The following is a 115,343-nucleotide window of genomic DNA, read 5'->3' as shown; positions in this document are numbered from 1 at the left end:
ACATAACTTTTGTGAAATGGATACTGAAGAAGAAATCCTAAACTTAATCCAAGAAAACACGAAAGTTATATTTATAGAAACACCGATCAACCCTACAATGAAAGTCATCGATATTGAAATGGTTGTCGAAGTTGCGAAGAAAAATAATATTACCGTAGTAGTTGATAATACTTTTTGCTCACCTTATTTACAAAAGCCATTAACACTAGGCTGTGACATTGTGCTCCACAGTGCAACGAAATATATTAGTGGTCATGGAGATGTGGTTGCAGGAATTGTTGTTTGCAAAACAAAAGAGTTAGCTGATCGAATGACTCCTATAAGAAAAGATATAGGAGCGATTATGTCACCATTTGATGCATGGTTGCTGCTTCGAGGATTAAAAACACTAGCAGTTCGAATGGACCGTCAATGTGAAAATGCAAAAAAGGTCGTTTCATTTTTAAAATCTCATCCAATGGTAAAGGATGTATTCTATCCTGGGGATTCTAAAAATCAAAATTATTTTATTGCAAGTAAGCAAATGAAAAAAGGTGGAGGGGTCTTCGCTTTTACAATTGACGGAACAAAGAAAGAAACACAGGAATTCATTAACCATTTGAAAATGATAAAAATAGCAGTAAGTCTAGGCGATACAGAAACATTAGTTCAACACCCGGCGACGATGACACATGCAGTCGTTCCAAAAGAGTTAAGAGAAAAAATGGGCATCACAGAAAATATGCTACGCATGTCTGTTGGCTTAGAAGCATGGGAAGATATCGTAGCGGACTTACAACAAGCTTTAACGAGATCAAGTAGCAATACAATATGTTAATCTCGAGTCGATAAAAAAAGTACTTTCTAATTTATATTGGAAAGTACTTTTTATTTTAGCTATAAAATTAAATTGGATAATCCACAATATCATAAATAATATTTTTATCAATCCTAAACTCAATAGCAAAATGCGGGTCAAAATCGATGAGTTGGCGGACAGTTAAAAATGAATCTTGAATATCACTTATACAAACTACATAATGATAAATTAGCGTTTTTACGATGACTACCTCGCCTTTAAACTCTTTGGCAAGACGATTAATCCTGTTTTGTGCTTGAGGAGACGTTCTTTCAGTTACCGTTATATAGTGTCTCTTCGCGCGCCATGTCTCATCACTTGTAATATCTCCATGCTCTTTTCGTGAAGAAACACTTTTACAAGATAATTTACCAATCTCAATAACCAACGCTAAATCAATTCTAATTTGCCTAAAAACTTCATCCGAAGCCAAAATTATAATATTTAATGAATGGTCTTCGTTAATTGATACTAATCTTCCTCTATAATTAAACAAAAAAGTCTCCAAAAAAACCTTTTTCCCAAGTAACTTCTTAGCTCTATTTAAAATATAACTTCTATTCTCCGGTGAAGTACTTTTAGATATGCTAATTCCATTTTGTTTTGACAATATTAGTTAGCCTCCATAAAATTGATAGTAAAAAATTTTTATAGGACGAGCAGTGTTTCAAATGAGAAGTTTTTTAAGAAAAGTGACATAAATAACGGGTATATCTAGTCAAAATCGTAATAATTATATAAAAATGTTGATGTTAAAAACTGAAATTGCATCCTTTGATTTGATTTTTTGACTAGATTGACCGGCTAGATTATGAGATTCATTTAAAGACACCAGTTTAAAGTGAAAAGTAGCTCGTTATACCGATCGTAGTATGGGTATATTTCTAGTTTAATTGCGTTTTTCATACTTTTAATTGCTATTACAGATTTTTAATAGCGATTCCTGAATTTTAATTGCAGATTTGCCATTTTTAATTGCGATTCCGAGTTTTTATTTGAACTTGCTTTAATACTTGCAACAATAGTTTAATTGCAGAGTAAGTAAAGTTAATTGCGATACCTGGAATTTAATTGCAGATTTGCCATTTTTAATTGCGATTTCCACAAATTTATTTGCACTTGCTTGAATAGTAATTACAATCTATTCCAAATTCCAATCAATAAAAAAATCTAGTAAGTCCCCATAAAATGGACCACTAGATTTTTTAAACAAAACCTACTTATTCAAAGAATCAATAATTGGATAAAGCTCCTCCAAATGAGTAATTTCAAATGTAGGAACAACTTCATTTCGTTCTTTATTATGCCTGTTGATCCATACGTTTTTCATACCAATTCGGTTTGAGCCTAGAATATCAGTCATAAGATTATCTCCGACCATAATGACCTCATCTTTTGAAAGTTCCATTAATGATAAGGCATGTTCAAAAATACTTGGATCAGGTTTACCTTTTCCAAAGTCTCCAGAGATTAGTATTTGATCAAAATATTCTTTAATCTTTGGTGTAATTGAAAGCTTCGTATGTTGCAAATCAGGGGAGCCGTTTGTAAGTAAGAGCAGTTTATACTGTTCATTTAATGTATCAAGCACATCAAATGTTTCAGCGTATACGAAAGGGTTACCTTTACGTTCTTCCGGGAATGTTTCTGCTAATAATTGACCAAATTCTGGATCATCAATTCCAAAGGCTTTTAAACCAAGTGTCCATGCATTTTTTCGGTAGGTAGGTGAATTCACTCTCATTTTTGGAAATTGATCATGATCGTCTACAAAATTTCCCCATAGTCCTTCGAATGGATTTATGCCAATTAATTTTGTGAATTCGTATGTATCGTATGATTCATAAAGCTTTTTAGCCGAATCACGAACGGCATGTTCAAATTCAGCTGGATCAATACCGTATTTTTCTGTAGCTAGTTTACATGTATTTGCAAATGCAACTTCAACACTTTTTTGGTCCCAAAGTAATGTGTCATCCAAATCAAAAATAATTCCTTTAATCATAAAAATAGCCCCTTCCTAATATGAACTGTTTAAATTATCCATTATCGTACAAGGAAAATATAAATTAGTAAATAGAAAGCTACTAAAATTTTAATTTTTTTATAGTTACAATGTAATGATTATTTATTTTAGATTAATAATATAGTACAAATGACGATTAAACGGAATATAATACCTTGTTGATTTTGTTTTAATTAATGATGAAAAGAGTGAGTATATGTCATTTGAGGATTTTGTAAACTGTCATTCCATGCAGATTAATACGAAGGCGGTCTTCGATAAACAAAATAAATTAATGCGATATTCGCTTACAAGAACTTGGGATGAATCAAAAAAGAAAGCTACACTTGTATTACTTAATCCTTGTCGAGCAAATCATCTTAAGTGTGATTATATATTGGCGAGATGTCTTAACTTTTTTATAGATTATAAGAAAGGTAGCTTTGGGTCGCTAGAACTAGTAAATCTTTTTGCATTAATGGAACCGGATTCAACAAAGCTAAAAGGGAAAGAATGCGAAGTTGGCCAATATAATGATGAAGCAATAAAATTAGCGATTAGTAACGCAGACATTATTATAGTAGGTTGGGGTTCAAGTAAACGATTTAAATGGCGAATAAAAGAAGTTCTAGAGCTACTAGAACCTTATAAAGATAAATTATTTAATTTTTGTGATGACTCAAATCGGAAAGATATATTGATTCACCCAGTTATCTTAGCGGAACGACATTGGTTAGAAAAATTAAATTTTGAAGCACTTTACGAATGGACTACAAAAGATTAATCTTAATGATATTTCTGAAGACAACTCATATTGGGTTGTTTTTTTTTTTTTTTTTTTTTGCTTGAAAATTCAAATACCTCAAATTTTTATAAAATTGTTATAATAGATTGAGCATTCGGTTAATTACGTTAAAGGTAAATAAAATTGCCGTTAATTTATAAATTCAATTATTACTTGAGTCCATTTTTATCAATTCAAGTAACGCTTGATTTTAACTATTCAAATAACTAGATACAATGAAATTAACTTTTAAATAGAGGTGATAGAAATGTTTGACATGAAAAAAGTAGGTAGACAAATCGCTCAATTAAGAAAAGCAAACAAGATTACACAGATGAAGCTAGCTGATCAATTAGGTGTTAGCTTTCAAGCAATTAGTAACTGGGAACGGGGAGAGACGATGCCAGATATTTCAAAATTACCCGAGCTTGCAGAGATTTTTAATGTAAGTATTGATGAAATTTTAGGAAATGAAAAAGGGATTAAGTTGATCAATAATCTAATAGAAAAAGATAATCCTGATTCTTCATTTGAGTTAGAAGTGGAAAAAGAAGATTTTTTAAATGTGGCTCCGATTCTTAATATCGATCAAGCAGACATCGTTTTTAGAAACGTTGAGAAGAATCTTACAATTATTGATGCATCAGATATTGCGCCATTTGTTAGTGAAGAGATAATTGATGAATGTGCAAAGAAAGAATTTAATTCGAATGGAATCAAAGAATTATCACGTATGGCACCTTATATTAGTACAGATGTAATTGATGAATTAGCGAAGAAAGAGTTTGAGTCAAAAGGAATTAAAGAATTAACTCAGGTTGCACCGTTTATTAGTAAGGAATTAATTGACGAATTAGCGAAGAAAGAGTTTGAAACGAATGGAATAAAGGGTTTAACAACTTTGGCACCATTTATTAGCGAAGAAGTAATTGATGAATGTGCAAAGAAAGAGTTTGAAACAGGTGGTATAAAAGGATTAACACAGGTGGCACCATTTATTAGTAACAAAATCATTGATGAATGTGCAAAGAAAGAGTTTGAAACGAATGGTATAAAAGGATTAACACAGGTGGCACCATTTATCAGCGACGAGATCATCGATGAATGTGCAAAGAAAGAGTTTGAGATAGGTGGCATAAAAGAAATAACATCAATGGCAGCATTTATCAGTGACGAAATAATCGATGAATGTGCAAAGAAAGAGTTTGAAATGAATGGTATAAAAGGACTAGCATCAATGGCACCATTTATTAGTGACGAAATAATTGATGAATGCACAAGAAAGAGTTATGTGTTAAATGGGATTAAGTCTTTAGCACCAATCTGTCCATTTATTGAAGGTGACCTACTTAATGAACTTGCTTTAGATGCTATATCAAAACATGGCATTAGCGAAATTATTTCCGTGATTCCATTTTTAGACTCAAAAATAGTAAGTAATGCATTAAGTAAATAAGTTTCAAACTGAAAAATTTAAGAACTTGGTTTACTTTAAGGGTTCCCAATTAGGACCCTTTTTTATATCCTTTAAACATTTTATTCATAAAAAATGGATATTTTATGGACAATTCGATAATATCCTTTATCATATAAAGAGTAAAAATAATGAAAAGGTGACTTTATGAAAAAATTACTTGTTATCGGGGTTTTCGCAATTTGTTTAATTATTTCTGCTCAAACAAATCCATCAAAGGGAGAGTTTGTTACTTGGGCAAAGGATCAACTTAAATTGGAATCAAAAAATAAATATGTTGATTTTGGGATTGACTTATTAGGGGAAAAACTTATTAGTAATGTTACAACTAAAAAAGATTATGTCTTTTTTTCAGTTTACGAGGTTAAAGCTTTAAACAAGGATATAAAAGTAGTCGGTTTATTTAATCACTTTATTCCAATTTCAAAAAAATAAATTGTGAAGTGATAGTGGAAAACATGGAAGAGATGTATATAATAGAAGGATCAAGTTAAAAGAGGTGGAAAGAAGAATGAGCAAATCAAAATCTAGAAAATTACGAGACAAACTAATTAGAGAAGGTAAACGAAATCCTGAATTAAGTAGGAGTCCATTTGCAATGTTAGATTTAAATACGCGTAGAACAAAAACGAAACAAGAAAAATTGAATCAAGTTAAACATAAAAAACAGTCCTTTGGAAAAGATGATTTTCAAACAAAGGACTGTTTTTATTTAGATGCTTATCTTATTTTTGTGTAGCAGGTGCTTTTACTTTATTAGCGAATTTAACTGTTAGATTTGTTTTATATGCGTTGTACTCAACTTCAAATTTACCATATTTTACATTGAATTTTTTAAGAGCTGCAGTTGAATTTACAAGAGCAGTTTTAGCTCGTACAACATCTCTTTTCTCAATTGCATAATATAAGTTCTCTTGATCTCTCTCATCAATCTCATCTGGATAATCATAATAATCATCATTATATTTCTCAATCATATTCTCAATATCAATTTGAATTTGATGGTATGTTGGGAAATCCATATTAAGAACATCATAAGCATAGTTCATTATTTCTTCTTCTTTATTATTGTATCCATCAATATGCTGCCTTGCTAAGTCAGTTTCAGTTACAAAGTTTTTATATTCAAGAGGTAATTGTTTACGAATATAAATTTCATTTTCTTTATAAATTTGATCTTCGATATCGTATGCATACGATTCGATCGTATCATATGTGTGGTTTTGGTAATTTCTAATTGCCGTCAATTTATTTTTTTGAGTAGTAAAGTATGTTTTAGCACCCTTTGAATCTACTTTTTTAATATATGTATTAAATTGTGCTGTTATTTTTTTCATATCTACTGATGCATTATCTTTACGTCCTTTATCGATTCTTGTTTTAAAATTAGTAGTTTTTTTCACTAGTTCGTCTTTACCTGTATATCCGTACTTATTAAATAAAGTTACATCAGTTTGTAATTCTTTGTAAAAATAATATACATCCTGATCAGTATAAGAGATTTCATTTTTTAAGTTTGTAAGTACTTTAATGTATGAGTTTACTTGTTTTTTTAAGTCATTTTGAGCTTGGACAACTTTAGTATTAGTTGCTGCTTGAGTTTCTGTAGGTAGCATACCTAATAGAATACCTGCTGATAAAGTTGTAGCTGTTGCTACTGTTGCGATTTTCTTAAATTTATTCATTTCGCTCTCCTAATAATATAATATTAAAATTTTTCATACTATTAGTATATTACATGTTACAAAAATATTAAATATATAATAATAGCATTAAATCTATTTTAAATTACCTTTAAATGAAGCTATCCATAGTTCACTTCACTTAAAGGTAAATAAATTAAGTGTTACAATCATAAACTAGTAAAGTCTATTTTTAGTCTCGTGAGGCATTTAAAATTAACTGTGCCATTCTTCTTGGGTATATTTTTGCAGTTGACATATGATCGCCACTTCCTTGTATAAAACGATAAACTCCTAATTTACTAGCAATATGAGGGTACCAACCAGAGTTTTCGCCTGCGGGTACTACTGTATCCTCTTGTAAATTAATAAAGCTTCTTGGGGTAGATAATTGGTAAAACGTTTTTAAATCTAGTTTTTCGACTAGGGGAGTTGCTGGTTCAGGTGTTGTCGCGTTATAAATTTGCCGAGCCGTTTGTAAATCAGTCAAGTTAACAAATACGTCTCGGAAGTATTGAAATGGTAGGTTGATTGTATTATCAGAAGATTGCTGTGCTAAGTCTAAAAGGAATTTTTGCGCTTGTGGTGGAAATTGATCAGCCACGCTTTCGCCGTCATTTAAAACAAAAGCATTCCAAAAAACTAATCGTTTAATTCGGTCGTGAAGCTGTTCTGCGACTTTTTGAATGACAGTACCACCAAAGCTGTGACCGATCAAAATAATATTATTAAGCTTATTAGACGTTATATAATGAACAACTTGTTTGGTAATCATATCATGGTTTACATTTTTATCTTTATCTGTACCATGCCCTGGCAATTGTGGCGTGTGAACAATATGTCCCATTTTTTGTAGTTCTCGTGTAATTCCGTGCCAGAAGAATGGATCAACCCATGAGCCGTGAACTAAAACGAAAGTGTTTTGAGCATGCTGACGATAAAAAAGGTCAGATTGGTCAAATGAATGAAGCTGTTGATGAATAGGATATGACTGATATTTGTTAAACCAATATTGGTGATAATCATAATAAGGATTATTCATATTTTGATCCATATTTTGATTTTTGTAGTTTATAGGTTGAATCATTTCGTGGGATTTTTTACTGGTCATGCTAATTAGTCCCTCCTCGTTAATCTTTCTCATCGTATGCACCTATTCGTTAGAAGGTGCCCACTTAACTAATGGAAATACAAGTAAAAGTTAAAAGGGAAAAATAATAGTTTAGGAGGAGAATATTATCAAAAAAACTGTATTTTTATTAATACTATTGTTAATTGTTTGTACAAGTGTTTACTTTGCAGTGAAAGATAAAGTTTTCCAAGATTCATCAAATTCGAAGCCAAATACGAATACAAATCATCAAACGGAAACGGATAATAATCATTCGAGTCATCTTTCAACAGAAGAAATTTTAAATAAGATAATTTCAAGTGCTAAACAAGGAAAAATTCCAAACGAAAAAAATATAGAAGTAGGGAAAACTCAATTAAAAGATATAACGGAGCAGTATGGGGAATCTACGCAAAAAGATGAAGTTGCTAATGGTACGTACTTAACTTATCAATCACAGGAATTTGCAGTAGGATATGATCATCAAAATCGAGTTTATGAAGTGCGTTCATATGATGCTAATTTACAACAAATTCACTATGACGATATTATGAAACAATTAAATAAGCCAAGTAAAATTAGATACTATAAAGATCAACAAGTTGATCAAATTATTTTAGTTTATGCACTACCTAATCACATTGAACTCAAGTTTATATTACCAAGACCAACTAGTGAAAAAGATAATCCAACAGTGCATCATACTTCAGTATCAATTATTGACCAACTTATTCCTAGCACTGGGACTAAAGTAGATCAACTTTTAAATGAGATGACACTTCAAGAAAAAATAGGCCAAATGATTATCTCAGGTTTTTACGGACCAAATTACTCAAATAGTTTAAAAGAACTAGTAGAACAATATCATATTGGTGGATTTATTTTTTATAATGAAAATCTAAAAAATAACAGTCAAACGGTTAAACTTGTAAATTCAATAAAGACTGCTAATCGAAATAATCATTTACCGATTTTATTCGGAGTTGACCAAGAAGGTGGAAGGGTGTCACGTTTGCCAGGAAATCTTGGCCATATACCGTCAAATGAAATAATTGGAAAGAAAAATAATGGACAATTCTCATTTGAAATTGGTCAGATACTAGGAGAACAGCTACAAGCTTTTGGTTTAAATATGGACTTTGCACCTGTTCTAGATGTAAATAGTAATCCTAAAAATCCTGTCATTGGTGATCGTTCATTTAGTAGTAATCCAGCAACTGTAAGTAATTTAGGAATACAAACAATGAAAGGAATTCAATCAGAAAAGATCATTCCGGTTGTAAAGCATTTTCCGGGCCACGGTGATACTTCGGTTGATTCACATTTAGAATTACCGGTTGTAAACAAATCGTATACAGATTTAAAATCATTAGAATTAATACCATTTAAAGACGCTATCAGTCAAAACGCAGATGCTGTTATGATTGCACATATTTTATTACCAAAAATCGATCCTAAATACCCTGCTTCAATGTCTAAAATGGTCATTACTTCTATGTTAAGAAACGATTTAAAATATGATGGAGTAGTTATGACGGATGATATGACGATGGATGCAATTGGTAAAAATTATAATTTGGAAAAAGCAGCGGTGACTTCCATATTAGCTGGAAGTGATATCATTATGGTTGCTCATGATCCTAACAAAGTAAAAGCTGTTTATAAAGAAATCGAAACAGCCGTTAAAAACAAAACAATTTCAGAAGAACGTATAAATGAGAGTGTAAAAAGAATCATTTTACTAAAACAAAAATATAAACTAGACAATAATCAAGTAAAGCCAATGGATATTCAAAAGCTCCTTGAAAGAACAAATAAATTATTAAATAAGTAGAAAAATTAGTAAAAAAAGGAAATTACCACCTTTTGTCGAATAAATAGTCTAAAAAGGTGGTGTTTTTTCTGGCTAGTAAGATTTCAGATGCAGGATTAATGCTATTGGCTATTTTTAAAGAACTTCAAGAAAAAGAGCCAGACTTTGAAAAAGGGCTTCATAATGAAGTAGGAGTAGCTATTGATGATGTCGAACCTGCATTAATTGAACTAGAATTGCAAGGATTTATCAACGGTTTAACTTGGATTAAGAGTGATATAGATCAAAAAGAAATTGCATCATTATTTAATATTTCAATAACACCAACAGGATTGGCCAGAGTAATAGAATTGTTAAGATAATATGTATACATATAAAATGACTACCTCAAATGTTTAATACATTTGAGGTTTTTTGAAAGAAAAAAGGAGGAAATAAAAATGAAAATTAAAAAAGTAAACCCTGAAACAGTTGCAGCACCTGTTGGACAATACAGTCATGTCACAATTGTCCCAAGACATGCAGAGCTTGTCGTATTATCAGGTCAAGTAGGAAACGACAAAAACGGAAAATTTCCAAATGATATCGAAAGCCAATTCGTCAATGCACTTGAGAATATAAAAAACATCCTTGAGAGTGAAAAAGTTGAGATTAGTAATCTTTTCAAACTAAACTTTTGGCTAACAGAGAAAATCGATCGCCAATTCTTTTTAGACTGTTGGAGCCAATTTCATTCTGGTAACCCACCTGCAACAACTTATGCTTATGTTTCAGCTTTAGCAAATCCAGATATTAAAATAGAAGTAGAAGCATGGGCAGCAAGATAATCAACTCGTTACGGACTATCAATCTTTATTGTTTCAAAACCAAGGGGGATAATACGTATAACATAGCGACCTTTGGGAAACTTAAGTGGAGGTAATTCGGTTCGAAAGAGAGATGACATTGGAATGGATGAATTCGAGTCTCAATTAAACCCTACTGTAAGAAAAAATATAACTCAAACACTAACTCAACTTAATTTAAAAATCGAAGGCATGATTGGAAGAATTGAAAATAAAGGATGCGGCATATTAACTGAATTTGAAAATATCCATCGAGTCTTTAATAATTTACAAATGGACGCAGCCTCATTTTATTTAAATTCATATCTATCTCCATATACTGATATCTTTGATGAATTGACAATCACAGTTCAACACTTATCCAAACGTAAACATGGCGCATTAATTGTTGTAAAAAGAAATGACTCACTTGAAGAATTAATGAGTTCTGGGATCCACGTCGGTGCAAAACTATCTCCAGCACTATTAGAATCAATTTTTTATCCAGGTAGCCCATTACATGACGGAGCAGTACTCATTGAAAATAACATGATCATTTCCGCTGGTAATGTACTTCCACTATCAAAAATTACATACGATAATAAAAAACTTGGAACAAGGCACCGAGCAGCAGTTGGAATTTCAGAACAAAGCGATGCACTTGCGTTAGTAGTATCAGAAGAAACAGGAAATATATCATTCGCTTATAAAGGAAGCTTATATCCTGTTCAATATGGAGCACCTATTAATTAAAAACTAAAACGATCATTTAGATCGTTTCAGACTGTTGAAAAATGGTTTGTCATCGACATTATTATGTTCTTTTCATTATTTTGTTTTTTTTGCTTACTCAAGAACTAGTTATGAGTAAGTTCTTTTTATATTTTAGCTATTAAACTTACTCATGAACTAGTTATGAGTAAGTTGTTTTCAATATTTTGCTTTAATACTTACTCATGAACCTTTTATGAGTAAGTACTTTTCGTTTTTTAGCTTTAATACTTACTCATGAACCAGTTATGAGTAAGTACTTTTCAATATTTAGCTTTTTTGCTTACTCATGAACCAGTTACGAGTAAGTACTTTTCAATATTAAGCTTTTTTACTTACTCATGAACCAGTTATGAGTAAGTTCTTTAAATCTTATTGTTTTTACTTACTTAGGCCTCCATACTGACTATGTTTTATTTTGAACGATCATTTAGATCGTTTTTTGTTTTTATAATATAAATTTAATTTTTTTCAGATTTATGGATTGTATTGTTTTTGAAATCATATTATGATTATACTTAATTATTCCGATACGAAAGGTTGGTTTTTGGTATGTCTAATCCAAAAATAAATACAATTCCATTACCTCTAGTTCGTACAAATCAATGGACAATCTTTATTTCAGTTATTTTAACTTGGATCACTGGTCAGTACTGGCTATTACTTATTCCTTTAATTAGTGGCCTTAGTGGATTGCTTTTCGATTTCCATCCAATCATAAAATTTGCTAAACGATTTTTAAAAAAGAAACCATCGAGCTATCCACAAGAGGATAAAGTACAACAAAATTTTAATCAAACAATTGCAGTAACCTGCCTATCACTAGCGTTTATTGGTGCATTATTTGGTTGGAACATATTATTTTATGTGTTTTCAATTATGGTCGCATTAGCATCGTTTATTGCAATCAATGGATTTTGCATTGGATGCTATATTCATTTCCAATGGAATCAATATAAATATCGAAAAAGCTTAAGGTAAATAAAATAAAAATCAGAGGCTTCTCATTAAATGAGAGGGCTTTTTTTATGATATGAAAACATAATTCGGTATAATAGAACTAATATTTGAAATTGTGGTGTTCACCAAGGTTTTTAAAGAAATTTAAACGAAAAAATAGTAGAAATTGAGTATTAACTTTAAAAATAAACGAAATAGATAAAATAATTGCTTCAGGAAGGAAGAAAACAAATAATGATTAAATGGAAAGAAGACATTGTTATTGATACAAATATTGAAAAAGTATGGTGTCTATTTTTAGATAGAAATATTAAGAAAATAATGCCGAAAGTTGAAGAGCATAATTTAATCGATAAAAATGAAACTGAAGTAGGTGCAAAGCATGAACAAAGCTATAGAGAAGGAAAACGTGTAGAATCTTATATCGTTGAAACTTTAGCATACGAAGATACTGAAACATATAAAAAAAAGCAAATTCATTTTGTTTTAGCAAATGCATTTGCAACAAATCTGACATTTACATTAGAAAAAATCGACGATACACATACAAAATTTATTTATGAAGGCACGAATGCAGGTGTCAATTTTATCGGACGAGCAATGTTGAAGCTAGGAAATCCAAAGGGGAATAATTTAAAGGTAGTTCATGAATTTTTACAAAGAGTTAAACAAGAAGCTTTAAAGGAGCAGGATTAATAAGCTTACATATAACAAAAAGGAGAGCGTCATATACTCTCCTTTTTTATTATTTATTTGATACTTTACTTAATAATTCATATGAATGTAAACGCGCCGCATGATCGAAAACAGTTCCATTAACCATAATCTCATCAGCTTTTGTCATATTTAAAACTGCTTGTAGCTTTTCAGTAACCGTTTCGATTGCACCAATAGCAGATAGTCTCATTTGATTTTCAAGTGTTTCTTTTTCAAATGGACTCCAAATTTCATTCATATCGTCAACTGGTGGTTTTAATAGAGCTGGTTTGCCACCTCGAACTAAGTTTAAAAATGATTGTTGCTGAGTTGTGAAAAGTCTTTTTGCTTCTTGATCAGTGTCAGCAACGACAACATTTAAGCCAATCATTGCATATGGTTCATCTAAAATATTAGAAGGTTTAAAGTTATTGTGATACAACTGCATTGCTTGAACTGTATAGTCTGGTGCGAAGTGAGCTGCAAATGCGAATGGTAATCCTAATTCAGCAGCTAACTGAGCACTAAAGCCACTTGATCCTAATAACCAAACTGGTATATTTAAACCTTCGCCAGGTACGGCTTGAACCGTTGTACTGCCTAATCCTCCTGGAGGATTAAAGTAATTACGTAATTCCTCTAATTGAGCAGGGAAATCTTCATGGCTGCGTAAATCCCTACGTAGCGCTCTTGTTGTTGACATATCACTACCAGGGGCACGACCTAACCCAAGATCAATACGACCTGGATGTAGTGATTCTAATGTACCAAATTGTTCTGCGATGACTAAAGGAGCATGATTTGGTAACATGATTCCTCCAGAACCAACTCGAATCGTTGATGTTCCACTTGCAATATGTCCAATTACAACTGAAGTAGCTGAACTTGCAACAGCTGGCATATTATGATGTTCGGCAAACCAGTAACGGTGATATCCCCATTTTTCAGCATGCTGTGCTAAATCAAGACTATTTTTAAAAGCATCAGCAGGAGTGCTTCCTTCCACAACCGGTGCTAAGTCTAATACAGATAAAGGTATTTCACTTAAATTCTTAGCAACTTTATCTTGGAAACGATTATTCATCATAAAATTTTCCTCCTAAAAACCTTTTTTCAATATATAGAAATAACGAGACGTTTTCATTTTGTAAACTGTGTTTTAATTATATACAGTATGCTAAGATTATAGAAAATCTAAAGGCATAATACAAGTTTTTGATCTTGGAAATATTTATACACAAAAACTTCATATGGTAACAAGAAGTACTTCTGGTAAAAAGAAAATAATTTGTAAATAAATGTATAGAATAAATTTTTAGAATCATACTATCTTTAATCTGATAAACAACATCAGAGCATCCAATAGACAAAGGAGTCGACAACATGGCAAACAGAAGATCTTCAAATCAATATGTTGCACCAAATGCAAGTTCAGCAATTGAGCAAATGAAGTTCGAAATAGCTTCTGAATTTGGAGTGCACTTAGGACCAGACACAACTTCACGCGCTAACGGTTCAGTTGGTGGGGAAATTACTAAGCGTCTAGTTCAAATGGCAGAACAAAGCCTAGGCGGATATGCTCGTTAAATAAAAAATGAGGATGGAAAGCAAACTTTCTATCCTTTTTTATTGCCTAAAAACAACTGTTTTCATCTAGTGAATCGTTATCTATTAACATAAACAAGACTAAAAACTACTATATACTTGCAAGGGATACAAAAACGGGTGATAATAATATCACTGGATGGTGATAATTATGTCAAGTTGTAAAAACTCCGTTACACCTAAGTGGTTCGGATTTGCTATTCAGGCATTAGTTTTACTAGCAACAACTGAAGGGGTTACACCAAGTAAAGCAATCGCAAAACATATTAGATCAGGTGTTTCATTTATGAGAAGAATAATGGCTCCCCTCGTAAAAGAAAAAATAGTAGAAGCAAGAGAAGGACGAGATGGCGGCTATTTATTAGCGAAGTCACCTGAGGAAATTACCTTAAAACAAGTCTATATTGCGCTACAAATGACAGAACCTCTATCAACCGCACTAATTGAATCCACATCTGACTGTACTAGCGGACGTGTAATGAACAATGTATTTTCAGACTTTGCAATTGAAGCAGAAGAACACTTACTTGGCTTTTTATGTAACTATACTTTGGCGGATTTTGTAAGACGTGCCAGTCATAAAACAATCGAATCACTTTGAAAATATCGTACATTTGGATGTACGATATTTTTATTTTGTTTCAGGATAGTGGGCTGTTAGAGGGAGAACGCAATTAAAATGGTAGAATCAAAAAATGTACTTGAAATGAGAACAGTTATCGCATATACTGTACTTAAATCAAAATTACTTACAAAAAGTAACCAACTAATATGAACCACTATTTTTTTATTCATTACTGTCTTCGAATTAAGAACAGTAATTGGAATACTGTTTTTAAAATCGAATTTAGTAAAAAGCTCTTAAAATAACTGTACCTAATATAAGTTCAGTAAAAAAACAAAAAAGGGAGAGATTTTTAAATGAAATGGTTTATTAGAATTATTCAAGGGATTTTAATTATAGCGTTTCTTATGTCAGGTTTTGTGAAATTAAGTGGAAATACTCAGATGTTACATGATTTTAAAGAGGTTTATGGTTATTCAAAAGGTATGATGTATACGATTGGTTCATTTGAGGTGTTAGGTGCAATTGGTTTATTAGTTGGTTATTGGAAATTGATTTTACGTAAGCTTGCTTCTGCCGGTTTGGCTATTATTATGGTTGGAGCTGTATTTACTCATTTACATGCGGGTCAAGGCATGAGTGTTGCAATGGCTCCATTCATTCTGTTAGTGTTAACAATAATTGTACTATTTTCTAGAGGAGGTAAATTAAAATGAATTTTCATCAAAAGCCAAAAGTTTATGCTCCAACAGTTGAATTAAAAGTTGCAAGTTTAGAACGTTCACTAGCGTTTTATGAAGAGGTTATTGGTTTAAAAGTATTGGAGCATTCAACTACAAAGGCTAGTTTAACAGCAGATGGGGTAAATGTTTTAATAAAATTAGAGCAGCCAGAAAATGTTACACCTAGAAATGAACGAAATACAGGATTATATCATTTTGCTTTATTAGTACCTACTCGAAAAGATTTAGGTATTGTGCTGAAGCACCTGATTGAAACTAGAAATCCACTTCAAGGTGGTTCGGATCATTTAGTAAGTGAAGCAATCTATTTAGCGGACCCAGATATGAATGGTATTGAAATTTATGCAGATCGTCCATCAGAGAATTGGCAATGGCATAATGAGTATGTCGTAATGGATAGTAAACGATTAGATGTAGAGGGGCTTTTGGCACTTGCTGAAAATGAAGTTTTTACTGGACTACCACAAAAAACAATTATGGGGCATATCCATTTACAAGTTTCTGATTTAAATAGTACTGAGAAGTTTTATTGTGAAGGGCTTGGATTTGATGTTGTAACGAAATATGGAAGCCAGGCATTATTTATTTCAACAGGACGTTATCATCATCACATCGGTTTAAATACATGGCATAGTGCAGGAGGCGTTGCACCTTCTGACAGTAGTGCTGGATTAAATAATTTTACATTGTTGTATCCAAGTGAAGAAGAAAAAACGGTGGTAGTAAACCGTTTAAAGAATATGGGAGCAACAGTATTTGTAGAAAATGGTATTACATTTACGAAGGACCCTTCAGGCATAACTATCCAACTATTAGTTGGTTAAGAAATTAAATTATATTGAGAGACATTTTCAACTATTATGTTGTGAATGTCTCTTTTTTTCGTTTCTCTTTTTTTAGCTGCTTTCTATCATATTTTTTCAATCAAAATAATATATTTGAACAACATGTACATTTACTAACTATGGGAGACGGGAAGAAAAAGGGAGAGTGAAAAAGTGTTACATATTGTGGTTTGTATTAAACAAGTACCAGATACGAAAATCATTAAGATGAATCCTAAAACGAATACGATGGACCGTGCAAGTGCTCCAGCAATTTTAAATCCGTATGATGCCCATGCTGTGGAGGAAGCTGTTCGAATTAAGAATAAATATGGTGGAGTAGTTTCAGTTATTACGATGGGGCCACCACCTGCTGTAAAAGCTATTCGAAAATGTATTGAAATCGGTGCAGATGAAGGGTATATGATTTCAGACCGTGCATTTGCTGGGGCAGACACTTTAGCGACAAGTTATGCATTGACAAAGGCGATTGAGAAAATAGGACAAATTCAAGCGATTGATTTAATCGTTTGTGGAAAGATGACAATTGACGGTGATACTGGACAAGTTGGACCAGGGATCGCACGTCGATTAGATATTCCACCGTTAACATCAGTTAAAAAGGTTCAAGAAATTAATAAAGATGAAGGGTATGCAATTGTTCATCGGAAAATAGAAGATGGCCATGAAGTCATTAAGACGAGTTTGCCTTGTTTATTTGCAGTTGAGAAGGAAATAAATGAAGTTCCTTATTCATCGCTTACAAATATGATAAAAGCTGCAAGGTATAATCCGACCATTTGGGCTGTGAAGGATCTAGAAAATATTGATATTAAACAATTAGGTTTAAAAGGTTCACCAACGATTGTATCGAAAGTATGGGCTCCACCAAAGGCTAAAGGTGGAACGATTTTTGAAGGAACTTCAGTAGAAAAAGTAAATGAATTGCTGAAAATTTTAAATGAAAAGAAAGAGTTATTTGAAGTGAAAGGAGGGGTATAAATGGATTTCTCAGAGTACAAAGGTATTTGGGTGTTTATTGAAGAAAACGATAAAGTCATTGCTCCTGTATCACTTGAATTGCTTGGAGCTGGAAAAGAATTAGCAGAAAAACGTGGTTGTGAACTAGCGGGATTATTAATTGGTGAAAATGTGAAATCATTAGCCCCTACGTTATTTGAATACGGTGCAGACATCGTTTACGTATATGATGACCCAATTTTTAAGGATTATCGTACGGAATCTTATATGAAAGCAGTACTTGAATGCTGTAACAAATATAAGCCCGAAATCTTATTATATGGTGCAACCTCTAAAGGGAAGGATTTAGCAAGTGCGGTTGCAACTGACCTACCTACAGGTTTAACAGCGGATACAACTGTATTAGATGTTGAAGAAGATACAGGACTATTATTAGCTAGTCGACCTGCATTTGGTGGGAATATAATGGCAACTATTCTTTGTAAGAAATATAGACCTCAAATGGCTACAGTTCGTCCAAAGGTAATGAAAGCGCTCGCTCCTATTCCTGGTGCTGAGGGAGTTGTGATCGAAGAGGAAATTGATTTAAAAGAAGAAGATATTCGTACAAAAGTATTAGAAATTGTACGTGCAACAACTAAGAAGGTTCGGATTGACGAAGCAGATATTATTGTTGCGGGTGGCAAAGGATTAGGTAGTAAAGACGGATTTCAGTTGATTCATATGTTTGCTGAAACGATTGGAGCGGCTGTTGGAGCAAGTCGTGATGTAGTTGAAGCTGGCTGGGTTGAACATCACCATCAAGTAGGTCAGACTGGCGTAACGGTTACACCAAAAATTTATTTTGCAATTGGGATATCTGGCGCAATACAACATATTGTTGGGATGCAAAATTCAGGTCTCATTATTGCGATAAATAAAGATCCGAATGCGGCAATTTTTCAATCTTGTCATTACGGCATCGTAGGAGACGCATTTGAAATTGTACCAATGCTGATTAACCAATTCCAAGAAAGTTTTTCTTTAAAGGAGGAAAATCACGATCATGCCGGAAAAATTTGATGTAATTGTTGTGGGAGCAGGCCCAGCAGGAATTTCATGTGCATACGAGCTCGCAAAAAATGGTGTTAATGTTGTCCTTATTGAAAGAGGAGAATATCCTGGTTCGAAAAATGTTATGGGTGGCGTATTGTATCGTAAAATGATGGAGGACGTTATACCTGAATTTTGGAAGGATGCACCAATTGAACGTGTGATTGTAGAGCAACGAGTTATGATGCTTGATAAACAATCCGCTACAACCTTTGGGTATAAAGGACTTGAATTTGCTGAAGAACCTTACAATAATTTTACAGTTCTTCGCTCAAAGTTTGATCAATGGTTCGCTCAAAAAGCAGTAGAACAAGGTGCGTTATTAATCAATGAAACGGTTGTTCTTGAGTGTATTGTGGAAAATGATGTTGTTGTTGGTGTAAGAACGGATCGACCAGATGGTGATTTATATGCAGATGTTGTTGTGCTAGCTGATGGTGTGAATTCGCTTTTAGGAAAATCTTTAGGTTTCCATAAAGAATGGAGACCAGATGAAGTCGCTTTGGCGACAATGGAAATTTTAAAGCTCGATAGTAAAATTATTCAAGATCGATTTGGTCTTGAAGGAAACCAAGGGGTAGCAATCGAGTTATTTGGAGATGCAACAAAAGGCATAGTTGGCACAGGATTTTTATATACAAATAAAGATTCACTTAGTATTGGGGTCGGTACATTATTATCAGGAATGATTGAAAATAAAATAAAACCATATGATTTACTTGAATACGTTAAGAATCATCCGATGATTAGACCTTATATTCAAGGAAGCGAACCGCAAGAATACCTCGCTCATTTAATTCCTGAAGGTGGGTACAAATCGATTCCTAAATTAGTAGGAAATGGCGTATTGGTAATTGGGGATGCAGCACAGTTAGTAAACGCAATTCATCGTGAAGGCTCAAATATGGCAATGACTTCTGGAAGACTAGCAGCGGAGACCATTATCGAAGCAAAAGCGATTGATAATTACTCTGATGTTGCTTTAAAGCCATATGCCGATAAATTACTAAATAGCTTCGTAGGACAGGATTTGAAAAAATATAAAGATGCAACACATCATTTTGAAAAATTCCCTCAATATTTCGAGCAATATATCCCTCTATTAAATAAGTCTGCTAGCCAAATGTTTACTGTAGATGGTAAATCTAAATGGGAAAAACAAAAAAATATTATGAGTAATATAGGAGGAGCAAAGGCTAAACTTAAGCTTGCGAAAGATGTATACAAAGCATGGAAGGTGATGAAATAAATGAGTGAGACAAAAAAAGAAAGTACAATCGAAGACAAGCAGTATCTCGTTCGTTTTAATGCCGATACAAAATCGCACTTAACTGTATTAGATTCCGATATTTGTATGACAAAATGTCCTGATAAAATCTGTACAATATTTTGTCCAGCAGAAGTTTATAAATGGGAAAATATTCGAATGCATGTTGGATACGAGGGATGTCATGAATGCGGAAGCTGTAGAATAGGCTGTCCTCATCAAAATATTAAATGGGAGTATCCGAAAGGTGGGCACGGAATTATATTTAGATTGGGGTGATCAAAATGTTCTCGATAGGCAACTATGTTATGTTTAGCTTAGATGGTGCTGTGGGAACGGTTATGGAAACTAAAGATAATCAATGCTTAGTAGCTTGGGAGGATCGTGTTTGTAGTTGGGCAAGTTTCGATCTACTAAGGAAAATTAGTTGCGCAGAATTAATTCAACTCTTCACTCCAAAAAAATAAATCACCCTATTTAAATAGAGCTATAGATAGATATTAAGGGGCTATATAGGTGGTAACTAAAACCACCCATATAGCCCCTAACTTCATTTTTAAAACACGCACATCAAAATAACCCGAATACCATAAAAACAATTTTATATATTCCTTTTTCTAATTTCCCTTTTTGGGGTTCTATAATAGGTTCTTTATCAGATTTCGACTTACATTCTACTTTATTCTTACTGGATTTAATTAAGTTATAACTATTTTTAGGTATAGATAATTTTGTTTTTTCTATTTGACCAGATTCTAGTTTAGAGTGTTCAGTTTTATTAACGATTCTGGTTGGCTTCGTACTTGTGTCTTTTTCTGTTGCTTCTATATGTTCTGTTTCATTTGAGGGATCTGTAAAAGATGTAACAATAAATAAAACAAATAAAGCCCCAGTAATAATAAAATTCTTTATAGACTTTCCGTTCACTTTAAAGAAAGAAATAATCCCCAAAATAATAAAAAATAGGATTCCTATTAGACATAAAAATTCAATAAACGTGTACAAGAAATAGCCTCCCTATATTTAGCCACATAATAAATATTCGTTATGGAGGACTAAATTACCTTTTTGAATTAAATTAAAGTGTTACTAAAGTAGAGGGAGGGTTCCTATGATAAAATAGTTCGTGCTATTTTCATGTGTGTAATAACTTCATTTTTAGTTCTTTAGTTGGTATTGTTTGATAATTAAATATAGAGAGCATATACTATGCGGTTCCTATTTAGAATCTAGTAATATGTTCTTAAAAAAACAAACCCCTTAGAACTAGTAGTTAATTACTTTCATTATTAATTAATGTATGATTGGAATTTAAATTCTACAATAACTTACCAAAGACTCCTATTTATATAGAAGAGTTTAGTTAAATGTTTCATTAAGGCCTGTCCACTTAAATTAAAAAGCCCCTCCAATTGTCCCTCAATTATTTAATTTAGAATACATTATTATATAAACCTAGGGGACACTAAAAGTAGTATTAAATGCTGATATGCCTGCATTTCAAAACTATATACTAATAACGTATAAATTCTAATGTTATTAAAAGATATAGTATCTAACAACTATATCTTTTTTATTTTGATGCTTGGGAAACGTCGCAACGGTCATTAAGTTTAGAAGAATTAGAATTTACCAAAGCTATACATTCAAACCTTATGAATGTAGAAAATCAAACGTATAATTAAATTCATTAAATAAAATGCGAATAATATCATTGACTAAATAATAAATTGAATTTATATTTAATTTTAAATATTCGAACAATTAGGGGTGTCTAGATGGGAAATGCATTAGTGTTTCAGTCAGATTTTGGATTACTAGATGGAGCAGTTAGCGCTATGTATGGTGTTTCTTGTAGTGTAAATCAAGATATAAAGATTTACGACTTGACCCATGATATACCTCAATACAATATTTGGGAAGCTTCATACCGACTTGTACAAACAATGAATTACTGGCCAGTCGGAACTGTATTTGTTTCAGTTGTAGACCCAGGTGTAGGATCGGACCGTAGAAGTATAGTGGCTCGCACAAATACAAATCATTTCATTATAACACCTGATAACGGAACGTTAACACATGTTGGCAAAATATATGGAATCAACCAATTAAGAGTCATTGACGAAGAAATTAATAGACTACCAAATTCAAGTGAATCCTATACTTTCCATGGGAGAGATATATTTGCCTTCACAGGTGCAAGATTAGCTTCTGGAGTAATCGACTTCGAAAATATTGGACCAGAAGTAGATTCAAATTCTTACATAAAATTACCAATTAAAGAATGCCATAGTGAAAACAATTCGATAACCGGAACAATTGATATACTTGATGTACGTTATGGTAGTATTTGGTCGAATATTGGTCGATCAGATTTTCTTAAACAAGGCGTTTCACATGGGGACTTTGTCGAAGTACTGATTACACACCAGGGAAGAAAAATATACAAACAAGCCGTAAAATATGGGAAATCATTTGCTGACGTAGCAATTGGAGAACCAATCTTATATGCAAACAGTCTAGATCAAATGGCAGTTGCTGTAAATCAAGGCTCTTTTACTGATGAAAATGGGATCAATACAGGTATAGAATGGGAAATAACACTTAAAAGTAAGTAGGGAAAGCCTAAGAGTATCAAGTACTTTTGAGATAGGAGAAAAAGACTTTTTTCCTTATTCCCAAATTTTTAGTAATTTTTCAATGGAATTTTAACTTAGAAGTTTACTTATATTTAAGTAGGCTTCTTTTTTTATAGTGAATTTTAATCGGGAAAATGGAGCTTTCGAAATAGAAAATATGAAATCACGTGAAATATTTCACTAAATGTTCATTTTTTACTCTATTAAATTTATTATATTTATGGGATTTGTAAAATTAAAAGTAAAAATTTAGTGAATGTTTTCACAAATTATTCACAGACAATTGTATTTTACTTTACTATAATTGGTTGTAACTTCTAGATAGATGTTTAGTTCTTTTTTGAAGGCATCTTTATTTGAAGAATTTTTTTTAAGGGGTTTTGATTAAATGAAAGTTTCAAAAATTGTAGCAATTGGCGTAGTAAGTTTTTCAACACTTGTAGGAGCGGCAAATACATCTTTTGCAGCTGTTACGTCTCAAGCAAATTCAAAAGCAGGTATTAATTTTACAGAAGGTTCTGGTCCAGTAACGCCAGTAGATCCAACCGACCCATCAACTCCATTAGAACCAATTGGTCCTACTGATCCAACAGATCCTCCTACAGGTGAGACAGGTCCGTTAACTTTAGACTTTGTTTCTTCAGTTCAATTTGGTTCGAAAGAAGTTTCAACTAGTGATCAGGTTTATTCTTCTACTTCAAAAAAGCCTTTTATTCAAGTTTCTGATCGCCGAGGTACTGGTGAAGGGTGGAAAGTGACAGCAAAAGCTAGTAAGTTTACAAACGGTGCAAGTGAATCACTGCCCGGAGCGGTTCTTACATTTAAAAATGGATCAGTTGTAACTCCAGGTAGTGGAACTGGCCCAACACCTGCTCAAACGATTACATTAAATACAGATGGATTAACTGAATCATCAGTAGTTACTGCAGAACCTGGTACGGGACTTGGTACTTGGTTAACAAGATGGTTAGGCCCAAATCCTGATGTTAATGATGGAGCAGTAAATAATAATGTTACATTACAAATTCCTGGTGGTTCAGCAACGATAGGGAACCATGAAGCAATTGTTACTTGGACACTAGTTGATGCTCCAGGTGTATAATTGAATCTACATAAAAAAGTTTAATCGATATTTCTTAGCCTGATAGGTACTTCTATCAGGCTTTTTATATTTTTCCAATTAAAAATTCTGTATAATTTAAACTGTCGTTAAGGACATCTTAGAAACTAAAGGTGGGATTTTATTGGAATCATATTCTAAATTAGCAAGTAGATCAAGTAGATTATTAGCAATATTGGTTGACGGATTTATAAGTTTTCTTTTTATTTTTGCCATATCGATTATTACTGGAATGACAAAGTTTTCAACATTTTTTAATCCTGCTAGAGTAGACAAATTTGATATTGGAACTTCTCTACTATCCATTATTAGTGTCATTATATTTTATATATTAATCCCTACATTTGTTTGGAAAGGGCAAACAGTAGGAAAGCGCTGGTTAAATATTGCAATCGTTAAGAACGATGATCAAGAAGTAAATTTAAAGACAATGATAATAAGAGAAATTTTTTTCCTTTTAGGATACATAAAAATACCATATTTTTCATTAGTTGTAGGTTTTGTTGCATTTGTTGATCCGTTTTTCATTTTTTCTTCTGAACGAAGAACACTACATGATTTAATGGCAAAAACAAAAGTAATTGATGTTTAAAATAAAAAGAAAGCTCAATGAGCTTTCTTTTTATTTTAAAATTTTCATTTGGCTTATATGAGCACGTGTTTCTTCAGTACCTAATTCATAAATCATCGCATAGGCTTGTTTTAAAAAATAGTCATATCCATTGTATAATTCTAAACTTTTTTCTTGACTACCACTTGTAAAAGAAGGTAAAAATGCTGCTTGAACACCAGTAGCTTCATCGTAATTGTCTATTTCATGAAAAATTCTTTCGAGTCTATGTTTTTCATCAATTGTAGCATCGATTTCTAACTCATAAGGTGCGTCCCCTTGATTTGGAACAATTGTTTTTGCTTGAACGGATACATAATATCTCCTTTTTTCCATATAGATCTCCCTTTTACGTATTTTTGGTTATCATTTTTATTATCCTCACTGACCAGTGCTTTATTCAAAATTAATAATCAGCTCAAAAAACTTAAAAAGGAATTTCATAAATCTCATTGAAATATAAATTTGATATTAAGATAATTTAGGTATTGATAAGGGGGGGAATTATGAAGGGACTATATCGAGACTTTTTTCTTCATTTGGATATTATTGTGATGGGGTTACTTTTTTTAGTTGGAATTATTTATAGTATAGGATTTCATTTATCATGGCTTACTGTGTTAATTTTCATTATAGGTTTAATCTTTTTTATGTTTAGTGAGTACGTAACTCATCGTTTCATTTTTCACATAAAAGCACCAAAAAATAAACTATTTCTTAAAATTATGAAACGAATTCATTACGATCATCATACGAATCCAGATGATTTGAAATTATTATTTTTACCGATATGGTATAGCATTCCGAATTTAGGATCACTTTGTATCATTTATTTTTTGATAACGAGAGATCTTATTCAAACCATCGCATTTGGTTCTGGTTTAGTTTTTATGTTATTAGTGTACGAATGGAAGCATTATGTAGCTCACAGGCCAATTAAACCAATAACGAAAGTAGGACGACAGATTAAAAAGCTACATATTCTGCATCATTTTAAAAATGAAAACTTTTGGTATGGCGTATCGACACCTATTTTTGATGGGATTTTTGGTACATTGAAGGATGAGAAAGAAGTAGTAACAAGTAGTACCGCGAAAGCTTTAGAAGAAAGAATGTAAACTGCAAGTAAAAGAGTTTCTTTGAGGAATAATGATTTGCTTATTATCTTTTTTAATTGGTAGTTGTTGCGGATTTATAGCCAGTTGTAAGTTTTATATTATTAAGATGATTAAAGAAAATGCCTAGTGTTTACGCTAGGTTTTTTTGTCGGTAAATCAACCCATTTTATGAACATTTATTAAAAAATTAATATTTTATAAAAATTGAAAAAAGGGTAAATATTTGATTGGTGTGCTTACTATACTGAGAATAAGGGGGAATGATTGTGTCATTGGATCGAACTCATTTAGTAAATGTTTTTAGACAGATAAGAAGAGAGAAATTCGAATGACTAAACTAAATTACAAAAAAATAATGCTTTTAGGATTTGGATTTTTTGCAATCAGTCTTACTTGGTCCGTCTATAATGCTTTTATGCCAAAACTTTTAAGCGATTATTTAAAGTCATCTGCATTAATCGGTTTTATTATGACCTTTGATAATTATTTTGCATTATTTTTACAACCTGCAGTTGGAATGTATAGTGATCGTTTAGATACACGATTTGGTAGAAGAATGCCATTTTTAATGGTTGGTATGCCTCTTGCAGCATTATTTACCTTTTTAATTCCAGTTCATCAAACACTTTATATGTTAATCTTTTTTATTGTGTTTATGAATTTAAGTATGAGTATTTTCCGTTCGCCAGTTATAGCACTTATGCCTGATTTAACAAAAGTTGACCAAAGGAGTAAGGCGAATAGTGTAATTAATTTCATGGGTGGAATTGGAGCTTTAATTGCATTCTTTATTGGCTCGATTTTGTGGGATCTAAATAAAGGATTTCCTTTTTATTTGGCAGGATTTTTAATGTTATTTAGTTTTCTAATTCTTTTTTTCTTTATAAGAGAGAAAAGAGATGTACTAAATTATGAGCAGGCTGAAGAAAAGGTACAATTAAGAGAAGGTTTCCGTTCAGCCATTCAGAATAAAAGTGCATTATTTCTTTTATTAGCAATTCTGAGTTGGTTTACGGGGTTTAATGGAATTGAAACCTTTTTTACACGTTATGGAGAAGTTTATTTAGGGGTAAAAGTTAGTGCAGCGGCTTTTTCATTTGCTTTTATATCATTAGCTTTTTTAATTTTTGCAATTCCTGCTGGGTTCATTGGAACAAAAATTGGTAAGAAACGCAGCATATTAATTGGTATTTTTGGAATTATCTTTGGATTTATTGTTTTATTTTTCTTAAAGGATTTACTTTTCATTCGAATAGTCTTTTTGATTATGGGATGTTTTTGGGCATTAGTAAACATTAATTCGTATCCTTTCTTAGCAGAGATGGCACCGATTGGATTTATTGGCACTTACACAGGTTTATATTATTTATTTTCATCAATCGCCAATATTGTGTCACCACCATTATTAGGTGCAATAATGGATTTAATTGGATTCAAGTTCATGTTCTTGTATGGCTTTTTCTTTATTACAGTCTCATTCTTCATGATGCTTAAAGTAAAAGACAATCATAAAACTGTTGAAAAAAATTCAAATGCATCTATTTAATTTTGATGCATTTGAATTTTTTTGAATCCAATTTAGTTATTAATTTTTTAGTACAGAGATTCTACTTCACATAATTAAATTTAAAATAACAAATAATAATTGCTGATACTTCAGTGTCTATTGAAAGAAGAGGTTTGAAAAAACATTAGTTAGGAGCACTACAAAATGTCAACTAATATCAATAAATTGATTGATCATACAGTTTTAAAACCTGAAACAACTAAAGCTCAAATTGAAAAATTATGTCAAGAAGCAAAAGAACATAATTTTGCTTCGGTTTGTGTGAATCCAACCTGGGTAAGTCATTGCGCAAGTTTGTTAAAGGGCTCTGAGGTTTTAGTTTGTACTGTAATTGGGTTTCCTTTAGGTGCGAATACAAAAGAAACGAAAGCATTCGAAACTAAGAATGCGATTGAAAATGGAGCCGGGGAAGTCGATATGGTTATCAATATCGGGGCATTAAAAGATAAAGACTATGATACAGTTGAACAAGATATAGCAGCAGTTGTTAATGCAGCAAAAGGCAAAGCATTAGTTAAAGTAATCATTGAAACAAGTCTTTTAACAAATGAAGAAAAAGAAATGGCTTCAAAACTTTCTGTAAAGGCCGGGGCTGATTTTGTTAAAACATCTACAGGATTTTCAACTGGTGGTGCAACTGTAGAGGATGTGGCATTAATGAGAAAAACAGTTGGACCTGATATTGGAGTTAAAGCATCTGGTGGTGTACGTGATATTGCAAGTGTAAATGAAATGGTTAAAGCTGGAGCAACTCGAATTGGTACAAGTAATGGAATCACGATTGTCCAAGGAAACGTAGCAACAGAAGGCTATTGATTCGTATTAATGGCGAAGTGTGTTAAGTTTCAAACTTGACATTTACCTGTTGACCTATCAATAGTTTATGTATTATAATCGTAAAAGACATGTGGAAAAGTGTTCTTTTTTACAGTGTTTTATTGATTGTAAGTGGTAGCTTGGAGGGAGGGAAAAGTAAGATGTCTAAAACAGTCGTTCGTAAAAACGAATCTTTAGAAGATGCTCTTCGTCGTTTTAAACGTTCAGTTTCTAAAACTGGTACGCTTCAAGAAGCAAGAAAACGCGAATTTTATGAAAAGCCAAGTGTAAAACGTAAGAAAAAATCAGAGGCAGCAAGAAAACGTAAATTCTAAGAGAGGGTGTTACTATGAGTCTTCTCGAACGTTTGAATTCAGATATGAAACAAGCGATGAAGGAAAAAAATAAAGACAAATTATCAGTTATTCGTATGGTAAAAGCTTCATTACAAAATGAAGTAATTAACTTAGGGAATAATGTGACATTGTCAGCTGATCAAGAGTTAACGATTTTAACTCGTGAAGTGAAACAACGTAAAGACTCCCTCCTGGAATTCGAAAAAGCTGGTCGTGATGACCTTGTGGATAAATTAAAGCAAGAATTACTCATTTTAGAAGAATACTTGCCTCAACAATTATCTGAAGATGAACTTCTTGAAATTGTACGTGCTACAATTTCAGAAGTCGGTGCTACATCAAAAGCTGACATGGGGAAAGTAATGAGTGCAGTTATGCCTAAAGTAAAAGGACAAGCTGATGGCTCTTCTGTGAATAAAGCTGTAGCAAGTCTGTTAAAATAAACGTCTATTTATAGGCGTTTATTTTTTTTGTTTTTGAGTTGAGTGGCTGTAAATGAAAAATAGTGAAGACGCAATTAAAGTATGGCAAATAAATTTCGGATTTCGCAATTAAAAAAGAGGAACGCAATTAAAAAATAAGAAACGCAATTAAAAAATAAGAAATCGCAATTAAATTTTGAAATTCACAATTTAATATTCAAGTAATCGCAAATAAAATCAGAAAAATAATCAAATTGGTTCCTTTTCATCCGGTTTTAGATCTTTTTGAAGTGAAAATGAGAGCTTTTCTTACATCGTTTTGGGATTTTATTATGTTTTTTGAATGAGCGGAATTATTGTAAAGCTGGTGTGCAATAATTTAATCAAATGAAATATCAAAGATCAACTATCGTATTCCTATTTCCGGAACCCACATCCATTTAGAGTGTACAAATCAACTAATGACTAATAGCCCATACAAGATACAAATTCCCCAACCTAATCACTTTTAACGTTGCCACGCTCCACATAATATCTTCTAATGAACACAAATCAACCTTATCTAATTCTTCGTCAAATCATGAAAGAGCCAATACCAAAATCAATATATCCCTCATAAAAGCATGACAGCCACTAATCTAAATATTCATCTTAAATTTCAATTACCTTTTTCTTTTTATATCATACCTTCTCAAAATTCATCATAAATATGATATGAAAGGGGGAGGAGTCTATCTTGAAAAGATTAGCGCATAATTTAAAAACATGGATGTCAAGTAAGATGGACTTACCACCAGATGTGCTTTTGGAATTGCCACGTATTACGATGTTAGGTCAACTACATATTTATATTGAAAACCATAGAGGGTTACTTGTGTATTCGGATAATGAATTGCGTTTGTTAATGAAGCAAGGGCAGTTGTTGATTAAGGGGAAAGATTTTGTTTTGAAGACGATGTTGCCTGAGGAGATTTTGTTGGAAGGCGAAATTGAGCATGTGTATTTTATTAATGAATAGCATCTAGAACATACACCATGATCAGTCTAATGAACATGGGGGATTTAGGATGAAAAACCAATGGACTTCAAATCTTACGGGGATGGTTCAAGTAAAAGTGATTGGGCTTGGACCAGAACGTTTTTTAAATGATTGTATGCGTAAAGGGATTCCGCTTCGGGATGTGAAGAAAAGTGGAACAAATTCAATTACTTTTACAATTGAGTTGAAAGATTATAAACGTATAAAGAATATTCCTCGAAAAAAAGAATATAAGGTTTATTTTATTGGCAGGAAGGGGCTGCCTTTTGAAGTTAAACGAGCATGGAAGTATTTTGGATTTGTTGTGGGTGTTGTTGGCTTTTTAGTAGTATTATTTTTACTTTCAAATATGGTTTGGAGAATAGATATAAAGGGTGCTTCACCAGAAGTTGAATATAAACTTCGGAAAGATTTAACTGCGATGGGTGTTAAGACTGGCGCCTCACAGTTTACTTTACCTAGAATGCAGTCTATCCAGAAAAAGCTACAAGATGAGAATCCAACATTAACCTGGATTGGTGTGCAATTAAATGGGACTACCTTTCATTTTGAGGTAGTTGAAAAGCATATACCTAAGCCAGAGAAGGCGTTAAGTCCACGCCATATTATCGCTAGTGAAGAAGCAGTTATTTCAAGTATGTTTGTTGAAAAAGGGAAACCTCTTGTAGTAAAGAATGACTTTGTGAAAAAAGGTCAGATATTAGTATCTGGAATAATCGGAACGGAAGAACATCCTATTTTAGTGCCAGCTGTTGGCAAAATCATGGGAGAAGTTTGGAGAGAGGAAATTATTAGTGTTCCTTTAGATACTCCGTTTACGGTGCTTACAGGAGAAAGAAAAACAAGTTATTATATTGGAACTAAGGAAACTAAAATAAAATTTTGGGGTTTTGATAAGAATAAATATAAATCTTTTGAAGATGAAAGTAGTTCGTATCAATTTAAATTTTTAAAATGGAAATTGCCGATCTATTTCAGTAAAAAAACAATTCTGGAAAGTGAAAAATATGTTAGAACATACTCTAAAGTACAAGCTGCTGAACTTGGAAAACAAATTGGTAAGAAGGAATTAATGAAAAAGTTAAGTCCAGATGCCAAGATTTTACAAGAAAAAGTTTTGCACGAGTCAATAGACAATGGTAAAGTTAATTTAAGAATGTATTATAAAGTTTTAGAAGATATCACTAAAACGAAAACTATTGTTCAAGGGGACTAAAGTAATGCCAGAACAACTACTAACGATTAATCAACAACTAGAGGATCCAAACGAAGCAATTGCCTTATTTGGTACAAACGATAAGCATCTAGAAATAATTGAAAATTTGCTTGATGTTAAGATTGTGTCACGTGGTCAATCTGTACAAGTTTCAGGTACGAATGAAGATGTGAAAACCGTTGAGCAAATCATTCAAGCTCTTTTAGAGGTTATTCGAAATGGAGTGAGTATTACATCAAGGGATGTAACGTACTCAATTCAGATGGCCAAAGAAGGAAGGTTGTCATCATTTGCTAGGTTGTATGACGAAGAAATTATTAGGAATTCAAAAGGAAAACCGATTCGAGTAAAAACTTTTGGGCAAAGACATTATCTTCGTGCTATTCAGTCAAATGATTTAGTATTTGGAATTGGACCTGCTGGTACAGGTAAAACATATCTTGCAGTAGTCATGGCTGTTCAAGCATTAAAAAATAATAAAGTAAGTAAAATTATTTTAACAAGACCTGCTGTGGAAGCTGGAGAAAGTTTAGGATTTTTACCAGGAGATTTAAAGGAAAAGGTTGACCCATATTTAAGACCGTTGTATGATGCTCTACACGATGTTTTAGGACAAGAGCATACTGTACGTTTAATTGAAAGAGGAACAATTGAAATTGCACCTTTAGCTTATATGAGGGGACGTACTTTAGAAGATGCCTTTGTTATTTTGGATGAAGCTCAAAATACGACAATGGCTCAAATGAAGATGTTTTTGACCCGTTTAGGATTTGGCTCTAAAATGGTTATTACAGGTGACCCTTCACAAATTGATTTACCTAAAGGCGTAAAGTCTGGTTTAATATCAGCTCAAAATACACTTAAAGGTGTTGAGGGCATTGGTATGACGATCTTAGAACAAACTGACGTAGTTCGTCACCCACTTGTACAAAAGATTATTCAAGCTTATGATTTAGCAAAAGAATGATTCGTAGTGACCCTACATTGATAGGGTCATTTCGTATTTTTATGATGAGGTGCATTTCTAGAAAGGGGAAACAATGAATAGTTTGCAAGCTTTAACTCAACGTTTTAAGAATCAAACTCTTGTCATATTACTATGTACCATTGCATTTAGCTTAATAAGTTTTCTTCTTTTAATTAGTCATGTGAGACCGGTAAAATACGACATTCAGCTATTATCAATTGCTGATGATAATATTTATTCACCTATCACGATTGAGGATAAAGGAGCTACAGCTAAAAAGCGACTAGAGGCAGCAGCAAGAGTTGAGGATGTATATAAATATGAGGAAAGTTATACACAAAAACGTATTGACATAGTAAATTCAATTTTTGATATTGTAGCAGAAGTAAAAAATGAAAATGCAAAGAATGATACTCTTAAAGGACAAGCATTAATTGATAAAGAAACAAGCGATGTTAAGAAAAAACTGCCTGACGATATTCGTAAAAACTTAGAAGATAGTGTATTTAGTACTTTAGTTAAATCGTCAGAAGAACAGTTAAATATTACGAAAGCTTCGTTAAATACGGCTATTAATAATGTGATGTCTGAAGAAATTACTACGAACCAAATTGAAGAGTCTCGTGGTAAGTTAAGAACAGAATTATCATATGTAAGCGTTAATCCTTCACTAAAAGATGCAATGATCTCAATTGGTGAATTTGCGATTGTGCCAAATTACTTTTTTGATGCAGAGGAGACAAAAGAGAGAAAACGTCTAGAAAGTGAAAGTGTAGATAGTGTCTATATTTTACAAGGACAAGTTTTAGTAAAAGCCGGAGAAACAATTACGAAAGAAAAATATGATCAATTAAAACTAGTTGGTTTAATAAAAAACAAACAATCGATTCAACCGTATATTGGATTAATTTTATTAATTGGAGTATTGGCGTACTTTGTATTGAAGCAAACGGCAACTTTAAAAGAAAAAGGGAATATATACATCGTTACATATTATAGCATCGTAATTTTTACAATTTTAATTTTGAAAATTGTAAGCTTGTTTCAAAAGGTTGAATTTTCAGGGCTTGTATATGTAGCTCCAGTAGCTATTGGGACTTTATTGATAAAGTTTTTATTAGGTAATCGATATTTAATGGTTTCGTCGATTATTTTCTCCATTTGCGGCAGCCTAATGTTTAACGAAGATGTCAATGGCGCCATTAATTACTCGACAGGAATTTATATTTTATTTAGTTCAATTGCTGTTTTATTCTTAAATGAGGTTAAAAATAAGCGTTCAATGATTCTCCATGCTGGATTTTTGATTTCGCTTGTTAATATTGCTACGCTGTTTTCGTTAATCTTAATTCGAAATGGACAATATTCATCAGTAGAAATTGGAATCTATCTATTAATGGGGCTTACTTCCGGCGTTTTATCAAGTGTCATTACGATGGGGATTTTACCTTTTGTAGAAGATTCGTTTGGAATGGTGTCCTCATTTAAACTTGTTGAGCTGGGTAGTCCAAATCATCCTTTATTAAGAAAGATATTATTAGAGGCTCCGGGTACATACCATCATAGTATAATGGTTGCGAATTTAGCTGAAGGTGCTTGTGAAGCGATCGGAGCAAATGGTTTGTTAGCTAGAGTAGGAGCATATTATCATGATATAGGCAAAACGAAAAATCCAGGATTCTTTATAGAAAATCAAATGGGTGGTCATAATCCTCATGATCGTATTAAACCGATTCAAAGTAAAGATATCATTTTAAAGCATGTTAGTGATGGTGTACAAATACTAAAAAAATATAATTTGCCAAAAGATATTATTGATATTGCAGCGGAACATCATGGTACAACTTTATTAAAGTATTTTTATTATAAGGAAAAAGAGACGAATCCAGATGTGATAGAAAGTGACTTTAGATATCCTGGTCCAAAAGCTCATTCAAAGGAATCAGCTATTGTAGGAATTGCTGATAGTGTTGAAGCCGCAGTCCGCTCGTTAAAAGACCCTGATATGGAAAAAATCGAGGCATTAGTTTCTTCGATCATGAACGATCGTTTGAATGATGGTCAGTTTGCAATGTGTGAATTAAATTTAAAAGAATTATATATTGTTGAGAAATCATTGTGTGAGACTTTAAAAGGAACTTTCCATTCAAGAATACAGTATCCAGATGAAAGATAAGGTGAGAAAATGGTTCAATTAGAAATTGATTTTATAGATGAAACAAATGAAGTGACTAAAGAACAGCAATCTGATATAAAAGGTTTACTAGAGTGTGCACTTGAATATGAAGGCGTAACGGGTGAAGTTGAGATTGCAGTTTCATTTGTAGATGATGAAAGAATTCATGAAATTAATAAAGAGTATCGAGAAAAAGACCGTTCTACTGATGTTATTTCGTTTCCTATGGAAGAATTAGGGGAAGGTGAAATAGAAATCATTGGAGTTGACTTACCACGTACTTTAGGTGATATTGTCATTTCAATTCCTACAACTAAGAGACAAGCTGAAGAGTATGGTCACTCGTTCCGCCGTGAATTAGGTTTTTTAGCAGTTCACGGATGTTTACATTTACTAGGTTATGATCATATGAATGATGCCGAGGAGAAAGTGATGTTTACAAAACAAAAGGAAATATTAGAGAAATATGGCCTTGAAAGACTCTAAAAAAAGAGCGGCATTATTTAAATCTTTTGGTTTTGCATTTAGTGGTATTTTTCAAGTCATTAAGGAAGAAAGAAATATAAAAATCCACTTATTTGCAGCACTCATTACAATCGGCTTAGCATTTTATTTACATATTAGTCGAATTGATTGGTTAATCCTTCTGCTTATTATCACAATTGTCATATCGCTTGAGCTTGTTAATTCTTCAATTGAAGCAGTTGTAGACTTAGCATCACCTAGTAAACATCCTTTAGCAAAAAAAGCGAAGGATGTGGCAGCCGGTGCAGTGTTAGTCGCTGCAATTGTTTCAATCATTATAGGTGCTTTGCTATTTTTTCCGTATTTTACTATACTACGTTAATAAGACCCCACTTTCGTGTTCGGGCGATATTAGGAGGCTACATAAATGGATAAACAACAACTTATAAATGAAGCGATAAAAGCTAGAGTTAACGCTTATGTACCATATTCGAAATTTCAAGTTGGTGCAGCATTGCTCACAAAGGATGGTCAAGTTATTCGTGGTTGTAACATAGAAAATGCATCATATGGTCTGACGAATTGTGCAGAACGAACTGCAGTATTTAAAGCATATTCAGATGGTATTACGGAGTTTTCAGCAATAGCAGTAGTCGCTGATACTGAGGGGCCTGTTGCTCCTTGTGGAGCATGCCGTCAAGTTTTATTTGAACTTTGTGGACCAGATACAGTAGTATATTTATCAAACTTAAATGGAGCAATCCAAGAAACAACAGTAAAAGAATTATTGCCAGGAGCATTTACATCGGAGGATTTGAATGAATAAAGAAAGTTATAAATCAGGTTTTGTCTCAATTATAGGTAGACCAAATGTAGGGAAAAGTACATTCCTAAATCGAGTAATTGGTCAAAAGATAGCTATAATGAGCGATAAGCCTCAAACTACTCGTAATAAAATTCAAGGCGTTTTTACGGAAGATGATGCACAAATTGTCTTTATTGATACGCCAGGAATCCATAAACCAAAACATAAACTTGGTGATTTTATGGTAAAGGTAGCTCAAGAGTCAATTAAGGATGTTGACGCTACCTTATTTATGGTAAATGCCAATGAAGGATTTGGTCGTGGAGATGAATTCATTATTGAGAAGCTGCAAGGAAGTCGTAGTCCAGTCATTTTAGTCATTAATAAAATTGATACAATTCATCCTGATCAGTTATTTGAATTAATCAATAAATACAAAGATTTATTCCAATTTGCTGAAATTGTTCCGATCTCAGCATTACAAGGGAATAATGTCGATCGTTTATTAAAAGTTATTAAAACTTATTTACCAGAAGGTCCACAATATTATCCAGCAAATCAAGTAACAGATCATCCTGAAAGATTTATCATATCAGAATTAATAAGAGAAAAAGTATTGCATTTAACTAGAGAAGAGGTTCCACATTCAATTGCTGTTATTATTGAGCAAATTGAAAGAAGACCAGAAGGAAATGCAATATACGTGAATGCAACAATTGTCGTTGAAAGATCTTCACAAAAAGGAATTATTATCGGTAAGCAAGGTGGCATGTTAAAAGAGGTTGGCAAGCGTGCTCGTTTAGATATAGAAAACTTACTTGATACAAAAGTATTCTTAGAATTATGGGTTAAGGTTCAAAAAGATTGGCGTAACCGTATGTCTCAATTAAGAGATTTAGGTTTCCGTGAGGATGAGTATTAAAGGCAGAAATCAAGGAATTATGGCTTAGAATCAGGGGTCTAGTAATATTACCATTTTTTCAAAAAAAGCTAATCATATTTCTTTTGATTTTGCAAGCATTTTATTTGTTGTTTTAATAAATTTTATACACATGAAAATCGGGAGAGAAGGTCACATTATAAGTAAGCAGGGAAAGTAATTGGCTATAGGTAATGAGCAATGAGTAGTAGCTATTCTTGAAAGGTGGTTTCTCAATGTTGAATTTTACCTGGGATGTCTTTTCTAAAACTGGAAATGTTGAGACATATTTATTGTTTAAGCAGCTTGAACAGGAACATGCGGATCAGAAAAGTTACATTGATGAAGAAATAGCTGATATTGATTCCCTACATACTTAACCTTCATCCAATTGGATGGTGAGTTAATTGTTACAGCGTGTAGAAGGAATTGTATTACGAGCAAACGCTTATGGAGAATCAAATGTTATTATTACTCTCTTAACAAGAGAATTAGGTAAGATAGGAGTTGTGGCAAGAGGAGCAAAGAAGACGAATAGTCGTCTTGCTTCTGTTACACAACTCTTTACATATGGGTCGTTTTTAATTCAAAAAGGCTCTGGATTAGGTACATTAAGTCAAGGAGAACTGATTGATTCATTTCGTGAATTAAGAGGTGATTTAGTTGCAACTGCGTATGCTTCGATTGTTGTAGAACTTACAGATAAAGCGGTAGAAGAGAAAAAAAATAATCCGTATTTATTTGAATTGGTTCTTCAATTACTACAGCATATGAATGAGGGTGCAGACGCTGAAGTTTTGACTTATTTATTTATGACGAAAATGATACCTGTATTAGGCTATCACCCGTTTTTTGATCAATGTGTGAACTGTAGATGTAGTGCCAATGAAAATATATTTGTAGCCTTTTCTGTCAAAGAAGGTGGCTTTTTATGTCAGCGCTGTAAACAGACTGATCCATATGCTTTTTCAGTTACTGAGAAGTCGGTAAAGTTAATGAGGTTATTTTATCATTTTGATGTAAATCGACTTGGCAAAATTGAGGTTAGTGAAGCTACAAAGAAAAACTTACAACAAATTTTATTTTCTTATTATGATGAATATAGTGGGATCTATTTAAAGTCACGTAAATTTTTAGAGCAATTAAAAAATATGGATAATTTTCTGAAAAATAATAAAGATTCAGAAACCTAAGGAAGGAAATAGGCTAACCTATTTCCTTCTTTCTTTTTTAAATTGTAAAAATAGTATATAATATTTATTAGAGAGTATAACATATTGGATAGTTAGGGGTGAGGGAAATCGAACTTACAAAGCGACAAACTCAAATACTTGAAATTGTAAAAAATAACGGACCAATTACAGGTGAACATATTGCTGATAAGCTAGCACTTACAAGAGCTACGCTTCGCCCGGATTTAGCTATTCTTACAATGACTGGTTTTTTAGAGGCAAGACCACGTGTAGGATATTATTACACAGGAAGAACAAGCGGTGCACAAGTCATTGAAAGAATTAAAAAATTGACTGTAAAAGAATTTCAAGCGATTCCTGTTGTAGTAGATCGAAGTTCATCAGTATATGATGCGATTGTTACAATGTTTCTTGAAGACGTAGGAACATTATTTGTTGTTGATCAAAATTCGGTTTTAATAGGAGTACTTTCGAGAAAAGACTTACTCCGTGCAAGTATAGGAAATAAAGATTTGCATACATTACCTGTAGATATTATCATGACGAGGATGCCAAACATTACAATTTGCTATAAAGATGATACAATTTATAATGTAGCAAAGAGTTTAATTGAAAAACAAATTGATGCTGTCCCTGTTGTTCGTGAAAGTGAGCATGGACTTGAGGTAATTGGTCGATTTACAAAAACAAATTTTACTCGTGCGATTGTAGACTTAATGAACAATGATATGTTTTAGTAAAGTTAAGAGGTGAACATATGGGCAATTCAATCGTTTATGTTGTATCAGATTCTGTTGGTGAAACAGCAGAGCATGTCGTAAAGGCGGCTATTAGTCAATTTCATCAAAAATTCGAGATTAGACGTGTACCATACGTTGAAGATAATGCAACATTAATTGAAATCGTTCAAGTAGCAAAAGAAAATAATGGTATTATTGTATTTACATTAGTAAAACCTGATATGAGAAAGAAATTATTAGAAGAAGCGAAAAGTGCTGGAGTAATCGTATATGATTTAATCGGTCCATTAATCGATAAAATTTCAACGATTCATAAACTTGAACCTAGAAATGAACCTGGTGTTGTTCGTAAACTAGATGAAGATTATTTCCAACGCATTGAGGCAATTGAATTTGCTGTTAAATATGATGATGGAAGAGACCCAAGAGGTATTGAAAAAGCTGATATTGTCTTAATTGGTGTATCTAGAACATCAAAGACTCCTTTATCACAATATCTTGCTCATAAAGGATTTAAAGTTGCCAATGTGCCTTTAGTTCCCGAAGTAGATCCACCAGAACAACTACTTAAAGTTCCAAAAGAAAAGTGCATCGGTCTAATGATTTCTCCAGAAAAGTTAAATCATATTCGTAAAGAAAGATTAATTTCATTAGGACTTCACGACGGAGCTAGTTATGCTAATATTACAAGAATTGAAGAAGAACTAAAACATTTCAATAATGTTGTTAAACAAATTGGCTGTAAAGTTGTAGATGTTTCAAGTAAGGCAGTAGAAGAATCAGCTAATGTAATTTTAAATTATTATTACCAAAGTAAGCAGATAAGATAATTTTTTGAATTTAAATTGATTACTTTTTAGACTGACACATTAGATTTAATCTAATGTGTTTTCATCTTTTAAATAGGAATTTAGATAAATTACGATCATATATAAAAGTTAAAATTCTTTAGTACTTATTGCTAGATTTCCTAATTAAAATAGATTATAATAAAAAATTGTATGAAATGAACTAATAATAGGTTTAACTTTTTATACTTACGAATAAACTATGAATATGTGCTTCCTAGTTTATTAAAGGATGGAAATAAAACTACATAAATCGATACATGTTTTGAAGGAATTACAAAAGACATGTAGAAATTAATCATAAGCGATAAATAAATGGGTTATATAAAACCAGAACTAGCAGTTGGATGCAATGCTTATGAACTACTGTTAGCACTTCTTTTTAGATAATTATTTGTTCATATATAACTTAATAAAGTGAATTAACTTAAGTTTCAATATATGGAAATATTTTTGTCGAATCATGAAGGAATACAGTGAGTTTTATCGAATAAAATAGTATATGGAGCTGTCAGTATGGGAAACAGAATTCCCGATGAACTTGTCGAGCAAGTTCGTCAGTCAGTTGACATAGTTGATGTAGTAAGTGAGTATGTTCCTCTGAAAAAACAAGGAAGAAATTATTTTGGACTTTGTCCTTTTCATGGAGAAAGCACACCATCTTTTTCTGTGTCTCCTGAAAAACAAATTTTTCATTGTTTTGGATGTGGTGCTGGAGGAAATGCGATTTCTTTCATTATGCAGCTTGAAGGACTTAACTTTCAAGAGTCTGTCCATCAGCTTGCAAAAAAGACTAATATCACTTTACCTTCAGATACAGTTGACACAGTCAAGAATCCACAAGCTACTGAGCAAGGCATTATGCTTGAAGCTCATGAGTTTGTCAAAAAGTACTATCATCATCTATTAGTTAACACAACAGAAGGTAAACAAGCGTTAGAATATCTACTTAACAGAGGAATTTCTAGAGAGGAAATAAAGCATTTTGAGCTTGGTGTTGCTTTAGATTCTTGGGATGCTGTTACGAAGGTGTTAGAAAAACGTGGTTATCCAATGCCGGTCATGGAAAAAGCTGGTCTAGTTGTTCGAAGTGAACGTGATGGTAATTACTATGATCGATTTCGAAATCGATTAATTTTTCCAATTCATAACCATCAAGGAAAAATTGTTGCATTCAGTGGAAGAATAATGGGTGAAGGATCACCAAAATATTTAAATAGTCCTGAATCTTCAATTTTCCATAAAGGAAAATTATTATATCAATTTTACCAAGCAAAGAATGTCATGAGAAAGCAAAATCGGGCAATTTTGATGGAAGGTTTTGCAGATGTCATTTCATCGTTTAAAGCTGGTGTCCATGATGCAGTTGCAACCATGGGAACTTCATTGACAGAGGATCAAGCGAAAGCCTTGAAAACAACTGTTGATCAAATTATTATTTGCTATGATTCAGATCAGGCCGGTATAAACGCAACTGAAAAAGCAGCAAAAATTCTTCAAAAAGAAGGATTTACAATTAAGGTTGCACAAATGCCTGATGGCTTAGATCCCGATGAGTATATAAGAAAATTTGGTCCAGAAAAATTTAATACCTCTATTATTGAAGCTAGTGTATCATTAATGAGTTTTAAAATGCAATATCATCGAAAAGGAAAAAATCTTTTAGATGAAACTGTTAAATTTCAGTATATAAAAGAAATGCTACAAGAAATTGCTAAACTAAGTCAACTGATCGAACAAGATTATTACTTAAATCAACTCTCAAAAGAGTTTTCTATCTCGATTGAAGTACTTAAGAAGGAATTTGGACAATATAGTAATCAGGCAAATCGTATATCTAATGTAACAGAAGTAAAAACTGATATCAAACGCGATATTACTACTAAGACACTTCTTCCTGCACATGTAAGAGCTGAACAATTACTTTTAGCTCATATGTTAAATAGCAGTGATGTGGCTGAAAAAGTAAGACAGCAATATCAGGGTCTATTCTACAATAATGATTATTCCGAGATTATAATCCATCTTTATGCTTATTATGAAGAGGGCAATGAGTCTAATATTAGTAAATTTATGAATTACCTTCCTTCAAAAAGGTTACTTGAAGTAGTTTCAAAAATTGTCAATTTACAGATAGCACCTGAACTAACAGAGCGAGAGTTAAAGGATTATTTAGATGCATTAAACAACTATGATAAACAACAACGTATACGAGAAAAAGAAATAGATCTGAAAAAAGCTGAACGTGAAGGAGATTTTGTAAAAGCTGCAACGATTCTCCAACAAATCACACAGCTAAGATCTAGTATGAAATATGTTAAATGATTCGCGAACTTTTCGAAGGAGGGGAACAAATGGCTGATAAATCGGCTCGTTCTAAAGATACGGAAACAGAAGTAACACTTGATCAAGTAAAAGCATTATTAATTGAAAATGGTAAAAAACGTGGTGTAATTACATATGAAGAAATTGCAGATCGTTTAAACGGATTTGAAATTGATTCAGATCAACTTGAAGAATTTTATGAGCAACTAGGTGAACAAGGAATTGACATTGTTGGTGACGCTGATGATGAACCTAGAGGAGCTCAATTAGAAAAGGAAGAAGAATTTGACTTAAATGATTTAAGTGTTCCTCCTGGAGTAAAAATTAATGACCCCGTACGTATGTACCTAAAAGAAATTGGCCGAGTTGATTTACTTTCTGGACAAGATGAAATCAATTTAGCGAAGCGAATTGAAGAAGGCGATGAAGAAGCGAAACGACGCCTAGCAGAAGCTAACTTACGATTAGTAGTAAGTATCGCAAAACGTTATGTAGGACGCGGTATGCTGTTCCTAGACCTTATTCAAGAAGGTAACATGGGATTAATCAAAGCCGTTGAAAAATTTGATTATCGTAAAGGTTATAAATTTAGTACATATGCGACTTGGTGGATTCGTCAAGCGATTACTCGGGCAATTGCTGACCAAGCAAGAACGATTCGTATTCCAGTTCATATGGTGGAAACAATTAACAAATTAATCCGTGTGCAACGTCAATTACTTCAAGATTTAGGTCGCGAACCATCTCCTGAAGAAATTGGTGAAGAAATGGATTTACCACCAGAAAAAGTTAGAGAAATCCTTAAAATTGCTCAAGAGCCAGTTTCATTAGAAACACCAATCGGTGAAGAAGATGATTCACATTTAGGTGATTTCATAGAAGATTCTGAAGCAACCTCTCCAGCTGAGCATGCAGCATACGAAATGCTAAAAGAGCAATTAGAAGATGTTCTAGATACATTAACAGATCGTGAAGAAAATGTTTTACGCCTGCGTTTTGGTTTAGATGACGGACGTACTCGTACTTTAGAAGAAGTTGGTAAAGTATTTGGAGTTACACGTGAGCGTATTCGTCAAATTGAAGCAAAAGCTTTACGTAAATTACGTCATCCTAGCCGTAGCAAACGTCTAAAGGATTTCTTAGAATAGGATGTTTAAAAAGTTTATCCTTAATTGGGTAAACTTTTTTGTTTTGAATAAATTAATGAAAACGTTTTAATTAGTAAATATGTCACAATAAAAATTTTGTCAAAATATATCGAATGTCCGTACTAAATAGATAATTGTAGTGCTATGCTACATATTAAGTAATAGTGATCTAGATGACCAAAAATAGAGATGGAAATCTGATTCAGTTAAAAAATATTTAAATGATTTTTTAACAATTTATTCTAAAGATGAATCAAAGGATAATTTAAGCAAAAATGGTTATTATAAATTATGGAGACGCTAATCATAATGCAATCATTTAAACTATTGGATATCTATTTACTTTATTTTACAGAATTGTCTTTAAATTTGCAAATACTCATTTTCTTTACTTTTTTAATAATTTTTATAATTAGTTCAATACTACTAAATATAAAGAAGACATTTTACCTATATCGTAATAGCAATTATTTAGTTTCGTATGCAAAGCTTTTTTGTGAAAATGATTAGAATCAAATGGAAAATAAAATAGGTGACGATGGTTTTAAATGGTTTCTTAAAAAAACTTACTTATTTCATTTAATTAGAGGTGAGTTTATACAAATATAATTTGCAATTATGCAAGAACGAATATAATTCTTTATAGTAAGAAGGATTATATAATTTTGAAATCGTTTAACAATTTTTAAATTTATCCAATATAATACTTTTTTTATTGTTTTTAATCGTATACAATAATAATGTTATAGTAATTTATTTCATTTTTTAAGGGGTTACATAAGGGGGATCATAATGAAACGAAATCCATTAATTCCTTTTGCGTTAATTGCAGCATTAGGAATCGCAGTCATGCTAATTATTTCATTAAAAGGTGCTAAACAAGCTGATGAAATTGCCAATGGTGACAAAAAACAAGAGCAAACAGCTTCTACTAAGCCAGATGAAATATATGCACAAACATGTGTTAGCTGTCATGGTGATCAATTACAAGGGGTTGTAGGACCAAACTTAACTAAAGTAGGTTCTAAATACTCAGAAGATCAAATCAAAGACATTCTTAAAAACGGTAAAGAAGGCGGAATGCCAGCTGGTTTACTACAAGGACCACAATTGGATGCTGTTGCTAAATGGTTATCTGAGAAAAAATAAGCAAGCATATAAAAATGACCTCTTCACAAGAAGGGGTCATTTTTGGTTTCTTGGCTACTATAGTGTAAAATGTTGTTATGAAAATAAAATGAAATGGTGATTTTTTTATGAATGAAGTTAATTTATCAAAGCGTTTAAAAAGAGTATTTGATTACATACCAGAGGGCACAAAATTAGCTGATATTGGGTCAGATCATGCTTATTTACCTTGTTATGCAGTTTTAAATAAAAGATGTAACTCAGCAATTGTAGGGGAAATTACTGAAGGGCCATATAATTCGGCACGTTCTACGATTCGTCAAAGTGGTTTAGAAGGTATTGTTGAAGCGAGAATGGGAGACGGGCTAGAGGTTTTAGTACCAAACGAAGTAGATGTTATAACAATAGCTGGAATGGGTGGTTCTTTAATTTCTAGTATATTAGAAAAGGGGAAAGAAAAACTTCAAGGTGTTGAAACATTAGTGTTGCAACCAAATATTGGTGCACATCAAATCAGAAATTGGCTTGATAAAGAAGGATATTCGCTTATGGAAGAAGATATATTAGAAGAGGATGGAAAAATCTATGAAATTCTAGTAGCTTCTAAATCAAATTCAAATAGTGCATACGGTGAGAAGAAAGATATGGAGCTATTTATAGGACCTTACTTACTTAAAAACAAAAATGATGCATTTAAGAAGAAATGGGAACATGAAAAAAATAATTTCGAAAGAATTTTAACTCAACTTGAATCAGCAAAACAAACAGAGGAATCAGTTCAGAAAATTAAAGAAGTCGAACAGAAACTTGAGTGGATAAACGAGGTGCTTTCATGAAATCAATAAATGGTTTTCAAGTAGTACAGCAATTTGAAGAACTATTCCCAAAGCATTTAGCTGAGGAAGGTGATCCAAATGGTCTACAAATAGGTACATTATCAAAACAAGTGACGAAGGTATTAGTTGCATTAGATGTGACTAAAGAGGTGGTAGAAGAGGCAATTTCTATAGGAGCAAATTTAATTATTGCTCACCATCCTATAATTTATAGACCTTTAAAAAAGATTGATACAGATAGTGAACCGGGTAAAATTGTGGAACTTTGTATTAAACATGATATAGCTGTTTTTGCAGCACATACAAATGTTGATATTGCAGAAATCGGTGTGAGTGATTTTTTAGCTGATGCTTTACAATTAGAAAATACAAGTGTTCTCGCTCCTACATATGTAGAAAAGTTAATTAAGTTAGTTGTATTTGTACCGAAAACACATGCTGATATTGTATTAAATGCAATTTGCGATGCTGGTTCTGGTCATATTGGTCAGTATAGTCATTGTACGTTTAGTTCGGATGGGACGGGAACATTTATGCCGTTAGAAGGGACAACACCTTTTATTGGGCAACAGGGTCAATTAGAAGAAGTCAACGAGGTAAAGCTCGAAACAATTGTTCCAGAGTTAAAATTAAAACCTGTTCTTAATGCGATGCAAAAAGCACATCCTTACGAAGAAGTAGCATATGATACATACACTTTAGAAAATGAAGGTAAAACATTCGGGATTGGAAGAATCGGGAACCTTAAAGAAGAAATATCATTAGAAGAATTCGCACATTATGTGAAAGAAAAATTAGATTTACAAGGTGTAAGAGTGGTAGGGAACTTAAAAGATCGAGTAAAAAAAGTTGCAATTGTAGGTGGAGACGGAAACAAGTTTGCCTATCATGCAAAAAGAAATGGTGCAGATGTCTATTTAAGTGGTGATATTTATTACCATGTGGCACAGGATTGGAAAATGCTTAATTTAAATATAGTTGATGCAGGTCATAATATTGAAAAAGTAATGAAATTTGGAGTAAAACGTCTTTTAGATAATAAATTAAAAGAAAAAAACATGGCTTGTGAAATTATCGCTTCAACAATCCATACTGATCCATTTACATTTATTTAAAAGTTTGAAATAAAAAATAGGACTTCCGGGTTAAAAATCCAGAAGTCCTATTTTTTAGTCTTTTATTCTAACTTTTGGTAGTATTTTACTTAATTCAACAAATGACTTTGTATCCCAAGTGCTTTCATCGTTTGGATCATATTTCTCTAGAAATGCGATAACTTCACGTGTTATTGGTGTTGGAGTAGAAGCTCCAGACGTAACCGCTACAGTCTCAACGCCCTCTAACCATTTTAATTGAAGTTCAGTAATATCTGAAATGCGAAATGCTTTTGTTCCTGCAATTTCATGCGAAACTTGTGCAAGTCTGTTTGAGTTATTGCTCATCGGGTCACCTACAACAATTGTTAAATCTGCTTGGCTAGCTTGATCAGCAATCGCTTCTTGACGTACTTGAGTTGCCATACAAATTTCTTTATGAACATGAGCAGTCGGATATTTTTTTATAGCGTATTGAATTAAGTCTACAACGTCCCATTGACTCATCGTTGTTTGATTTGTAATGATGATTTTATCTGTAGGAATATCCAAAGCATCAATATCAGATTTATTTTGAATTAAGTGAACAATCGATGGGGCGATTCCAACTGCGCCCTCTGGTTCCGGATGTCCTTTTTTACCAATATAAATAAAGTGATAGCCTTCAGCCATTCGTTCTTTAATTAAATCATGTGTTTTAGTTACATCTGGACATGTCGCATCAATTGTCATAAGTCCTTTTTTAATTGCTTTTGATTTTACTTCTGGAGAAACTCCGTGAGCGGTAAAAATAACAGTACCCTTATCAATCTTATCTAGAATATCTAATCTGCTTGGACCATCTAAAGTAATGATCCCTTCTTCTTCAAATGCGTCTGTAACATGTTTATTATGAACAATCATACCAAGTATGTAAATTGGCCTTGGTAATGATGGATCTTTAGCTGCATTTCTAGCAATGACCATTGCATCTACAACTCCATAGCAATAGCCTCGTGGGGTAACTTTAATAACTTTCATGGAGTAGCCCCTCCTTTATAATATTGTTGTCATTTTTATTATAAAGGAGGGAGATGGTACTATACAAAGAAAAAGAAAATTTACACAAACAATTTTGGTTTTGGATTTACGTTTGATACAGTTTCATCAATAATATGAGCAGGTTCTAATTCTGACTTAATAGGAGCTTTTTTTCTTTTTTTAGGTTTTGCTTCTTGTGTTTGCTCTACATCAATTATTTCGTTTGATTCATTTTTTTTACTTTTTTTTGTGTCGATCGGTTCGTCGGTATTTACTGCCTTAAATATTTTATAGATTGAAGGGAAATTTTTAATAGCTGGAGCGTATTGTTGGATCATTGGCGTGACTTGTTGAGCTGCTTGAACAGCTTTTTGCATACTACCGATGACACCTGTAATAGATGTGTCTCCACCCATTAAACGCGAGAAAAATCCTGGACTTCCATCATCTTCTTTTTCGGGTGGTTGCCCTGTCATTGGGTATTGATTTTGTGGTTCTTGTTGTTGATAATTACTACTGCCTTGTGCCTGCATAGTTGGCTGATTTTGAAAAGGGACAGGTTGTAAAATTTTATTTTGATTTATATATTGTTGATGCGCGTTTAACTGTGGTTGATATGAAATTGGTTGCTGATAATGTCCTTGTTGCCCAACAATTTGTTGCACAGGTGGATAAAACTGTTGCTGATGTTGCCCAAAAGGTTGCTGCGGTGATTGGGGATATGGATATCGTTGACCAAAATTTGGTCTTGCACCGTATGGATTTTGTAAATTTTGATAAGGCTGTTGATAACTATTATAATAATTTGGTCCGTTCATTGGAAAAGGTTGTTTATTTTTTTTCTTAAACTTATCAAGTAATCCCAATCTAATACCTCCTTTCAAAAATGCTCTTTATTACTTAGGCTATGCACATAATTTGAAAAGGTTAGTATAGGACAGAATAAAAATTTAAATGCTAATAAAGAAAAAAGAAAAATTAGAAATAGCCTTATTGGGTAAATCTATTGTATAATAGATAATTGTAGCTATTTTGTACGAGGATATTGATTCCTCATTACATAGAAAGTTTAAATTAAGAAGGTGAGTTATATGGCAATTTCATTTAAAAATTATCAATTAAAACCATTTATTTTGGAAGCGATAGAGAAGAAACACTTTACAGAACCAACAGAAATTCAACAAAAGATTATCCCTCAAGTTAAAACTGGACGTAGTGTAATCGGTCAATCGCAAACAGGGTCTGGAAAGACTCATGCATACCTAATACCGACAATTAATACATTAGATCCATCTTTAGAACAAGTGCAATTAGTAATTACTGCTCCAACTCGTGAATTAGCAACTCAAATTTATAATGATGTTCAGGCGATCATTGAATGCTGCCCAGAAGACGAACAATTAACTGCAAAAAACTTCGTTGGAGGAACTGACTACAAACGTACTGTTGAAAAATTAAAGAAACAGCCACATATTGTAATCGGAACTACAGGACGTATTAAAGATTTAGTAAATGATAATGTATTATTAGTTCATACTACGAAATATTTAGTCGTGGATGAAGCGGATTTAATGTTAGATATGGGATTTATCCATGATGTAGACCAAGTTGCATCAAAAATGCCAAAGAAACTACAAATGCTTGTATTTTCTGCGACAATTCCTGAGAAACTTAAACCTTTCTTGAAAAAGTATATGGAAAATCCTGAACATATTCATATTAATCCGAATCAACTTTCAGCTCAAAAAATCGAGCATATCATTGTTCCAAGTCGACATAAAGATAAAGTTAAAATGGCTAAAGACATATTGTTAAGTTTCCAACCGTATTTAGCAATTATCTTTACGAACACGAAGAAAAGAGCTGAAGAAGTTGCGACTCAGTTATCATCATATGGCTTAAAAGTTGGCCAAATTCATGGAGATTTAAGTCCTCGTGAACGTAAAAAAATGATGAAGCAAATCCAAGATTTAGAATTTCAATATATTGTTGCGACTGACTTAGCTTCCCGAGGCATCGATATCGAAGGGGTAAGTCATGTAATAAATATTGAACTACCATCAGATTTAGACTTTTATGTCCACCGTGTAGGTCGTACAGGTCGTGCAAACTTCTCAGGTACTGCGATTACAATCTATGACCAAGAAGATGATCAAGCATTAGACAAGCTTCAGGAACGTGGAATTACTTTTGAACATCGTGAACTGAAAAAAGGTGAGTGGGTTGATTTAGGTCCACGCTCAAAACGTAAGCTTCGTAAAAAAACAGATCGAAATTTAGATGCAGTTGCTAATAAAGCAATTAAAAAGCCATCTAAAGTTAAACCTGGCTATAAACGTAAACTAAATGAACAAAGAGAATCATTTAAAAATAAAGTGAAAAGAAAAACGAGTAGATAGTTTGAAAAAGAAAGGAATAATTTTCCTTTCTTTTTCTTTTCACAGGCATACTTACCATTTAACCATGGTCGATTTTCATGTTAAAATGGTAAGTATGATTAATTAAGCTAGGAGTTGAAATAATGTTACGAATTGGATCTCATGTTTCAATGAGCGGTAAAAAGATGTTTTTAGCCGCTAGTGAAGAAGCAGCAAGCTATGGTGCTAATACATTTATGGTGTATACAGGTGCACCTCAAAATACACGTCGTAAAGCAATTGAAGATTTAAATATTGAAGCAGGTTTAAAACATATGGCTGAAAATGGAATTGCTGATATCATTGTCCATGCACCATATATTATTAATATTGGAAATACTACAAATCCTGCTACATATGAACTAGGCGTTGAATTTTTACAAAAAGAAATAGACCGTACAGCAGCATTAGGAGCAAAACAAATCGTATTACATCCAGGTGCTCACGTAGGAGCAGGTGAAGATGCTGGTATTGAAAGAATTATTCAAGGTTTAAATGAAGTACTAACTGCCGAAACTCCAGTACAAATTGCGCTTGAAACAATGGCTGGTAAAGGATCGGAATGTGGTAAATCATTCGAAGAAATAGCGAGAATTATGCAAGGCGTTCACTACAACGATAAACTATCAGTTTGTTTTGATACATGCCATATTAATGACGCTGGATATGATATCGTTAATGACTTTGATGGAGTCTTACAGCAATTCGATCATTTAATTGGAATCGATAAGTTAAAAGTACTTCACATTAATGATAGTAAGAATCCAATGGGGAGTCGAAAAGACCGACATGAAAACATTGGATTTGGAACAATCGGGTTCAAAGCAATAAACTATATTGTTCATCATCCACAATTAATGGACATTCCTAAAATTTTAGAAACTCCATATGTTGGTGAAGATAAAAACAATAAAGTTGCTCCATATAAATTAGAAATTGAAATGTTACGCAATCAAGAATTCAATGAAAACTTAATTCAAGAATTAATAAAAGCATAATTCAAAGAAACCAGTCCAATAGAAGTAATAGGCTGGTTTTTTGTTTTTTTTTCGATTGTTCGAACTTCAGCTTTATTCACTTCAATATATTTGAAATCTTAATATAAAAAAAGTCCCCTAACAAAATTGCTTGGGGACATTCTTTTTACTTTATAATTCTATTTCTACAACCTTCTTTAACTTACTATCCAAATATGAAGCAATTATTTTCCCATCTATAATTCTTTTCACAGTGACAACATTACTAACTAATTCATGATCATGTTCGTCTAAATGCATTAATTTAATATAGACCACATGTGCCTTATCACGTTCGATTAAACTACTAGCGATATTAAGAGCTAAGTTATGGCTTAAATCATCCATATGAAACATGTGTTTGAATTTCACTTCGTCATCTGTTTCTTTGTCTAAATAAATAATTTCATAATGTAGCTCATGTAAATCCATATTAATCCCTCTCATTTCGTTTTAGAATAATTAGGTGATTCTTTGTATGAGCATTATATGATTTGTGAAATGAGTAGAGTTATAAATTAAAGCTTTTTAATGAACATTTTAATCAAGCTTAAGTTAACTTTTGAAAAATAATATCAATTTGTTGTGCAGTGGCTTTAGAGGTAACATTTGCAATTTGGGAAAGAATTTGTTTTTTATGTTCAGCGTCATAAATATTATAATTTTTTCCGTTTAATATTGCAGCCACTTTATTGGCTTGATCTGGTGTAATATACACTTGATATTGTTGGCTTAATTTTAATAAATCCTTTGGCGTTATACTATTAACCTTTTTATTTATGAGAGTTTGGATAATATTCATTCTGAACCTCCTCTTAGGTGAAATATTTCATCAATAAATTTTATGAGAGGTCATTATAAATAATGAGCACAAGACACTAATCTCAAATAATTTTTCAAAAATAATATGTAAAACAGCTTTAGGGAAAGGATAGGCTATTAGGATTGGCATTAGTTTAACAGTATGATTGGTAACGAGGAAAATAACTCTTCTTGAGGTTTCAAAAAAATGCAGTATTCAGCTTTGGAAAGATAGATATAACTGATTCAATTAAACTATTAAAATAGAAAAGCTTGAATTCATGACAGAATTCAAGCTTAATTGTTTACTATTAATGGATTGCTTTCTTCTTAAACTTTCCACCTTTAACGTCGGCTATATTTCCAATTGCTACAAAGGCATTTTCATCATAGTCTTCAACAATCGATTTTAATTTTGCTTCTTCAAGTCTTGAAATGACTGTAAAGATGATTTTTTTATCTTCACCCATAAAGCCACCTTCACCGTGAAAATATGTAACTCCTCGACCTAATCGGGCATTTAATGCATCACCGATTTCTTTATCATTATCACTAATGATCCAAACAGATTTAGTATCCTGGAACCCTTCAATTGTTAAATCAATTGTTTTAAATGCTACATAATAGGCAATTAATGAATACATAGCATTATCCCATCCGAATACAAATCCTGCACTTCCAAGAATAAATACATTAAATGCCATAACAACCTCACCGATTGAAAATGGTGATGATTTTGTTAATAGTATTCCTATAATTTCAGTCCCATCAAGTGAGCCACCATTACGAATTACTAAGCCTACGCCAATTCCTAAACCTAATCCACCAAATAATGCAGCTAGTAAAGGGTCATTAGTTAAATGAGGAATGTCCTTAAAAAGAGAGGTGAAAACTGAAAGTACAGTGATACCAAATAAAGTTGAGATAGCGAAGGTTTTACCAATTTGCTTATAACCTACTATTACAAAAGGTAAGTTTAACAAGAATAGAAAAATACCGAGATTAATCGAAGTAATATGGGAGAGGATCAAAGAGATACCTACGATTCCACCATCAATGATATCAGTTGGAATAAAGAATGCTTTTAAGCATGCTGCCATCAAAGCAGCCCCTAATGTAATAAAAAACCCCCGTCTAATAATCTTAAAGTTTGAAAGCTTACGATGTGTAATTGCGTTCAAAAAACCACCTCTTTATCTATATTTATACGTTAATTGTAGCATATTGTATATTTCGTCACAAAGTGATAAGACTTATTTATTAAAAATACATTAAAGATTTTCTTAAGAAAATTAAGAGATATAAACTTTGTTAAAGATGAAATTAATCTAAACATTTTGCCGAGCTTTCTTTGTTTACAAATAAGAATTATTCTCTTATACTAAGAACTTGAGTAAAACGTAATTATTCCTAAATAGATGAAGGTGTTTAAATAAATGAGTCAAGATATCATAAAAATTGAAGATTTGTCTTATAGTTATGAACGTCAAAAGGTATTATCAGACATTAATCTTCTAGTAAAAAAAGGAGACTTTTTAGGTTTAGTTGGTCCGAACGGTAGTGGTAAATCAACTTTACTAAAGTGTATATTAGGTATCCAACAACCAGATGAAGGAAAAATAGAGATTTTCGGAACAGATATTCGTAAAATGAAAAGTTGGGATAAGATTGGTTATGTATCGCAAAAAGCGAATAGCTTTAACTCTGGGTTTCCAGCATCCGTTTTTGAAGTAGTATCGTTAGGTCTTGTTTCTAAAATTGGATTGTTTAACGGTTTTAAAAATTCGGATAAACAAAAAGTAGCTGAAGCTTTAAAATCAGTTGGAATGTATGAATTTGCAAATCGTAATATCGGCGAACTTTCAGGCGGACAACAACAGCGTGTCTTTATTGCGCGTGCACTTGTAAGTAATCCAGAACTATTAATACTCGATGAACCAACTGTTGGGGTAGATGCTGAAAATGTAGAAAGCTTTTATCAATTACTTAGCGATTTAAATAATAAGCTTGGTATTACTTTATTATTAGTTTCACATGACATAGGCATTATTACTGATAAAGTATCACATGTTGCATGTTTAAATAAAAGACTACACTTCCATGGTAGTCGAGATAAGTTTAAAGATGCTACTGAGAAGGATCTATCTCTTTTATATGGCCATTCTGTGCATGTACTAACTCACAATCACGAGAATGGAGGAGATCGATTATGATGGATTTTTTTCATTATGATTTTCTGAGAAATACATTAATTACTGGTATGATTATTGGAGTTATGGCTCCATTATTAGGTGTGTTCGTCGTATTTAGAAGATTATCACTTATTTCTGATGCATTAAGTCACGTGACATTATCAGGAGTAGCAGCAAGTCTTTTACTTGAAAAGTTTTTCTTTTCTTCCGGCTTTATTAGCCCTTTATTTATGGGGATGACATTTTCGGTTGCAGGAGCATTTTTAATTGAAAAATTAAGAAGTGTTTATAGACATTACCAAGAGTTAGCAATTCCAATCATTCTTTCAGGAGGAATGGGATTAGGGGTCATCTTAATTTCATTAGCTAATGGATTTAATACGGATTTATTTAGTTATTTATTCGGTAGTGTTAGTGCCGTTTCAATGGAAGATTTAATTATTGTCATAATTATAGCTGTTTTTGTAGTAATATCTATCATAGTGCTTTATAAAGAATTGTTCCTATTATCATTTGATGAGGAATATGCAGTTGCTTCAGGTATTAATGCAAAATGGATTCATTATTTGTTCATATTATTAGTGGCTTTAGTAGTATCCATTTCTATGAGAGTTGTAGGCGTTTTATTAGTATCTTCTTTAATGACTTTACCAGTGGCAGCGAGCATACGAATTTCGAAGGGGTTTAAGCAAACAATTTTCTTTTCAATAATTTTTGGAGAGTTTTCAGTTGTTGCAGGTATTTTGCTTTCTTATAACTTAAATCTCGCGCCTGGTGGTACGATTGTGATCCTGCAAATCCTTATTCTTATTTTTACTTTAGGTTTGAAGAAATTAAGAACAAGTCAAAGGTAGTGATTAAATGAAATTAGCAGATGCATCAAAATTATTAAAAGAAAGAGGCTTCAAAAATACGCCTAAACGATATGATATGCTTGAATATATTTTTAGGCAAAATAAATATGTAACTGCAAGAGATATTCAACAAGCTTTAAAAGATAAATACAAAGGACTTAGCTTCGATACGATCTATCGTAATTTATCAACATTTATTGAAGTAGATGTAGTGGAAGTTACAGAACTAGATGGTGAAAAACGTTTTCGATCGAAGTGTTCTTCATCAGAGCATCATCATCATTTTATTTGTTTAGATTGTGGTAATACAAAAAGTATTTATAGATGCCCTATGGACAATTTATCTGTTGATTTACCTGGTTATACAGTACAAAGTCATAAATTTGAAATATACGGTCTTTGTCCAGAATGTAGTTGAATTTTATATATCTTTAGAGAGTACAAATGGTACTCTCTATTTTTTTTAGGAATAAGTAAACTTAATATTTATTTTAAATATATTACATAATTTTCCAAAACCATTTATACTTTAATTAAAAGTGATATATTATTTTAATGCACTTGAAAAAACAAAGGAGTAAAAAGTATGGCTATAGGAGATTTTATCTTTCAGTTGATTGTATTTTTAATACCAGTTACTATAATTATTTTTGTTTTATTTATTTTTCGATCTACTAGGAAAAATAGACTTCAAATGCAGAGACTTGAGGCAGAACTTGATAAAATAAATGAAAAATTAAAAAAAGATTAGTAGACTCTCAAGTTATTTAAAAGGAATTTGTTAATTAAGATCAGTATGCTTTCAGAATTTAAGTAATTAGATTTGTAAATTTTAAAGATAATTTATTGATGTCTTCATGCCGTTGGAAAATACCCTTGTCGAATTAATAACCAAATTTCGCAAAGGGAGCACTATGATGTTGATTTCCACTACAAAATTGACTAATTTAAATTTCAACAATCTGAAGACACTATATTATTGTCTTTTTTTCATTTATAAGGTATAGTATATTTCATCATATATGTTTAAATGTTTAAACGTATAATCTTAATTAGAATTAAATGATAAATAATATAAGTGTAAAGAGTAGGGAGAAAAAACGATGAAGGCAAATGAGACCGTATTAATTACAGGCGCATCTGGAGGAATTGGTAAAGAACTAGCTATTTTTTTCGCAAAAGATGGACTCAATTTAGTTTTAGTAGCAAGATCGATTGATAATTTAATAAAAGTAAAAAATGAAATAGAATCAAAGTCGAAAGTAAAGATTCATCTATTTTCAAAGGACTTATCTAAGGAAGATGAAATAGTTTCTTTACAAAGGAAATTAACTGCTGAAAATATTCAAGTCGACTATTTAGTGAATAATGCTGGGTTTGGATTATTTGGGGAATTTGCTACTACCAATTTAGATGAAGAGTTAAACATGATTGATTTAAATATACGTACAGTTACACATCTTACAAAACTGTTTTTAAAAGGTATGATTGAACGAAATAAAGGTGGAGTGATGAATATTGCATCTACTGCAGCATTTCAACCTGGACCTTTAATGGCAGTTTACTTTGCTACAAAGTCATACGTTCTTTCTTTTACAGAAGCACTTTCGAATGAAATGAAAGGAACAAATGTTAAAGTAACTGCTGTTTGTCCAGGTGCAACTGAAACGAATTTTGGAAAACGTGCCAATATGCATGAATCAAATTTATTCCAAAGTGGAGTAGGGAATGTAAAAGATGTTGCTAAAGTAGCATATAAAGGATTTAGAGAAGGAAAGACAATTGTGATTCCTGGAATGAAAAATAAAATACTAACAAATTCTGTTCGACTCATGCCAAGAAAATTAGTTACGAACGTTGTAAGGTATATCCAAAGAAGAATATAATTTATAAAACGACTCAGTCACATATGACCGAGTCGTTTTTTTTTGCCACCAAATTTTGTATGAATTCCTAACTGAGAATTTTAGGGAAGTTAAGAACTATGTAAATTAAACAAACAATTTATTCACGAATAGTTGAGAAATTATTTCTGCCCAGCAGGGTGTGTAAATACTTGGAATAATACACCAAATTTGTCGACTACTTTACCATAGCATGGGCTAAAACCAGTATCTTGTAATGGTAATTCTACTTCGCCGCCATCTGAAAGTCCTTCAAAAAATCTTTTTGAAATTTCAATTTCATTTGTAGAAATACAAATTGTTACTTGGTTTCCACTTTGGAACGGGTAACCAGGATAAGTATCTGAAAGCATTAATACTGATTCTCCGATTTGGATCGTTGCGTGCATGATTAAATTCTTAGCTTCTGACGGGATTTTTCCTTCTGAATCACCATCAACTTCTCCATAAGTTTGACTAAATAATAACTTTGCATCAAGCGCTTTTTCATAAAAATTAATTGCTTCTTGAGCATTTCCATCCATGATTAAATAAGGGATTAATTGTAATGACATGTCCACTTCACTCCTTGTTTGAAATTAATTTTGTTAATTTGAGAGAAATATGACTTAGGTAGCAATGAACGCTTGTCTATCCATGACCATATTCTATCAGTAAATAAATTATAAAATAAAGAACATACGTTTGCAATGAGGACTTATTTTAATTTTTTCGACATAAAACGGGAACTTTTGTTCTTTTTTTTAATTCATTAATTTATCCGTTAAATAGAGGGGAATTCCGTCTATTGTTGAATAGTATGCATTAGGGCAACATGTTTAATAAACTTATAGCCTAGGAGGCTGAGTGGTTTGCAGGAGCTCAAAAAATATAAAAGAAATGTCTTCTTATTATTATTTGTTATATTTATTTCATTTATAGGACATTTTGCTAAGCCTTTTCCAATTGTTGGTAGAAGAATTTTAGAAGGGGTTTTTTGGCTTTCACTAATTAGTTGTTTTGGAATTATTACAAATGGAGTAATTAAGTTTAGTCAAAAAATAGGTAAGTTAGCATATTTTTTTGTTTTAGGTAGTTTAATTAGTGCAATTTTTGCATTTACAATTGAAACTATCAATATCATAAAGGTTATTTCATTTTATATTTATTATATTTGTCTTTTCGCGAGCTTAATTACTGGTGTAATAGCAATTATTAAGGAAGAAAAAGGATTAGCAAAACTATCGGGTTTTATATTAATGTTTTTATTTGGACTAATCTTTATGTGTACTTTTATTTTCTGGAATATAAATGGTGCTCAATATTAATTGAGTATGTTATAAAGTCAACTTTTCCATCTAGAAATAGATGGTTTTTTATTTTTGACCGTTTCTAAAATTAAAAAAGGTATTAAGTTAAATTTATAGAATAGGTGAGATATTGTGAATTACCCATTTGGAAAAGAACTATTGAAACTTAAACTACAAACTAATTATGGGGGAAGAATATGAATAATATGTTATGGAATTCACCTGAAAACTTGAAAACATTACTTGCAGAACTAGTTAGTTGGAAAAGTATAACGCTTACGGATGGGGAACGGCAATTTCCAATTAATTTATTTAAAAAGCTATCTACTTTAAAACATTTTAAAGACCTACCACAACAATTGAAGTTACATGATTCAGACAAAGGTCGGAAATTTTTAACTGCATTATATAAAAGTCCAAATGTAAAAAATACGATTTGTCTTATAAGTCATTTTGATACCGTAAATACAGAAGAATACGGTGAGCTTGAACATTTATCTACAAAAACAGAGGAATTAACAAAGGCATTTCATGAACGGTTAAATGAATTATCAAAAGAAGTACAAAGTGATCTGAATTCTGGTGAATATTTATTTGGTCGTGGTTCGATTGATATGAAAATGGGACTTGCGATGCATATGAGTATAATTGAGAAAGCTAGTATTGAGGAATGGCCAATTAATCTTTTATTATTAACCGTGCCTGATGAAGAGGTAAATTCGGCTGGAATGCGTGATGCGGTCTCAACACTTGTAAACCTTCAGGAAGAATATGATTTAAATTATAAATTATTTTTAAATGGTGAGCCCGTATTTACACAAGAACCAGGAGATCCAAAGTATTATATTTACTCTGGTACAATCGGTAAAATAATGCCAGCAGCATTATTTTATGGTAAAGAAACTCATGCTGGAGAACCATTTAGTGGCATAACATCTCCATATATTGCTTCTTTTTTAACTAGAAAAATGGAGTGGAATGAGGAGTTTCAAGAGATTGATTTTGGCGAGAAGACTCCGTTACCTGTTACCCTGCAGCAGAAGGATTTGAGGTTAGAGTATTCGACTCAAACGCCTTTTCGTTCATGTGCGTTATACAATGTATTTTTAATGAAAAGAAACGCTTCCGACGTTTTTAATTTATTTGAAAAAATAGCACACGAAGCTGCTGAAGAATGTAGTTTTGAATATGAAAATATATGTAAAAGACAAAACGTAAATCCGATTGGTAAAGTAAAAGTTATCCAATATAAAGACTTGTATCAATATGCTATCGAAAAGCTCGGAATGGAATATGTATTGAACCTTAAAAAGGAAGTTAATTCGCATAGTGAGTGGGATGATCGTGAGAAATCCTTTAGAATCGCAGACAATTTAATGATTGAATGTCAGGAGCTTGCACCTGCAATTATCATTTTGTTTGCGCCACCTTACTATCCAGCAGTTAATTCTACTGGAGATGAGTTAGTGGAGCAGTGTATTAAGTTTTCTTCTGATGTCGCTATGAATCAGTTTAATCTACCAGTAAAACGTATTCACTATTTTAATGGAATAAGTGATTTAAGTTATGTTAATTACAGTGATTCTTCGAGCGGATGGACAGCATTCGAGTCAAACACGCCAGTATGGGGAGATAGTTATACTTTACCTTTTAGCTTAATGGAAAAATTAAATGCCCCTGTGTTAAATATCGGACCGTTCGGAAAAGATGCTCATAAGTTAACTGAGCGATTACATATGAGAAATGCATTTGAAGAAGTGCCTTATATAGTGGAAGAAGTGATTCATATGATTAGTAAAATGAAATGATAAAAAAACCTTCTAAATTAGAAGGTTTTTTTCTTTAATATTCTATTTCTTCAATATCCTTTGGCTGAGGAAGTGGCTGGTTATTTTTATTGCTCTCGTTTATATTATTTAATTCGTCTTCTCTTCTTTCCCTTATAATGCTGTTTTGCTTTTCGCGATCTTTCAAATTATTTGCTCCTTTCTCTTCGTTTATAGTTAATTTGTGCAAAATTCACTATTTTTATTAGAAGTTTGGGGAGCAAAGAGGGCAGGGAAGGAATGCTTAAAGCTTTGCCGAATTGTTTAACCTTTTATTTCTGCTTTTTGGTTAAATAGATTATTAAAAATTGTTTGCCACTCATCTTGATTTTTTATTTCAGTTATACAGATTCTATGATTTTTAGTTACTTTTAATTGATAATCTGATAAGGAAATCCTTCCTTCGTTCGTTAATAAGTTGACTATTTTATGTTGGGTAAAAATTGTTTCATTACTTGTTTGTAAGTAGTTAAATTGTTCTTCGAATTGTTTTAGCTGTTTCGGAATAATTGAAATGAATAGTAAGTCCTTCCATGTTTCATTGAATTTTTGAAGTATAAAGTTCGAATTGTCTTGTTCAATTATTCGATAGGATCCATTTAGATCTGAGTATTCATAATGGTCATGAAGCAAGAGTGGTTCCAAAAAACCGCCACCAATTCCTACGTCAGCAAGATAGTATTGATTATCAATTTTTACTAATAGAGATAAATGTGAGAATTCAGGATTCCAACACTGTTTTTCTTCATTCCAAAATTTGGTTGAAATTAATGATACATTAAAACCTAATTCCTGTAAGACTGAAAAAAGTAATGAATTCGTTTCAAAACAAATCCCACCACGCTTGCCTGTCGTTATTTTTTTCATAATTTGAGAAGGATTCATTGAGAGTGGTATTTGAGAAATAATATCGATATTTTCAAATGGTATGGAAAGTAAATGATGCTTATGAATTTGTTTTAATGAGGAATATGAAATTGTTTCGGTTTTTTTTAAACCGATATGTTTAAAATATAACTCGATTAACATGAAATCCTCCATAAAATTTAGTTTAAATAGTAAATATAATGAGTATACAATGAGGATTGTATAAAAAGTGAATAATAAGAGAAATAATTTAAAATTTTCTAAAATCATAGTTGACACATAGGAATAGTATGTTTATTATTAACCTTATATAAAAAATCAATATGGCTGATTGGAAGACCAAAGGCCCTTAACTATTTTTCATTAGTTAAGGGTCTTTTTGCACTTTAAAAAAGGATAAATTGGTAGCGATGATGAGTACTCGATGTAGCTATCAATTTTAGGATTAAAGTATAAGTGCAACTACGTCTATTGCCTTTACCTAAAAGGCTAAGGAATCGACGAGTTTTCTTTATATTTGTGCCTTAAAAGGGGAGATTTTAATGTGTTGAAATGTCGAGAAGGGTACAAATAAAAATCGGAAAATTGAATTTGAGAGGGGCAAATCATTGTGGGGGCAAAGAAATGGATTATTAGCTCGGTAGTTGTTGTATTGGCAGTTTCCGGAGTATTGTATGCGACTTTGAAGGACGATAAATCTAAGACTACTAATACTGTAGCGGCAAATAAAAATGTTGAATTGTTAAATGTATCTTATGATCCAACTCGTGAATTATATGAAAACTATAATAAAGCTTTTAGTAAGTATTGGGAAAAAGAACATGACCAAACAGTTACAATTAAACAGTCTCATGGTGGTTCTGGTAAACAGGCTAGGGCAGTAATTGACGGTTTAGATGCCGATGTAGTTACACTAGCTCTTGGATATGATATTGACTCGATCAATGAAAAGGCACAACTAATATCCCCTAATTGGCAAAAAGAATTTGAATACAATTCAACTCCTTATACATCAACAATTGTTTTTTTAGTAAGAAAAGGAAATCCAAAAAATATTAAGGATTGGGATGATTTAACGAAAAAAGGAGTTCAAGTAATTACTCCAAATCCTAAGACTTCAGGTGGTGCAAGGTGGAATTATTTAGCTGCTTGGGGCTATGCAGACAAAAAATATAATGGTGATGAGAAAAAAGTAAAAGCATTTATGAAAAAATTATATAAAAACGTTCCAGTATTAGATACTGGCGCACGTGGTTCAACAACTACATTTGTTGAAAAAGGAATTGGAGATGTATTAATTGCATGGGAAAATGAAGCATTACTTTCAGTGAAGGAATTAGGTGAGGGGAAATATAAAATTGTTTATCCTTCGATTAGTATTTTAGCTGAGCCACCTGTTGCCCTTGTTGATAAAAATGTGAAGGAAAAGAAGACTGAAGAAGTGGCTAAGGCCTACTTATCTTATCTTTATAGTAAAGAAGGGCAAAATATCATTGCAGAAAATTATTATCGTCCTCGAGATAAAGAGGTTCTCGCAAAATATAGTAAACAATATCCAAACCTTCCATTGTTAACAATTGATAAAGATTTCGGAGGATGGAGTAAAGCTCAATCAAAGCATTTTGATGATGGTGGAGTATTTGACCAAATTTATCAATAATTACGAAATTGAAAAAAATGGAGGACGCTGGAATTTATAGGACGATTTTCTAATGCTTAGGCCAAGTCTTCTTTATTTCACTTTATGAAAGTTGGCAACGAAGAAGAATACACAGGCGTAGTAGCCAATTCTAGGAATAAAGTATAAGTGCAACTACGTCTCTAGTCTTCGCCTAAAAGGCTCGTCAATTGGCGAGTTTTCTTTTGATTTTTTATTTTAAGGAGGTTTGACACAACTTGTTTAAGAAGCGAAAAAGAATCCTACCTGGATTTGGATTAACGTTTGGATTCTCAATATTATATATAAGTTTTTTTATTTTTCTACCGATTTCGATGCTGTTCTTACATTCTTTCGATATAGGTTGGGCTAAATTTATAAAAATAGTTAGTGAGCATAGAGTACTAATGTCTTATAAAGTTAGTTTTGGAACGGCATTTATTGCTGCGATTATTAACGCTGTTTTTGGTTTATTAGTTGCTTGGGTACTTGTACGTTATCGTTTTCCTGGAAAACGAATCGTAGATGCTTTTATTGATTTACCTTTTGCATTACCGACTGCAGTTGCTGGTATTACTTTAACAACATTGTATTCCCCAGATGGTTGGGTTGGAAAGTTCTTCTCTTTCAAAATCGCTTATACACCACTCGGGATTATTATAGCTCTCACATTTATCGGATTACCATTTGTGGTTAGAATGGTTCAACCAGTTCTTGAAAATTTTCAAAAAGATGTTGAAGAAGCAGCGGCAAGTCTAGGTGCAAACCGTTTTCAAATATTTTGGAAAGTAATTTTCCCAGGGATTTTACCAGCATTATTGACTGGATTTTCTTTAGCATTCGCCAGATCATTAGGTGAGTATGGGTCTGTAGTATTTATTTCTGGAAATATGCCGATGAAGACTGAAATTACACCCTTGTTAATTATGACAAAATTAGAGCAATATGATTACTCAGGTGCAACCGCACTTGCAGTTGTGTTATTAGTAACTTCTTTCTTGCTCTTATTGATCATTAGTATTTTTCAAAGATACGCAAATCGTGCTTTTGTTCAAGGGGGTAAAGGTTAAGAATGGAAAGAGAGTTTAAGATTGAGAGAAAAATAGAAGTGAATGCTAGTACAGAGAAAAAATCAAAATTAAGCTTCAATATAGTACCAATTATTTTAATCGGTATTGTCATTCTCTTTTTAGCCATATTTTTATTTCTTCCATTAGTATCAATTTTTATCAAGGCGTTACAAGATGGTTTTGGAGTTTATAAAGAAACGATTGTAAACGATGAGACATTAGCAGCAATTAAATTGACGTTTATGGTAACGATTATTACGCTTCCGCTAAATGCGATTTTTGGAGTTTCGATTGCGTGGGCTACAACGAAATTTAATTTTAAAGGAAAAAATTTATTATTAACTTTAATTGAACTGCCTTTTGCAGTGTCTCCGGTTGTAGCAGGATTTTTATTTGTTCTTTTATTTAGTCCGAATAATGGGATTTTTGGTGGTTGGTTAAAGGAACATAATTTGAAAATCATTTTTTCAACCCCAGGAATTGTTTTAGCAACAATTTTTGTCACATTGCCTTTTGTAGCAAAAGAATTAATTGCAGTTATGCAGGCAACAGGAAGTGCTGAAGAAGAGGCTGCACTAACTCTTGGTGCGAATGGATGGCATATTTTTTGGAAGGTGACACTTCCGAAAATTAAATGGGGACTTTTGTATGGGGTTATATTGTGTAATGCAAGAGCGGTAGGAGAATTTGGTGCTGTATCAGTTGTATCTGGACATATTCGCGGAGAAACAATTACAATGCCACTTCATATTGAAAATTTATATAATGAGTACCAATTTCCACAAGCTTATACAGTTGCGTCACTTATGTCTATTTTTGCGATTCTGACATTAATTATAAAAAATATTATTGAATGGAAAGTTCTAAAGGAAGAGAAACATTAGGAGAGGATTATATGTCAATTAAAGTTTCAAATGTAATAAAAAGCTATGATAATGAAACTGCCTTAAAAGGAATTGATTTAAAGATAAAAAAAGGAGAATTGGTTGCTTTATTAGGTCCATCTGGGTCGGGTAAAACAACATTATTGCGTATAATTGCTGGTTTAGAAAATCCAGATTTGGGTGAAATATTTTTTGAAGATCAGGATGTAGCAAATGTACAGGTAAAAGAAAGAAATGTAGGATTTGTATTCCAGCATTATGCTTTATTTCAGCACATGACCGTTTTTGATAATATCGCATTTGGTTTAAAAGTAAGACCAAGAGCTACACGTCCTTCTAAAAGAACAATTAATGAGAAAGTGATGGAATTACTATCATTAGTAAAATTAGAAAGCTTTGCTAATCGATTTCCTTCTCAATTATCTGGTGGACAAAGACAACGTGTTGCATTAGCTAGGGCTTTGGCTGTTGAACCAAGTGTTTTATTATTAGATGAACCATTTGGGGCATTAGATGCAAAAGTTCGAAAAGATTTAAGAAGATGGTTACGTAAACTCCATGATGAAATTCATATTACTAGTATATTTGTAACACATGATCAAGAGGAAGCACTTGAAGTTGCAGATCGAGTTGTCATTATGAATGGTGGAACGATTGAACAAATTGGAACACCTGAAGAAGTTTATCATACCCCAGCAAGTCCGTTTGTTTATGATTTTCTTGGGAAAGTTAATTTGTTTCATGGAAGGATAAATAAGGGAAACTTAATAAGTGGAGGATTAGAAATCCCATTACCAGAATTAGTTGAACAAGAACATAAAGAACATAACGAGGTTACAGGTTATGTGCGCCCTCATCAAATTACAATCGAAAAATTTGAAACCAATCAAACTTCAATCAGTGCAATCGTAACGCATATTCATGCTGTAGGACCGATAGTATATGTGGAAGTCCTACGGGAGGATACAAATGATTATGTTGAAATCGAACTCATGAACGAATTGTTCTACGAACTTAATATTCAACTAGGAGAAAGGGTATTTGTTCGTCCTAATGAATTGAAGGTATTTATCCCACAAGATTATTCGATTTAATAAGATAGGAAGAACAAAAAAGGTTAAGGATCAGAATCCTTAACCTTTTCATTATTTTTAACCTTTTGCTGCTTCTAGTTCAGCTAGTTTTTCTTTTGCAATGATGTCGATTTCACGTTTTAGTTCTTCAACCATTGTTTCTTCTGGTACTTTACGAACGATTTCTCCGTGGCGGAATAGTAATCCTTCACCACGAGCTCCAGCAATACCAATGTCTGCTTCACGTGCTTCTCCAGGACCGTTTACTGCACATCCAAGTACGGCAACTTTAATTGGTACTTTTAGAGTTGAAATGTATTCTTCAACTTCATTTGCAATACTAATTAAGTCAATTTCGATTCGACCACATGTAGGGCAAGAAATTAATGTCGCTGCATTTGATGATAAACCGAATGATTTAAGTAATTCCCTTGCAACTTTTACTTCTTCAACTGGATCTGCGCTTAAAGAGATACGCATAGTATTTCCGATCCCTTTACTAATGATAGCACCTAAACCAGCAGCACTCTTTACTGTACCTGCAAACAAAGTACCTGATTCAGTAATACCTAAATGTAGGGGATAATTGAATGCTTTTGAAGCTTTTTCATAAGCCTCAATTGCTAGGTTTACATCTGATGCTTTCATAGAGACGATGATGTCATGGAAATCTAAATCTTCAAGGATTTTAATATGATGTAGTGCACTTTCAACCATTCCATCAGCAGTTGGGTAACCATATTTCTCTAAGATACGTTTTTCTAATGAACCAGCATTAACACCGATACGAATAGGAATTCCTTTTGCTTTAGCAGCATTTACAACTGCTTCAACTTTTTCTTTACGACCGATATTACCTGGATTAATTCTTATTTTATCTATTCCGCCTTCAATTGCTTTTAAGGCTAATTTATAATCAAAATGTATATCTGCAACAAGTGGTATGTTAATTTGTCTTTTAATATCAGCGATTGCATTTGCAGCTCTTTCGTCTGGTACTGCAACTCGAACAATCTGACATCCAGCTTCTTCAAGTCGTTTAATTTCTGCAACTGTTGCTTCAACATCGTGTGTTTTTGTTGTTGTCATACTTTGGATTGAAATTTCATTTGCTCCACCAACAACTACATTACCTACTTTAACTGCACGTGTTTTACTTCTATGTGTAATTTCGTTCACGAGTAACTCGCTCCTTCAAAAATAACTTATTTCTATTTTTTATATCTCTACATTATCATATTTTCTTCATGATTACTCATTTTATCAACTGGTTCTAAAGAAATATAACACAAATTTTACTTTTTGGAAGAGTAAATTGGGAATTTATATGATTTTCCACTTTGAATTTTAGTAGGTGATAGTCCATCGTTTAACGCACTAAAATCTTTTGTGATTTGGCTGATTGGCTGGTTAAAATCAGGGTTAAGATCTTCGATAATTCCTAAAACAGTGTCACCGTTTTTCACTTGAATTTTTTCATATTTTGGAAGTGAAGTTGATTTTGTTTCTGATTTTGATGCTTTTGCTACTGTAGCAATATTTTTAGTTGGGATTGTCCCTACTTGTAGATCAAAGAATATTATATATGCAAGCAATAAAGAACCGAGTAAAAAAGCTATTTTTTTCATTAATAATCACTCCTTTTGTAGACTATATGCTTGTCCACAACGAATATTCCTACTAAGGAGATTGTACTTATAAATTTTTTAACAAAAAAAAGAAGTGTAAAATCACACTTCAGTAAACATTATTTTTTGGAAGGTAAATTATTAATTGTTAATGTGTACATACCAACTGTAATCAAAATAAAAATTAACGTTTGAAATGGAATATTTATTTTCAAAAATCCTAGCAACAAATAGATGACAGTAGGTAATGTTAAGCTATACGAAACCATTGCAAAGCGCTGTCTAAACGGCAAATGCTTAGTTGACTTAAATAAAGCTGTTAAAAACGCTAATAATGTAGCAACTATAAATATGAAAATACATGACCCTAAATAAAATAGAAAAAATAATGCAATTAAAAATACTGGAAGAGCTTCTTTTATATTGTTAATAAATTTCGAAACGTCCGCTTTGTTTATTTCAGTAGAATTTAATGAAGGGTAAGGGTAATCTTGCTCGCCTTTATCATTTTTAATAACTACTCTATTTTTTAATACAACAACGGCAAACTGTTCATTTTTTAATTTTGAAGGTATAACCGTTTCATTTGGATAAAAAGCATACTTATATTCGCCGATATTTCGTTCGAATGGCGTATTGTCGTTAATTGTTAAAGATCCTTTATTTAAAGAAATCGACTGAATATTATCTTTAAGCAAATCAGATACATTGTTCACCTGAAGCTTCACATTTTTTTCAAATGAAAAGAAACCTGGAAGAGTATATAAAATTGCTAGTAGGAAAAGAAAAAAGATAGTTTTACCGATTTTTTGGAGTCTATATCTTGATATTGTTTTTGGAGAGTATAAACTAAACCAAAATTGTTTAAATATATTCATAAACTCATCCTTTCTTATTTTAATGTTATTTCACTTCCCGAAATTTATTAAGTAACTTTCGGGCTATTTTGTATATTATAATCTTTTTTTTGAAATTGAATATTAAACTTTAATTAAAATGATAAGAGAAGGATAGGGAGAGAAAGAATTTAAGTCTGGCTTTTAAAAAAAACAATTTATTTTCACTAAAAAATAGTTTTATAAATTAAAATAAAAAAAAATAATAAAAAGTATTGACGTTTCGTTTGAAAGATGATAAATTAAATATTGTCTTAAGGACAATGCAAATTATTCCGCAGTAGCTCAGTGGTAGAGCACTCGGCTGTTAACCGAGTGGTCGTAGGTTCGAACCCTACCTGCGGAGCCATTTATATAGTTTGGCGGTGTAGCTCAGCTGGCTAGAGCGTACGGTTCATACCCGTGAGGTCGTGGGTTCGACTCCCTCCGCCGCTACCAATATTTTATTATGGAGTAATACCCAAGTCCGGCTGAAGGGATCGGTCTTGAAAACCGACAGGGGTGTAACAGCCCGCGGGGGTTCGAATCCCTCTTACTCCTTAAAAGTAAAAAAGTCTTCAACTATCATGTTGAAGACTTTTTTACTTTTTAAATTAACGAATGATGATATTAAATCTTCTATGACTACATCATTTAATCAAAATTTTTACTTCCAAAAATTAATCTTTTTTACTTTCTTTCCCTTTTGTGAGCATTACTATTGAAATCTTTCAGTTTATTTGATAACTTTAAATTGAAATTCACTATTATCTTTGGGAGGAAATTAAAAATGTCAAAATTTGAATTACCACAATTACCTTATGCTTATGATGCATTAGAGCCACACTTTGATAAAGAAACAATGAATATTCACCACACTCGTCACCACAATACATATGTAACAAACTTAAACGCTGCTTTAGAAGGTAAAGAAGTAGCTGCTTCTTCAATTGAAGAATTAATTTCAAACTTAGATGCACTTCCAGAAGGTATCCGTACAGCTGTACGTAACAATGGTGGTGGACATGCTAACCATAGCTTATTCTGGACTTTATTAACTCCAGAAGGAACTGGCACTCCAGTTGGTGAAGTTGCTGAAGCAATTAACGCTAAATTCGGTAGCTTAGATGAGTTAAAAGCTGCTTTCACTCAAGCTGCATTAACTCGTTTCGGTTCTGGTTGGGCTTGGTTAGTAGTAAACAACGGTGAATTAGAAGTGACTAGCACAGCTAACCAAGATTCACCATTAATGGAAGGCAAAACTCCTATCTTAGGTTTAGATGTATGGGAGCATGCTTACTACTTAAATTACCAAAACAAACGCCCTGACTACGTTGGTGCATTCTGGAATGTAGTAAACTGGGAAAAAGTAGAAGAATTATACCAAGCTGCTAAATAATTAACAAAAAATGGCACTACTTAATTTATTTAAGTAGTGTTTTTTTTTGTTTAAAAAAAGGATAAATTTTCATTTACTCGGAAAACTAGTTCATGAGACAAAGGAGAGTATATTATGAGTAAGTGGAAATTTTTAATAGGTGACGTAGATTTAAATAAAGATTTAATTCTTTTACTAAGTGTTGGTGGATTGTTAAATTTAGCGACAGCTTTATCTAGCACATTTGTAAATGTTTATTTGTGGAAGCAATCAAATAGTTATTTACCAATTGCTTCGTATCAATTTTCGATCGCTTTTTTTCAAGCTCTTACATTTGTAATAGCAGGTAGATTAGCTAAAACAATTGATCGCGTTGTCATTTTAAGAGTGGGTATTTCTTTTTTAGCAATATTCTACATAGTCGTTTTACTATTTGAAACGAAGACATTATTAGCAACAATTTTGATTGGAGCGATTTTAGGAATTGGAAATGGTTGTTACTATTTAGCATTTAATTTATTAACGTTTGAAGTTACTGAACCAGAAACTAGACAATTTTTTAATGGTTTTTTAGGGCTAATTAATTCATTTACGGGAATGCTTGGCCCATTTATAGCTGGAGCGATTATCTCTTCAATGATCGGAAATAAAGGTTATCATTTTGTGTTTCTCGCTGCAGTTATTTTATTTATATGTGCAGTTGTCTTAAGTTGTTTCTTAATTAGACGGGAACTTGATAGTGAATTCAATATTAAGCGCGTCATTCAAGAAAGAAAATTAAATGACAATTGGCGGAAAGTAACAAATGCTAATTTCTTTCAGGGGATTCGTGAAGGGATTTTTATGTTTGTTATTTCGATTTATATTTTCTTATCTACCGGAAGTGAATTTGCATTAGGGAAATACGGATTAATTACATCGTTAATTAGCTTTATTACCTACTATATTGTTACAAGAATTATAAAAGAAAATTTTCGAATGAAAGCTATATTTATAGGTGGTTTTCTACTATTCTGCGCTGTTTTTGTAATCGCTTTTAAAATTACATTTCCATTATTAATGATATACGGTGCAATAATTTCTTTAGCATATCCAATCATTTTAGTACCTTACTTATCTTTAACATATGATATAATAGGAAAATCGTATAAGGCCAGGGAATATAGGGTGGAATATATCGTTATACGTGAAGTGTATTTAAATAGCGGTAGAATGTTTTCTATTGCAGTTTTCATTGTATGTACTTCAATATTTCAACCAGAACAAGTTATTCCAATATTAATGTGTTTATTTGGTACAGGACACTTTTTGGTCTATTTCGTAATGAGGAAATTAGAATATAAGCATGCTTAAGTATTGTCACTAAATTGTCAAAAACTTAGCTGCGATTCCATTTCCAGTTCAACAAAATATTAATATGTAGTAATTGTAGAAAAAAGAGGAGAAAAAATGAATAAACAAAAGAAATATAAAATCACACTACCCACACGACTGAATGTACTATTTTTTCTTGTGTTTGTCTTATTTTCTTTTTTAATTCTAAGATTAGGTGTTGTGCAAATTGTTAAAGGTGAAGACTATAAATTAGAATTAGAGCGAACAGAAAATATGACCGTTGATCAAGCTGTGCCAAGGGGGAAAATTTTAGATCGTAACGGAAAGGTTGTCGTAGATAATACGCCTTTACGTACAATTACGTATACGAGAAAAAAAGGGACAACTTCTGGTGAGTTATTAACAATGGCTACAAAGTTAAAAAGTTATCTAAAGATGCCAACTAATAAAATAACTGAACGAGATAAAAAAGATTATTGGTTATTAACGAATCCTAAAGATGCAAAAAAGCTAGTATCAAAAGAAGAAAATAAAACACTAAAAGCCCAAAATAAAGATGATGACGCTGCTTACAACAAAGCCTACTATAATTTACAGCTTGATAAAATTACAGCAGATGATATCAATTCACTTAGTGCAAATGACTTGCAAATACTTGCGATTTACAAGCAAATGAGTGTCGGTTATGCACTAACTCCACAAACAATAAAAAGTGAGGGAGTAACTGAAAAAGAATATGCGACAGTTAGTGAACATTTGGACGAGCTTCCGGGTGTAGATGTAACGACAAATTGGGAAAGAAAATACGTTTATGGTGATACGTTCCGAACAATTTTAGGTAATATAACTTCTGAAAAAGAAGGCTTACCTGCTCAAAATGTAGATTATTATTTAGCACGTGGTTATGATCGTAATGACCGTGTAGGAAAAAGTTATATAGAAAAGCAATATGAAGATGTTTTACGTGGTACAAAAGGTAAGGCACAAAATGTTATCGATTCAAATGGAAATGTTGTGGATACGAAAGTAATTACTGAAGGGGAACCTGGAAGTGATTTAGTCCTATCAATTGATATTGAGCTTCAAGGTAAGGTTGATGAAATAATAAAAGATAGGCTATTACAAGCAAAAGCAACGTCAAATGGTCGATATTTGGATCGTGCATTTGTTACGATGATTAACCCGAAAACGGGTGAAATTTTAGCCATGTCAGGAAAGCAAATTGTTAAAGACAAAAAGACAGGAAAAAATAAAGTTGTAGATTACGCAACAGGAAACATTACTTCATCTTATGAGATGGGTTCAACAGTAAAAGGTGCAACTCTTTTAACGGGTTATCAAACTGGCGCAATTACTCCAGGTCAAAAGCAATTCGATACACCGATTAAAATTGCAGGTACACCAGTTAAAGCGTCATATAAAAACTTCGGTTGGATTAATGATTTAGATGCACTAAAGTATTCTTCAAACGTTTATATGTTCCGAACGGCTATGGCTATTGGACATGCAAATTACGTTCAGAATAAGCCTTTAGATATCGACGTTAAAGCGTTTGATACATTCCGAAATAGTTTCAGTCAATTCGGACTAGGTGTTAAAACTGGAATAGATTTACCAAATGAAGCTATTGGATTTAAAGGTGTAGACAAAAGCCCAGGTTTCCTTCTTGATATGGCGATTGGACAGTATGATACTTATACGCCACTTCAATTAGCTCAATATGTATCTACAATCGCAAATGGAGGTTACAGAATTCAACCACATGTTGCGAAAGAATTGAGACAACCTTCAATCGGGGATGATACTGGTGTCATTAGACAAGAAATTAAGCCTAAAGTATTAAATCGAATTGATATGAAACAATCATACATCGATCATGTTAAACAAGGTTTAATCAAAGTATATAATGAGACTGGTGGTACTGCTCACAAATACTTCACAGGCGTCGACTATAAAATAGCTGGTAAAACAGGTACAGCCCAATCTGTATACGACGGTCCAGATCGTAAAAAATACAATGGGCCACAAAAAACTTATAATGAAACATTGATGGGATATGCTCCGTATGACAATCCTGAAATTGCCTTTGTAGTAGTAGTTCCTTGGTTACAAACTGACCAAGCGCCAGTAAATAAATACATTGGCCGAGATATTATGGATGAATACTTTAAATTGAAAAAAGAAAGACAATCAATTTATAATGACGAACCAAAAGACAGTTTAGATAATCAAGACAATCAAGATAGTCAAGATACTCAAAATAAAAATCAATAAAAAAAGAGAAGGGGTGAGGCCCCTTCTCTTTTTTATTTGGAAACCCCCTCTTCCTTCACCTTTTGAACTTATTTACACAATCTTTACATTCGGTTAAAACAGGTTTAATAGTTTGAGAATATGATTATTCATGTAATGTATTACTGAATTTCAACGATTATAAATTTTATCTATTGTTTAGTTAATATTTTATATATCAAAAATAGAAAGCTTCCTTTAGGATGAGAGGGGATCGAAAGTTATGACAATGACATTAAATAGAGAGAATACAATTAAAAACGAAGATATACTTGAGACAAATACAAACTTAAAAAAATCAATTGTTTATGATACTCAAGATTTAAATTTATGGTATGGACAAGATAAAGCATTAAAAAATATAAATTTAAGTATTTATGAGAATGAAGTTACTGCGATTATTGGACCTAGTGGATGTGGTAAATCGACCTATTTAAAAACGTTAAATCGTATGGTTGAGTTAGTTCCTTCAGTTCGTACAGAAGGGAAGATTCTTTACCGCGAACAAGATATTTTCGATAAAAACTATCCAGTTGAAGAATTAAGAACACACGTAGGGATGGTATTCCAAAAACCAAACGTATTCCCTAAATCAATTTGGGAAAACGTTGCATATGGACCAAAAATACATGGAATTAAAGATAAAGCTACATTAAATCAGATAGTTGAAAAAAGTTTAAAAGGCGCAGCAATTTGGGATGAGGTTAAAGATCGTTTACATGAGAATGCTTTTGGTCTTTCAGGAGGGCAACAACAACGTATATGTATTGCACGTTGTCTAGCAATCGAGCCAGATGTTATTTTGATGGATGAGCCAACGTCAGCACTTGATCCTATTTCAACTTTAAAAGTTGAAGAGTTAATTCATGATTTAAAGAAAGATTTTAGTATTATTATTGTTACGCATAATATGCAACAAGCAGCTCGTGTTTCTGATAAAACTGCTTTCTTTTTAAGCGGTGAAGTAGTTGAGTTCTCAGATACAAATAAACTGTTCTCAACACCTAAAGATAAACGTACTGAAGACTACATTACTGGACGATTCGGATAATAGAAGGGAACAGGTGAAAAGAGATGAGAAATCAATTTGAAGCAGACTTAAAATCATTACAAGAAATGATCATCGAATTGGCTGAGAAAACAAAAAAAGCAGTAATTAAAAGTATGGAAGCCTTTCGTACTGAAAATATTGAATTAGCTTTAGAAGTAATTGACGAAGATGATCGCATCAACAAATTAGAAAAGGAAGTTAATGAATTAATTTTAGTTATTATTACAAGACAACAACCGGTTGCTGTTGACTTAAGAAGAAATTTAACTGCTATAAAGATTGCTCATGATCTTGAACGAGTTGCAGATTATGCAGTAAATATCGCAAAATCGACAATTCGTATTCGTAGTCGTCAAGAAAACTTACCTTTAGAGAATATAGAAAAGATGCATGAACTTGGCTTAGATATGTTAACAAAAGCCTCAGAAGCATACCGAACTGAAGATTTACAAGCTGCAAAAGAAATTGGTGAAATTGACGATCTTGTTGATGAATTATATGGAACAACCGTTAGAACACTAATGTCGAGCATTGCAAATTCTCCTGAACATGTATCGAATATCATGCAAATGGCATTTATTTGTAGATATCTTGAAAGAATTGCAGATTATGCAACAAATATTGCGGAGAATATTTATTATTTAGTTAAAGGTAAACATTATTTATTAAATCAATAAAAAATAAGACTTTTTTTAAAACAGTAAAATAAGATAAAAGGGTGTTCAGACAAAATTTACCTGAAGGCCCTTTTGTCATATTTATGTAATATAAAGCATACTTCTTTAACTAGTATAAGATATTGAGGTGGTAATAAATGAAGGTTGTTATTTTAGCTGGAGGATACGGTCAAAGGCTTTTACCAATTACTAACAACATTCCTAAGCCACTATTACCAATCGCAAATAGAGCGGCAATTGAGCATTTAATATTACATTTAACAAGACTTGGGTTTAATGAATTTATCATTCAGCTTCATTATATGTCCCAAGCAATTATTGAGACGATCAATGCGATGAAATTAAAAAATGTTTCAATTGATTATATTATAGAAGAAAAAAGTTTAGGGTCAGCTGGTTGTTTAAGACTATCTAAGCATTTTCTTAATGAACCCTTTCTATTAGTGAGCGGTGATATTTTATTTGACGCTGATATTAGAGATGCCTTAAAAATTCATATTGAAAGTAAAAGTAGATTTTCTATGTTTGTAAAACAAGTCGAAAAATGTGGATCATATGGAAATGTAAAAGTAAAAAATGGACAAATAATCGATTTTATTGAAAAGCCAAATGAAGGTAGTGAAATTAGTAAATTAGTTAATACTGGAATATATATTATGAATCCTGAATTATTACTTCAAATTCCAGAAAATCGTTATTTTGACATTAGTAATGATCTAATTCCTTTAATGTTAAAAAATAATATTAGTTTAAATGCTTTTCAATTAGAAGGTTATTGGATTGATTACGGAACTCCTAAAAGGTTTGCAAAGCTGAACGTAGATTGGATTGAAGAGAAATTAAACTTACCTATTCCAGCTGTTCAAATATTACCAAGAATCTTTTTAGGTGAGCATGTAACGATAAATAATAATGTTAAGATTGTTTCTCCAGTTATTATTGGGAATGATGTTACGATTGAAGAGAACTGTGTAATTGGCCCATATGTGTCAATTAGTTCTAATATTCGAATCAATCAGGGCAGTGTATTACATCATCAAGCAGTCTTTCAAAAATATACTCTGAATTATGAGAATAGATTTGTACATAATTCAATAAAAAAAATATCAAAAGAAATGCATTGAATCAATAAAAACTATGGAAATTATCGCGAAAGAATGTTATTATATACAAGTCTGATTATGTCACTATGTCAGGAGGGAAAATAAATGCGCGTAAATATTACATTAGCATGTACAGAATGCGGAGATCGTAACTATATCACTACTAAAAATAAACGTAATAACCCAGACCGTCTTGAGCTTAAAAAATATTGCCCAAGACTTAAAAAAGTTACAGTTCATCGCGAAACAAAGTAAACAGTAGGAATTTTCCTACTGTTTTTTTTTATTTTAAAACTTATAATTTTAATTAGAATACATTTTTTATATAAAACTTGACCTGACCTAAGGAGGCCATAAGTTATGGGAAAAAAAGAAATTAGGAATTCTATGATGAAAAATTTGAAAAAAATTTCATTATTAGACAGAGACAAAAAGTCAAAACAAATTATAGAAAAATTATTAAGTACAGAAAAATTGAAGAGTGCAGATATTATAGCAACTACTATGCCAATGGAACATGAAATAAATACAAAGTATTTAATAACTGCTTGTTGGAAAATGAATAAATCAGTTGTTGTACCTAAATGCAACCATGAAACTAGAGAAATGCATTTTTACAAAATCAAATCTTTTGATGATTTAAAGAAAGGGTATTTTGGTATACAAGAGCCTATTGAAGAAAAATGTGAGGAAATTAGGAAAGAATTTATTGATTTAATAATTGTTCCTGGAGTAGCATATACAAAAAATGGTGAACGTTTAGGATATGGTGGTGGTTATTATGATCGATACTTAGAAGATTATAATAAACAACTCTTAGCGATAGCTTATGACATTCAAATCGTTGATGAACTACCTACAGAAAAACATGACGTAAAAATACCTTTAGTTTTAACAGAATCAAGAATAATAGAAGTAATTTAATAAGTGCATAATGTGACACGAATTGTTTAAAAATAGGTAAAGCTTAATTATGAAATAGACTTATTGCCTAAAAAAGACAAATTTACACACAATGTATTTACACACAATGTATTTGTACACAACTAACATTGTAACAAATTTGTAAAATGTTTCACAAACTTCGAGTGATAATACATATATAATAAAGAAGTCCCAATTACTTACACTTTTATAACACAAATGAGGTGGATATTATGTTACACAAAGAAGTAAATCGTGTCGCACTTATCGGAACAGGCGCAGTTGGAGCAAGCTATGCTTTTGGTATGTTAAATAAAGGTGTTGCCGAAGAATTAGTTATGATTGATTTAAATAAGGATAAAGCGGAAGGAGACGCAATGGATTTAAGCCATTGTCTTCCTTTTGTAAGTTCTAGAACAAAAATTTGGGCTGGAGATTACAGTGATTGTAAAGATGCGAGTTTAGTCGTCATTACAGCTGGAGCAGCTCAAAAACCAGGAGAAACTCGTTTAGATTTAGTTGCAAAAAATTGCGCTATTTTTAAAGGAATCGTTGGAGATATAATGGCATCAGGATTTGATGGTATCTTTTTAATTGCCACAAATCCAGTAGATATTTTAACATATGCGACTTGGAAATATTCAGGGTTACCAAAAGAAAGAGTAATCGGATCTGGTACAAGTTTAGATACTGCACGTTTTAGATATATGCTTGGTGATTACTTTAATGTTGATGCAAGAAATATCCATGGATATATAATAGGTGAACATGGTGATAGTGAACTACCAGTTTGGTCTCAAACAACTATTGGCACGTCTCCTGTACACCATGTATTAAAGAAAAATCCAAAATACAGTCAAAGAGAGCTTGATGAAATCTTTTTAAATACACGTGATGCTGCATACCACATAATAAAGAAAAAAGGTGCAACATACTATGGAATTGGAATGGGCTTAGTTAGATTAACAAAAGCGATTTTAAAAAATGAAAATAGTATTATTACTGTTTCTGCTTATTTAGATGGACAATATGGAGAACATGATATATACATTGGCGTTCCAGCAGTAATAAACCGTGGTGGAATTCGAGAAATCGTTGAACTAGATTTAAATGAATTAGAGCAACGTCAGTTTAAAAACTCTGTAGACACATTAAGAAAAACGATGGAGCCTATTTTATAAATTTGAACAACTAAGACCTCTTTCAATGAAAGAGGTTTTAATGTGTAGATTATTTGAAAAATACGCCATCTTTTAATATTGTAAAAGTAACAATAAAGATGTTAAGGAGGTAATTTTGAAAAAGATAAAAGGTAAGTACTCATGGGTTTTAATAATATTTATAATTATTATTGGACTAGCTCTATTTTTTAGAAACCAACATTATTTTAATAATCAAAAGACTAAAGAGACTTCGTTGAAATTTCCTAATTACGATGATACAGCCAGCGAAGATGAGGATGGTTTATTAGCTGTAAAGAATCCTACATCTAATTTAGTATTAGTTAATAAAGAAAGAAAGCTACCAGAGGGGTATGAACCGCCAGATTTAGTTTATCCGATTGTTCCTTTACATGGTGTAAACAAAGATAAGACATTAATGAGGAAAGAGGCAGCTCATGCTTTAGAAAAATTATTTGAAAGAGCAGAATCAGATGGTATACAGCTTACTCCAGTTTCTGCCTATCGCTCTTTTGATCGACAACGAAGCTTGTATAATTATTATATACAAATTCATGGTGCAGATTGGACTCAATCTTTTAGTGCTGTTCCTGGCACAAGTGAACATCAAACTGGTTTATCAATAGATGTATCATCCCCAAGCTTCGGTAACAAGCTTGAACAAGAATTTGGAGAAACGAAAGAAGGAACTTGGCTTGCAGACCATGCACATGAATTTGGATTTGTTATTCGTTATCCAGAGGACAAAGTAAAGATTACTGAATACAATTATGAACCATGGCATATAAGATATATCGGAATAAAATACGCTACATATCTCTATGAAAATGATTTAGTGTTAGAAGAGGTTATGAAGCCAAAAAATAATTAAAAATGCCTATATAATAAATGGTTTGTTTGGTATTTCACATTGACGAGTAATCGTTTCCAACTTATACTTATTACATATTTAGAAAGACAAAATAATGGGAGATAAGTATGAAATCCGTATATGATATTCAACAATTTCTAAAGAATTATGGCACCTTTATATATACAGGTGATCGATTAGCTGATTTGATGTTAATGCAAGATGAGCTAAAAGAATTATTTTTAGCGAATATACTAGAAAGTAAAGACTTACAAGTAGCAACCATGATATTAAAAAAAGAGATGGATGAAATAAAAAATAAAACGGTTTGAAGAAATCGTTTTTTTTAAGAAAATATTGCAAACGATTTCACTGCGAAGGGAGAAGGCATTATGGCTAAAATGATTGTAGGTGTAGATTTAGGAGGTACAAGCATAAAATTAGCATTATTAACAAATAACGGGGAATTCATTGATAAATGGGAAGTTCCAACAGATAAATCTGACAGTGGTAAGCATATTCCTAAAACAATTACAATTGCAATTGAACAAAAGCTCAAACAGATGAATAAAACAAAGGAAGATATCGCTGGAATTGGTATTGGAGCTCCAGGTTCGGTTCGATTAGAAGATGGACTTATATTTGCAGCAGTAAATTTAGGTTGGGTTAACTTTCCTTTAAAAGAAATTCTAGAAAAAGAATCCGGTATTCCTGTAATCGTTGATAATGATGCAAATATAGCAGCTGTTGGCGAAATGTGGAAAGGTGCTGGTAATGGAGCAAAAGATGTAGTAATGGTTACACTAGGAACAGGTGTCGGCGGAGGCGTAATTGTAAATGGAGATGTTGCACATGGAATTAGTGGATCTGCGGGTGAAATTGGCCATATAACAGTTCAACTTGAAAATGGAGTATTATGTAACTGCGGAAAAACGGGATGCTTAGAAACAATATCTTCAGCTACGGGAATTGCAAGAATCGCAAATGAGAAATTACAAAATACGACAAAAGAGACAGTTTTAAAAGACATGTCGAATCGTTCTCCAATTACTGCAAAAGATGTTTTTGAAGCTTATTCAAATGGTGATGAGGTTGCAGAAGAAATCGTTAATCATGTAATGAGATATCTTGCTTTAGTTTTAGCGGGAGTTGGAAATACATTGAATCCTGAAAATATCATTATAGGTGGCGGAGTATCAAATGCAGGTGAATTGTTATTAAAACCACTAAAGAAATATTTTGACGAATTTGCTTTTACTACAGTACGTGATTCGACAAAACTTTCAATTGCCGAGTTAGGGAACGATGCAGGAGCAATTGGAGCAGCATATTTAGTAAAAAAATTTATTACTAATGAAATTTAACTTAAATTTAAGGTACTTCTAATTGAAGTACCTTATTATGTTTATTGTATTGAATTGATAAAAAAATTAGTTATTTGACGAAGGAACTAGTTTATGATAAATTGAATGACGTTAGAAAAAAACCTAAGGTTACGTCAAATTAATTTTTTTGATCATACATTTAGTAGCTAATAATTGTATGAATCATTTCGAAAATTCTTGGTACTAAAGTGCCAATAAAATAGATATGTGAATGCCAAACATTGTTTTATAATTAGATAAAATAGATTAATAGTCTTAACAAGAGGAGGAACAGAATATGTGGAAAAAGTTTATTAAAAACTTTGGATTCCCGTTACTTGCTGTATTCCTTTTATGGATTAAAGCAACTTTACTAAGCCAATTTTATTTTGATTTAGAAATTGAAAATTCAATGCAAGAATTTATTTTAATAATTGCTCCTATATCTTCATTATTAATTTTTATAGGTATAGCTCTTTTTGCAAAAGGACCAAAACGAAATAGAGCAGTTATTTGGATTACTATAATCATGTCCTTTATATTAATAGCTGATACAGCTTATTATTCTTTCTTTGACGATTTCGTAACGATACCAGTTTTATTTATGACACGAAACTTTGGGGATCTAGGATCAAGTGTTAAAGCAATGATCAGTTTTAAAACAATTTTTGCTTTTTCTGATATTTACATCTTGCTTGCGGTTAATTATTTCTGGGGTAAAAAATTCTTTACTACTGGTAACATAAAAGGAAAAGCTAGAACAGCTTATTTCTTAGCAGCGGTTGCTGTTTTCTTAATTAACCTTGGTTTAGCAGAAACTGAACGTCCACAATTATTAACGCGTTCATTTGATAGAGAGTACATTGTTAAATTCTTAGGATTATACAATTACCATTTATATGATATGGTTATTCAGTCAAAAACATCTGCTCAAAAAGCGATGGCTGATGATAGTGAATTAGCAGGAATCGAAAACTTTATTCGTGCTAATGATACTGGTGTGAATGCACAATTACATGGTAAATATAAAGGTAAAAACGTAGTAGTAGTTTCATTAGAATCATTACAAAATTTCGTAATTGGGCGAAAAATTAATGGACAGGAAATTACTCCTTTCTTAAATAAATTTACTAAAGAAAGTTATTATTTTGATAATTTTTACCACCAAACTGGACAAGGTAAAACGTCAGATGCTGAATTCTTAATTGATAACAGTTTATTCCCATTAGATCGCGGTGCTGTATACTTTACAAACAGTAGTAATACGTTTACTGCTACACCAGCGATTCTTAAACAAGACCAAAATTATTACACTTCAGTAATGCATTCAAATAATAAATCGTTCTGGAACCGAGACATGATGTATCCAAGTCTAGGTTATGATCGTTATTATAATGAAGTTGACTTTAAAGTATCTGCAGCCACTTCAATTGGTTGGGGACTAAAAGATAAATATTTCGTTGAACAAGCAGTAGACAAAATGGCATCTGAGCCTAAACCGTTCTACAACCGTATGATTACACTAACTAACCATTATCCATTTGAATTGAATGATGAGGATTTAATGATTCCACGTTTAAAAACTGGAGACCAAACTGTTGATAACTATGTGACAACAGTGCGTTATTTAGATGAATCAATCAAACATTTCATTGAAGAAATGAAAGCAAAAGGTTTATATGATAATACAATCATTGTTATGTATGGTGATCACTATGGTATCTCTGAAAACCATAACCGTGCAATGAGTGAAGTATTAGGACAAGACATTACACCTGCAGAACATGTTAAATTACAAAAAGTTCCTTTCTTTATCCACTTACCTGGACAAACTAAGGGTGAAACAGTTCATAAAGTTGCAGGTCAAATTGACGTTAAACCTACAATTTTAAACTTATTAGGTGAAGATCCAAATAAAACATCTATCAACTTTGGTAATGATATTTTCTCTCCTAAACACAAAGACTTTGTAGTTTTCCGTGATGGTACAATTGTTACTGATAAATATATTTACACTGGTGAGAAGATGTATGATCCAAATACTGGTGAAGAATTAAAAGGACAAAAACCACCTAAAGAAGACTTAGCAAAAGCAAATAAATCACTTGAGTATTCAAACTCAATTATTTATAAAGATTTACTTCGTTTCTATGAGGTTAAATATAAAAAAGCTGATACAAAGTTTGAATAAACAAGAAAAGCACTTCCTAAACGGAAGTGCTTTTCTTTATTTTAACTACATACAATTTACTAGAAAATAACTGATGAGGTGAAAATCTTGTATAAAAACAATCAGACTATATCCTTTCATCCAAGAAGATACGATTTTAATGAACTTGCAAAAGATATTAGTTTGTTAGTTCAAGAATTTCCGTTTCTTCGTTTAAATACGATTGGGCGGAGCGTATTAAATCAGCCTATATATGAGATACAAATTGGAACTGGACATAGAAAAGTACATTGGAATGGTTCGTTTCATGCAAATGAATGGATCACCACGTGTGTAATCATGAAAATGCTTTATTGGATATGTAACACTTTAACAATGGAGGAATTACCATTTCATAAAGAATTATTAGCTCTGTTTAGTGAAAACACTTTGTCGATTGTCCCAATGGTTAATCCTGATGGGGTAAATTTAGTTATTCATGAAGTTGTTGAACATAGTGAGTTTATGGAATTTGTTAATAAAATTAACGAGGGTAAAGATGATTTTACTGGATGGAAAGCGAATATTAGAGGTGTTGATTTAAACAATCAATTTCCTGCGAATTGGGAGTTAGAAAAAGAAAGAAAACAACAAAAAATTTTCGCTCCAAGAGATTACCCAGGAGATGCTCCATTAACTGAACCAGAATCAATCGCAATGAGTAATTTAGCAATCGAAAGAAAGTTTGATCTTATTTTGGCTTTGCATACCCAAGGTAAAGAATTTTATTGGGGTTATGACAATCTTGAACCACCTATCTCGGAAGTCTATGCTAATTATTTTTCTAGTGTTAGTCCCTATAAGGCTGTAAAAACAATTGATAGCCATGCAGGTTATAAGGATTGGTATATACAAGATTTTCGGAAACCAGGATTTACACTTGAATTAGGTAAAGGAATAAATCCATTGCCACTCTCTATGTTTGAATCTATTTTTTCTGAGACGTTTCCGATACTATTGGCGTCATTATTTAATTTAGAAAATTTTAATAAAAACCATTCATCTATAAAATAAAAAAGCTGACAATTTTGTCAGCTTTTTTATTTAAGAACATGTTTTCTATATGTAGAAATTTGTTCGTTACATAAGGAAATAAATTTTATAAGTGCGCTGGTGGATAACCGTTATGTAAAATTGTCATAATGGCAAACCAAGCAAATAAAACTAATGTAGCACCAGACCAAAACACGGCTAAAAAGTTCTTGTTCTTTAATGATCCAAGTAAAGCTGGAACACATAGAATAGCAACTAGTATAAAAATAATAACTGTACCCATTGTAAACCCCCTATAAATTTCTTCAAGCAACCCCTGTTTGCTATCACATCATTATTATTGTAAAACTTTTATGAACAATTGTCTATTTGAAATTAAGAGCTGAAACAAAATTATGATATAGTATTATATAGATTAAAAAAGAAAGCAGGGTATAAATATGAATGTTTTACAATTACCATTAGGTCCATTACAAACTAATTGTTATATTTTAAGTAATGATATGAATGAAGCTGTTATTTTTGATCCAGGCGAAGAAGCGCATGTAATCTTTAATGTTATTGAAGAAAATAAATTAAAGCCATTAGCTATCCTTTTAACCCACGCCCATTTTGATCATATTGGGGCTGTTGATGATGTGCGTGATGAATATAATATACCCGTTTATATTCATAAATATGAAGCTGATTGGTTAACAGATGGTCAAAAAAATGGTTCTGAATTATTTATGAGAAATCAGTCAATTTTTGCAAGGGAAGCAGATCACTTGATTGAAAAAGAAGGCAAAATGGAAATTGGTCGTTTCTTATTTTCAATTTTTGAAACTCCAGGCCATTCACCAGGAAGTGTTTCGTTTTATTGTAAAGAAATAAAAACAGTTTTTTCTGGGGATGCATTATTTGAAGGAAGCATCGGACGTACTGATTTACCAGGTGGGGATCACGACCAGTTGATCAGAAGTATAAAAGGTAAGCTCCTTTCTTTACCTGATGATGTCGTTGTATGTAGTGGTCATGGAGAAACGACAACGATTGGTGATGAGAAAAGACATAATCCATTTTTATAAGGTAATATGATGAAAAACATAATTCTTAATGCGATAAATAATAGCAAAGAAGGTTTTATTACATACGAACAATTTATTTCGTTAGTGCTTTATGATCCTGAAAAAGGTTATTACCAAATGGCAAATGAAAAAATTGGACGAAAAGGTGATTTTTATACTTCAAGCTCAGTAGGTTCAGTATATGGAGAAGTAATTGCAGCTTCATTTTGTCGGTTTGTTAAGAATAAGCTAATTGACCCTTTTTTTGTTGAAGTTGGTGGTGGAAATGGCAGATTCGCATCATCGTTTCTTTCATACTGTGAAAAAAATGAGTCTGAAATATATCACAATTTAACTTACTATATTATTGATGCAAGTAAATATCATCGTAAATTACAAAAAGAATCATTAGCGAACCATTTGAATTGTAAATACTTCTCAAATATATTAGAAATCGAGCAGATTAATAATGGCATGGTATTTTCAAACGAATTGTTTGACGCTTTACCAATTCGATTAGTTGAGTTTAATCAAAACGAATGGCATGAGGTTGTAATTATAATTGATGAACAAAATAATCTGAAAGAAAATCTCGTTAAAATAAAAGATAATGAAATAAGTGATTTTCTAAGTAGATACAATTTTGTCGGAACAAATGGTCAAAGAGTTGAAATTCCTGTTGGTATGGAAAAAGTTTATGATCTTTTACAAACGAAAATAAGTAAAGGGATAATTTTAACTGTTGATTATGGTTTTACTAGGGAAGAATGGGATGCACCCCATCGAATTAAGGGGAGTTTGCGTGGTTATTACAAACATGAAATGAAATCAAATATACTAGAGAATTTAGGGTATATGGACATTACAACTCACATTCACTGGGATGAATTAAAAAAAATCGGATTACAGAATAATATTGAAAATCTATACTTTTCTAATCAAAGAGATGCAATATTAGATTTTGGTATTTTAAATTGGCTAATTCCACATGCTCAGTCAAACCCATTTTCAAGTGAATATAAACGAAATAGAGCTGTACAATCTTTAATTATGCCAGGGGGAATTAGCGATTCATTTCAATGGCTATTACAAACAAAAGGTATGTCAACTAACGATCAAACTAAGTTGAATGAATTGATTTCATTAAATGAATACAAATAAAAAAACCAGTCATATGACTGGTTTTTTTATTATTCACTAAAGCCCGGTACTAATAAGAACGTACTATAATATGTAAATCCAATAAAGAACACAGTTAAGTATGCGCCAAAGATATAGATGTACATACGCTCAGAAAGCTTTAGATAGCCTAATACTACGAAAAATGCTGTTTGACATGCGAAAATAAGTGCAGCTGCTGACATATGTCCAACAAAGAACATTACCGTAAATATAGCTGTCCAAAATCCTAGAACGCGGAACATTCGATCCATCCTAAATCCCCCCATAAAAAATTTCTACCCATTCATTATTATAAAATAAGAAAGTTACAATTGTAAACAATGTATTAATACAATTCTAAATTGATTCAGGAGATAATGTAATTAACCATATCTGATATTATTTTTCTTATTTAATGATTTTCTATACATTGATTCCAAAACATACTTTTTGTTTTTCGATATATATTTGATTTTCTTGTACGTTATTTTGGTAAATTAACTTTAGTTTGTAAATAAATATTAGTTAAATTTTATATTTTCGCTCAGTTTCATAAATATCATGATTTGATAGACAGGGGAATCAAAAATATAATTGCTCATATAGAAAGGGGGAATAAAAATGGTATCAGTAGAAAAAATGGTCGAAGAACTTTTAAAAAAAGCTTGCCATTTTGGAGCTTCGGATATACATTTATTACCAAAAAAGGATGATGTACAAATTTTATTTCGTGTTGATGGTGAGTTAAAACTTATTCAACGAATAAATAAAGAGAATGCTAAGAGGATCATCATGCATTTAAAATTTTTAGGGAGTATGGATATAGGAGAGGTTAGAAGGCCACAGACTGGAATTTTAGTTGTTAACATAAATGAAATTTTATTATCACTTCGCTTAGCAACTTTACCAACGATTATTGATGAATCTATGGTTATTCGTATTCATCCCCAACAAAAAATTGCTCCAATAGAAAGCCTCTCCTTATTCCCATCTACAACTCGCAAACTTTTGTCTTTATTACATCATTCACATGGACTAATGATGTTTACAGGACCAACAGGTTGCGGGAAAACGACAACGCTGTATTCCTTATTACAGTCAGCTAAAAAAGACATAGCAAGAAATATTATAACTTTAGAGGATCCGATTGAAAGGAAATCTGATGAATATTTTCAAGTCCAGGTTAATGAAAAAGCAGGCTTAACATATGCAACAGGATTAAAAGCTATTCTTCGATCTGATCCAGATATTGTAATGGTAGGAGAGATTAGAGATGAAGAGACTGCGAAAATTGCTGTTCGAGCAGCTTTGACAGGTCATTTAGTATTAACGACAATTCATTCTAATAACACAAAAGGTGCATTATATCGAATGTTAGAGCTTGGAATTCCAAAAGAGGAATTATTTCAGGCAATGGTTGCAATCGTTTCTCAAAGATTAGTTCCAATAAAATGCCGTTTTTGTGAAGGTGACTGTGAACCAAATTGTTTTGTTAATCGAAGTCACCGAAGATTAGGGGTATATGAATTGCTTTATGGTAATGCTCTAAATTCAGTTATTAATGAATTTAGAGGGATACAAGAAGAAGTTCAATTATCTACATTAAATAATCAACTTATTAAAGGGTATGCCTTAGGTTTTATTGATAATAAGCATTTGGATCGAAGTATAATCTATGGGTAAAATTTTCATAAAAAGAAAGTTAACTTATATTGAACAAGCTAAGCTATTAAAAATATTAGGAGAACTACTACAAAAAGGTTATCCTCTAATTCAAGCAATTGAATTCTTAACGATTCAATTCCCAGATGACCTAAAAGAATTGATTTATAAAGCTAAAATAGCTTTGGTGGAAGGAAGATCATTCATTGATTTTGCTAAAATGTTAGGCCTTCATCAAGATGTACTCGTTTACTTGTATTATGCAGAAAAGCATGGTGATTTGTCCTTAGCGTTAGGTGAAGGAAGTTTTATGCTTACAAAAAAGATTCAGCATAGAGCCTACATAAGAAAAATCATGGGGTATCCCATTTTTTTAATTACAATATTGTTGCTTATTTTGTTTTTGTTTAGAAATATAATCATTCCTCAATATGAAATGCTATTCTCTACATTCCATTCTAATCAGAACTCTTTTATTTTCATTTATCTACAATTTATAAAAAGTTTACCTTCAATTATGTTTTTTTCACTTTTCCTAATTGGATTGATCGTTTTTGGATACTTATTTGCAATTAATAAATTAAATACAATCGAACGGATGGATAAATTACTTCAAATTCCGTTAGTTAGGAAGTATTTAATTACAATGAATACTTATGAATTTTCAATGCAGTTAAGTATTTTATTACATGCTGGATTTCCTATAATTGATGCGCTAAAAACGATGCAGAATAATGATAGTAGGTCATTTATAAAAGAAAAGGCTATGGTTTTTTATAATCAAATTCGAAACGGAATTTCTTTGCAGAAAGCATTTGAAAATGAACGTGCATTTCATAGAGATATTATATTTGTGATTGAACATGGCATGAACAATAGTACTCTTAGTAAAGAACTTGCTGATTATGCTGATTATTTAAAGGATAGTATCGAAGCTTACTTTCACCGATCGATAAAGATCATACAGCCGATTATATTAATCCTAATTTCATCAAGTATTCTATCACTGTATATAGCCATCTTATTTCCTATGTTTCAATTGATGAATAATATCTAGGAGGAGTTAGTTTGAATGAAAAAGGCTTTACTTTAATTGAAATGTTAATTGTTTTATTTATCATTTCACTTCTTTTATTGCTAGTGATACCGAATTTAGGAAAACAGCAACAGTCGATTCAAACGAAAGGATGTTCTGCACTACAAAAAATGGTTCAGTCAAGTGTTGAATCGTATAGATTAGAAAATGAACAATTACCTGAAAGTTTATCAGTCTTAAAAGAACAGGGCTATATAACAAGTTATAAATGCAATAACAAAGTTGAATTATCGTATGACAAAGCAACTGGAACAGTATCAATACCTTAAAAAAAGGTTGGGTAATTCGTTTGGTTTTACATTTGTTGAGATGTTATTAGTCCTTTCAATTATGATATTGTTATTAATTTTGCCAATCAATCAAGTCAAGAAGATTGAAGATGAACAAAAGCTAACATTATTTATTCAAATGCTTCAAAATGATATTTTCCTTGCACAAAGGAACGCAATAATAAAACAAATTCCTACTAGGATCATCTTTTATCAAAATAAATATGAAATGCAAGATAATTTGCTAAATCCCCCTGTAGTCATTCGAAATTTTGATCAATCAATTAGAATTACTAACCTTACTTTAAAACCTCCTTTAAGATTTAACTCTGACGGTAATATCTCTAGTTCAGGAACGATTTCAATTAAATATAAAAAAGCTGAATACATTGTTACTTTTTATTTAGGAAGTGGTCGATTTAAATATGATCGGAAATGAAAAAGGTTTTACATATATCGAGGCAGTTATTTCTTTAAACTTATTAATTATCTTTTGTATAACGATCGTTCCTTCCATGTCATTATTTTTACAAAAAAAAGATGAGTTAACGATTAGCAATATGGCAGATGATTTATTAACAGATATGGTTCATCTTTATTTTATTAACAGAGAAGATTTTAAAGAGGGTTTATATATAAAGAATGATAAAGAGTTTTTAGTAAAAATATACACTAAAAATTATTCAAATTCGATTTGTGTTACATGGACTGATCGAAATAAGGAAAGTGAAATATGTGAAGAAATTACAGGATGAAAAAGGATTTACTTTACTTGAAACACTTTTTTCACTTGTTTTATTTTTAATTATTATTTCTATATCAACTTCCAGTTTGAAAAGCTTTGTTAAACGAAATTACAATTATGAATCCTTAAATAGGCTAGAATTAGATAATTTTATTAAAGAAGTTCAAAAAGAGGCAAACAAAAGTATAAGTTTTACAGTTTATCCAGACATGCTTCTTTTTGAGGAGTTTAATCAAGTTACGACTAGTTATCGCAAATATGCTACGATTATTCGGCGACAAAGGCTTGGAGCAGGACATGAAATAGTACTACAAAATATAAGTGATATAAAGTTTGTACAAATAAGCCAAAGTCAAATCCTAGTAAGAGTAATCGATTTAAATGGTGGAATTTATGAAAAAACTATTCGAGTTTTTATCAATTAAATTTAAAATACTTGGTGAAAATGGAGTGTATTTACCTTATACAATCTTTATGATAAATATTTTACTTGTTTTTTTTCTAATTCAAATAGATATCTTTCAGTCGTTTAATACTTTTTATTTTTATACGAAAAATCAAAACGAACTAGACCGTGTATATTCACAAGCAGTTTACGATTTAAAGCATAGTGATTTACCACTTCAAGGAAATACAATAAAGTATTATAATAATACAAAAATTATATTGAATACTTCTTTAATAACAAATGATGAATACCATGTGACTTTTACTACTAGTAATTCAAAAATAAAAAAACATGTAGTTCAATTTAAATTTAAAAGAAGTACAAACCAAGTTTCTGATTGGGTAGATTAAGTTGGAGGATGAAATGGAATCAATTTATTTAGTGGGCTTTATGGGATGTGGAAAGACGACTGTTGGAAAAGAATTAGCTAAAAAAGTAAACAAAAAATTTATTGATTTAGATGAGGAAATTGTTACTTATACAGGCAAAAGCATACCAGAATTGTTTAATGAGTTTGGTGAAAGCGGTTTTCGCGATATAGAAACGCAAGTATTAAAAAATTTACCATCAAAAAAAATGATTACATCAACAGGTGGTGGAATCATTCTACGTGATGAAAACATTGGGTATATGAAAGAAACTGGCAAAATAATTTATCTTGAAACGCCAATTGAAATAATATACGAAAGAATCCACTTGGATTCTAATCGACCCAATGCTGTAAATCGATCGGTAGAAGAATTGACGGAATTATTTCAAAGGAGAGAATCACAATATAAAAAAGCAGATTATGTAATTTCAACGAATAATTTAACACCAATTGAAATTGCGTTGGAAATCATTGACTGTTTAAATTATTCAAAAGGAGGAGATAGTAGAAATAAGTGATAAGAAAGTAAGGTGATTTCTTTTGAAAACAAATGATTATGTAAAATATATGACAGAACAATTTATTAATTATATCGATCAACCAAAAGAGAAACGTGATTCAATAAAACAAGAAAAAGAAGAGTTGAAAGCTCCATTTTCTACTAACATGTTTGGAATGCTACCATTAAGCCTAGCTTTAATGATGAAAAAAATTCAAAATCGTAAAGACAAAGAAAAGAAAAGTATTTAATTAATAAGACTGATTTCAATTTAAGAAGTCAGTCTTATTTTTTTGCTAATAATTTTTAAAAGTAGGAAGAGCAAAAAAGAGGGACATCCCCATTAGGATCTCCCTCTTGAACCTAATCCTCACTCGCAAGCCTTTAACTTAATTTATTCATTGTGCTTGGTGATAAATAAAAAAGTCCACCATTAATGACATCAACATGAATAATCGGCTCATAAAGTTCTTTAAGTGCATTGTATTCTACATGATAATTTTCAGGCTTTTCTTCATCATCTTCATAAAATTGATTTAATAAATCTAAATCATGTTGCCATCTATTTTTTGCTTCTTCGGCCCATACCGTATCTTCTTCTTCAATTTTGTTTCGAAGTAATTGTTCCATTCGATTTAATCCACTTATTGGTTTAATCAAAGGTGACATGGAATAGCAAAAATCAGGTATTTTAGAGTTGAATTGGATTTTTTCAAGTTTTGTATGAAAATCTTCTATAATTTTTCCGGTAATTAAATGAATTCCAAAAGAATATAAATAATCTTTTTTATGATCACAAGTAAAAGAAACCTGATAATTAACAGCTAACCAAGGGTGTAATGCAATTTGTTGGCCCATAGGTGCTTTTGTTTCTTCATAAAGTCTAATTGACTGTCCTAGATCATTAACGATTGAGAAAATTTGGTGAAGACGAGGCGAACCAAAATGTATTTGTTCACCTTTAAGATCTTCAGGTGCATTATCACTATCTGTAATTAGTGTTAACTTCATTGGATTTGGAATACCGCCTGTTTTTTCTAAATAATGCCAATAGAAAGGACGATTCATTAATTTTTTATCCATCTCAATTGTTAATTGTATTTCTAGAAATGTCGGCGTTTTCTTTACGATTTCACAATCATTATATCTGAAAAAGTATTCAATATAATCATGGATTTCATGTTGCTGCATAACTATCACCTACTTGTTTATGTTGCTGTAATTGGATGATGGACGTTAAATTTTCCATTTTAATTTTCATTTCGCCTTCAGTTTTAGAGTTAATAAATATTTCATTCATATGAGCTTCAAAATCCTTATAAGGAATTCTGGTTAGAATATCATCCAGTTCACCAATAACACGCTCAAATAAATTGATTTTTTCATAAAGTAGTCTTAGTATGTGTTCTTCAATCGAGCCAACAGTTGCAAAGTTATAGATACTTACATCCTCTGTTTGACCAAGTCGATGAATACGTCCTATTCTTTGTTCTAATCTCATGGGATTCCAAGGAAGATCATAATTAATCATGTTTGAACAAAATTGTAGGTTAATACCTTCACCACCAGCTTCGGTTGCTATTAAAACTTGTACTCGATTTTTAAATAATTCTTTCATCCAGTCCTTCTTACCTCGTTTAAAGCCACCGCGAAATGGAACTGATGTAATGCCGTTTTGTTTTAAAAACCATTGTAAATACAACTGAGTTGCGCGATATTCAGTAAAAATAATTACTTTATCATTTATTTTTTTTATTAGTTCAACTACTTTATTAGCTTTTGAATTAGATGTAATTAGATTAATTTGATGAAAAATTTTCTCGATATATGGATCGTTAATATCAATATTTTCTTTTTCAAATCTTTGAAGCATTTTTTTCATTGATACATAAACTGCTTCACGACTACTACAAGCTTCGCGCTTAAATGTTAAAAAGGAGAATGCTGAGGTTACCCCAGTATATTGTGACTTCTGCCATTCATCTATTAAATCATATAGTTTTTGTTCTTCCTCATTAAAATTAATTAATACTGTCTCAACCTTTCGCTTTGTCCACTCGATTCCTGTATCTTGTCTACGATTTCGAACCATTACTTTTCCTATTAGTTCTCGTAATAAGTCTTCATGTTCTAATGAGCGGTTCTTAGCAGAAAAATATTCTTCAAAACTAGATTTATTACCTAAATGGCCAGGTTTTAGTAAAGAAACTAAATGGAAAATTTCTTCTATATTATTTTGAACAGGTGTAGCTGTAAGCAATAAACAATATTTCTTTTTAAGAAGTTGTACAAACTCATAGTTTTTTGTTTTATTATTTTTAAGTTTATGAGCTTCATCAATAATGACGAGATCATAATTGATACTTAATATTTTTTCTCGATGAGGATCTCTTTTTGCAGTATCGATTGAAGATACAACAACATCACAACTATCCCATACATAATTCTTTTTTTGTTGTGCGATTGCAGGGATATGGAATTTTGTGTTCAATTCAAAGGTCCACTGTGATACAAGTGATGCTGGAACTAGAATAAGCACTTTATTAACTAAACCACGAATCATGTATTCTTTTAAAATTAAACCTGCCTCTACTGTTTTCCCTAATCCTACTTCGTCAGCTAATATAGCTTTTCCATTCATTTTTTCAATTACAGTCGTAGCTACATCTAATTGATGAGGTAATGGAGTTAAATTTGGTAAATGAGTAGGAGCAATCATACCCGTAAATGATGGAATTGCTAATTTTGTAGACGTATGAAAGGCGAGCTTATAATTCTCCCAATTTGACCATGGTCCATCATTTTCAAGCTTCTCTAAGAACTCTTCCTGCCACTCTGTATGGAATTTAATCTCAATTGACATGTAAATCACACCTATTTCATTTTTATATTGGATAATCGTGAACGTTATTGTAAAATAACTGAAATAATGTTCGTTATTTTATTTTTAAAAAAATTCACTTCGATATTGCTGAAACTTGTCGTTTAATGTTAGGATAATAGTGTAGAAAAAAAGTAAAAATTTATTATTCTTTTATTAAACAAAAAACTCATATTGTTAAGAAAAAACAGTTAACTAATATAGTTTGATAATATTTTCTTGTTTTCTACTAGTTTTTCCGAAAATATACAAAATATGTAAATTATTTAATGGTTAGCTGGACGAACTATTAATTTAGTTTTCCATCATGCTAGCATGTAGATAAGGGGGAAATGGCTACATGACGACTTTATTACGCACACCTTTGTTTGAAGATTACAAAGTGTTAGGTGGTAAAACAATTGATTTTGGTGGCTGGGAGCTACCTGTGCAATTTTCGAGCATTAAAGAAGAACACGAAGCTGTTCGTACAGCAGCTGGTTTATTTGATGTTTCTCACATGGGAGAAATTGAAGTAACTGGTAAAGATAGTCTTAAATATTTACAAAAAATGATGACAAATGATATTTCAAAATTAAATGAAGAAGGCGCATTATATACAGCAATGTGCTATGAAAATGCTGGAACGGTAGACGACTTACTAGTTTATAAGTATAATGATGAACACTATTTATTAGTTGTAAATGCGTCTAATATTGAAAAAGATTTCGCATGGTTACTTTCACATGTTGAAGGCGATGTAAAAGTAGTTAATAAAAGTAATGAAGTTGCACAATTAGCTCTTCAGGGGCCAAAATCTGTTGCAATCCTACAACGTTTAACGAATGACAATGTTACTGATATTAAGTATTTTACTTTCAAAGATAATGTATTAATTGGTGATCTAAATGTTTTAGTTTCACGCACAGGTTACACTGGTGAAGATGGATATGAGCTATACTTAGCTGCTGAAGATGCGTCTAAACTTTGGACTTTACTTTTAGAAGCAGGTAAAGAAGACGGTTTAAAACCATGTGGATTAGGCGCTCGTGATACACTTCGTTTCGAAGCTGCTCTAGCATTATATGGTCAAGAATTAACAAAAGACATTACTCCATTAGAAGCTGGTATCGGCTTTGCTGTGAAATTAAATAAAGAAGAAGATTTCTTCGGTAAAGAAGTTCTGAAAAATCAAAAAGAGCAAGGTGTACCTCGTAAGCTTGTTGGAATTGAAATGATTGACAAAGGTATTCCAAGAACTCACTATCCTGTATATGTAAATGGGGAAGTAATTGGTGAAGTAACAAGTGGTACGCAATCTCCAACATTAAAGAAAAATATTGGACTTGCATTAATTAAATCTGAATTTTCTGCTTTAGGTACTGAACTTGAAGTTGAAATTCGAAATAAAAAATTAAAAGCTGTTGTAGTTTCAAAACCATTTTACAAAAGAGAGAAGAAGTAACTAGGGGGAGAAAGGGGATTACCTTAATGCATCGTTATTTACCAACGACAGAGCAAGATCGTCAAGAGATGTTAAAAGTAGTAGGTGTTTCATCAGTTGATGAATTATTTAGTGATATTCCTGAAAACGTGCGTTTTAATGGCTTATTAAACATTAAAAAAGCAAAATCTGAATCTGATTTAATTCAGGAGTTAAGTGAATTAGCGAATAAAAACGCTAACTTAAGAGAGTATGTTTCTTTCTTAGGTGCTGGTGTTTATGATCATTACTTACCAACAGTTGTAGATCATGTTATTTCTCGTTCAGAGTTTTATACTGCTTATACACCATACCAACCTGAGATTTCACAAGGTGAACTTCAAGCAATTTTTGAATTCCAAACGATGATTTGTGAATTAACAGGAATGGATGTAGCAAACTCTTCAATGTATGACGGAGGTACTTCTCTTGCTGAAGCAACTACTTTAGCAGCTGGTCATACAGGTAAAAAGCGCATTTTAGTTTCAAAAGCTGTACACCCACAATCACGTGAAGTTATTTTATCTTATGCTAAAGGTCAACACTTAGAGGTAGTTGAAATTGGACTTAAAGATGGAAAAACTGATATAGAAGAGCTTAAAAATGAAATGAATGATAATGTAGCTTGTGTTGTTGTTCAATATCCTAACTTCTATGGACAAATTGAAGAATTAGATCAAATCGAGCCAATTGCTCATACAGGAAAAAGCTTATTCGTAGTTTCAAGTAATCCATTAGCATTAGCAGCTTTAACTCCTCCAGGAGAATTCGGAGCAGATATCGTTGCTGGTGACGCGCAAACTTTTGGTATTCCTACTCAATTTGGTGGTCCTCACTGCGGTTACTTTGCAACTACGACTAAATTAATGCGAAAAATGCCAGGTCGCTTAGTTGGTCAAACTGTTGATGGTGAAGGGCGCCGTGGATTTGTATTAACATTACAAGCGCGTGAGCAACATATTCGTCGTGACAAAGCGACTTCTAATATTTGTTCAAACCAAGCATTAAATGCATTAGCAGCTTCTGTTGCAATGACAGCTCTTGGTAAAAATGGTGCGGTTGAAATGGCAACTCAAAATATTTGGCGTACTCAATATATGAAAAAGAAATTAGCTGAAAATGGAATTTCAGTAGTATTTGATGGCGCAGCATTTAACGAACTTGTAATCGATGTAAAACAAAATGTTTCTGAAATTAATAAACATTTATTTACAAAGAAAATTATCGGTGGTTATGACTTAGCAAAAGTTGAACCTACTATGGAAAATCATATGTTAATCGCAGTAACAGAATTACGTTCTAAACAACATATTGATACTTTTGTAGAAGAACTAGCATTATTAGTAGACGGAAAGGGGATGCAACATGCTGAAGGATCAACCGTTAGTTTTTGAGATGAGTAAAGAAGGTCGTATCGCATATAGTCTTCCAACGATGGACGTTGAGGAGTTCGATATTGAGGAAGTAATTCCAGCGGCTTATGTTCGTAAAGAAAAAGCAAATTTACCAGAAGTATCTGAATTAGATTTAATGCGTCATTATACAGCGCTTTCAAAAAGAAATCATGGTGTAGATTCTGGTTTTTATCCACTAGGCTCTTGTACAATGAAGTACAATCCAAAAATTAATGAAGCTGTCGCACGTATGGCGGGTTTTGCACATGTTCATCCACTTCAAGATGAATACACTGTTCAAGGTGCATTAGAATTAATGCATGAGCTTCAACAAGAATTAAAAGAAATTACTGGAATGGATGAAGTAACTTTACAACCAGCTGCAGGTGCACATGGTGAGTGGACTGGTTTAATGATTATCCGTGCTTATCACGAAAGCCGAGGTGACTTCAATCGTACAAAAGTAATCGTACCTGACTCTGCTCACGGTACAAACCCAGCATCAGCAACTGTTGCAGGTTTCGAAACAATTACGGTTAAATCAAATGAAAAAGGCTTAGTTGACTTAGATGATTTACGTCGTGTAGTTGATGGAAACGTTGCAGCTTTAATGCTTACGAATCCAAATACATTAGGTCTATTTGAAGAAGATATTTATGAAATTTCTGAGATCATCCATGCAGCAGGCGGGAAAGTTTATTATGACGGAGCTAACTTAAATGCTGTATTAAGTAAAGCACGCCCAGGAGATATGGGATTTGATGTAGTACATTTAAATCTTCATAAAACATTCACTGGTCCACACGGTGGCGGTGGCCCTGGTTCTGGTCCTGTTGGAGTTAAAGCAGATTTAATCCCATACTTACCAGCACCAATCGTTGAAAAAGTTGGAGAAGAATATGTATTAAATTTCGATCGTCCAGAGTCAATCGGTCGTGTAAAACCTTTCTTTGGAAACTTTGGAATTAATGTTCGTGCATATACTTACATTCGTTCAATGGGTCCAGAAGGCTTAAAACAAGTAACCGAAGATGCAGTTTTAAATGCTAACTATATGATGCGTCGTTTAGAACCATATTTTGACCTACCATTCGATCGTCATTGTAAGCATGAGTTCGTATTAAGTGGAAAACGTCAAAAGAAATTAGGTGTTCGTACTTTAGATATCGCTAAACGCCTATTAGACTTTGGTTACCACCCACCAACAATTTACTTCCCATTAAACGTGGAAGAATGTATTATGATTGAACCAACTGAAACTGAATCAAAAGAAACATTAGATTCATTTATCGATACAATGATTACAATTGCTAAGGAAGCTGAAGAAAATCCAGAAATCGTACAAGAGGCTCCACATACAACTGTTGTAAGTCGTCTTGACGAAACTTTAGCAGCTCGTAAACCTGTATTACGTTATATTAAAGCATAAATCAAAAAGTTCCCTCATAGAAGGGAACTTTTTTTATGGACGAATTTAAAGCATTGGGCTTTCTAAAAATCTATTTAATTCGATTAATCCGACCTTCGAATGTTGGGAACAATGGCTGCTTTTGTTCATTCACATAATCTTCTAATGCCTCCAGATCTGTTGGACCTTCCACTTTATTTTTCCCTGTTAGTAGTACCGAGAAATTGTCACCGCCATTTGCAAGATAGCTATTTGTAGTGACAGTATATCTAGTTTGTGGATTAATTGGTGTACCATTTGTTCGCATGATATTAATAACTTTTTGCCCAGAATCTTGCGTACTATCCCAAGTGTATTTTAAGCCTGAGATTTGTAGCATTCGAACACTTCCATGTTCCTGCCATTGCTGATTAAGAAGTTTCCGGATTTGTTCACCAGATAAAGTCATTTTAACGAGCTTAATTTTAAATGGTTGAATCGTAAACAATTCATCCAAAGTTACATCCCCTTTTGGAAGATCAGCACGTATTCCACTAAAATTCATAAATGCGAAATCGGACTTCATTGCAATTCGTTGTGAATCTGCAATTATATTTCCTAAACTAGATTCTCCATTACGATTCTTCTTACTTAAAATGTCGTTTGCAGCTTTTCCAACGACTTTATTTACGATAGGTGCAATTTTAGATTCATAATTTTGTATCATTATCTTTATTTCAGGATCTGGTTTAATCGCATCTTGGTAGACCATCTTTATACTTGCCTTTTTGTCTACGATATCTTTAGTAATAGGATCGATTTTTAACTGAATATCGGAGAAAGATGTTCCATAGGAGTAGGATTGAACAATTAGTTTTCCGCTTACTTCTTTGTTAAGATAAGTATGTGTATGTCCTGATATAACTACGTCAACTTCATCATCCATTTTTTTTGCCATTCTAACGATTTCACCTGTAGCATTTCCATTTGCTTTGGACTGATTTCCACCATTATGAGCAAGCACCACGATTGCTTTTACACCTTGTTTTTTAAGTACCTCTACTGAATTATTGATTGATTTTACTTCATCAATGAACTTTACTCCAGCTGTTTTGTTTGGCGGTGCAATCTTTGGAGTATCTTTTATTACGACCCCGATAAATCCAATCCGTACGCCGTTAATATTTTTTATACTATATGGGGGCAGAATTGTCTTACCAGTTTGATCCTCGATTACGTTGGCACATATATATGGGAAATTTGCCCCTTTAAAATAACCGGTTTTTTGATTAAATCCTCCTTGGATTAACCTCATCATTTCATTCACACCACGATCGAATTCATGGTTCCCTAGAGTCCCATAGTCAAAACCCATCTTGTTTAATACTTCAATTGTAGGTTCATCCTGAAGAAATGAGGATATTGGAGGACTTCCACCAACCATGTCACCGGCATGAACTAAAATTGTATTTTTGTTTTCTTTTTTCTTTTGTAACAAATATGCGGCAAGATAATCTACTCCGCCAACATTCCTACCTTTAAATTTTCGGGTCGTATTTAATTGTCCATGAAAATCATTAATACCAAGTAATTGTACTTGAATGAAACGGTTCTTATCATTCTTGGTGTTAATAGGAATGTTTCTAGCAGCCGGATTACCGGAGACCATAAATACCCCTGCAGATAAAGTAGTCGTAAGAACAAAAGCAAGAACTGCTTTTTTCAATGCGTTCCAATTCAATAGTTTCTCCCTCCTAATTAGCTAGTAGGTTACTTACTAAGAATAGGGAAGAAATGTTAAAGCTTCTTTACTCTAGTGTGAATTTTCAGTTAAATTTGATGGTTGAAAAATTCAATATGCTCTTCAGAAAGATCAATAGGATTGAGCAGAGCATTAAAACCAAGCTAGGTTAGTTAATGGTTAGCTGAGAGAAAAAGTAAATATAAGAAATAGTAAACCGTTTAAGGTTCGTTAAAGGTCTGTCTTCTACTATTATAATTGTAAGTCAGCTGCTTACATAAATTTGAATTTAGGAGGAAATAAAAATGCAAGAAAAGATTTATACGCTGTTAAATACAACAAAAAAGAAGGCAGTTGTAGCATCGGTTTGTGGCGCGTTAGTTCTAGGTATCGGTTCAGGAGCCGCATACGCTGCAAATAATGATGGAGCTCAAACAAAACATAATGAAGCTTCTGTTTCTCAACAAAATGAGAAAATAAGAATTAAAATGTTAGTTAAAAATGAAAATGGAGTAATTAGTCACTCAACTGATGGTGGCAAGACTTGGATTCCAGGTGCTCCTAAAAAGGGGAAAGTAATACAAGATGCAAATGGTAAGGAATCATTTATTTTTGGTGATACAAATACTACACCTTCAGGAGGTGTAATAGTAAAGAAAGAGGATGGAAAGCTTAAGTTCTCAAAAGACGGTGGGAAGACTTGGAGTGATAAAGCGCCAGACAATTTCAAAATGGTAGACAAAGATGATAAGTCAGTTTTTGTGAAAAAGAAGCTGATTGTAAAAAAAGAAAATGGTGTAGCAAAATATTCTAAAGACGGTGGCAAAACATGGATTGATGGTGAGCCAGAAATGAAAAAACCATTTATGACGAAAAAAGAAAATGGAAAAGTGAAGTTTTCTATAGATGGAGGGAAGACTTGGACTGAGAAAGCTCCAGAAGATGTAATAATTAAAAAAAATGAAGATGGATCAATTAATGTAAAAAAGAAAATTGATTAATGAGGATTGAAGTATAAAAATGCTTTAATTATGTAAATGAATTTAGTCACTACAGTATATACTTAATACATCCCCAACAGATGAGAAGTGTACAGCTCATTTGTTGGGGATGCTTCAAAAAGAATTAAAAGTAAAGAGGTTTATTATGAGAATATTAATGGTTGAAGATGAAATTTATATTGCTGAAGCTATTGCACAAGTCTTGAAGAAGAATCACTACAGCGTTGATTTAGCTTGTGATGGTGAGTTTGGACTAGACTGTGGACTATCAAATATATATGACATTATTATTCTAGATATCATGCTTCCAAAAATGGATGGCATTCAAGTTTTAATAGAATTACGAAATAATGGAATCGAGACCCCTATCATTTTGTTGACAGCAAAGGGGGATATTACTGACAAAATACGAGGTTTAGACAGTGGTGCGGATGATTATTTAGCGAAGCCATTCCACACGGATGAATTACTTGCTCGACTAAGAGCATTAGGACGACGAAAAACCGAATTAATAAGAGATGGTATTCTTACATATGAAGATATTTCGCTTAATCAGAAGATGTTAGTTTTATGCAGTAGAGATAATGAAGTTAAGTTGACTTTAAAAGAATTTCAACTATTAGAACTGCTCATTAACCGAAAAGATGCAATTAGTTCTAAAGAAACAATTATTGAGAAGCTATGGGGCTACGACACAGATACCGATGATCGTCATGTTGAGGTACAGGTTTCACTTTTACGAAAAAAGCTAAGACAGGTTGAATCAAATGTTTCAATCGGAACGGTTCGAGGTGCGGGTTATTTTTTGAAAAATAGCAAGTCTGGGGACAAATATGTTTAAGAAACTCCGTAATAAATTTCTACTTATTAATATGTCAGTTATTTCATTGGTCATGGTTGTGGCTTTTACGATCATCTACATAATGACTTACAACAATATTCAAAATGAAAATAAAAAAAAGCTAGATGCACAGACTGAAAAACAAATTATGATTCAAAGAGAGATAAAAAATAAAGAAATAAGTTCTGAGCTGAAAAATAAAGGAGAGGTCGAAAATAAGAAAGAAATAACGAATGTTATTGGTACAGGTGGAATTGTTACACAAAAAATTTCGCTAGGAGATTCAGTGTCTTTTAGTGTGGAAGTTGATTCAAATGGAAATGTTGTTGAAGGTCATTCATTTATTTCAATGCCTACAGAAACGTTTAAAAAAGCTACAGAAATTGCTTTGGAAAATAAAAAGAACTTTTCAACTTTCACTTTAGATGGTAAAAAATGGCAGTATGTAATTAAACCAGCAGAGATGATTGTTAATCAATCCAATGAAAAACCACAAATCATAAATAAAGTGACCTTAATAAATTTTTTAGACGTGACCGAGTCCCATAAGGCATTATTTAAACTTCTAACAACATTAATAAGTGTTGGACTTATCACGCTTTTTGCTATTTATTTTATAAGTGGCTATTTTGCAAATCGAGCAATTGAACCGATTGCCGAAGCTTGGAAAAAGCAAAATCAATTTGTAGCGGATGCATCACATGAATTAAAAACACCGTTAGCTATTATTAATGCTAATTATGATGTGCTTATGGCCAATAAGGAAGAAACAATTGAAAATCAGCAAAAATGGTTTAACCATATAAAAGTTGGCTCCGATCGAATGACAAAACTAATTAATAACCTGTTAACTTTAACAAAAATGGAAGAAGCAATTGATGAGATTAATATAAAGCTTTTTGATCTCAGTACGGAAATACATGAAGTAATGATGTCAATGGAAACGGTATTAAAGGATAAGAAAATTAGTTTAAATCATTCCATTGAATCAAATGTTATGTTAGAAAGTGATCCAGATAAAATTAAGCAACTAATGATGATCTTATTTGATAATGCAGTCAAATACACTAATGAAGAAGGACAGATTGAAGTTACACTTACAAAATTAAAACGACAAGTGAAGTTCTCTATTAAAAATAGTGGCAAAGGAATTCCAGCCGGAGATTTGCCAAAAGTATTTGATCGATTCTACCGTTCTGATCCATCAAGAGCAAAAAAAACGGAAGGTTATGGACTTGGTTTATCAATCGCTCAGTCAATAACGAATCGGTTAGGTGGGACGATATCTGTTTCTAGTATAGAAAACGAGTACACCAACTTCATTGTATTACTAGATTTATCATAAAAAGCTCCCTATTTGTTAAAATAGGGAGTTTTCTATTGGAGCAGTAAAAATTTTTAGAAGAATATAGTTTGTTTTATTGAGTTATTTTTTCAACATTTTTAAAATTATTTTTAATTGCATTTTTATACAATGCAATAAAACAGTAAAACAAGCCTAAAAGAAAAATAAGGTGATCTGGAGGGACAAACAGAAATTAGATTCTGCACTTAACCCTGTTCTTATAATCCTAAACTTGACCTAAAGAATCAACACTTTCATACCGCTATTCTTTTCACTAGATTGAATAAATACCCACAACAACACCAAATTCTTTTTGTGAGATACTAAAATCTACCAAAAAAACTTATGAAATGGTGTTGATTTTTTCTCACATAAGGAGGATAATTGTAACATTATTTTTAACTGAAAATTAACTAAATTAGGGGTAATAAAAATGAAAATCGTAAAATTTGGTGGATCTTCATTAGCCACTTCGGAACAAATTGAAAAAGTATTTCAGATTGTTACATCAGATGTTGAACGTAAAATTATCGTTGTATCTGCACCAGGCAAAAGATTTCCAGATGATATCAAAGTTACCGATTTACTAATTAGTTGCGCACAACTTGCTCTACAGGGAAAGGACTATTCGAAAGAATTCAATCAAATTATTCAAAGGTATTCTGAAATTGCAAATGGATTAGGTTTATCTACGGATATTATTGATGAAATTTCACTCGGTATCGAACTTTCGTTAAGTAGTAAAAAGGATCATCCTGCAAGATATATGGATGCTGTTATGGCATGTGGGGAAGATAATTGTGCTAAATTAGTAGCTTCATATTTTCAGTTTAAAGAACTTGAGGCAAGTTACATTAATCCAAAAGAAGCAGGTTTGTTTGTTACAAATGAACCAGGACATGCCCAAGTTTTAGCGAAAAGCTATGAGAACTTACTTGAATTGAGAAAAAAATCTGGAATTCTTATATTCCCAGGATTTTTTGGATATTCAGAAGATGGACATATCGTTACATTTTCTCGCAGTGGCTCAGATATTACTGGTTCTGTTGTTGCCAATGGAGTTAAAGCTACTTTATATGAAAACTTTACAGATGTTGATGCAGTTTTTTCTGTAAATCCAGCGATTATTCATAATCCAAAGGAAATTAAAGAATTAACTTATCGAGAAATGAGAGAGTTATCTTATGCAGGCTTTAACGTATTTCATGACGAAGCATTGATACCCGCCTTTCAAGCTGGCATTCCAGTAAACATTAAAAATACAAATAATCCAACTGCTCCAGGTTCACGCATTGTTAAGGAACGTACGTTATCAAACGGTCCTTTAATTGGAATCGCGAGTGATAATGGATTTTGTAGTATTTATATAAGCAAGTATTTAATGAACAGAGAAATAGGATTTGGGCGTAAATTATTGCAAATACTTGAGGATTATCAAATTTCATATGAGCATCAGCCAAGTGGAATCGACGATATTTCTATTATTATTCGTCAAAATCAATTACCAGTTGAATTAGAAGTTCAAATTATTAAACGCATCCAAGATGAATTAGATGCAGACCATGTAGTCGTTGAAAGGGACCTTGCTTTAATCATGTTAGTAGGTGAGGGAATGCGGCATAATGTTGGTACTACTGCAAGAGCGAGTAAAGCGTTAGCAAATGCGGGAATAAATATTGAAATGATAAACCAAGGTTCTTCAGAAGTAAGTATGATGTTTGGAGTAAAATCATGTGATGAGAAAAAAGCAGTAAAAGTTATTTATGAAGAATTCTTCTCAAAAAGTGTCATCTAACTTAATTATTAAAATATAGATGAAAAGAATCAATATCTAACGTAATTCCAGGAAATGGAATACATAAGGAGTATATGAATATGACAGAAAAAGAAATACAGTTACTTCAGTGTATTGAACAAAATGGACGCTTAAGTAATGATGTTTTAGCAAAAATGATTGGAGCTACAGAAGATGAGGTAGCTGATATTTTAACAAAATTTGAAAACGATCGTGTTATTCTTCAATACATTACGCTGATTGATTGGGGTAAAGTGCCAGTTCAAGAAAGTATAACTGCTATGATTGATGTGAAAGTAGCACCAAAACGCGGGGTAGGATTTGATGAGATTGCTGAAAAAATCTATTTATACCCGGAAGTAAAATCAGTTTATTTAATGTCAGGAACATATGACTTATCAGTTGTAGTTGAAGGAAAAACAATGACGTCAATTGCTTCATTTGTATCCCAAAAATTATCAACTTTAGAATCTATTTTATCAACGACTACCCATTTTATTTTAAAACGTTATAAACATGATAGTATCGTATACGGTCAAAAACAAAGCGATAAGCGTATGGTGATCACGCCATGAGTAAATTTAATTTATCAAATACAGTAACTACACTACAACCATCAGGGATTCGAAAGTTTTTTGATTTAGCGGCTAGTATGGATAATGTCATTTCACTTGGGGTAGGTGAACCTGATTTTGTCACGCCTTGGAACGTGAGAGAAGCAAGTATTTATTCGTTAGAAACAGGACATACGGCATACACTTCAAATGCTGGACTGTTAGAATTACGTCAGGAAGTAAGTCGTTATTTCGCTAAGAAATTTGATGTGCATTATAGTCCTGAAGATGAATTAATTATAACTGTAGGGGCAAGTCAAGGGATTGATATTGCTTTAAGAACAATTTTAAATCCTGGAGACGAAGTAATTGTCATTGATCCATGCTTTGTTTCATATGCTCCTTTAGTTTCACTAGCAGGTGGTGTTCCAGTTCATTTAGCAACAACAGGAGAAGAAGAGTTTAAAATCAATCTTCAAGCGTTGAAAAAGAAACTTACATCAAAAACAAAGGCGATCTTGCTTTGTAATCCTAATAATCCAACTGGTACTTTACTAGAAAAAGAATTATTAGAGGATTTAGCCGTATTTGTTAAAAAGCATAATTTACTTGTCATTTCTGATGAAATTTATGCTGAACTTGTTTATGATGGCGAATATACAAGCTTTGCAAATATTGATGGAATGCGAGACCATACAATTTTAATTTCTGGATTTTCTAAAACATTTGCTATGACTGGTTGGCGCCTTGGGATTGTTGCAGCACCATCAGACATTATTTCCCATATGCTTAAAGTTCATCAGTATGCAATTATGTGTGCACCAACTATGTCACAGCATGCTGCAGTTGAAGCACTTCGAAATGGAGATCATGATGTAGAAGAAATGAGACGCAGTTATATGCAACGTCGTAATTTCCTTGTGCAATCTCTTCAGGAAATAGGATTGTCATGCCATCTTCCAGGTGGAGCTTTTTATGTATTCCCATCAATACAGAATACTGGCTTAACATCAGAGGAGTTTGCTGAACAATTATTATTAAATGAGAGAGTAGCGGTCGTCCCGGGAAATGTTTTTGGAGAATGTGGGGAAGGGTATATTCGATGTTCTTATGCAACTTCATTAAATCAATTAATTGAAGCAACCAAAAGAATTAATCGTTTTTTACAAACACTTCCAACGTACCAACCAACAAATTTTTTGAAAGTTGAAAGTAAATAAACTAATAATAAAAGCTCTTGTATCCATTTGAGGAAACAAGAGCTTTTATTTTGATGCAGTAGATAATTCCTTTGTTTGAGCTTCTAGTATTCTTTCAGTAAAAATAGATGTAATTAAATAATCGTACCCTAGGGTTTCACATAATATCCAGTTATTTTGCATTTCTAGAGGTAGCGCTTTTATTTTATCTTTTAATTCATTCATAAGAGTTCCTGAAAAAAATAAATACGGAATGATTATTACTTGATGGTTTTTTTTAGCCAATAGTTGATTCCAAGCTTCATGAATCGATGGCTTTGAAACTGCTATAAAAGCGGGTAGAACAGGATGATTTAAATTTGCTTCAAGAAGTTTAACGATTGAATTGAAATCATTAATCGTTAATGGATCACTACTTCCTCGTCCAACTAGCAATATTTTAGTCGGTTTTATTAAATGCTTAACCTTTTCATTTATTCGCTTTTGGATTAATTCGATCATGTTTTTGTGAATTCCGATTGGATTAGCTATTTTTATTTCTATATGTGGGTATTCCTTTTGAAATTTCGCGATTTCAAGAGGAATATCCACCTTTGCATGATTTGCAGAAAGGAGTAAAACCGGCAAGACTGTTACCGATTTTGCTCCTTTACGCAAACAATTCTCTAATCCTACTGAAATTGATGGTTCTGCGAGTTCAATAAAACTAATTTCTTGAACTTTGCAATCAATTTGTTGTTGTACTTTTTTAACAAATTGTATGGCTGAATGGACAGCCGATTTTACACGGCTTCCATGACATACATATAAGATTGCATCCATACTAAAGCACCCCACTTCCTTTTAGGAGAAAATTTAAAGACTAGAATAGTTAATGTTTTTATGCTCAGTCATTGAATGATAGTTAGTCTCAAACCATTGTAATTGATGGTGTAATTTAACTACTTCTCCTACGATTATCATACTAGGATTGGTTATTTTTTCTTTTTCAACGTCTGATATTACATCTTTTAATGTACTAATGACAGTTCGCTGTTGTTCAGTAGTACCATAATGAATCAGCGCAACGGGGGTGTCTTGATGTTTTCCATTTGAAATTAGTTGATGACGAATATAGGGTAAATTATTAACTCCCATATAAATTGCTAGTGTGTCAATGCCTTTTGCTAAAGAAGCCCATTTAACTGTATCTTCTTCTTTGCAATGACCTGTTACAAAAGCAAAGGAACTACTATAATCACGATGGGTGACAGGTATACCAGCATAAGCTGGAGCTGCTATACCTGAAGTAATGCCAGGAACGATTTCAAAGGAAACACCACGTTCTACAAGATATGTCGCCTCTTCACCACCACGACCGAAAATGAAAGGATCTCCACCTTTTAATCGAACTACGTTTTTTCCTTTTTTGGCATACTTTACTAAGAAAGCATTGATTGTTTCTTGTTTTAGTGCATGGTAGTTTGGGAGTTTACCAGCGTATATTAACTCAACCGATTCTTTTGCATTCTCTAGTAGTTCCTTATTAACTAGTCGGTCATATATAATGACATCTGCATTTTGAATGCATTTTAGTCCTTTTACTGTAATTAGATCAACATCTCCTGGTCCAGCACCAACTAAATAAACTTTTCCAATCATTCCACACACCTCATCATCATCGTTTACTTAAAACTTCTAAATCTAAAACAAATCCACCACTTTGACTAACTTTCTTTTTTTCATACATTAGTAGTTCTTTAACGTCCGGCTTCTTAACATAAAACTTTTCAAGTTCTGTATCAACTAGTTTAAATGCTTTTTCATCATCATTTGCTAATATAACTATAGGAACGATCCGATTTTCGATTGATGCTTCAAATCGATATAAAAACATATGTCACCGACTTTCTTTAAGATGCATTAACAGTTTCAAGAATGGATGTTAAATATTTTTGTAATTCTTCGATCCCAACTCTTGATACATAATCTAAATAAGGCTCAGAAGGTAGTTTATTTTCGCTAAAGTGCTGCAAGAATTTTTCTAATACTAGGTGAAGGGCAGGGGATTCAACCTTCCCTTTTAATTTTTCATTTAATTTACCACCGTTTGCTAATGTACCACCTACATAGATTTCAAAAGCCTCTACTAATTCTTTTTTCTCATTACGTGCCTTGATTCCTTGAAGTCCTATATCAGCGATTGCTCTTTGACCACAAGAGTTAGGGCAACCAACCATATGAATTCTAACAGGTACATCTAAAGTAATTTTTTCATCTAAATAAGAAGCTGTATCTTTCATTCGAGCCTTCGTTTCTACTAAAGCTAAATTGCAGTATTCATTTCCTGTACAAGCAACAGAATAACCAATAAATTTTGGAGGGATTGGTGTGAACTTTTCAAGTATTGGTTCTTTCAATAATTCATCAATATTTTCTGCAGGAATATTTGGCAAAATTAAATTTTGTGAATTACAATTACGTATTTCACCATTACCGTATTTTTTAACAATTCTAGCTAACTCAAAAACTTCCTTAGAATGCAATCTTCCAACAGGTATACTTAATCCGACATAATTTAGTCCTTTTTGCTTTTGTGGATGAACTCCATAAAAATATCCTGCATTCCATGACTCTTCAAAGCCAGTTCCTTTCGTTAATAACCTACCTGTATATCCTTCTAAAACTTCTTTAAACTTTTCAACGCCCCAATCAGCGACTAAAAACTTTAAACGAGAATGATGGCGTTTCTCACGATAGCCATAATCTCTAAAGATTGTTGTAACGGCGATTGCAACTTCTTTCACTTGATCTGGTAACAAGAATACATCCAGTTCTTGAGCTAAATGTGGAGCTGAAGAAAGACCACCACCAACTTTTAAGTGGAAACCAGAAATTTCTTTGCCGTTAATTTCTTTAATAGCCGGAATAAATGAAATGCAGTTAATTTCTGCATTTGATGCATTATTTTTATTTGTACTGATCGACATTTTATATTTTCTAGGGAGATTAGAAAATTCTTCATTAAACTGAAAAAATTCATAAATCTCCTTCACAATAGGGGTAGTATCAAATAATTCATTTGGATCGATCCCTGCAAGTGGATTTCCAACGATATTACGTGTAATATCACCACATGCACCAGCGCTAGATAGACCAACTTTTTCTAAACGAGTAAAAATATCTGGTATTTGTTCAATTGTTAACCAATGAAATTGGATTGCTTGTCGGGTTGTAATATCATATACATCTCGACCATAATCACGAGCGATTTCTGCTAATGTTATAAGCTGTTCATGAGTTAATATGCCAGACGGAACATTAACACGCATCATAAAATATCCAGCTTCTTTTGGTTTTTGTAAATAGCATCCAGCCCACTTGAATAAATCCCATTGATCTTTTGGAATTGATTCAAACCCATTTTCAGCATAGTAGGGGATGTCATCATAAATTTTTAGTCCATCTTTAACGAGTTTCTTTTTTTCAGTTTCATTTAACTTAAGATTGTCTTTCCATATTTTTTCAAATGCCATCGAACATCACCTTACCCAATATAATTTTTATTCTTTAAAAATTGAAGTACTGTTTCAACACATTCTTGAACGGATTGTTTATCGGTATTTAATATTAATTCTGGATTTATTGGCGCCTCATACGGAGAGCTGATGCCAGTAAAGTTTTGAATTTCACCATTTTTTGCTTTTTTATAAAGTCCTTTTGGATCTCTACTCTCACAAGTCTCTACGGAGCATTCTACGTAAACTTCAATAAATTCATCTTGTTCGACCAATGTCCGGACTATATTTCTATCAGCAATAAAAGGGGAAATAAAGGCCGTTAAGACAATTTGCCCATTATCTACAAAGAGTTTTGCGACTTCACCAATTCGTCGTATGTTTTCAGTTCTGTCATAATCAGTGAATCCTAGATCTTTGTTTAAACCGTGACGAATATTATCACCGTCTAATACGTATTGTTGAACATTAAGATGGAATAGTGCTTTTGCAATCTCGTTAGCAATCGTCGATTTACCTGAAGCAGATAATCCAGTAAGCCATAAAATACAACTGTGGTGATTGTTTTTTTGACGACGATCTTCTTTTGAAATACTAGCCTGATGCCAAACGATATTTTTAGACATTTATCTTTTCTCCTATTCTACAGAAATTGATTCAGGTTCTTTTAAACCTTCAATAAGTACTTCAACAACTTCTTTTCTACTAAAAGCAGAAGGAGGAATTTCACCTTTTTTTAGCATTTCACGAACCTTCGTACCCGATAATGTTACGTGATGCTCGCTACTATGCGGACATGTTTTAGTGGATGCCATATTCTCGCACTTTGAGCAATAAAAACTATTTTCAAAGAATAAGAGATTAATACCTAATTCATCATGTGAAAACTTTTGAAAGATTTTTTGAGCATCATAAGTTCCATAATAATTACCAACACCAGCATGATCTCGACCGACAATAAAATGTGTGCAGCCGTAATTTTTTCTCACAATTGAATGGAACACAGCTTCTCTTGGTCCTGCATATCGCATCGCGGCAGGGAATACAGCTAAAAATACACGGTCTGTAGGATAATAGTTTTGGAGTAATACTTTATAGCTCTTCATTCGTACTTCGGCAGGAATATCGTCCGATTTTGTCTCTCCAACTAATGGGTTTAAGAACAAGCCATCCACGATTTCAAGTGCAGTTTTCTGAATATATTCATGGGCACGATGAACTGGATTACGAGTTTGAAACCCAACTATTTTCTTCCAGTTTAATGATGCGAATTTATCTCTCGTTTCTTTTGGACTTAAATAATGTTCAGTGAATTGCGTACGATTGATTTGTCTAATAACAGTTACTTCCCCACCTAAATAAACATCACCACGAGAATACATTTTTGCTACTCCAGGGTGGTTTGTGTCAGTAGTTCCATAAACAAACTGTGCTTCCAGTAATTTGTTAGGTGTATAAATATCATCAATCTTTAACAAACCATACACTTTATTTTCCCAAGTAAGTTTAACTAGTTCTCCTAGTTTTAACTTACTAGCTATTTGTCCACTAACAGGAAGGGTAATTGGAATACTCCATACGGTTCCATTTTTTAATTTCATTGTGCTTACGACTTGCTCATAGTCATCTTTTCCTAAATATCCAGTAAGGGGACTATAAGCTCCATTTCCAATTAGCTCTAAATCACTTAACGCAATTAAATCTAAAGGAATTTCGTTCAAACCATCTTTAAAAGTTACTTCTGAATTAAATCGATTAATTAAGACTCCGCCATGAGGGGGTAAACTCATTTCAATACACTCCTTATATTTTCCTAATTTAATAGTTAGTAAGAATAAAATTTCTTTTTTTAGCATCTAATATAGACAACTAATCATGTAACCCACATTCAGTTTTTTGTGATCCAGACCAACGACCAGATCGACTATCTGAAGAATTTGAAGCAGGTAATGTACATACCTCACAACCTATACTCGGGTACCCTATATCGTGTAACGGATTGTATGGAAGATTTTTGTAATATACATAACGCCAAACTTCTTTCCAAGTCCAATGGATTAAGGGACAAACTTTTATCAGGTTGAACTTATTATCTAGATTAAGAAATTCTGTTTTTTGTCGTGAAGGAGATTGTTCCCTTCTTAAGCCTGACACCCAAGCTTGCGCACCCTTAAGAGCTTCTTGTAGTGGTAAGATTTTACGAATATTACAGCACTTATTCGGTTCACGCTTCCATAACTCATCTCCATGAATACTCGCTTGCTCTTCTAAAGATAGACTTGGTGTTTTCTTTTCAATTTGTAAGCTTGGATATTTAGCTTGCACGCGGTCTATTAATTCATAAGTTTCCTTGAAATGTAGACCAGTCTCTAAGAAAACAACCTTTGCATCAGGTTTTACTTTTGAAATTAAATCAATTAATAAAATCCCCTCAATCCCAAAGCTACAAGCATAAATTAGATCATCACCATAGGTTTTGTAAGCCCACTCGAGTACTTCAAGTGCACCTTTTGTTTCATTATCAATCGAAAAATCAGGAATACTTTTTACGTTCCAATTTTCAAATCTCATTTTCTTTCCTCCAATTGACTAAAAGAAGCCAAGTTATCCTAAAAAGAAAAAGCAGCCCAAATCTACATTTGTCATACGTAGACTTGAGCTGCCTCTAGTTTTTCTAGTCAGCAGGAACATATTTACTTTAATCGTATTTTTTCTTGCTTTTCTACTTGAATAATTCTCCCATCTTGAACGACTAATGTGATTGTTCCAAATCTTAAACCATTAAGTAACGATTCCACGACCTCAATGATGGGTTTTAAGTCGTTGGTTTGGCTCATGAGCTTCCTCCTAGAATTTAATTACAACTAAGTCTATCAGAATTATATGGATTGTCAATTTCAAAAATGATAATTTATTAAAAATTTATATATTTCTTAATTTTTTATTGAATTAAAAGGTAATTAGTAAAAGGGGGAGACTTAAACTATTTACGTGTAAAATATTAAATAAAAGTTATTTTTAAAAATCATTATTATAATTAATTCATTTAACTAATAATAATGGTAAAAGGAAAAATTTCTGTTTCGTATTTAAATATTAAAAAATTATCTAACTCTTGTTAGTAGTTGGTGAATATACAATTATTTAAGAAAGATAATAATGGAATAACAATTATTTAAATCTAAGGAGGACGTTTTGACTATATTTCATAACGCACCATTAATAACAGCTGTAATTGCCTGGTTTATTGCTCAGTTTTTAAAGGTTATTATCCATTTATTTAAAGAAAAAGACTTCGATATTTCTAAGTTTTTTGCATCTGGGGGGATGCCAAGTTCACATTCGTCGACTGTGACAGGATTAGCATTAAGTGTAGGATTAAATGAAGGGTTTGAAACAGTTACTTTTGCCATCGCAGCAATTTTTGCGATTATTATAATGTACGATGCATCTGGGGTAAGATTAGCAGTTAGTAAACATGCGAAGTTATTAAATGATTTTTTTCATGGCAGAATAAAAAACTATAAAGCCTTAAATGAATTAGTAGGTCATACATCCTATGAAGTTGTTGTTGGAGCATTAATCGGAATAGTCGTTGCAATCATAGTTTCAAGATTTTAACGCTCTAATATAAATCTATTTGATTTATATTATGAGCGTTTTTTTACAGATTAAGAAAGTAAAAATGACAGCGAAGTAGTTAGTGATGGCCAATTCTTAAGTATAAAGCACAACTAGCCCTCTGTCTTCGTCTTAATGGTTACCACTAGGTTAGTTTTCTTTAAAAATTTTCTGACTCAAACTATATAAATAAATAGGCGAATTTAAATCAGTTTGATAAGATATTGGTAGGATATGTAAATAAGGAGTGTAAAAATGAAAAGTACAGTAAGTGAAAATAGTGCTTGGAAAAAGGTGGGTCGATCGATTTATCAATTCCGATATATTGTTATTGTAATTTTAGCTGTATTTTCAATTATTTTAGGTATTTATTCAAAGCATTTACCTGGCATTTTAGATGGAGATGGTTTTAGAACACCTGGAGAGTATGAAAAAGCTAAGAATGTACTTGAAAAAGAATTTGAGCAATCGCCAGATTCACTCATCATTTTACTTGAGCGAAAAAAGGGTGCCACAAGCGCCGAATTCCAATCTGATATACAACGGATTGTGAAGGAAGTTCAAAAAGAAAAGAATATAAAACAATTTCATCACCCTTTAATGAATCCTGTTATGAAAAAAGATAATATTGCCTACTTATCTCTTTTATACAGTGAGAAGGATCACGATAAGCTTGTTGATCTAAACAATAAATTTGCCAAAAAAGTAGAGTCATTTTCAGATGATACGGTAAAGGTAGGAACAACTGGATTTACAATTATTAGTGATGTAATGAATAAAACTAGTCAAGAAGACTTAAAGAAAGCAGAAATGATTGGTGTACCGATTGCGTTTATCGTTCTATTTTTTGCGTTCGGAAGTTTAGTTGCATCTGCTATTCCAATCATAATCGGTATGATTAGTATTTTAAGTACATTTGGAATTTTATTCTTTATAGGTAAGCATGTTGATTTATCAATCTTTGTATTAAATGTTGCACCGATGATTGGATTAGCATTATCAATCGATTTTGCGTTATTATTCGTTAGTCGTTATAAAACTGAATTACAGAATCAACAGACAGTGAAGGAAGCAATTAGTGTAACGTTTGCAACTGCGGGTAGAGCGATTATTTTTTCTGGTATTTGTGTATTTATTGGATTGTCAGCTCTTTATTTCATAAATATTGATTTATTTAGAAGTGTCGCAATAAGTGGTGCAGTTGTTGTTTTAGTAAGTCTGTTTTTATCATTAACACTACTACCAGCAGTACTTTCAGCTCTTGGTAAAAATATTAATAAAGGTACGTTAAAATCGATTGCGAATCGTAGCCAAGACCAACAACAAGCAGTTTGGCGAAAATTTGCTAATTTCGTAATGAAAAGACCAATCATAATGGCACTAACATCATTAATCATTTTAGGACTTTTCGTCATTCCAATTCGGGATGTGCACTTAAATATACCGACAATCGATGCATTACCGAAGGATGCAACGTCGAGAATTAATTATGAAAAATATCAAAAAGCTTTTCTTCCCGAAGCTCAAAAACATGGGACGATATCAATTGTTTTAGAATCCAATACTGATTTCTTAAAGCAAAATAATATAAACGCATTAGATAAGATTCAGAAAAAGCTTGAAGATGACAAAAATGTTTATGAAGTTAAAAGTGTGTTGAATGCAGTTAATTTAGACGCTAAAGCATTATTACCTGCTTTAAAATCACCTAATGCATCAAAAATCCAGCCTGCGATTGATGCTTATATTAAAAAGAATAAAACTTATATACAAGTATTCTTAAACTCTGATCCTAAATCAGAAAAAGGGAAGCAATGGGTAAGAGATTTTGAAGAGAAATATAATGGCAAAATTGAAGGGCTTGATTATACTGTTGGCGGTCAAGTGAAATTTGAACAAGAATTATTTGATGAGATTACAGATAACATTGTATACGGTTTACTCGTGATTATGGTTAGTACTTTTATCATATTAATGATTGCATTTAGGTCAATTATCATTCCAATCAAAGCGATATTAATGAATGTATTATCATTGAGTGCAACGTTTGGAATCATTACCTGGTTATTCCAAGGTGGTAATTTTGGATTACCTCAATCTGATATCATGTTGATTTTGCCAGTGTTTGTCTTTGGATTAGTTTTCGGTTTAAGCATGGACTATGAAGTATTTTTAATGTCGAGAATGCAAGAGTTATATTATGAATCGGGGGATAATACTTATTCGACTAGAGAAGGATTAGTATCGACGAGCCGAATCATCACATCAGCGGCATCAATTATGATAGTTATTACAGGAGCATTTGCTTTTACTGATATGGTACCTGTTAAACAGATGGGAATTGGGATTGCTATAGCCATTTTCTTGGATGCTACAATCGTTCGCTTAGTTTTAGTGCCTAGCTTAATGCAGTTATTTGGAAAATGGAATTGGTGGTTTCCATTTGCAAAAAATAAAATCGATGAGCCATCTAAACGAGTTGGATAAATCAGAAAGGAAACTGTTATTCATTTCATGTTGAATAGCAGTTTTTGTTTTATATAGTGATTTAACGTAGACTGTGTAAAAATTCCCAATTTTTCGAAACTATAGTAAATGAATGGTCATATTTGGTAAAATAAAAAATGAAAGAGGGGGAGAAGGAAAAATGATAAAAAGATCAATTAGGGCAGTTTTAATAAGCTGTCTTGTATTAACAATCAGCTTATTAGCAGCATGTGGTAAAAATGATGAAAGGTCTGCAAATGGTAATAAACATGAGAAATTACCAGTGGCAACGATTAAGGTAAAGGATTACGGTGTTATTAAAGCTGAATTATATCCTAATATTGCACCAAACACTGTAGATAATTTTATTTCACTGGCAAACAAAGGATTTTATAATGGATTAACATTCCATCGAGTTGTTAAAGACTTCGTAATTCAAGGTGGCGATCCTGAAGGAACTGGTGGCGGTGGTCCAGGCTATGCAATTGATGGAGAATTTACATCAAACGGCTTTAAAAATAACTTAAAAC

At 32.2% G+C, this 115,343-nt stretch carries 126 protein-coding genes and 3 tRNA genes (2 of these 129 running past the window's edge); 98 read left to right on the top strand and 31 right to left on the bottom strand.

Going from position 1 to position 115,343, the window contains the following annotated elements; all coding sequences use genetic code 11:
• On the top strand, positions 1-817 hold the 3' portion of the coding sequence (megL, locus tag B6K90_RS03090) for a methionine gamma-lyase (RefSeq protein ID WP_088011067.1). 380 nt of this gene lie to the left of the window's left edge; only the last 817 of its 1,197 coding nucleotides appear in the window; the start codon falls outside the window, past its left edge; the stop codon is at positions 815-817.
• A 67-nt stretch (positions 818-884) separates the two neighbouring features.
• Here megL and B6K90_RS03085 read toward each other — a convergent pair whose 3' ends face one another.
• Both B6K90_RS03085 and B6K90_RS03080 read right to left on the bottom strand, forming a co-directional pair.
• A complete protein-coding gene (locus tag B6K90_RS03085; RefSeq protein ID WP_088011065.1) occupies positions 885-1,448 on the bottom strand; it encodes a hypothetical protein in 564 nt (187 codons plus the stop codon).
• 606 nt (positions 1,449-2,054) lie between these two features.
• The gene (locus tag B6K90_RS03080) at positions 2,055-2,843 is read right to left on the bottom strand and encodes an HAD family hydrolase (RefSeq protein WP_088011063.1); all 789 of its coding nucleotides are present in this window, start codon (positions 2,841-2,843) and stop codon (positions 2,055-2,057) included.
• Positions 2,844-3,060: 217 nt separating this feature from the next.
• On the opposite strand from B6K90_RS03080, the gene B6K90_RS03075 reads away from it, so the two are divergent.
• From B6K90_RS03075 to B6K90_RS03060, 4 genes are all read left to right on the top strand, one after another.
• Complete coding sequence (locus B6K90_RS03075; protein ID WP_088011061.1) at positions 3,061-3,627, top strand: DUF1643 domain-containing protein; 567 nt, start codon at positions 3,061-3,063, stop codon at positions 3,625-3,627.
• Between the two features lie 268 nt (positions 3,628-3,895).
• Entirely contained in the window at positions 3,896-5,083 is a 1,188-nt protein-coding gene (locus B6K90_RS03070; RefSeq protein WP_088011060.1) for a helix-turn-helix domain-containing protein, read from the top strand.
• A 165-nt stretch (positions 5,084-5,248) separates the two neighbouring features.
• On the top strand, positions 5,249-5,536 hold the full coding sequence (locus B6K90_RS03065; RefSeq protein ID WP_088011059.1) for a DUF4359 domain-containing protein: 288 nt from the start codon (positions 5,249-5,251) through the stop codon (positions 5,534-5,536).
• A 76-nt stretch (positions 5,537-5,612) separates the two neighbouring features.
• The gene (locus B6K90_RS03060; protein WP_088011058.1) at positions 5,613-5,840 is read left to right on the top strand and encodes a hypothetical protein; all 228 of its coding nucleotides are present in this window, start codon (positions 5,613-5,615) and stop codon (positions 5,838-5,840) included.
• Here B6K90_RS03060 and B6K90_RS03055 read toward each other — a convergent pair.
• Positions 5,827-6,786 (bottom strand): hypothetical protein, encoded by a 960-nt coding sequence (locus B6K90_RS03055; RefSeq protein WP_088011057.1) that lies wholly within the window; start codon positions 6,784-6,786, stop codon positions 5,827-5,829. The genes B6K90_RS03060 and B6K90_RS03055 overlap by 14 nt on opposite strands.
• A 190-nt stretch (positions 6,787-6,976) precedes the next feature.
• Entirely contained in the window at positions 6,977-7,894 is a 918-nt protein-coding gene (locus B6K90_RS03050; protein WP_235821693.1) for an alpha/beta hydrolase, read from the bottom strand.
• Positions 7,895-8,084: 190 nt separating this feature from the next.
• Here B6K90_RS03050 and nagZ point away from each other — a divergent pair, with 190 nt between their 5' ends.
• The 6 genes from nagZ to B6K90_RS03020 all read left to right on the top strand — a co-directional run bounded on the left by nagZ (position 8,085) and on the right by B6K90_RS03020 (position 12,958).
• Positions 8,085-9,728: a beta-N-acetylhexosaminidase gene (nagZ, locus tag B6K90_RS03045; protein WP_139840669.1), complete on the top strand. Its 1,644-nt coding sequence runs from the start codon at positions 8,085-8,087 to the stop codon at positions 9,726-9,728.
• A gap of 98 nt (positions 9,729-9,826) precedes the next feature.
• Positions 9,827-10,069, top strand: a complete 243-nt coding sequence (locus B6K90_RS03040; protein WP_167555259.1) for a hypothetical protein — start codon at positions 9,827-9,829, stop codon at positions 10,067-10,069.
• 78 nt (positions 10,070-10,147) lie between these two features.
• Positions 10,148-10,534: a RidA family protein gene (locus B6K90_RS03035; RefSeq protein WP_088011054.1), complete on the top strand. Its 387-nt coding sequence runs from the start codon at positions 10,148-10,150 to the stop codon at positions 10,532-10,534.
• Between the two features lie 123 nt (positions 10,535-10,657).
• Complete coding sequence (gene cdaS / locus B6K90_RS03030; protein WP_088011447.1) at positions 10,658-11,284, top strand: sporulation-specific diadenylate cyclase CdaS; 627 nt, start codon at positions 10,658-10,660, stop codon at positions 11,282-11,284.
• Positions 11,285-11,854: 570 nt separating this feature from the next.
• On the top strand, positions 11,855-12,283 hold the full coding sequence (locus B6K90_RS03025; protein ID WP_088011053.1) for a DUF4395 domain-containing protein: 429 nt from the start codon (positions 11,855-11,857) through the stop codon (positions 12,281-12,283).
• Between the two features lie 213 nt (positions 12,284-12,496).
• A complete protein-coding gene (locus B6K90_RS03020; RefSeq protein ID WP_088011052.1) occupies positions 12,497-12,958 on the top strand; it encodes an SRPBCC family protein in 462 nt (153 codons plus the stop codon).
• A 49-nt stretch (positions 12,959-13,007) separates the two neighbouring features.
• Here B6K90_RS03020 and B6K90_RS03015 read toward each other — a convergent pair whose 3' ends face one another.
• On the bottom strand, positions 13,008-14,045 hold the full coding sequence (locus B6K90_RS03015) for an LLM class flavin-dependent oxidoreductase (protein WP_235821692.1): 1,038 nt from the start codon (positions 14,043-14,045) through the stop codon (positions 13,008-13,010).
• Positions 14,046-14,341: 296 nt separating this feature from the next.
• On the opposite strand from B6K90_RS03015, the gene B6K90_RS03010 reads away from it, so the two are divergent.
• From B6K90_RS03010 to B6K90_RS02970, 9 genes are all read left to right on the top strand, one after another.
• On the top strand, positions 14,342-14,545 hold the full coding sequence (locus tag B6K90_RS03010; RefSeq protein ID WP_088011051.1) for an alpha/beta-type small acid-soluble spore protein: 204 nt from the start codon (positions 14,342-14,344) through the stop codon (positions 14,543-14,545).
• 169 nt (positions 14,546-14,714) lie between these two features.
• Positions 14,715-15,164, top strand: a complete 450-nt coding sequence (locus tag B6K90_RS03005; RefSeq protein WP_025568186.1) for an RrF2 family transcriptional regulator — start codon at positions 14,715-14,717, stop codon at positions 15,162-15,164.
• Between the two features lie 320 nt (positions 15,165-15,484).
• Positions 15,485-15,844, top strand: coding sequence for a DoxX family protein (locus B6K90_RS03000; protein WP_088011044.1), 360 nt, complete (start codon positions 15,485-15,487; stop codon positions 15,842-15,844).
• Positions 15,841-16,695 (top strand): VOC family protein, encoded by an 855-nt coding sequence (locus tag B6K90_RS02995; RefSeq protein WP_088011043.1) that lies wholly within the window; start codon positions 15,841-15,843, stop codon positions 16,693-16,695. The genes B6K90_RS03000 and B6K90_RS02995 overlap by 4 nt, the downstream gene beginning before the upstream one ends.
• A gap of 174 nt (positions 16,696-16,869) precedes the next feature.
• Positions 16,870-17,697, top strand: coding sequence for an electron transfer flavoprotein subunit beta/FixA family protein (locus B6K90_RS02990; protein ID WP_088011041.1), 828 nt, complete (start codon positions 16,870-16,872; stop codon positions 17,695-17,697).
• Entirely contained in the window at positions 17,698-18,738 is a 1,041-nt protein-coding gene (locus B6K90_RS02985; RefSeq protein ID WP_088011039.1) for an electron transfer flavoprotein subunit alpha/FixB family protein, read from the top strand.
• Complete coding sequence (locus tag B6K90_RS02980) at positions 18,722-20,017, top strand: FAD-dependent oxidoreductase (RefSeq protein ID WP_088011037.1); 1,296 nt, start codon at positions 18,722-18,724, stop codon at positions 20,015-20,017. The genes B6K90_RS02985 and B6K90_RS02980 overlap by 17 nt, the downstream gene beginning before the upstream one ends.
• Positions 20,018-20,314 (top strand): ferredoxin family protein, encoded by a 297-nt coding sequence (locus B6K90_RS02975; RefSeq protein WP_088011035.1) that lies wholly within the window; start codon positions 20,018-20,020, stop codon positions 20,312-20,314.
• A 5-nt stretch (positions 20,315-20,319) separates the two neighbouring features.
• Complete coding sequence (locus tag B6K90_RS02970) at positions 20,320-20,502, top strand: tudor domain-containing protein (protein WP_088011033.1); 183 nt, start codon at positions 20,320-20,322, stop codon at positions 20,500-20,502.
• Between the two features lie 103 nt (positions 20,503-20,605).
• On the opposite strand, the gene B6K90_RS02965 is transcribed toward B6K90_RS02970, so the two are convergent.
• The gene (locus tag B6K90_RS02965) at positions 20,606-21,040 is read right to left on the bottom strand and encodes a hypothetical protein (RefSeq protein WP_088011031.1); all 435 of its coding nucleotides are present in this window, start codon (positions 21,038-21,040) and stop codon (positions 20,606-20,608) included.
• 773 nt (positions 21,041-21,813) lie between these two features.
• Here B6K90_RS02965 and B6K90_RS02960 point away from each other — a divergent pair.
• The 3 genes from B6K90_RS02960 (at position 21,814) to B6K90_RS02950 (ending at position 24,386) form a co-directional block, all read left to right on the top strand.
• A complete protein-coding gene (locus tag B6K90_RS02960; RefSeq protein WP_088011030.1) occupies positions 21,814-22,653 on the top strand; it encodes an SAM hydrolase/SAM-dependent halogenase family protein in 840 nt (279 codons plus the stop codon).
• A 409-nt stretch (positions 22,654-23,062) separates the two neighbouring features.
• On the top strand, positions 23,063-23,776 hold the full coding sequence (locus B6K90_RS02955; protein WP_088011028.1) for a WxL domain-containing protein: 714 nt from the start codon (positions 23,063-23,065) through the stop codon (positions 23,774-23,776).
• A 142-nt stretch (positions 23,777-23,918) separates the two neighbouring features.
• A complete protein-coding gene (locus B6K90_RS02950; RefSeq protein WP_167555258.1) occupies positions 23,919-24,386 on the top strand; it encodes an RDD family protein in 468 nt (155 codons plus the stop codon).
• 30 nt (positions 24,387-24,416) lie between these two features.
• On the opposite strand, the gene B6K90_RS02945 is transcribed toward B6K90_RS02950, so the two are convergent.
• Positions 24,417-24,740, bottom strand: coding sequence for a hypothetical protein (locus B6K90_RS02945; protein WP_088011026.1), 324 nt, complete (start codon positions 24,738-24,740; stop codon positions 24,417-24,419).
• Positions 24,741-24,910: 170 nt separating this feature from the next.
• Between B6K90_RS02945 and B6K90_RS02940 the strand changes: the two genes are divergently transcribed.
• The 22 genes from B6K90_RS02940 (at position 24,911) to B6K90_RS02835 (ending at position 45,603) form a co-directional block, all read left to right on the top strand.
• Positions 24,911-25,522 carry a sterol desaturase family protein gene (locus B6K90_RS02940; RefSeq protein ID WP_088011024.1) on the top strand — a complete coding sequence of 204 codons (612 nt, stop codon included), beginning with the start codon at positions 24,911-24,913 and terminating at the stop codon, positions 25,520-25,522.
• 328 nt (positions 25,523-25,850) lie between these two features.
• Entirely contained in the window at positions 25,851-27,068 is a 1,218-nt protein-coding gene (locus B6K90_RS02935; RefSeq protein ID WP_088011023.1) for an MFS transporter, read from the top strand.
• 165 nt (positions 27,069-27,233) lie between these two features.
• Positions 27,234-27,905, top strand: coding sequence for a deoxyribose-phosphate aldolase (gene deoC, locus B6K90_RS02930; protein WP_088011022.1), 672 nt, complete (start codon positions 27,234-27,236; stop codon positions 27,903-27,905).
• A gap of 161 nt (positions 27,906-28,066) precedes the next feature.
• Positions 28,067-28,240 carry a 30S ribosomal protein S21 gene (rpsU, locus tag B6K90_RS02925; protein ID WP_003152957.1) on the top strand — a complete coding sequence of 58 codons (174 nt, stop codon included), beginning with the start codon at positions 28,067-28,069 and terminating at the stop codon, positions 28,238-28,240.
• Between the two features lie 14 nt (positions 28,241-28,254).
• Entirely contained in the window at positions 28,255-28,704 is a 450-nt protein-coding gene (locus tag B6K90_RS02920) for a GatB/YqeY domain-containing protein (RefSeq protein ID WP_088011021.1), read from the top strand.
• Positions 28,705-29,452: 748 nt separating this feature from the next.
• Positions 29,453-29,701 carry a sporulation protein YqfC gene (gene yqfC, locus B6K90_RS02915; protein WP_088011443.1) on the top strand — a complete coding sequence of 83 codons (249 nt, stop codon included), beginning with the start codon at positions 29,453-29,455 and terminating at the stop codon, positions 29,699-29,701.
• A gap of 49 nt (positions 29,702-29,750) precedes the next feature.
• Positions 29,751-30,938, top strand: coding sequence for a sporulation protein YqfD (yqfD, locus tag B6K90_RS02910; RefSeq protein ID WP_088011019.1), 1,188 nt, complete (start codon positions 29,751-29,753; stop codon positions 30,936-30,938).
• A 4-nt stretch (positions 30,939-30,942) separates the two neighbouring features.
• Entirely contained in the window at positions 30,943-31,905 is a 963-nt protein-coding gene (locus B6K90_RS02905; protein WP_088011018.1) for a PhoH family protein, read from the top strand.
• A 73-nt stretch (positions 31,906-31,978) separates the two neighbouring features.
• Positions 31,979-34,081, top strand: a complete 2,103-nt coding sequence (locus tag B6K90_RS02900) for an HD family phosphohydrolase (protein WP_088011017.1) — start codon at positions 31,979-31,981, stop codon at positions 34,079-34,081.
• Between the two features lie 9 nt (positions 34,082-34,090).
• Positions 34,091-34,567: an rRNA maturation RNase YbeY gene (gene ybeY, locus B6K90_RS02895; RefSeq protein ID WP_088011016.1), complete on the top strand. Its 477-nt coding sequence runs from the start codon at positions 34,091-34,093 to the stop codon at positions 34,565-34,567.
• The gene (locus tag B6K90_RS02890) at positions 34,548-34,928 is read left to right on the top strand and encodes a diacylglycerol kinase family protein (RefSeq protein ID WP_088011015.1); all 381 of its coding nucleotides are present in this window, start codon (positions 34,548-34,550) and stop codon (positions 34,926-34,928) included. Before ybeY ends, B6K90_RS02890 begins: the two co-directional genes overlap by 20 nt.
• 45 nt (positions 34,929-34,973) lie before the next feature.
• Positions 34,974-35,372, top strand: a complete 399-nt coding sequence (locus B6K90_RS02885; protein WP_088011014.1) for a cytidine deaminase — start codon at positions 34,974-34,976, stop codon at positions 35,370-35,372.
• Complete coding sequence (gene era / locus B6K90_RS02880; protein ID WP_088011013.1) at positions 35,365-36,273, top strand: GTPase Era; 909 nt, start codon at positions 35,365-35,367, stop codon at positions 36,271-36,273. Before B6K90_RS02885 ends, era begins: the two co-directional genes overlap by 8 nt.
• Positions 36,274-36,506: 233 nt before the next feature.
• Positions 36,507-36,650, top strand: a complete 144-nt coding sequence (locus B6K90_RS02875) for a YqzL family protein (RefSeq protein ID WP_088011012.1) — start codon at positions 36,507-36,509, stop codon at positions 36,648-36,650.
• Positions 36,651-36,677: 27 nt separating this feature from the next.
• On the top strand, positions 36,678-37,463 hold the full coding sequence (recO, locus tag B6K90_RS02870; protein WP_088011010.1) for a DNA repair protein RecO: 786 nt from the start codon (positions 36,678-36,680) through the stop codon (positions 37,461-37,463).
• Positions 37,464-37,561: 98 nt separating this feature from the next.
• Entirely contained in the window at positions 37,562-38,200 is a 639-nt protein-coding gene (locus tag B6K90_RS02865) for a helix-turn-helix transcriptional regulator (RefSeq protein ID WP_088011009.1), read from the top strand.
• 20 nt (positions 38,201-38,220) lie between these two features.
• Positions 38,221-39,033 carry a pyruvate, water dikinase regulatory protein gene (locus B6K90_RS02860; protein ID WP_088011008.1) on the top strand — a complete coding sequence of 271 codons (813 nt, stop codon included), beginning with the start codon at positions 38,221-38,223 and terminating at the stop codon, positions 39,031-39,033.
• A 534-nt stretch (positions 39,034-39,567) separates the two neighbouring features.
• The gene (dnaG, locus tag B6K90_RS02855) at positions 39,568-41,376 is read left to right on the top strand and encodes a DNA primase (RefSeq protein ID WP_088011007.1); all 1,809 of its coding nucleotides are present in this window, start codon (positions 39,568-39,570) and stop codon (positions 41,374-41,376) included.
• Between the two features lie 29 nt (positions 41,377-41,405).
• Complete coding sequence (gene rpoD / locus B6K90_RS02850; RefSeq protein ID WP_056474947.1) at positions 41,406-42,524, top strand: RNA polymerase sigma factor RpoD; 1,119 nt, start codon at positions 41,406-41,408, stop codon at positions 42,522-42,524.
• A gap of 792 nt (positions 42,525-43,316) precedes the next feature.
• Positions 43,317-43,673, top strand: coding sequence for a cytochrome c550 (gene cccA, locus B6K90_RS02845; RefSeq protein WP_088011006.1), 357 nt, complete (start codon positions 43,317-43,319; stop codon positions 43,671-43,673).
• 107 nt (positions 43,674-43,780) lie between these two features.
• The gene (locus tag B6K90_RS02840) at positions 43,781-44,488 is read left to right on the top strand and encodes a tRNA (adenine(22)-N(1))-methyltransferase (RefSeq protein WP_088011005.1); all 708 of its coding nucleotides are present in this window, start codon (positions 43,781-43,783) and stop codon (positions 44,486-44,488) included.
• Positions 44,485-45,603 carry a Nif3-like dinuclear metal center hexameric protein gene (locus B6K90_RS02835; protein ID WP_088011003.1) on the top strand — a complete coding sequence of 373 codons (1,119 nt, stop codon included), beginning with the start codon at positions 44,485-44,487 and terminating at the stop codon, positions 45,601-45,603. Before B6K90_RS02840 ends, B6K90_RS02835 begins: the two co-directional genes overlap by 4 nt.
• A 54-nt stretch (positions 45,604-45,657) precedes the next feature.
• Here B6K90_RS02835 and B6K90_RS02830 read toward each other — a convergent pair whose 3' ends face one another.
• Both B6K90_RS02830 and vrrA read right to left on the bottom strand, forming a co-directional pair.
• Positions 45,658-46,602, bottom strand: coding sequence for a 4-hydroxy-3-methylbut-2-enyl diphosphate reductase (locus B6K90_RS02830; RefSeq protein WP_088011002.1), 945 nt, complete (start codon positions 46,600-46,602; stop codon positions 45,658-45,660).
• Between the two features lie 80 nt (positions 46,603-46,682).
• Entirely contained in the window at positions 46,683-47,468 is a 786-nt protein-coding gene (gene vrrA / locus B6K90_RS02825) for a VrrA/YqfQ family protein (protein ID WP_088011001.1), read from the bottom strand.
• A gap of 225 nt (positions 47,469-47,693) precedes the next feature.
• On the opposite strand from vrrA, the gene B6K90_RS02820 reads away from it, so the two are divergent.
• Positions 47,694-49,001, top strand: a complete 1,308-nt coding sequence (locus B6K90_RS02820) for a DEAD/DEAH box helicase (protein ID WP_088011000.1) — start codon at positions 47,694-47,696, stop codon at positions 48,999-49,001.
• A 122-nt stretch (positions 49,002-49,123) separates the two neighbouring features.
• Positions 49,124-50,017, top strand: coding sequence for a deoxyribonuclease IV (locus B6K90_RS02815; protein WP_088010999.1), 894 nt, complete (start codon positions 49,124-49,126; stop codon positions 50,015-50,017).
• A gap of 150 nt (positions 50,018-50,167) precedes the next feature.
• Here B6K90_RS02815 and B6K90_RS02810 read toward each other — a convergent pair whose 3' ends face one another.
• The 3 genes from B6K90_RS02810 to B6K90_RS02800 all read right to left on the bottom strand — a co-directional run bounded on the left by B6K90_RS02810 (position 50,168) and on the right by B6K90_RS02800 (position 52,017).
• Positions 50,168-50,467, bottom strand: coding sequence for a hypothetical protein (locus tag B6K90_RS02810; RefSeq protein WP_088010998.1), 300 nt, complete (start codon positions 50,465-50,467; stop codon positions 50,168-50,170).
• 118 nt (positions 50,468-50,585) lie between these two features.
• Complete coding sequence (locus B6K90_RS02805) at positions 50,586-50,837, bottom strand: DUF2624 family protein (RefSeq protein WP_069034160.1); 252 nt, start codon at positions 50,835-50,837, stop codon at positions 50,586-50,588.
• A 310-nt stretch (positions 50,838-51,147) separates the two neighbouring features.
• Positions 51,148-52,017 carry a YitT family protein gene (locus tag B6K90_RS02800; protein ID WP_069034159.1) on the bottom strand — a complete coding sequence of 290 codons (870 nt, stop codon included), beginning with the start codon at positions 52,015-52,017 and terminating at the stop codon, positions 51,148-51,150.
• Positions 52,018-52,272: 255 nt separating this feature from the next.
• Here B6K90_RS02800 and B6K90_RS02795 point away from each other — a divergent pair, with 255 nt between their 5' ends.
• From B6K90_RS02795 to B6K90_RS02775, 5 genes are all read left to right on the top strand, one after another.
• On the top strand, positions 52,273-53,049 hold the full coding sequence (locus B6K90_RS02795) for a metal ABC transporter ATP-binding protein (protein ID WP_088010996.1): 777 nt from the start codon (positions 52,273-52,275) through the stop codon (positions 53,047-53,049).
• On the top strand, positions 53,043-53,882 hold the full coding sequence (locus tag B6K90_RS02790) for a metal ABC transporter permease (RefSeq protein ID WP_088010995.1): 840 nt from the start codon (positions 53,043-53,045) through the stop codon (positions 53,880-53,882). Before B6K90_RS02795 ends, B6K90_RS02790 begins: the two co-directional genes overlap by 7 nt.
• Positions 53,883-53,889: 7 nt before the next feature.
• Complete coding sequence (locus tag B6K90_RS02785; protein ID WP_069034156.1) at positions 53,890-54,300, top strand: Fur family transcriptional regulator; 411 nt, start codon at positions 53,890-53,892, stop codon at positions 54,298-54,300.
• A 168-nt stretch (positions 54,301-54,468) separates the two neighbouring features.
• On the top strand, positions 54,469-54,633 hold the full coding sequence (locus B6K90_RS02780; RefSeq protein ID WP_088010994.1) for a DUF4083 family protein: 165 nt from the start codon (positions 54,469-54,471) through the stop codon (positions 54,631-54,633).
• Between the two features lie 352 nt (positions 54,634-54,985).
• A complete protein-coding gene (locus tag B6K90_RS02775; protein WP_088010993.1) occupies positions 54,986-55,768 on the top strand; it encodes an SDR family NAD(P)-dependent oxidoreductase in 783 nt (260 codons plus the stop codon).
• A 140-nt stretch (positions 55,769-55,908) separates the two neighbouring features.
• On the opposite strand, the gene B6K90_RS02770 is transcribed toward B6K90_RS02775, so the two are convergent.
• Positions 55,909-56,340, bottom strand: a complete 432-nt coding sequence (locus tag B6K90_RS02770) for a VOC family protein (protein ID WP_088010992.1) — start codon at positions 56,338-56,340, stop codon at positions 55,909-55,911.
• 297 nt (positions 56,341-56,637) lie between these two features.
• Here B6K90_RS02770 and B6K90_RS02765 point away from each other — a divergent pair, with 297 nt between their 5' ends.
• The gene (locus tag B6K90_RS02765; RefSeq protein ID WP_088010991.1) at positions 56,638-57,093 is read left to right on the top strand and encodes a hypothetical protein; all 456 of its coding nucleotides are present in this window, start codon (positions 56,638-56,640) and stop codon (positions 57,091-57,093) included.
• Between the two features lie 179 nt (positions 57,094-57,272).
• Complete coding sequence (locus tag B6K90_RS02760) at positions 57,273-58,883, top strand: M20/M25/M40 family metallo-hydrolase (RefSeq protein ID WP_088010990.1); 1,611 nt, start codon at positions 57,273-57,275, stop codon at positions 58,881-58,883.
• A 34-nt stretch (positions 58,884-58,917) separates the two neighbouring features.
• Here the strand turns inward: B6K90_RS02760 and B6K90_RS24300 are convergent, their stop codons facing one another.
• Together B6K90_RS24300 and B6K90_RS02755 are read right to left on the bottom strand one after the other, a co-directional pair.
• Complete coding sequence (locus B6K90_RS24300; RefSeq protein WP_268875885.1) at positions 58,918-59,049, bottom strand: hypothetical protein; 132 nt, start codon at positions 59,047-59,049, stop codon at positions 58,918-58,920.
• A gap of 116 nt (positions 59,050-59,165) precedes the next feature.
• Positions 59,166-59,930 carry an arylamine N-acetyltransferase family protein gene (locus B6K90_RS02755; RefSeq protein ID WP_167555257.1) on the bottom strand — a complete coding sequence of 255 codons (765 nt, stop codon included), beginning with the start codon at positions 59,928-59,930 and terminating at the stop codon, positions 59,166-59,168.
• A 445-nt stretch (positions 59,931-60,375) separates the two neighbouring features.
• Here B6K90_RS02755 and B6K90_RS02750 point away from each other — a divergent pair, with 445 nt between their 5' ends.
• The 4 genes from B6K90_RS02750 (at position 60,376) to B6K90_RS02735 (ending at position 64,473) form a co-directional block, all read left to right on the top strand.
• Positions 60,376-61,428: a sulfate ABC transporter substrate-binding protein gene (locus B6K90_RS02750; protein ID WP_088010988.1), complete on the top strand. Its 1,053-nt coding sequence runs from the start codon at positions 60,376-60,378 to the stop codon at positions 61,426-61,428.
• A gap of 236 nt (positions 61,429-61,664) precedes the next feature.
• Positions 61,665-62,495, top strand: a complete 831-nt coding sequence (cysT, locus tag B6K90_RS02745) for a sulfate ABC transporter permease subunit CysT (protein ID WP_088010987.1) — start codon at positions 61,665-61,667, stop codon at positions 62,493-62,495.
• 2 nt (positions 62,496-62,497) lie between these two features.
• Positions 62,498-63,379, top strand: a complete 882-nt coding sequence (gene cysW, locus B6K90_RS02740) for a sulfate ABC transporter permease subunit CysW (RefSeq protein WP_088010986.1) — start codon at positions 62,498-62,500, stop codon at positions 63,377-63,379.
• An 11-nt stretch (positions 63,380-63,390) separates the two neighbouring features.
• On the top strand, positions 63,391-64,473 hold the full coding sequence (locus B6K90_RS02735; protein ID WP_088010985.1) for a sulfate/molybdate ABC transporter ATP-binding protein: 1,083 nt from the start codon (positions 63,391-63,393) through the stop codon (positions 64,471-64,473).
• Positions 64,474-64,530: 57 nt separating this feature from the next.
• Here B6K90_RS02735 and ispG read toward each other — a convergent pair whose 3' ends face one another.
• From ispG to B6K90_RS02720, 3 genes are all read right to left on the bottom strand, one after another.
• Positions 64,531-65,631 (bottom strand): flavodoxin-dependent (E)-4-hydroxy-3-methylbut-2-enyl-diphosphate synthase, encoded by a 1,101-nt coding sequence (gene ispG, locus B6K90_RS02730; protein ID WP_088010984.1) that lies wholly within the window; start codon positions 65,629-65,631, stop codon positions 64,531-64,533.
• Positions 65,632-65,747: 116 nt separating this feature from the next.
• Positions 65,748-66,080 (bottom strand): hypothetical protein, encoded by a 333-nt coding sequence (locus B6K90_RS02725; protein WP_088010983.1) that lies wholly within the window; start codon positions 66,078-66,080, stop codon positions 65,748-65,750.
• Between the two features lie 119 nt (positions 66,081-66,199).
• On the bottom strand, positions 66,200-66,958 hold the full coding sequence (locus B6K90_RS02720; protein WP_088010982.1) for a DUF1189 domain-containing protein: 759 nt from the start codon (positions 66,956-66,958) through the stop codon (positions 66,200-66,202).
• Positions 66,959-67,250: 292 nt separating this feature from the next.
• On the opposite strand from B6K90_RS02720, the gene B6K90_RS02715 reads away from it, so the two are divergent.
• The 17 genes from B6K90_RS02715 (at position 67,251) to B6K90_RS02635 (ending at position 82,333) form a co-directional block, all read left to right on the top strand.
• A tRNA-Asn gene (locus B6K90_RS02715) sits at positions 67,251-67,325 on the top strand.
• 12 nt (positions 67,326-67,337) lie between these two features.
• Positions 67,338-67,414 (top strand) — tRNA-Met (locus B6K90_RS02710).
• 12 nt (positions 67,415-67,426) lie between these two features.
• Positions 67,427-67,516: transfer RNA gene (locus B6K90_RS02705), tRNA-Ser, on the top strand.
• A 229-nt stretch (positions 67,517-67,745) separates the two neighbouring features.
• Entirely contained in the window at positions 67,746-68,354 is a 609-nt protein-coding gene (locus tag B6K90_RS02700; protein ID WP_088010981.1) for a superoxide dismutase, read from the top strand.
• Positions 68,355-68,468: 114 nt separating this feature from the next.
• Positions 68,469-69,686, top strand: a complete 1,218-nt coding sequence (locus tag B6K90_RS02695) for an MFS transporter (RefSeq protein WP_088010980.1) — start codon at positions 68,469-68,471, stop codon at positions 69,684-69,686.
• Positions 69,687-69,782: 96 nt separating this feature from the next.
• Positions 69,783-71,942: a peptidoglycan D,D-transpeptidase FtsI family protein gene (locus B6K90_RS02690; protein WP_088010979.1), complete on the top strand. Its 2,160-nt coding sequence runs from the start codon at positions 69,783-69,785 to the stop codon at positions 71,940-71,942.
• A 247-nt stretch (positions 71,943-72,189) separates the two neighbouring features.
• Complete coding sequence (gene pstB, locus B6K90_RS02685; protein WP_407920490.1) at positions 72,190-73,011, top strand: phosphate ABC transporter ATP-binding protein PstB; 822 nt, start codon at positions 72,190-72,192, stop codon at positions 73,009-73,011.
• 23 nt (positions 73,012-73,034) lie between these two features.
• On the top strand, positions 73,035-73,688 hold the full coding sequence (phoU, locus tag B6K90_RS02680; protein WP_088010977.1) for a phosphate signaling complex protein PhoU: 654 nt from the start codon (positions 73,035-73,037) through the stop codon (positions 73,686-73,688).
• A 137-nt stretch (positions 73,689-73,825) separates the two neighbouring features.
• The gene (locus B6K90_RS02675; protein WP_088010976.1) at positions 73,826-74,812 is read left to right on the top strand and encodes a sugar phosphate nucleotidyltransferase; all 987 of its coding nucleotides are present in this window, start codon (positions 73,826-73,828) and stop codon (positions 74,810-74,812) included.
• 84 nt (positions 74,813-74,896) lie between these two features.
• Positions 74,897-75,046, top strand: a complete 150-nt coding sequence (gene rpmG, locus B6K90_RS02670; protein WP_056475024.1) for a 50S ribosomal protein L33 — start codon at positions 74,897-74,899, stop codon at positions 75,044-75,046.
• Between the two features lie 105 nt (positions 75,047-75,151).
• Positions 75,152-75,715 carry a 5-formyltetrahydrofolate cyclo-ligase gene (locus B6K90_RS02665; RefSeq protein ID WP_088010975.1) on the top strand — a complete coding sequence of 188 codons (564 nt, stop codon included), beginning with the start codon at positions 75,152-75,154 and terminating at the stop codon, positions 75,713-75,715.
• Positions 75,716-75,948: 233 nt separating this feature from the next.
• Positions 75,949-76,896, top strand: a complete 948-nt coding sequence (locus B6K90_RS02660; protein ID WP_088010974.1) for an L-lactate dehydrogenase — start codon at positions 75,949-75,951, stop codon at positions 76,894-76,896.
• A 115-nt stretch (positions 76,897-77,011) separates the two neighbouring features.
• Positions 77,012-77,767, top strand: coding sequence for a M15 family metallopeptidase (locus tag B6K90_RS02655; protein WP_407920485.1), 756 nt, complete (start codon positions 77,012-77,014; stop codon positions 77,765-77,767).
• 107 nt (positions 77,768-77,874) lie between these two features.
• The gene (locus B6K90_RS02650) at positions 77,875-78,078 is read left to right on the top strand and encodes a YqgQ family protein (protein ID WP_088010973.1); all 204 of its coding nucleotides are present in this window, start codon (positions 77,875-77,877) and stop codon (positions 78,076-78,078) included.
• Positions 78,079-78,135: 57 nt separating this feature from the next.
• A complete protein-coding gene (locus B6K90_RS02645; RefSeq protein ID WP_088010972.1) occupies positions 78,136-79,110 on the top strand; it encodes an ROK family glucokinase in 975 nt (324 codons plus the stop codon).
• A 298-nt stretch (positions 79,111-79,408) separates the two neighbouring features.
• Positions 79,409-81,301 carry an LTA synthase family protein gene (locus tag B6K90_RS02640; RefSeq protein ID WP_088010971.1) on the top strand — a complete coding sequence of 631 codons (1,893 nt, stop codon included), beginning with the start codon at positions 79,409-79,411 and terminating at the stop codon, positions 81,299-81,301.
• An 87-nt stretch (positions 81,302-81,388) separates the two neighbouring features.
• The gene (locus tag B6K90_RS02635; protein WP_235821690.1) at positions 81,389-82,333 is read left to right on the top strand and encodes a M14 family metallopeptidase; all 945 of its coding nucleotides are present in this window, start codon (positions 81,389-81,391) and stop codon (positions 82,331-82,333) included.
• 85 nt (positions 82,334-82,418) lie between these two features.
• On the opposite strand, the gene B6K90_RS02630 is transcribed toward B6K90_RS02635, so the two are convergent.
• Positions 82,419-82,595: a DUF2759 domain-containing protein gene (locus tag B6K90_RS02630; protein ID WP_088010969.1), complete on the bottom strand. Its 177-nt coding sequence runs from the start codon at positions 82,593-82,595 to the stop codon at positions 82,419-82,421.
• A gap of 157 nt (positions 82,596-82,752) precedes the next feature.
• Here B6K90_RS02630 and B6K90_RS02625 point away from each other — a divergent pair, with 157 nt between their 5' ends.
• On the top strand, positions 82,753-83,379 hold the full coding sequence (locus tag B6K90_RS02625) for an MBL fold metallo-hydrolase (RefSeq protein ID WP_056475045.1): 627 nt from the start codon (positions 82,753-82,755) through the stop codon (positions 83,377-83,379).
• A 9-nt stretch (positions 83,380-83,388) separates the two neighbouring features.
• Positions 83,389-84,519, top strand: coding sequence for an SAM-dependent methyltransferase (locus tag B6K90_RS02620; RefSeq protein ID WP_167555256.1), 1,131 nt, complete (start codon positions 83,389-83,391; stop codon positions 84,517-84,519).
• Between the two features lie 29 nt (positions 84,520-84,548).
• Here B6K90_RS02620 and B6K90_RS02615 read toward each other — a convergent pair whose 3' ends face one another.
• Positions 84,549-84,791: a DUF2626 domain-containing protein gene (locus B6K90_RS02615; protein WP_056475051.1), complete on the bottom strand. Its 243-nt coding sequence runs from the start codon at positions 84,789-84,791 to the stop codon at positions 84,549-84,551.
• Positions 84,792-85,140: 349 nt separating this feature from the next.
• Here B6K90_RS02615 and comGA point away from each other — a divergent pair, with 349 nt between their 5' ends.
• Genes comGA through B6K90_RS02570 form a run of 9 tightly spaced genes read left to right on the top strand, consistent with a single transcriptional unit; the run spans position 85,141 to position 89,859 of the window.
• Positions 85,141-86,202, top strand: coding sequence for a competence type IV pilus ATPase ComGA (gene comGA, locus B6K90_RS02610; protein ID WP_088010967.1), 1,062 nt, complete (start codon positions 85,141-85,143; stop codon positions 86,200-86,202).
• Positions 86,195-87,238: a competence type IV pilus assembly protein ComGB gene (gene comGB / locus B6K90_RS02605; protein ID WP_088010966.1), complete on the top strand. Its 1,044-nt coding sequence runs from the start codon at positions 86,195-86,197 to the stop codon at positions 87,236-87,238. The genes comGA and comGB overlap by 8 nt, the downstream gene beginning before the upstream one ends.
• Positions 87,239-87,249: 11 nt before the next feature.
• Positions 87,250-87,546 (top strand): competence type IV pilus major pilin ComGC, encoded by a 297-nt coding sequence (comGC, locus tag B6K90_RS02600; protein ID WP_088010965.1) that lies wholly within the window; start codon positions 87,250-87,252, stop codon positions 87,544-87,546.
• Entirely contained in the window at positions 87,512-87,985 is a 474-nt protein-coding gene (gene comGD, locus B6K90_RS02595; RefSeq protein ID WP_139840667.1) for a competence type IV pilus minor pilin ComGD, read from the top strand. Before comGC ends, comGD begins: the two co-directional genes overlap by 35 nt.
• A complete protein-coding gene (locus tag B6K90_RS02590) occupies positions 87,972-88,301 on the top strand; it encodes a type II secretion system protein (RefSeq protein ID WP_088010963.1) in 330 nt (109 codons plus the stop codon). Before comGD ends, B6K90_RS02590 begins: the two co-directional genes overlap by 14 nt.
• On the top strand, positions 88,282-88,716 hold the full coding sequence (gene comGF / locus B6K90_RS02585) for a competence type IV pilus minor pilin ComGF (RefSeq protein WP_167555255.1): 435 nt from the start codon (positions 88,282-88,284) through the stop codon (positions 88,714-88,716). The genes B6K90_RS02590 and comGF overlap by 20 nt, the downstream gene beginning before the upstream one ends.
• Positions 88,685-89,089 (top strand): hypothetical protein, encoded by a 405-nt coding sequence (locus B6K90_RS02580; RefSeq protein ID WP_088010961.1) that lies wholly within the window; start codon positions 88,685-88,687, stop codon positions 89,087-89,089. Before comGF ends, B6K90_RS02580 begins: the two co-directional genes overlap by 32 nt.
• A 13-nt stretch (positions 89,090-89,102) precedes the next feature.
• A complete protein-coding gene (locus B6K90_RS02575; RefSeq protein WP_088010960.1) occupies positions 89,103-89,627 on the top strand; it encodes a shikimate kinase in 525 nt (174 codons plus the stop codon).
• 22 nt (positions 89,628-89,649) lie between these two features.
• Complete coding sequence (locus tag B6K90_RS02570; protein WP_088010959.1) at positions 89,650-89,859, top strand: YqzE family protein; 210 nt, start codon at positions 89,650-89,652, stop codon at positions 89,857-89,859.
• Between the two features lie 133 nt (positions 89,860-89,992).
• Here the strand turns inward: B6K90_RS02570 and B6K90_RS02565 are convergent, their stop codons facing one another.
• Together B6K90_RS02565 and B6K90_RS02560 are read right to left on the bottom strand one after the other, a co-directional pair.
• Positions 89,993-90,799 carry a YqhG family protein gene (locus B6K90_RS02565; protein WP_088010958.1) on the bottom strand — a complete coding sequence of 269 codons (807 nt, stop codon included), beginning with the start codon at positions 90,797-90,799 and terminating at the stop codon, positions 89,993-89,995.
• Positions 90,786-92,471, bottom strand: a complete 1,686-nt coding sequence (locus tag B6K90_RS02560; protein WP_088010957.1) for a DEAD/DEAH box helicase — start codon at positions 92,469-92,471, stop codon at positions 90,786-90,788. The genes B6K90_RS02565 and B6K90_RS02560 overlap by 14 nt, the downstream gene beginning before the upstream one ends.
• Positions 92,472-92,829: 358 nt before the next feature.
• On the opposite strand from B6K90_RS02560, the gene gcvT reads away from it, so the two are divergent.
• From gcvT to gcvPB, 3 genes are read left to right on the top strand one after another with little or no spacing between them, the layout of a single operon-like run.
• The gene (gene gcvT, locus B6K90_RS02555; RefSeq protein ID WP_088010956.1) at positions 92,830-93,933 is read left to right on the top strand and encodes a glycine cleavage system aminomethyltransferase GcvT; all 1,104 of its coding nucleotides are present in this window, start codon (positions 92,830-92,832) and stop codon (positions 93,931-93,933) included.
• 26 nt (positions 93,934-93,959) lie between these two features.
• Complete coding sequence (gcvPA, locus tag B6K90_RS02550) at positions 93,960-95,345, top strand: aminomethyl-transferring glycine dehydrogenase subunit GcvPA (RefSeq protein WP_088010955.1); 1,386 nt, start codon at positions 93,960-93,962, stop codon at positions 95,343-95,345.
• On the top strand, positions 95,317-96,774 hold the full coding sequence (gcvPB, locus tag B6K90_RS02545; protein ID WP_088010954.1) for an aminomethyl-transferring glycine dehydrogenase subunit GcvPB: 1,458 nt from the start codon (positions 95,317-95,319) through the stop codon (positions 96,772-96,774). Before gcvPA ends, gcvPB begins: the two co-directional genes overlap by 29 nt.
• A gap of 70 nt (positions 96,775-96,844) precedes the next feature.
• On the opposite strand, the gene B6K90_RS02540 is transcribed toward gcvPB, so the two are convergent.
• Positions 96,845-98,401 carry a bifunctional metallophosphatase/5'-nucleotidase gene (locus tag B6K90_RS02540; RefSeq protein ID WP_088011440.1) on the bottom strand — a complete coding sequence of 519 codons (1,557 nt, stop codon included), beginning with the start codon at positions 98,399-98,401 and terminating at the stop codon, positions 96,845-96,847.
• A 377-nt stretch (positions 98,402-98,778) separates the two neighbouring features.
• Between B6K90_RS02540 and B6K90_RS02535 the strand changes: the two genes are divergently transcribed.
• From B6K90_RS02535 to B6K90_RS02510, 6 genes are all read left to right on the top strand, one after another.
• Positions 98,779-99,474, top strand: a complete 696-nt coding sequence (locus B6K90_RS02535; RefSeq protein ID WP_088010953.1) for a sialidase family protein — start codon at positions 98,779-98,781, stop codon at positions 99,472-99,474.
• A 145-nt stretch (positions 99,475-99,619) separates the two neighbouring features.
• Positions 99,620-100,315 (top strand): response regulator transcription factor, encoded by a 696-nt coding sequence (locus B6K90_RS02530; protein ID WP_088010952.1) that lies wholly within the window; start codon positions 99,620-99,622, stop codon positions 100,313-100,315.
• A complete protein-coding gene (locus tag B6K90_RS02525; protein ID WP_088010951.1) occupies positions 100,308-101,660 on the top strand; it encodes a sensor histidine kinase in 1,353 nt (450 codons plus the stop codon). Before B6K90_RS02530 ends, B6K90_RS02525 begins: the two co-directional genes overlap by 8 nt.
• A 433-nt stretch (positions 101,661-102,093) precedes the next feature.
• A complete protein-coding gene (locus tag B6K90_RS02520; RefSeq protein WP_088010950.1) occupies positions 102,094-103,455 on the top strand; it encodes an aspartate kinase in 1,362 nt (453 codons plus the stop codon).
• A 74-nt stretch (positions 103,456-103,529) separates the two neighbouring features.
• Entirely contained in the window at positions 103,530-104,030 is a 501-nt protein-coding gene (locus B6K90_RS02515) for an Lrp/AsnC family transcriptional regulator (protein ID WP_170927411.1), read from the top strand.
• Complete coding sequence (locus tag B6K90_RS02510) at positions 104,027-105,229, top strand: aminotransferase (RefSeq protein WP_088010948.1); 1,203 nt, start codon at positions 104,027-104,029, stop codon at positions 105,227-105,229. Before B6K90_RS02515 ends, B6K90_RS02510 begins: the two co-directional genes overlap by 4 nt.
• 45 nt (positions 105,230-105,274) lie before the next feature.
• On the opposite strand, the gene B6K90_RS02505 is transcribed toward B6K90_RS02510, so the two are convergent.
• The 8 genes from B6K90_RS02505 to B6K90_RS02470 form a co-directional block, all read right to left on the bottom strand.
• Positions 105,275-106,030 carry a sirohydrochlorin chelatase gene (locus B6K90_RS02505; protein WP_088010947.1) on the bottom strand — a complete coding sequence of 252 codons (756 nt, stop codon included), beginning with the start codon at positions 106,028-106,030 and terminating at the stop codon, positions 105,275-105,277.
• 33 nt (positions 106,031-106,063) lie between these two features.
• Complete coding sequence (gene cobA / locus B6K90_RS02500; RefSeq protein WP_139840664.1) at positions 106,064-106,849, bottom strand: uroporphyrinogen-III C-methyltransferase; 786 nt, start codon at positions 106,847-106,849, stop codon at positions 106,064-106,066.
• Positions 106,850-106,865: 16 nt separating this feature from the next.
• Positions 106,866-107,084, bottom strand: coding sequence for a DUF3906 family protein (locus B6K90_RS02495; RefSeq protein WP_088010946.1), 219 nt, complete (start codon positions 107,082-107,084; stop codon positions 106,866-106,868).
• Between the two features lie 16 nt (positions 107,085-107,100).
• Positions 107,101-108,723, bottom strand: coding sequence for a nitrite/sulfite reductase (locus B6K90_RS02490; RefSeq protein ID WP_088010945.1), 1,623 nt, complete (start codon positions 108,721-108,723; stop codon positions 107,101-107,103).
• Positions 108,724-108,734: 11 nt separating this feature from the next.
• A complete protein-coding gene (gene cysC / locus B6K90_RS02485) occupies positions 108,735-109,331 on the bottom strand; it encodes an adenylyl-sulfate kinase (RefSeq protein WP_088010944.1) in 597 nt (198 codons plus the stop codon).
• Between the two features lie 12 nt (positions 109,332-109,343).
• Entirely contained in the window at positions 109,344-110,495 is a 1,152-nt protein-coding gene (sat, locus tag B6K90_RS02480) for a sulfate adenylyltransferase (RefSeq protein WP_088010943.1), read from the bottom strand.
• A 79-nt stretch (positions 110,496-110,574) separates the two neighbouring features.
• Positions 110,575-111,276, bottom strand: coding sequence for a phosphoadenylyl-sulfate reductase (locus B6K90_RS02475; RefSeq protein WP_088010942.1), 702 nt, complete (start codon positions 111,274-111,276; stop codon positions 110,575-110,577).
• Positions 111,277-111,398: 122 nt separating this feature from the next.
• Entirely contained in the window at positions 111,399-111,542 is a 144-nt protein-coding gene (locus tag B6K90_RS02470) for a YezD family protein (RefSeq protein ID WP_056475111.1), read from the bottom strand.
• A 358-nt stretch (positions 111,543-111,900) separates the two neighbouring features.
• Between B6K90_RS02470 and B6K90_RS02465 the strand changes: the two genes are divergently transcribed.
• The 3 genes from B6K90_RS02465 to B6K90_RS02455 form a co-directional block, all read left to right on the top strand.
• Positions 111,901-112,326, top strand: a complete 426-nt coding sequence (locus B6K90_RS02465; protein WP_088010941.1) for a divergent PAP2 family protein — start codon at positions 111,901-111,903, stop codon at positions 112,324-112,326.
• A gap of 255 nt (positions 112,327-112,581) precedes the next feature.
• Complete coding sequence (locus tag B6K90_RS02460) at positions 112,582-114,813, top strand: MMPL family transporter (protein WP_088010940.1); 2,232 nt, start codon at positions 112,582-112,584, stop codon at positions 114,811-114,813.
• Between the two features lie 160 nt (positions 114,814-114,973).
• Positions 114,974-115,343 carry the 5' portion of a peptidylprolyl isomerase gene (locus tag B6K90_RS02455; protein ID WP_088010939.1) on the top strand. Its footprint extends 266 nt past the window's final position, so the window shows 370 of its 636 coding nt (coding positions 1-370); its start codon is at positions 114,974-114,976; its stop codon lies beyond the right edge, outside the window.

This window comes from Gottfriedia acidiceleris (assembly GCF_002128425.1).
GTDB classification, from domain to species: Bacteria; Bacillota; Bacilli; order Bacillales; family Bacillaceae_G; genus Gottfriedia; species Gottfriedia acidiceleris.
The sequence above is the reverse complement of the archived record's forward strand: the minus strand, read 5'-3'. Positions and strand labels throughout refer to the sequence as shown.

Excerpts from the sequence above, each read along its gene's own strand:
- B6K90_RS02780 (WP_088010994.1), top strand. The coding sequence starts at position 54,469 with ATGGCTATAGGAGATTTTATCTTTCAGTTGATTGTATTTTTAATACCA.
- B6K90_RS03020 (WP_088011052.1), top strand. The coding sequence starts at position 12,497 with ATGATTAAATGGAAAGAAGACATTGTTATTGATACAAATATTGAAAAA.
- B6K90_RS02615 (WP_056475051.1), bottom strand. The coding sequence starts at position 84,791 with ATGGATCGAATGTTCCGCGTTCTAGGATTTTGGACAGCTATATTTACG.
- B6K90_RS02820 (WP_088011000.1), top strand. The coding sequence starts at position 47,694 with ATGGCAATTTCATTTAAAAATTATCAATTAAAACCATTTATTTTGGAA.
- B6K90_RS02840 (WP_088011005.1), top strand. The coding sequence starts at position 43,781 with ATGAATGAAGTTAATTTATCAAAGCGTTTAAAAAGAGTATTTGATTAC.
- B6K90_RS03050 (WP_235821693.1), bottom strand. The coding sequence starts at position 7,894 with ATGACCAGTAAAAAATCCCACGAAATGATTCAACCTATAAACTACAAA.
- B6K90_RS02620 (WP_167555256.1), top strand. The coding sequence starts at position 83,389 with ATGAAAAACATAATTCTTAATGCGATAAATAATAGCAAAGAAGGTTTT.
- B6K90_RS02505 (WP_088010947.1), bottom strand. The coding sequence starts at position 106,030 with ATGGATGCAATCTTATATGTATGTCATGGAAGCCGTGTAAAATCGGCT.
- B6K90_RS02760 (WP_088010990.1), top strand. The coding sequence starts at position 57,273 with ATGAATAATATGTTATGGAATTCACCTGAAAACTTGAAAACATTACTT.
- cysC (WP_088010944.1), bottom strand. The coding sequence starts at position 109,331 with ATGTCTAAAAATATCGTTTGGCATCAGGCTAGTATTTCAAAAGAAGAT.
- B6K90_RS02955 (WP_088011028.1), top strand. The coding sequence starts at position 23,063 with ATGAAAGTTTCAAAAATTGTAGCAATTGGCGTAGTAAGTTTTTCAACA.
- B6K90_RS02700 (WP_088010981.1), top strand. The coding sequence starts at position 67,746 with ATGTCAAAATTTGAATTACCACAATTACCTTATGCTTATGATGCATTA.
- comGA (WP_088010967.1), top strand. The coding sequence starts at position 85,141 with ATGGTATCAGTAGAAAAAATGGTCGAAGAACTTTTAAAAAAAGCTTGC.
- phoU (WP_088010977.1), top strand. The coding sequence starts at position 73,035 with ATGAGAAATCAATTTGAAGCAGACTTAAAATCATTACAAGAAATGATC.
- B6K90_RS02580 (WP_088010961.1), top strand. The coding sequence starts at position 88,685 with ATGAAAAAACTATTCGAGTTTTTATCAATTAAATTTAAAATACTTGGT.
- B6K90_RS02560 (WP_088010957.1), bottom strand. The coding sequence starts at position 92,471 with ATGTCAATTGAGATTAAATTCCATACAGAGTGGCAGGAAGAGTTCTTA.
- cobA (WP_139840664.1), bottom strand. The coding sequence starts at position 106,849 with ATGATTGGAAAAGTTTATTTAGTTGGTGCTGGACCAGGAGATGTTGAT.
- B6K90_RS02830 (WP_088011002.1), bottom strand. The coding sequence starts at position 46,602 with ATGAAAGTTATTAAAGTTACCCCACGAGGCTATTGCTATGGAGTTGTA.
- B6K90_RS02810 (WP_088010998.1), bottom strand. The coding sequence starts at position 50,467 with ATGGATTTACATGAGCTACATTATGAAATTATTTATTTAGACAAAGAA.
- B6K90_RS03040 (WP_167555259.1), top strand. The coding sequence starts at position 9,827 with ATGCTATTGGCTATTTTTAAAGAACTTCAAGAAAAAGAGCCAGACTTT.
- gcvPB (WP_088010954.1), top strand. The coding sequence starts at position 95,317 with ATGCTGAAGGATCAACCGTTAGTTTTTGAGATGAGTAAAGAAGGTCGT.
- rpsU (WP_003152957.1), top strand. The coding sequence starts at position 28,067 with ATGTCTAAAACAGTCGTTCGTAAAAACGAATCTTTAGAAGATGCTCTT.
- B6K90_RS02530 (WP_088010952.1), top strand. The coding sequence starts at position 99,620 with ATGAGAATATTAATGGTTGAAGATGAAATTTATATTGCTGAAGCTATT.
- sat (WP_088010943.1), bottom strand. The coding sequence starts at position 110,495 with ATGAGTTTACCCCCTCATGGCGGAGTCTTAATTAATCGATTTAATTCA.
- B6K90_RS02995 (WP_088011043.1), top strand. The coding sequence starts at position 15,841 with ATGAATTTTCATCAAAAGCCAAAAGTTTATGCTCCAACAGTTGAATTA.
- B6K90_RS02510 (WP_088010948.1), top strand. The coding sequence starts at position 104,027 with ATGAGTAAATTTAATTTATCAAATACAGTAACTACACTACAACCATCA.
- B6K90_RS02775 (WP_088010993.1), top strand. The coding sequence starts at position 54,986 with ATGAAGGCAAATGAGACCGTATTAATTACAGGCGCATCTGGAGGAATT.
- B6K90_RS02695 (WP_088010980.1), top strand. The coding sequence starts at position 68,469 with ATGAGTAAGTGGAAATTTTTAATAGGTGACGTAGATTTAAATAAAGAT.
- gcvT (WP_088010956.1), top strand. The coding sequence starts at position 92,830 with ATGACGACTTTATTACGCACACCTTTGTTTGAAGATTACAAAGTGTTA.
- B6K90_RS02475 (WP_088010942.1), bottom strand. The coding sequence starts at position 111,276 with ATGAGATTTGAAAATTGGAACGTAAAAAGTATTCCTGATTTTTCGATT.
- B6K90_RS03060 (WP_088011058.1), top strand. The coding sequence starts at position 5,613 with ATGAGCAAATCAAAATCTAGAAAATTACGAGACAAACTAATTAGAGAA.
- B6K90_RS02640 (WP_088010971.1), top strand. The coding sequence starts at position 79,409 with ATGTGGAAAAAGTTTATTAAAAACTTTGGATTCCCGTTACTTGCTGTA.
- B6K90_RS02875 (WP_088011012.1), top strand. The coding sequence starts at position 36,507 with ATGTTGAATTTTACCTGGGATGTCTTTTCTAAAACTGGAAATGTTGAG.
- gcvPA (WP_088010955.1), top strand. The coding sequence starts at position 93,960 with ATGCATCGTTATTTACCAACGACAGAGCAAGATCGTCAAGAGATGTTA.
- era (WP_088011013.1), top strand. The coding sequence starts at position 35,365 with ATGAATAAAGAAAGTTATAAATCAGGTTTTGTCTCAATTATAGGTAGA.
- B6K90_RS02885 (WP_088011014.1), top strand. The coding sequence starts at position 34,974 with ATGGATAAACAACAACTTATAAATGAAGCGATAAAAGCTAGAGTTAAC.
- B6K90_RS02575 (WP_088010960.1), top strand. The coding sequence starts at position 89,103 with ATGGAATCAATTTATTTAGTGGGCTTTATGGGATGTGGAAAGACGACT.
- B6K90_RS02960 (WP_088011030.1), top strand. The coding sequence starts at position 21,814 with ATGGGAAATGCATTAGTGTTTCAGTCAGATTTTGGATTACTAGATGGA.
- B6K90_RS02460 (WP_088010940.1), top strand. The coding sequence starts at position 112,582 with ATGAAAAGTACAGTAAGTGAAAATAGTGCTTGGAAAAAGGTGGGTCGA.
- rpoD (WP_056474947.1), top strand. The coding sequence starts at position 41,406 with ATGGCTGATAAATCGGCTCGTTCTAAAGATACGGAAACAGAAGTAACA.
- B6K90_RS02860 (WP_088011008.1), top strand. The coding sequence starts at position 38,221 with ATGGGCAATTCAATCGTTTATGTTGTATCAGATTCTGTTGGTGAAACA.
- B6K90_RS02650 (WP_088010973.1), top strand. The coding sequence starts at position 77,875 with ATGAAATCCGTATATGATATTCAACAATTTCTAAAGAATTATGGCACC.
- comGB (WP_088010966.1), top strand. The coding sequence starts at position 86,195 with ATGGGTAAAATTTTCATAAAAAGAAAGTTAACTTATATTGAACAAGCT.
- B6K90_RS02625 (WP_056475045.1), top strand. The coding sequence starts at position 82,753 with ATGAATGTTTTACAATTACCATTAGGTCCATTACAAACTAATTGTTAT.
- B6K90_RS03010 (WP_088011051.1), top strand. The coding sequence starts at position 14,342 with ATGGCAAACAGAAGATCTTCAAATCAATATGTTGCACCAAATGCAAGT.
- B6K90_RS02795 (WP_088010996.1), top strand. The coding sequence starts at position 52,273 with ATGAGTCAAGATATCATAAAAATTGAAGATTTGTCTTATAGTTATGAA.
- B6K90_RS02630 (WP_088010969.1), bottom strand. The coding sequence starts at position 82,595 with ATGGGTACAGTTATTATTTTTATACTAGTTGCTATTCTATGTGTTCCA.
- B6K90_RS03035 (WP_088011054.1), top strand. The coding sequence starts at position 10,148 with ATGAAAATTAAAAAAGTAAACCCTGAAACAGTTGCAGCACCTGTTGGA.
- B6K90_RS03025 (WP_088011053.1), top strand. The coding sequence starts at position 11,855 with ATGTCTAATCCAAAAATAAATACAATTCCATTACCTCTAGTTCGTACA.
- B6K90_RS02985 (WP_088011039.1), top strand. The coding sequence starts at position 17,698 with ATGGATTTCTCAGAGTACAAAGGTATTTGGGTGTTTATTGAAGAAAAC.
- yqfC (WP_088011443.1), top strand. The coding sequence starts at position 29,453 with ATGTCAAGTAAGATGGACTTACCACCAGATGTGCTTTTGGAATTGCCA.
- B6K90_RS02815 (WP_088010999.1), top strand. The coding sequence starts at position 49,124 with ATGTTACGAATTGGATCTCATGTTTCAATGAGCGGTAAAAAGATGTTT.
- B6K90_RS02835 (WP_088011003.1), top strand. The coding sequence starts at position 44,485 with ATGAAATCAATAAATGGTTTTCAAGTAGTACAGCAATTTGAAGAACTA.
- B6K90_RS02770 (WP_088010992.1), bottom strand. The coding sequence starts at position 56,340 with ATGTCATTACAATTAATCCCTTATTTAATCATGGATGGAAATGCTCAA.
- B6K90_RS03015 (WP_235821692.1), bottom strand. The coding sequence starts at position 14,045 with ATGATGAATAATCGTTTCCAAGATAAAGTTGCTAAGAATTTAAGTGAA.
- ybeY (WP_088011016.1), top strand. The coding sequence starts at position 34,091 with ATGGTTCAATTAGAAATTGATTTTATAGATGAAACAAATGAAGTGACT.
- B6K90_RS02900 (WP_088011017.1), top strand. The coding sequence starts at position 31,979 with ATGAATAGTTTGCAAGCTTTAACTCAACGTTTTAAGAATCAAACTCTT.
- B6K90_RS02735 (WP_088010985.1), top strand. The coding sequence starts at position 63,391 with ATGTCAATTAAAGTTTCAAATGTAATAAAAAGCTATGATAATGAAACT.
- B6K90_RS02520 (WP_088010950.1), top strand. The coding sequence starts at position 102,094 with ATGAAAATCGTAAAATTTGGTGGATCTTCATTAGCCACTTCGGAACAA.
- B6K90_RS02755 (WP_167555257.1), bottom strand. The coding sequence starts at position 59,930 with ATGTTAATCGAGTTATATTTTAAACATATCGGTTTAAAAAAAACCGAA.
- B6K90_RS02525 (WP_088010951.1), top strand. The coding sequence starts at position 100,308 with ATGTTTAAGAAACTCCGTAATAAATTTCTACTTATTAATATGTCAGTT.
- yqfD (WP_088011019.1), top strand. The coding sequence starts at position 29,751 with ATGAAAAACCAATGGACTTCAAATCTTACGGGGATGGTTCAAGTAAAA.
- B6K90_RS02725 (WP_088010983.1), bottom strand. The coding sequence starts at position 66,080 with ATGAAAAAAATAGCTTTTTTACTCGGTTCTTTATTGCTTGCATATATA.
- B6K90_RS02935 (WP_088011023.1), top strand. The coding sequence starts at position 25,851 with ATGACTAAACTAAATTACAAAAAAATAATGCTTTTAGGATTTGGATTT.
- B6K90_RS02660 (WP_088010974.1), top strand. The coding sequence starts at position 75,949 with ATGTTACACAAAGAAGTAAATCGTGTCGCACTTATCGGAACAGGCGCA.
- B6K90_RS02515 (WP_170927411.1), top strand. The coding sequence starts at position 103,530 with ATGAATATGACAGAAAAAGAAATACAGTTACTTCAGTGTATTGAACAA.
- B6K90_RS02945 (WP_088011026.1), bottom strand. The coding sequence starts at position 24,740 with ATGGAAAAAAGGAGATATTATGTATCCGTTCAAGCAAAAACAATTGTT.
- B6K90_RS02590 (WP_088010963.1), top strand. The coding sequence starts at position 87,972 with ATGATCGGAAATGAAAAAGGTTTTACATATATCGAGGCAGTTATTTCT.
- B6K90_RS03005 (WP_025568186.1), top strand. The coding sequence starts at position 14,715 with ATGTCAAGTTGTAAAAACTCCGTTACACCTAAGTGGTTCGGATTTGCT.
- B6K90_RS03065 (WP_088011059.1), top strand. The coding sequence starts at position 5,249 with ATGAAAAAATTACTTGTTATCGGGGTTTTCGCAATTTGTTTAATTATT.
- cysW (WP_088010986.1), top strand. The coding sequence starts at position 62,498 with ATGGAAAGAGAGTTTAAGATTGAGAGAAAAATAGAAGTGAATGCTAGT.
- B6K90_RS03075 (WP_088011061.1), top strand. The coding sequence starts at position 3,061 with ATGTCATTTGAGGATTTTGTAAACTGTCATTCCATGCAGATTAATACG.
- B6K90_RS02470 (WP_056475111.1), bottom strand. The coding sequence starts at position 111,542 with ATGAGCCAAACCAACGACTTAAAACCCATCATTGAGGTCGTGGAATCG.
- dnaG (WP_088011007.1), top strand. The coding sequence starts at position 39,568 with ATGGGAAACAGAATTCCCGATGAACTTGTCGAGCAAGTTCGTCAGTCA.
- B6K90_RS02490 (WP_088010945.1), bottom strand. The coding sequence starts at position 108,723 with ATGGCATTTGAAAAAATATGGAAAGACAATCTTAAGTTAAATGAAACT.
- rpmG (WP_056475024.1), top strand. The coding sequence starts at position 74,897 with ATGCGCGTAAATATTACATTAGCATGTACAGAATGCGGAGATCGTAAC.
- B6K90_RS03055 (WP_088011057.1), bottom strand. The coding sequence starts at position 6,786 with ATGAATAAATTTAAGAAAATCGCAACAGTAGCAACAGCTACAACTTTA.
- B6K90_RS02940 (WP_088011024.1), top strand. The coding sequence starts at position 24,911 with ATGAAGGGACTATATCGAGACTTTTTTCTTCATTTGGATATTATTGTG.
- cccA (WP_088011006.1), top strand. The coding sequence starts at position 43,317 with ATGAAACGAAATCCATTAATTCCTTTTGCGTTAATTGCAGCATTAGGA.
- cdaS (WP_088011447.1), top strand. The coding sequence starts at position 10,658 with ATGGATGAATTCGAGTCTCAATTAAACCCTACTGTAAGAAAAAATATA.
- B6K90_RS03000 (WP_088011044.1), top strand. The coding sequence starts at position 15,485 with ATGAAATGGTTTATTAGAATTATTCAAGGGATTTTAATTATAGCGTTT.
- B6K90_RS02720 (WP_088010982.1), bottom strand. The coding sequence starts at position 66,958 with ATGAATATATTTAAACAATTTTGGTTTAGTTTATACTCTCCAAAAACA.
- B6K90_RS03070 (WP_088011060.1), top strand. The coding sequence starts at position 3,896 with ATGTTTGACATGAAAAAAGTAGGTAGACAAATCGCTCAATTAAGAAAA.
- B6K90_RS02785 (WP_069034156.1), top strand. The coding sequence starts at position 53,890 with ATGAAATTAGCAGATGCATCAAAATTATTAAAAGAAAGAGGCTTCAAA.
- B6K90_RS02675 (WP_088010976.1), top strand. The coding sequence starts at position 73,826 with ATGAAGGTTGTTATTTTAGCTGGAGGATACGGTCAAAGGCTTTTACCA.
- B6K90_RS02495 (WP_088010946.1), bottom strand. The coding sequence starts at position 107,084 with ATGTTTTTATATCGATTTGAAGCATCAATCGAAAATCGGATCGTTCCT.
- B6K90_RS02565 (WP_088010958.1), bottom strand. The coding sequence starts at position 90,799 with ATGCAGCAACATGAAATCCATGATTATATTGAATACTTTTTCAGATAT.
- B6K90_RS02665 (WP_088010975.1), top strand. The coding sequence starts at position 75,152 with ATGGGAAAAAAAGAAATTAGGAATTCTATGATGAAAAATTTGAAAAAA.
- pstB (WP_407920490.1), top strand. The coding sequence starts at position 72,190 with ATGACATTAAATAGAGAGAATACAATTAAAAACGAAGATATACTTGAG.
- B6K90_RS02975 (WP_088011035.1), top strand. The coding sequence starts at position 20,018 with ATGAGTGAGACAAAAAAAGAAAGTACAATCGAAGACAAGCAGTATCTC.
- B6K90_RS03080 (WP_088011063.1), bottom strand. The coding sequence starts at position 2,843 with ATGATTAAAGGAATTATTTTTGATTTGGATGACACATTACTTTGGGAC.
- B6K90_RS02890 (WP_088011015.1), top strand. The coding sequence starts at position 34,548 with ATGGCCTTGAAAGACTCTAAAAAAAGAGCGGCATTATTTAAATCTTTT.
- B6K90_RS02970 (WP_088011033.1), top strand. The coding sequence starts at position 20,320 with ATGTTCTCGATAGGCAACTATGTTATGTTTAGCTTAGATGGTGCTGTG.
- B6K90_RS02540 (WP_088011440.1), bottom strand. The coding sequence starts at position 98,401 with ATGGTCTCCGGTAATCCGGCTGCTAGAAACATTCCTATTAACACCAAG.
- B6K90_RS02535 (WP_088010953.1), top strand. The coding sequence starts at position 98,779 with ATGCAAGAAAAGATTTATACGCTGTTAAATACAACAAAAAAGAAGGCA.
- deoC (WP_088011022.1), top strand. The coding sequence starts at position 27,234 with ATGTCAACTAATATCAATAAATTGATTGATCATACAGTTTTAAAACCT.
- B6K90_RS02690 (WP_088010979.1), top strand. The coding sequence starts at position 69,783 with ATGAATAAACAAAAGAAATATAAAATCACACTACCCACACGACTGAAT.
- B6K90_RS02805 (WP_069034160.1), bottom strand. The coding sequence starts at position 50,837 with ATGAATATTATCCAAACTCTCATAAATAAAAAGGTTAATAGTATAACG.
- B6K90_RS02905 (WP_088011018.1), top strand. The coding sequence starts at position 30,943 with ATGCCAGAACAACTACTAACGATTAATCAACAACTAGAGGATCCAAAC.
- comGD (WP_139840667.1), top strand. The coding sequence starts at position 87,512 with ATGACAAAGCAACTGGAACAGTATCAATACCTTAAAAAAAGGTTGGGT.
- B6K90_RS02980 (WP_088011037.1), top strand. The coding sequence starts at position 18,722 with ATGCCGGAAAAATTTGATGTAATTGTTGTGGGAGCAGGCCCAGCAGGA.
- B6K90_RS02920 (WP_088011021.1), top strand. The coding sequence starts at position 28,255 with ATGAGTCTTCTCGAACGTTTGAATTCAGATATGAAACAAGCGATGAAG.